Here is a 115,343-nt window from a genome sequence, read left to right on the forward strand (position 1 = left end):
GTAGATGTTCCGTCCCGACTGCATCTGGGTCTGGAGTTTCTCGATGACATCGCCTTCCTGAATCAGCGTATGGGTCAGGTTGATACCGGTAATTTCCGAAAACGCCTTGGCCAGAACATTGGACTCATATTCGTGAGTCGCAATGGTTTCGGAAACCACGTTGATGTCCATGCCGCGGAACTGCTCAGCCGCTTTGGTGAACCACTCCATTTCCTTGAGCTGTTCTTCCTTGGTCAAAGTGGAGTTCTTGAACGCTTCATTCACCCACTTTTCAGCCGCCTCAATGTACTGATCGGCGCTGACATGCAGGCTTAACCCCATGCTGGCAACACCGACGGCGGCGCTCAGCAACAGGGTCCTCGGATATTTATTGTTGTTGAACATATCCAACCTCGTTCGTCTTTTTATGAATGGAACGAAACAGCCGGGTTTCGTTTCCGCACTTATAGCGCTCTGGTCGCTATCCTTTTACCGGAATCGCCCATGATCGATTCCGATCATTGAAATAAAAATAGTTCGTTTACGAAATCATTACAAGTGTTTTTAGAGAATTTCTAGAGCCGGATGTTCGCAAAAACAACATAACGAACATCTGATCTCAGACTCATCCCCAGCGCAGCAGCACCAATAGCCAGGCCACCGAAACCGCAAGCGCAACCCATAACGTGATATCGCTTACAGCCAGGAAAGCCAGGTGTATATACGCTGCCGAGAGCAATCCGATAAACAACCTGTCACCCCGGGTCGTGGCTATCGGCAGAAAGCCTTTCCTTTCGGTACACGGGGAAACAATTTCGTAAACCGTCATCACCGCCAGGATCCCCGCAATCACTGCAAAGAAGATGGCGACAGTCGGTGTCCAGTTCATCCAGGCAATCATAAAACCTCTCCTTACACGCGTCCGAGGGCGAAGCCTTTGGCAACGTGGTTACGAACGAACCAGATCACCAGCAGGCCGGGAATGATGGTGAGTGAACCGGCAGCCGCCAGAACGCCCCAGTCGATACCACTCGCCCCTATCGTTCGGGTCATGATCGCCCCGATCGGCTGGGCATCCACGGACGTCAAGGTTCGGGCAAGGAGCAACTCCACCCAGGAGAACATGAAGGCGAAGAATGCCGTAACCCCGATACCGGAACGAATCATCGGCAGGAAGACCTTCACGAAGAATTTGGGAAAGCTGTAGCCATCAATATAGGCCATTTCGTCGTACTCGCGCGGCACGCCGGACATAAACCCTTCCAGAATCCAGACCGCAAGCGGCACGTTGAACAGGCAGTGCGCCAGGGCCACGGCAATGTGGGTATCGAACAGCCCGATGGACGAATACAACTGGAAGAACGGCAACAGGAAAACCGCTGGCGGTGCCATCCTGTTACTGAGCAGCCAGAAGAACAGGTGCTTGTCGCCCAGGAACTTGTAACGGCTGAATGCGTAGGCTGCCGGCAGGGCCACCACCAGCGTGATCACCACGTTGATCGAAACATAGATCATCGAGTTGATATAGCCGCTGTACCAGCTCGGGTCGGTAAAAATCACCGCATAGTTGTCCAGGGTGAAATTCTGCGGCCAGAGTGTCAGACTGCCCAGGATTTCCTGGTTGGTCTTGAACGACATGTTCAGCAACCAGTAGATCGGCGTCAGCAAAAGCAGGATAAACAGGGTTATCCCAAAATTTTTCGAACGTGTCTGTCTCATCACATTCTCCTTATTTTTCTTTGTCTGCGTGCGTAATGGCGGTAAAGAACAGCCAGGAAATCAGCAGCACGATGAGGAAGTAGATCAGCGAGAATGCCGCCGCACGCCCCAGGTCAAACTGCCCTATCGCCATGGTGGTCAGCGTCTGACTCAAGAAGGTGGTCGAGCTGCCAGGCCCGCCGCCAGTCAGCACGAACGGCTCGATATAGATCATGAAACTGTCCATGAAGCGGAGCAGCACGGCGATGATCAGCACGCTCTTGAGGCGGGGCAGCTGGATGTAGCGGAACACAGCCCACTTTGAAGCCCGATCGATTTCCGCGGCCTGATAGAACGCCTCGGGAATCGCCCGCAGCCCGGAATAGCAAAGCAGCGCCACCAGAGGTGTCCAGTGCCATACGTCCATGAGCAGCACCGTCAACCAGGCATCGAGAGTGTCACCGGTGTAGTTGTAATCGATACCCAGTTGGTTGATGCCCCAGCCGAACAGACCAATGTCACCGCGGGCGAAAATCTGCCAGATGGTGCCAACCACGTTCCAGGGAATCAGCAGGGGAATGGCCAGCAGAATCAGACACAGCGACCCCTTGATACCTGATTTGGGCATCATCAGCGCCACTCCGATCCCGAGGGGAATCTGAATCAGCAGGACCGCACCGGAGAAGATGAACTGACGAATCAAGGAATCCTGAAGACGCTCATCCGTCAATACCTCCTTGAACCATTCGGTGCCCACGAAGAACGCCTGGCCCGGTCCGAAAATGTCCTGAACCGAATAATTCACCACGGTCATCAGGGGAATCAGTGCCGAGAAGGCAACGAGCAGGAATACTGGCAGCACCAGCCACCAGGCTTTGTTGTTTTGTACCTTTTGCATCACTGTTGCTCCTGTACCAGGAATTCATCCACATACAGCTTTAGCCATTGCTTCGGGAACGAGAGATGAACCCGGCTGCCAATAGATGCGGCGAAGTCCTCGCTCTGCCGAACTTTTATATTTTCGCGGTCAAGCTGCACGGTAACGATCTTGTAGGTACCGAGGTCCTCGACATCCAGGACCTCGGCCTCGAAGGTATCGTCTGAAGCCACGGAGGACACCTCCACGAACTCAGGACGTATTCCGATCTTGATGTTGGTGGACCTGGTCCGCTGCAGGACATCAACCTGCCAGGGCTCAAGTGCCACAACCGTGCTTCCGAAACACACGCCACGGGGGCATCTCTGTACCTCGATGAGGTTCATCCCCGGGCTTCCGATAAAGAAACCCACGAACGTGTGGTTGGGCTGCTCGAAGAGCTCGGTAGGGGTGCCAAACTGCACAATCTGTCCGCCGTACATCACGGCAATTTTGTCGGCAAAGGTGGAGGCTTCGAGCTGGTCGTGGGTGACATACACCATGGTAATATCGAACTGCTCGTGAATCTGTTTGAGCTTGCGGCGCAGCTTCCACTTAAGCTGCGGATCAATCACGGTCAGGGGCTCATCAAACAGAATTGCCGACACGTCTTCCCTCACCAGGCCACGGCCCATGGACACCTTCTGCTTCTCGTCCGCGGTCAGGTTCTTTGCCTTCTTGTAGAGCTTGTCCTCGATCTCCAGGACTTCCGCAATCTCATGAACACGGGCCTTGATCTTGGAGGCCGGAACCTTGTTGTTCTTGAGCGGAAACGCCAGGTTGTCGTAAACCGTCATTGAGTCGTAGATGACCGGAAACTGGAAAACCTGGGCGATATTCCTGTCTCGCGGGGAAAGCTCGTTGACACGCTTTCCATCAAACAGGACATCCCCCTCGGAGGGCTGAACAAGCCCGGAGATGATGTTCAGCATGGTGCTTTTTCCGCAACCGGACGGACCCAGCAGTGCGTACGCCCCACCCTTGTGCCAGACATGGTCGAGCTGACGAATGGCATAATCGTCTGGGCCCTGGGGCATATCACTGTAACTGTGGGCGAGTGATTTCAATTGAATTTCGGCCATCAGACAGACCCTCCTGAAACCTGAGACGGTGTGTGCACCAGTTGTTCGTTGTTATCGAACACGAACAGTTTATTGATGGGCAGGTAAACCTTTATTGGTGAGCCTGTGTGGTACTGATGCACCCCCATCAACTGCAACACCATTTCGAAATGACTGTTCTCCACATGCATGAAGGTTTCAGAACCACTGATTTCGCTGAGTTCCACCTCCATGGACATTTCCAGATCATCGTCGCTGGTCGGCACAAGACCGATATGGCTGGGTCGGATCCCGAACCAGTAGTCTCCCGGTTGCAGCTTGGCCAGCTCCTGGGTCAGCGCGTGGTGCGAATACTCGTCGAAGGTCACCTCGGTTTCGGATACACGTCCGCGAATCATGTTCATCGGAGGTTCACTGAACAACTGTGCAGCGAGGGTGTTCACGGGCGCGCGGTACACATCCATCACCGGGCCCGTCTGAACAACCTGCCCTTCGTGTAACAATGTGGTTGTGCCACCGAGCGCCAGTGCCTCGTTGGCCTCTGTGGTGGCGTAAACCGCGATACACTGACGCTCGCGGAACAGGTCCCGCAATTCCGCCCTGAGCTCTTCGCGCAGCTTGTAATCGAGGTTGACCAGGGGCTCATCGAACAGCACCAGGGTGGCATCCTTCACCAGCGCCCGGGCCATGGCAGTTCGTTGCTGCTGGCCTCCGGACAGCTCCAGCGGGTAACGCTTGAGCAACGGGTCGATCCGAAGCATCGACGCGGTTTCTTTCACCCTCCGATCAATCTCGGACTCAGCCATCTTTGCAAGCCGCAGGGGCGAGGCAATGTTTTCGTAGACAGTCAGGTTGGGGTAGTTGATGAACTGCTGATAGATCATCGAAATATTTCGGCTCTGCACGCTCTGCCCTGTAACGTCCTCACCGTTGTAGATCAGACGGCCGCTATCAGGCTTGTCCAGCCCTGCCATCAGTCGCATCAGTGAGGTCTTGCCGGCCAGTGTCCGGCCGAGCAGAACGTTAAAGGAACCTGCCTCAAAGGTGAGGCTGGCATCCCGGATATAGTCGACACCGTCGACCTCACGGGAGAGATTCTCCAGTGTTAAGGACATAGGCTTTCCTTTTTGTTCTTGTGGAAACGCACTCCTGACCGGTTTGCATCGGCCACGGAAATTCGATTTCGAATCTCCTTACGCAAAGGCTATACCAGCTTGCACGTCTGAGTAGGTAATCTTACTTACTCCATTGTTTTGTATACCCTTTTATTTTGCGTGAAATTCCTCATACGAAAATACAAATGTTCGTTTAGCAATACTTTGTTCAAATTGAACATTGACGTGAACAGGATTTGCACAGATGATTGAGCAGCACGTTTGACGAAGTTGCCCACGTTAGCTGCTCAAGTCGTCTGCCAGAACAACAAACGAACACCTGAGTGACGCCTGATGAGAAAAAACGAATATTCGGATTACCGGAGCGTTATTGCCGATTCCTGGGACCGTTGCATTGCCTGGGGCCTTGATCACGACCATGAGCCAATACCTCTGGTTCCAGAGTCTGCCAGGCTGGAAGAAATAAACCGAAAATACAGCGAATTGCTCTCAGTAACCGAGGCTGAGGTTCTGCCCTACTACCGGAACGTACTTTCCAACAGCCGCTGCCTTATTCTGCTCGCCGATCAGCACGCCACGGTATTGAACAGCTGGGGCGATGAACGCATTACAGAGACCCGACTGAAACCCTGGTTCCAGACTGGGGCAAACTGGCAGGAGCAGAACTGCGGTACCAACGCCATCGGCACCTCTATTGCTGTCGGTGCCCCCGTTCAGATTCAGCGAAACGAACATTTCCTGAAAACGAACCGGAGCATCATTGGTTCTGCGGCACCGATTTTCGATGCCCACAGGCAGATTGCCGGTGTTCTCAGCGTGTTCAGCGATGCCTACCTGCCCCAGGCCCACACCCTGGGCATGGTCCGCCTGCTTTCCCAATCCGTGGAAAACCGACTCATCAACCGCCAGTTCGGCCCCGATCATTTCCAGATCACCCTGAATACCACGGCGGATAACTTCGACAGCCCCTGGTCGGGGATTCTATTGTGCGATGATTCCGGACGGGTCATCGCCAGTAACCAGCGGGCGGACCAGTTGCTGGGGATGAATACCGTGGGGGCCCGTCTGGAGGAACTTTTCACCGGCCGTCGGAATCACATTCTTGGCCATCCGGAGACCGAAAACCTGCAACTGACCACCCGCAGTAAGGTGCGACTGAGCGCCCGGATCAAGCGCCCTACCCGGGTTGTCGACAACAACGCCGAAAATGGTCCGTTACCACTCTCGGACGAGGGCAGGCATTCCGATGAATTTTTGGGTATCGACAAACTCGAGTACGGGGATTCAGCCGTGAAGCGATGTGCGGCACAGAGTCTCAAGGTGCTGCAGCGGGGGCTACCGGTTCTGATCACGGGCGAGACCGGGGTCGGCAAGGAAGTTCTGGTCAAGGCGCTTCATCGGGCATCGCCGCGCAAGGATCAACCGCTGGTGGCGGTTAACTGCGCGGCTATCCCCCCGGAACTGGTCGAATCTGAATTGTTCGGTTACGAAGCAGGCGCCTTCACAGGCGCGCGGGCGCAAGGCTCACTCGGTTTTATCCGAAAGGCCCACAAAGGCATTCTGTTTCTGGACGAAATCGGCGAAATGCCCCTTTCTGCCCAATCAAGGCTGCTCCGGGTACTCCAGGAACGGTTGGTTACTCCGGTCGGCTCTACCGACAGCGTCCCTGTTGATATTCTGCTGGTCACGGCGACCAACCGACCACTGGGCTCAAGGATCGAAAGCGGTCATTTCAGGGCAGACCTCTATTACCGGATCAACGGGCTATGCGTGGAACTCCCTGCGCTTCGGGACCGCGCCGACAGATTGCTGCTGATACAGACCCTCTATTCCCGTTACCGTGATCCGGGGCAATCAGAACAGCTGTCGCCCAAGGTACTCTCGGCCCTGGAAAACCATCCTTGGCCCGGTAACATCCGGCAACTGGTCAATGTGCTGCGGGTGGCTATCGCCATTGCCGACGGGGAGGACGTGCAGGTGTGGCATTTGCCGGAAGACTTCCTTGCTGAATTCGAGACCAGCTCGGGCGGGGAATCCGATCAGAATATCCCGCAGCCATCTGTTCCGGGCATTGAAGCGGAACCTGAAGATACACTCGCCAGAACGCTCAGGGTCTATCAAAAGTGCACAGGCAATGTATCTCAGGCCGCCAGAGAACTGGCAATCAGCCGTAACACGCTATACAAGCGTCTGCGGGAACTTGGTGTTCGATGAAACCCATACCCGCAGAAGCCTGGTGTCAGAGCTTTTGAACCGCCTGGAACCAGCCATCATACAGCGCGTCCCGCTTCTCTTTCGTCATGACGGGTTCAAAACTCCGGTCACATCGCCATAGTTCGGAAAGCTCCTCGAGAGAGCCATAGACACCGGCCTTCAGGCCAGCAAGATAGGCAGCGCCCAATGCCGTGGTTTCAACCAGCGACGGGCGATCCACGCGGGCACCGAGAATGTCGGCCAGAAACTGAAGTACCCAGTTATTGGCCACCATGCCACCATCAACCCTCAGGTTGACCGGCCGAATCCCGTCTTTTTCCATAGCCTTTTGCAGGTCCTTGGTTTGATAGCAAACAGATTGCAGGCCCGCCGTGACAATCTCCTTGATGCCGGTATCGCGGGTAAGACCGAAGATGGCGCCCCGTGCATTGGGGTCCCAGTACGGCGCACCCAACCCGGTAAAAGCCGGCACCAGATAAACACCGTGGTCGACGGGCGTCCCCTCCGCCAGCGGTTCTGTTTCACAGGCGTCACGAATAAGCTGAAGGCCGTCCCGCAGCCATTGAATGGTGGCCCCGGCGATAAAAATACTGCCTTCAAGGGCGTAGGTAGGCTTGCCATTCACTCTGTATGCCACCGTGGTAAGCAAGCGGTGCTCAGATTGCAGAGCCTTGTCACCAGTATTGAGCATCAGGAAACAGCCAGTGCCATAGGTGCTCTTCGCCATGCCAATTCCAAAGCAGGTCTGGCCGAAAAGGGCCGCTTGCTGATCGCCGGCCACACCCAGCACAGAGGCACCGTTGAGAGCCCCACCCTCGGTGATCCGCCCAAACTGATCGGCGGAGTCCATTACCTCCGGAAGCAGCGATTCGGGAATATCAAAGAGTTCCAGAAGCTCCGGATCCCATTTCTGGTTGTGGATATTGAACAGCATCGTACGGCTGGCATTGGTGGCGTCCGTTCTATGCTCGCGACCACCAGTCAATCGCCACAACAAAAAGCTGTCGACGGTGCCGAATGCAAGCTCCCCGCGTTCCGCCCGCTCCCTTACTCCGGAGACATTTTCCAGAATCCAGCGAATCTTGGTGGCAGAAAAATAGGGATCAATCAGCAAACCGGTCTTGCTGTTGACCCAGGGTTCGAGGCCTTCGCTTTTCAGGGACTCGCAATAGGAGGCCGTTCGCCGATCCTGCCAGACAATGGCATTGTAGACGGGCTCTCCGGTTTTGCGATCCCAGACCACTGTGGTCTCGCGTTGGTTGGTGATGCCTACAGCAACCACTTCACCACGATCACCACACTCTTCGGCCATGACGGCGTTGCAAGTTTGCTGAACCGATGACCACAGGTCTTCCGGATTGTGCTCAACCCAGCCACTAGCCGGAAAATGTTGCGGAAACTCTTGTTGGCGGGTGGCGTGTATGTTGCCCTGCAGGTCAAAGAGTATGGCGCGGGAACTGGTAGTCCCCTGATCGATGGAAAGTATGTATTGGCTCATAATGTTCGACCTCGGTTTCTTATTTTTTCGCATTTTTACTTTTTTGAACATAAATGCCAAGCAATTTTCACGGCAAGCGCGCATATCACTAGCCAAACCTTTTAAAAAAGCTGCATAACCCGCTGAAAACTACTAAACTTTGAGACTGTTTTCGGACGCACAGCATTTCGCATGAGAAAAATGACAAAGCGGAGGAAATTTTAATGGCACAGCGTCGCCGACAGGATCTGATTATGGAGCTGATCCAGCAGAACGGATTCGTCACCACCGAACAGCTGGTAGACCAGTTCAAGGTAACGCCGCAGACCATCCGCCGCGATCTGAACGAACTCGCCAAGCAGAAAAAGCTCCGCAGACACCACGGCGGAGCAGGGATTGATTCCAGCACGGTTAATACCGCTTATCAGGCCCGCAAGATCATGGATCTGGAAGCCAAGGAAAGAATCGCCGAGGCGCTGGTAGATTTGATTCCGGACAATTCCTCCATGTTCATCAATATCGGCACCACCACCGAGACCATCGCCAAGGCCCTGCTGGAAAAAAACAACCTGCAGATCGTTACCAACAACCTCCATGTCGCGTCCATTCTCTCGGCCAAGGAAGATTTCCACGTAATCATTGCGGGCGGCGAGGTCCGCAATCGGGACGGCGGCATTGTCGGCGAAGCCACCCGGGATTTCATCAACCAGTTCAAGATGGACTTCGGCATCATCGGCATAAGCGGCATTCATAACGACGGCTCTCCCCTGGATTTTGATTACCGCGAGGTCCGAGTGGCCCAGGCAATTATTGCCAACTCCAACCAGGTTCTTCTGGCAGCCGACCATTCCAAGTTCGGACGCAATGCCATGGTCCGTCTGGGAAGCATTTCCCAGGCTGATCACGTCTTCACCGACCAGCAACCTCCCGTTGAAATCCGCCAGCTGCTGACCGAACACAACGTACAGCTTCATATCGTCTGATTGTTTTTCGCTTCCCTCCCTATCCGAAAACGTGATCGCCTCCTTCTTTTCGTTTTTTTTCTATTTTTTCCTTTACGAATATAAAAGCCTTTCGCATAATAGTGTCATATCGCATGTTGAACATTGAAAAGTGCGCATGACAACAAAGCGTCTTTTCCATTGGCGTCAGGAGATGACCAACAATGACTTTGGAGCACGAACAGTTTGACGTTATTGTCGTTGGCGGCGGAGTCAACGGCACCGGCATTGCCATGGACGCAGCCGGGAGAGGCCTAAAAGTCCTCCTATGCGAAATGAATGATCTGGCGTCAGCCACGTCATCCAGCAGCAGCAAGCTTATACACGGCGGTCTGCGCTATCTGGAACACTATGAATTCCGACTGGTCCGGGAGGCATTGGCGGAGCGCGAATCACTGCTTCGCAATTCCCCACATATCATGTGGCCAATGCGCTTTCGGCTACCGCACCGACCGCACCTGCGCCCAGCCTGGATGATTCGCACCGGCCTCTTTCTCTACGACCACCTGGCGAAACGGGAAATCCTTCCGGGCTCACGCTCCATCAAGTTCGGTGAGAACGATCCGCTGAAACCGGATATCACCAAGGGATTCGAGTACTCGGATGGCTGGGTCGACGATGCTCGCCTGGTGGTTCTGACTGCGAAAAAAGCACAGCAGTTTGGCGCGCAGATCTGCACCCGCACCAAATGTGTCAAGGCCGAACAGGGCACCCATGATTGGAAAGTTACCCTGCGGGACATGACCGATGAAACCGAAAGGACGGTATCAGCCAAGGCCATTGTGAATGCTTCTGGTCCCTGGGTAAGCAAGTTATTCGGTGAAACCCTGTCGATGCCGGCGCCGAAAATGATTCGCATGGTCAAAGGCAGCCATATTGTGGTTCCCAGACTTAACAAGGGTACCGAGGCCTACATCCTTCAGAACGAAGACGAGCGGATCGTGTTTGTTATTCCCTACGAGGATGAATTCTCGCTGGTGGGCACCACCGATGTAGATTACGAAGGTGACCCCAAGAAAGCGAAAATTTCACCAGAAGAAACCGACTATCTGCTGAACATCGTGAACTCACATTTCAAGCGACAGCTTGAACCCTCGGATGTGATCTGGTCTTACTCCGGTGTGCGCCCTCTAATGGACGACGAGCAGGAAAATGCCCAGAAGGCATCTCGGGACTACTCCTTCGAGGTCAATAGTGAGAAAGGCAAGGCGCCACTGATTTCGGTATTTGGAGGCAAGATCACCACCTACCGCAAGCTGGCCGAGGCTGCCACCGACAAACTGTGCCAGTTCTTTCCTGAGGCCGGCGGGCGCTGGACCAAAACCGGAGTTCTACCTGGGGGTGACTTTGCCAACCACGAGGCTCTTGAAGAAAAACTCAGGCGGGACTTTCCCTGGCTCTCCGAGAAGGTGATCAGCCGCTACGTACGTACCTATGGCACCACCAGCTATGACATTCTCCGGGACTGCCATTCGATGGACGACCTGGGCATTCATTTCGCCGGGACTCTCTACGAGCGGGAAGTCGAGCACCTGATCAAGAACGAATGGGCCATGACGTCGGAGGACATTCTCTGGCGCCGGACCAAACAGGGACTTTACGCCAGCGACTCCGATGTTGAAGGCCTGGAACGTTTTCTGATGAAAGCTGTCCCTACTGATAATCGCAAGACTGCTCTCCACCACAGCGCCTGAAGCTCTCTCAGGCATCTTTGCTCCGGCCGGACAAGCTCCGCCCGGAGCTTTTTTGTTGCGTCCCTTACATTTCCGGAATCTCCTACAACAAAAAAGGTTGAGGCACCAACCTCAACCTTTTACGCCCCTCTGTCGAGGGTACCTACCACTGCCTGTAACAATCAGAACGTCAGCTGCGAACCAAAGATGATCGCATCGTATTCGCCCTGGCCATTGCCAGTGCCCAGTGTTGTGTATTCCGCCATCAGGGTCAGGTGGTCTGTCGCCGCATAGCGAGCGAAGAGCATGGTCAGATCGGTATCATCACCATCGCCGGCGATGAAATCGTCCTCACCTTCGCCATAACTGACCCCCAGCGTGGTTCTGTTGATCTGGTAAGTAGTTTCAACATACCACTGACTGGCATCTTCTTCGTTCGGATCCAGACGGGCGGCAAACACCCCGTTGCCTGTACCCTGGGTCATGCCGTAGTTGCCGCGAACAGACAGGCCACCAAGAGAGACTGAACCGCCGAAGTCGATACCGGACATGGTGTAGTCATCAAAGGTACCGGTCTTGGAGTCCACGTCCTGCGTGAAACCACTGGACCAGATGGAGAAATTGTTGCCCGAATAGACCACGTTCGCTTCGATGCGCGGCATGGTGTACTCGGCATCGGCAACGCCATCCACCTTTGAGGGGCTGAACAAACCGACCTTGAACTGCAGGCCGCCCAGGCTGTTGGAGGTGTACATCACACGGGGTGTGAAGTTGGCGTAGAAGTAGCCGTTTCCGATACGCCCGGCCGTTGCTGCTACCTGGTCCGGGCCACCGATCAGGCCGACGCCCAAAGCGCTGCCGTTATCGCCAATGGCAGGAACCCCATAAATACCAAAGCCCTTACCAATGTTCACCTTGCCGAAATCGCCGGCCACGGCAATCTCGGAGACCCGGCTGCGAAAATCGGCGTTGGCATCACCCGGCGCAATATTGGCGTTCATCTGGAAATGGCCGGACACTTCCAGACCATTTTGGGTCGGTGCATAAATGTTGTTTTGCAGTGTTGCCGGGTTGAAACCGGTCGTGATGGTAAACGAATCTTCATCCGTTGGTTGGTCATAATTGCCGAACACCGCAAAGATCGGAATGTGACCATTAAAGCCCGCCTTCCAACCGTTATCAGATTCAAAGGACACCTCCGCCAGGGCTGGCGAGCAGACCCCTGCCGCCAGCAGCAGGGAGGCTGCCAATGGGGCCTTCCGGAAAGAACGGTTGTTGGACGACACAGAGACATTGTCATTTTCGATCATGTTAGCTTCCTGTTTTTGTTAGCGCTGAACTGTCGAAGCCACCTGAAACGCTTTGCCCATGGACATAGCCGCGGCGAAACGCCTGGCGACTGACTTCGTTAACGAACCGCCTGGCTTTCGCATTGCGCCATACTGGTTCGAAACAGAACAAATTTAGCGCTGAAAATTGCAAATAGAAAGTTTATGATCGAAAAAATTTTCGTTTAAAATACCTTAAGAAGGGTTCCGAAAGAAGAACAAACGGTCAACTATTTGTTTTTGTTGAATTTAAATCACTGTGCTCTCGAAATAAAATTTTTCGTTGACGAACTTTAAATCGAACCATATGATCGTAAATTGTACGAAAAGCAACAAAAACAAGAGGCGATCATGAACAAATACCCGTTGCTAGTCGGCCTGATACTACTGGTGAGCCAGCCGGTAATCGCGGCCCCCCTCTTCGACTCACTTCCCAATGAGAAGCGATCGCTTATCCGCACACTGATCCAAGACCACTTCCCGGATTCGACCCTGTCGGAAGACGAACAGGCTGAAGAGCTCGCCTGGTTTACCCACGCAGCCGCAGAGCTCCAGGGAAAATCGATATCCGTTCTCTCCGAACAATTGCCGACCCATGACTACGAGGCAGAGGTACTGGCACCCGCGTTTTCAATGCTGACAGGGATTCCGGTAGTCCACGACAGGAAGCCCGAAGGCGAGGTGATTCGCCAGATCAACCTTCAGCGCATCATGGCGGCCATGGGGCGGTACGACGCATTTGTAAATGACTCCGACATGATTGGCACCCATTCCCGCAGCGGCTGGGCTCTGGCGCTGAGCGATTATATGGAAGGTGCAGGGAAGGCATTTACACTGCCAACCCTGGCATTGGAGGATTTCATTGGCCTGGAGTTCGTCACTGGCCCCGACGGCAAGGTCTATCAGCTACCCGATCAGCAGTTCGCCAACCTGTACTGGTTCCGTTACGACTGGTTCCAACGCCCGGAACTGAGGGCCCAATTCAGGGAGCGTTACGGCTATGAGCTTGGCGTTCCGGTCAACTGGTCCGCATATGAAGACATCGCAGAATTTTTCACGGTTCACGTGCAGGAGATTGATGGCGAACGCGTCTACGGGCACATGGACTACGGCAAGCGGGACCCATCTCTGGGATGGCGCTTCACCGATGCCTGGTTCTCCATGGCGGGTGCAGGCGACCAGGGCATTCCCAACGGATTACCGGTCGATGAATGGGGCATTCGTATGGAGGGCTGCCATCCTGTTGGCTCGTCCGTCAGTCGTGGCGGTGCCACTAACAGCCCGGCAGCGGTCTACGCACTGGAAAAATACATCGACTGGTTGCAGCGTTTCGCTCCTCCCGAAGCTGCAGACATGACATTCTCTGAAGCCGGACCCGTGCCGGCCAGAGGACGGGTTGCCCAGCAGATCTTCTGGTACACGGCCTTCACCTCCAATATGACAAAAGAGGGATTACCCGTCGTTAACGATGACGGCACCCCGAAATGGCGAATGGCGCCCTCCCCTCGCGGCGCCTACTGGCAGGAGGGTATGAAGCTCGGATATCAGGACGTGGGGGCCTGGACCATCCCGCGAGCGATGGGGGCGGACCAGCAGAAAGCAGCGTGGCTTTATGCCCAATTCACCGTTTCGCGCACCGTGTCACTCCAGAAGACCCTCTACGGCCTGACACCCATCCGGCTTTCAGATCTGGAATCGCCGCAAATGCAGGCAAAAGCGCCAACACTGGGAGGCCTTGTCGAGTTCTACCGGAGCCCAGCGAGAACCGCCTGGTCGCCCACTGGAGTGAACGTGCCAGACTACCCCCGGCTGGCCAAGCTCTGGTGGCCAAACATTGCCGATGCGGTAACGGGGAAAATGACCCCGCAGCAGGCGCTCGATAACTTGGCGGCAGCACAGGACAGAACCTTGTCTATTATCGAGCGTAACTTCCTGGCCGGTGATTGTGGTCCTAAAATGGCGGATGAAGAAAAGCTGAAGGGCGAAGAATGGTGGCTCGCCCAACCTGGTGCGCCCAAGCCTCGCCTGAACAATGAGAAACCCCAGGGCAAAACCATCCGTTACGAGGACCTGCTCAGGCAGTGGGACATCGCGGGCAGCTGAGCAGGCTCATCAGGGTTCGGGCTCAAGCAGCTGTGCCACGCGCTTCTGCAGTTCGGGCACAACCTCGCTTTCGAACCAGGAATTCCGTCGCAGCCAGAGGTTATTTCTTGGGCTGGGGTGAGGCATCGGCAAAACTTCTGGCCAATAATCCTGCCAATGCTCCACATTGGCCGTGACGGATTTGCGGCTGTTGTCCAGATGCCATGCATGGGCGTACTGACCAATAACCAAAGTCAGCCCGATGTGAGGCAGACGATCCAGCAACAGGTTGCGCCAGGCCGGTGCGCACTCCGGCCGCGGCGGAAGATCCCCGGATTTCCCGGTTCCCGGATAGCAAAATCCCATGGGCAGGATGGCGAGCTTTTGCTCGTCGTAAAAGGTATCCCGGGTTATCCCCATCCATTGTCGAAGCCGATCGCCGCTAGGATCGTTGAAGGGCAACCCGGTTTCATGCACCCGCCTGCCCGGCGCCTGCCCGACTACCAGAATGCGAGCGCTTTCCGATATCTGGATGACCGGCCTTGGTCCCCGTGGAAGAACGTCCGCACAAATCGTACACGCCCGCACGCGCCGAACCAGATCGTCGAAGGGAAGCCGGGAAAGATCTTCAGTCATGAGTGTTCCGTCACAAGGGCGATTGCATATACGGGCATTTCCCGTAACGATAGAGGCACAATCACGACACAACAAGTCTCGAAGGACACCTTATGAATGCCAAAGCAGGCTCTCTCCCGCTGCCGGAAATAGATGTAGAAGAGTTCCGGAAAGTCGTTCGCACTCGCCGATCAATCAGGCGTTTCACCGATGAACCGATTCCGGAGAGAGTGCTTGAGGATTGCCTGGAGCTGGCTACCCTGGCGCCCAATTCCAGCAACCTTCAGCCCTGGGAATTTTTCGTGGTTCGTACTCCGGAGCTGAAGGCAAAACTTGCCCACGCCTGCCTTGGCCAGAATGCCGCGAAAACCGCCGCCGCGCTGATCGTGGTGGTGGCCCGACCGGATAGCTGGCGAGCTCATGCACAACAAGCCCTCACAGACTGGCCGGAAGAAACGCTGCCGCTGATCGTTGAAAAGTACTACCGAAAAGTCGCCCCCATCCACTACAACCAGGGCCCCTTCGGAATTCTGGGATTAGCGAAGAAAGCGGCAGGACTTGCCGTGGGAATCACCCGGCCTGTGCCCCGGGGACCCTACTCAAGCTGCGAGATGAAAATCTGGGCCACCAAATCCACCGCCCTGGCGGCCCAGAACCTGATGCTCGCGCTCCGGGCCCATGGCTATGATTCCTGCCCAATGGAGGGTTTCGACGAGCATAGGGTGAAGAAGTTGCTCAACCTCCCCGGGAAGGGCCTGGTGACCATGGTACTGGCGGCCGGCCGGAGGGCGGAGAACGGCGTGTATAACCGCCAATACCGTTTTGATCAGAGCCAACTGGTTCACTACCTGTGACCCAGCAAAGGCACTCGGGCATCACACCTCCGGATTGCCCAGCGCCTCAGCGGCTCCCAGCAGCCCGGTGTACGGCTCGGTGACCACGAAAACCGGCGTAAACTCCAGCAGCGGACGCATTCTTCCCTTATCCTCGAAGCCGTTCCGGAAAGGACTTTCCAGAAAGAAATCGAGGAAACGGGGCAGGATTCCGCCGCAGAGATAAACACCGCCGGTGCTGCCCAGGGTCAGAACCCCGTTACCGGCTACCCGACCGAGGATTTCACAGAAGTGGCGGAGCGTGTGTCGCGCCAGGCTGTCGGAGTTTTCCACCGCAGCCGCGGTGATTTTTTCCGGCGCGTCCAGTGGGGCGGCCACGCCCTGGATCTCGGCATGAGCCTGATACAGATTCAACAGGCCCTGACCACATAGAATACGCTCTACGGACACCCGCCCAAATCGGGCCTTGAGAATCCGCAGCACTGCCATTTCGGTATCGTCGGTGGGGGCGAAATCCACGTGGCCGCCTTCTGTCATCAACGGTACCCAGCCATGCTCAATGGGCACCAGGCCCGAAACACCGAGCCCGGTTCCAGGCCCCATAACCAGTCGGGGGCGACGGCTGTCACCCGGCCCACCGCACACAGGTACAAGGTGTTCGTCCGGAACATGGGGAACGCCGAGCGCCATGGCGGTAAAGTCATTGATCACCTTGAACCTGGACCAGCCGAACTGCGCCCGGACCTCTTCGATATCAAAGCGCCAGTGATTGTTGGTCATGCGAACCTGGGTGCCTCGAACCGGTGAGGCAACGGCCAGACAGGCTCCATCCACCTCTGAAACTCCGACCCGGGCCAAGTAATCCCGCACGGCGTCATCGAGATTGGTGTATTCCCCGCAGGGCAGAATCTCGATAGCCCCGGGCTGCACACTGCCCTTCTCTACCAGTGCGAAACGCGCATTGGTGCCGCCGATGTCACCGACCAGTGAGTAATGTGTTGCTGTCATGCCTCGTGATTCCAGAAAAAGCTGGCCCCTTCCTCGGGATTGCTGGCCGCACGTCGCATCCATCCAAACAACTCCCGACCATAGCCGTGATGATACCCGGTCAGGTCCGCTTTTTCAGAGTCCCGGCCGGCAAACTCCTGCTCATCCACGCGGACGGCAAGAACTCCCTTTTCCGCATCCAGACAAACCTGGTCACCATTTTTTACCTTGGCCAGCGGCCCGCCATCCAGCGCCTCCGGGTAGACATGGATCGCCGCGGGCACCTTGCCGGACGCACCGGACATACGGCCATCCGTCACCAGTCCGACCTTGAATCCTCGATCCTGCAACACGCCCAGGTAAGGGGTAAGCTTGTGCAGTTCTGGCATGCCATTGCTCTTGGGTCCCTGGAACCGCACGATCACAATGCAATCCCGATCCAGGTCGCCGGCCTCGAAAGCTGCCTTTAGTTCGTTCTGGTCGTTGAACACCACGGCCGGCGCTTCAACTATCCGGTGTTCCGGAGCAACGGCAGAAACCTTGATCACGCCCCGGCCCAGATTGCCATCGAGCACCCTCAGCCCACCATCGGGTGCAAACGGCTCCGCAATCGGGCTGAGCACATCCGGCCGAAGGCTTTTTTCCGGCGCCGGCTTCCACACCAGCCTCTCATCCTCCAGCTCCGGCATCTCGGTATAGCGCTCAAGGCCATAGCCCACGACCGTGTTTACGTCATTGTGCAGGTACCCGCCGCTCAGCAGCTCCCGGATCAGGAACGGGGTACCTCCCGCCTCGTGAAACGCATTCACGTCTTCCTGACCATTGGGGTAGATGCGGGTCATGGAGGGGACCACGGAAGAAAGCTCGGCGTAGTCATTCCAGTCGATGATGATACCGGCAGCCCGGGCAATGGCGATCCAGTGAATGGTGTGATTGGTGGAGCCACCGGTAACCAGCAGCGCTACCAGCGCATTGACGATGCTCTTCTCATCCACCATATCGCCAAGACCAAGCTCGCCTCCGTGAGGCTTCGACAATTTGATCACCTGCTCGGTTGCGGCACGGGTGAGCTCTTCGCGCAGCGGGGTATTGGGATTTACAAAAGCCGATCCCGGCAAATGCAGCCCCATGACTTCGACCAACAGCTGGTTGCTGTTGGCGGTGCCATAAAAGGTACAGGTGCCCGGACTGTGATAGGACTTGCTCTCGGCCTCCAGCAATTCATCCTTGCCAACCTTGCCCTCGGCGTAAAGCTGTCGAATCCGCTGCTTTTCCTTGTTCGGCAGACCTGAAGGCATCGGGCCTGCCGGAACCAGAATGGTAGGGAGATAGCCGAAGCTCAGCGAGCCGATCAGCAGGCCCGGAACAATCTTGTCGCAGATGCCCAATAGCATCGTGGCATCAAACATGTTGTGGCTCAGGGCCACGGCCGTACTCATGGCGATGGTGTCCCGGGAAAACAGGCTCAGCTCCATACCCGGCTGGCCCTGGGTTACGCCATCACACATGGCAGGCGTGCCTCCGGCCACCTGGGCCACGGACCCCATCCCCCGGGCCGCCTCCCGAATAACATCGGGGAACTTTTCGTAGGGTTGGTGGGCCGAAAGCATATCGTTATAGGCCGTTACCATGGCCACATTGGCCTTGTTCATGAACTTCAGGGTGTCTTTGTCGCCCTGACTACAGGCCGCAAAACCGTGGGCCAGATTGCCGCAGGACAGAGAACTCCGGTGCGGGGATTGGGCTTTGAGAGCGTTCATGCGGTTCAGGTAATCCTGCCGCGTTGAGCGACTGCGCTCAATAATTCTCTGGGTAACCTTGTCTACGGTCGGGTGCATGGTGGGCTCCATTGCATAAGTTATCAGAGTGGTCGTTTTTAGATGTAATTTTACTTTCTTTTTTTAGCATTACCACCGTTTAATCGTTCATTTATTCTTTTTTTGTTGTTATATTTACTACATTGCTGAGGTTAAACGAACAAAAAACGACCACCCAAGGAGTCAGACGATGACAATCCGTATCGCAATCAACGGTTTTGGCCGCATCGGTCGCAATGTTCTCAGAGCATTGTATGAAAATAACTACCGGAGCCAGCTCCAGGTTGTTGCCATCAACGACCTTGGCGACGCCGAAACCAACGCTCATTTGCTCAAGTATGACAGCGTTCATGGCCGACTTAACGCCGACGTCAGTCACGACGCAGAATCCCTGACCGTTAACGGGGACCGGATTGCCATTACCGCACTTCGCAACCCCGAAGAACTGCCCTGGAAAGACCACCGTGTTGATGTCGTGTTCGAATGTACCGGGCTTTTCACCAAACGCGACAAGGCGGCGGCGCACCTGACGGCCGGCGCCCGCAAGGTTATCATCTCGGCACCCAGCCCTGATGCGGATGCCATGGTGGTATACGGCGTGAACCACGAAACACTGACCGCCGACCACGACATCATCTCCAATGCGTCCTGCACCACAAACTGTCTGGCTCCGGTGGTTGAAGCCCTGCACAAGACCATTGGTATCGAGAGTGGCCTGATGACCACCATCCACTCCTACACTAACGATCAGAAGCTGAGCGACGTCTACCATTCCGACCTCTATCGGGCACGCTCAGCCACCCAGTCAATGATCCCAACCAAGACCGGCGCCGCTGCCGCCATTGGCAAGGTCATTCCGGAGTTGGACGGCAAACTCGATGGCCTGGCCGTTCGCGTTCCCACCATCAATGTGTCACTGGTGGATTTCGGCTTCATTGCCAGCCGGGAGACTACCGCAGAGGAAGTCAACGAAGCGGTTAAAGCGGCCGCCGAGCAGAGCCCGGTTCTTGGCTATAATATCGAGAAGCTGGTCAGCGTGGACTTCAATCACAACGCGCTCTCCAGCATCTTTGACGCCAACCACACCCGCGTTCTGGGCCGTCACGTAAAGGTCATGGCCTGGTACGATAATGAATGGGGGTTCTCGAACCGCATGCTGGATAATGCACTCGCCCTGATCAAGGCCGGCCAGTAAAACTGGCCGGCCCAGCTGATTCCGCTACCCTGTTCGAGACCATTTTTAAGAACCAAAGGACACAAACCATGCTCAGGCGTACCAAGATCGTCGCCACCCTCGGCCCCGCCACTGACTCGCCGGAATCCCTCGCAGCTATAATTGCCGCCGGAGTAGACGTTACCCGACTTAACTTTTCCCACGGCAGCGCTGAGGAGCACATCGGCCGAGCCCGCCGTGTTCGAGAAGCGGCAGCTTCGCAAGGCCGGTTCGTCGCGCTGCTCGCCGATCTGCAGGGCCCCAAGCTTCGCATCGCCCGCTTTGCGGAGAACAAGGTCACCCTTCAGGCCGGCCAGACGTTTATCCTTGACGCTTCCATGGACAAGGAGGCCGGTACCGAGGAAAGAGTCGGGATCGATTACGAGCAACTAATCGAAGATGTGGAACCGGGTGACATCCTGGTTCTCGATGACGGCCGCATAGAGATGGAAGTTCAGTCGGTGAGCGACCATAGCATCACCTCGACGGTTCTGATTGGCGGCCCGCTCTCCAATAACAAGGGCCTGAACAAGCGTGGCGGCGGCTTGTCCGCTGAAGCACTGACGGAAAAGGACAAGCAGGACATCGTCACAGCCGCCAAACTCGGTGCCGATTACGTGGCGGTTTCTTTTGTTCGCACCGCCGAGGATATGCACATCGCCCGGCGGCTGCTGAAGGAAGCCGGCTCTGACGCCGGCCTGGTCGCGAAAATAGAACGGGCCGAACTGGCCGACGATGTGGAGGCTCTGGACGCGGTCATCGAAGCATCCGATGCCGTGATGGTGGCCCGCGGCGATCTGGCCGTGGAAATCGGCGACGCCCAGCTTGTTGGCGTACAGAAGCACATCATCTCCCGCGCCCGGGTTCTTAACCGCGCGGTGATCACGGCCACGCAGATGATGGAGTCGATGATCACCAGCCCGATGCCAACACGAGCCGAAGTCTCAGACGTTGCCAACGCGGTGATGGACTACACCGACGCGGTGATGCTCTCTGCCGAGACCGCGGTGGGTGATTATCCGAAGGAAGCCGTGGAAGCCATGGTGCGCATCTGCCTGGGTGCCGAGAAGCATCCATCGATGCATCAGTCAAAGCACCGGATTCACGAGAGCATGGAGGAAGTTGATGAAGCTATCGCTCTTTCCGCCATGTACGCAGCGAACCACCTCGAAGGCGTCTCAGCAATCATCTGTATGACCGAAACCGGCGCCACGCCAAGGTTGATGTCTCGCATCAAATCGAGCCTGCCGATCTTTGCGTTTTCGCGCCACCACTCCACGCAGCATCGGGTCGTTTTGTTCCGGGGCGTTCAGACGGTGCCTTTCGATTCTGCCAAGATCCCGAACGAGCGGACGAATGCGTTGGCGGTGTCGGAGCTGGTGAACCGGGGGGCAGTCAAGGATGGTGATCTGGTGGTGATTACCAAGGGTGATTATGTGAATGCCCAGGGTGGTACAAATACCATGAAGATTGTTCGGGTTGGTTCGGATATTCGCTGATTCTTTTTTTCTCCCAAGCCCTCTGTCGCTTGGCGCTTGACCTTGTAGCCTGAGAGTCTGTGCCGGCGGCAGTGGGGCTCCCCTTTCCAAAAAACGCTACGAGCACATCCATGTGCGCTTGGCTGTGGCCATCCTTGGCCACAGACATTTTTGGAAAGGGGAACCCCACTCCCTCGATCGGGCTATAGCAAATATCTCGGCAAGAAAGCTTTTCGAATGCGTGGAATGTAGGTCGGATTAGCCGTAGGCGTAATCCGACGGACCTCTCTTGAGTTTCCGAGTCTAAAGATTGATTGTAGGATTACGCCTTTGACTAATCCGACCTACCAAACTATGAAATCACGGTGACTAATGGCGTTATCGGAAAGTTCGAAAAGCGCTTTGGGGCAGGGCTTCCGGGAATGTCGCTGGCCAAGGATGGCCAGCGCCAAGCGCACATGGATGTGCTCGTAGCGTTTCCCGGAAGCCCTGCCCCAAAGTGCGCCCACTCCAAAACTTCCAGTCTGGGAAACCAAGTCGGAAATTAGAGATCAGCAAGACTCCCACGCGCAATCTCGGTAATCTTTGCCCAGTCCTTGGCCGCCACCACATCCGCAGGGGTCAACCAGGTGCCGCCAACGGCCTGGACATTACCGAGGGCGAGGTAGTCGGCTGCGGTGTTCCGGCGGATGCCGCCGGTGGGGCAGAAAGTGACATCCGGGAAGGGGCCATTGAAGGCTTTGAGGGCCGGGATGCCGCCGGCGACTTCAGCAGGGAAAAATTTGAATTCGCGATAGCCGAGGTTATAGCCGACCATCATTTCCGAGATGGTAGCGATGCCGGGCAACAGCGGCGCTTCCGAGGTTACGCCGAATTCCAGGATGGCTTCGGTTACGCCCGGGGTGATGACGAACTGGGCGCCAGCGGCCTCTACCTGGCGGTATTGGGCAATGCTGGTGACGGTGCCCGCGCCCACCAAGGCATCCGGGATCGCCTTGCGGACTTCCTCGATGGCTTTGAGGCCGTGTTCGGTGCGCAGGGTGATTTCCAGAACGTTGATGCCGCCATCAACCAGTGCCTGACAAAGCGGCACGGCGTCTTCGAGCTCTTGGATAGCGATAACTGGCACCAGGGGTGAGGATTGCAGTACTGCCCTGACGCGCTCGCGATGGTAGTCGGAAAGTTGATTCATGGTTTTCTCCATAACAAAGGTCGGGCGTTTCAGGGGCTCCAGAACAGCTGGAGGCCAGGCCTGAGGAAAGCTCTGATGGGCATTTCGAGAACCTTATCCGGTTCTGACAGGGCTCGCTCCAGTGTCTGCAGCTTGTCCTCGCCCTTCAGATGCAGTGCCGTGAAACGGGCATCTCTCAGGGGCGGCCAGGTCAGGGTGATGCGCTTTTTGGGTTGCGACGCGGGCGTCGCAGCGGCAACGATGTCCTGACACTCAGGATCCATGGCGCCCTTCAGCTCCGGTGCATCCGGGAACAGCGACGCCGTGTGGCCGTCGTTGCCCATGCCGAGAATCAGCACGTCGATGGGCAGGGCCAGATCCGCCAGCTCGGCCTTCGCTCGCCCCAGGCCTTCGGCAGGTGTCGCACCGGGCTGTTTGAGCGACAGGAATCGGGCCGACGCCGCCTGGTTCTGCAGCAGATTCTCCCGAACAAGACGGGTGTTGCTGGCGTCATCGCTTTCGTCCACCCAACGCTCATCCGCCAGCAGGACGTCTACCCTGCCCCATTCCAGATTCTTGTTGGAAAGCGCCTTGAAAAATGGCAGCGGCGTGGAGCCGCCGGATACCACCAGGCTCGCCCTGGGCGCTTCTCTCAGGCAGGCAGCCAGAAACTCTCCAACCGCATCCGCAAGATTCAGGGCCACAGCCTCAGGCGTTTCACCTGAACAGTCGCGAACACCCTGGGGCAAGCGCAGATCAGACATCTTCATACCAGCTCCTCCCATCCCGGGTGATCATGGCGATGGAGGCAACCGGCCCCCAGGTTCCAGCGGCATAACGCTTGGGCGGTTCGCCGCTGTCTTTCCAGTTCTGGATCACCTGGTCTACCCAGCGCCAGGCGAACTCCACCTCGTCACGGCGGACAAAGAGGTACTGGTTGCCTTTCATCACCTCCCACAGCAGACGCTCGTAGGCGTCCGGAATACGGTCGGTGGCAAAGGTCTCCGAGAATGTCAGCTCCAGCGGGCCCTGGCGCAGGCGCATGCCTTTGTCCAGACCCTGGTCTTTGGTGAGGATCTTCAGAGCCATACCCTCATCGGGCTGCAGTCGGATGATCAGCTTGTTGTTGGCCAGGTGTTTCTGGTCGGGATCAAAGATGTAGTGCGGGGCCGGTTTGAAGTGGATGATTATCTGAGACAGCTTCTCCGGCAGGCGCTTGCCCGTGCGAATGTAAAAAGGCACGCCGGACCAGCGCCAGTTATCGATTTCAGCTTTCAGGGCCACAAAGGTTTCAGTAGCACTGCCCTTGTTCGCACCTTCCTCCTCCAGATAGCCGGGCACCGGTTTGCCGTTGCTGGTGCCGGCGGTGTATTGCCCGCGGACAACATAACTGTCCATCATGTCAGGCGTTATCTGCTTCAACGCCTTGAGAACTTTTACCTTCTCATCGCGAATGCTGTCGGCGGACAGGTCGGAAGGCGGGTCCATGGCAATCAGGCACAGCAGCTGCAACAGATGGTTCTGGATCATGTCGCGAATCTGGCCAGCCTTGTCAAAATAACCCCACCGGCCCTCAATGCCCACACTCTCAGCGACGGTGATTTCTACGTGGGATATGTGGTTCTGGTCCCACTGGGAGGCAAACAGGTTATTGGCAAACCGCAGGGCGATCAGGTTCTGGACCGTTTCCTTACCCAGGTAATGATCGATCCGGAACAGCTGGTTCTCGTTGTAGACCTCTCCCAGCTCATCGTTGATCACCTTCGAAGAATCCAGGTCGTGGCCTATCGGCTTTTCTACCACCACCCGCGTCTTCTCGGTACAGCAACTGGCAGCGCGCAAATTTCGGGCGATGACACCATACATGGACGGCGGGGTGGCCATGTATACGATGAGCTCGTTGTTGGCGTCATCCCGCCAATCGTTGAGCACACCAAAGGCCTCCGGTTCGTTAAAATCCAGAATCTGGTAATCAACCCGTTTCAGAAAAGACTTGGCCAGTTCACCGTCGAACTCGTCCGGTTTTACATGCTGCTTCAGCTTGTCGAACAACTGCTGGCGCACGGTCTCGGTATCCGCCTCTGTGCGGGCAATGGCCAGCACCCGGCTACCGTCGGCCAGGAGGTTAGCGCGCTCCAGCTGGTACAGCGCCGGAAACAGTTTTCGCTGGGCAAGGTCCCCCAACGCTCCGAATAGCATCAGGTCACAACGGGTATTGATCTTGTTGACCATTGGTTCCTTCTCTCTGGTGGGCAGTCCGTCGCAAAAACTCGACGACCGGACTCAATGTAGTAATTTTAAACAAATAATGACATCCAAAAATCAATAATCCAAGAAAAAACTGCATTTTGTGATACTTTTACTACCCCAAAACCTGTAAAAAAGCGGTATAATCACCGCGTTTTCAAGACACCGACCGCCCATGATTCAGGGAGTACCATTGATGGCCGCGAACCAGGCGCACCGTGACGACAATCTGCTTGAGGACATCCAGTCCAGGCTGGACAGCCTTAACAAATCCGAGCGCAAAGTGGCCGAGGCCATTCTCCGCGACCCCAGCGCGGCCACCCGTTACAGCATAGCTGCACTGGCCAGAGCCGCCGATGTAAGCGAGCCAACGGTCAACCGCTTCTGCCGGGGTTTCTCTGCCACGGGCTTCCCGGATTTCAAAATCCGCCTCGCCCAGAGCATTGCCACCGGCACCCCTTACATCGGCCAGAATGTGGAGCCGGATGACACCGTTGCCGAATTCGCCGACAAGATCATGCTCAGTACCATTGCCAGCCTGGACAAAGCCCGGCAGGCGCTCGACCCGAAAGCCCTGGCCACCGCAATCGACTATCTGATCCAGGCCAAGCAGATCAATTTCTTTGGCATGGGCGGATCTGCGGCTGTGGCCATGGACGCCCAGCACAAGTTTTTCCGCTTCAATATCCCGGTCATGTCTTACGACGACGCCTTGATGCAACGTATGGTTGCGGCCGGCGCCAACGTCGGTGACGTGATCGTTCTTATTTCCTACACGGGCCGCACCCGGGAAACTGTCGATATCGCGCAACTGGCGCGGGCCAACGGCGCCACTGTGATTGGCATCACCAACCCCGACTCACCCCTGGCGGAAAGCTGCACGGTGGTACTGGGTGTGACCGCTCCGGAGGACACCGAGGTCTACATGCCAATGTCTTCACGCATTATTCACCTGAGCGTTATCGACATCCTGGCAACCGGCGTAACCCTCAAACGCGGCGCGGACTTTCTCGGGCACCTCAAGAAGATCAAGGAAAGCCTCAAGGCAACCCGATTCCCGCAGAATTAAGGCTTACCGCAACCATATAGGGGAATACGGACACAAAAAAGCCCGGGCTTCGCACCGGGCTTTTCATGATAGCAGGGGCGCCATATAGCGCCCTTTCTCAACTTGGGTTTATCAAGGCCTCTCGACCTCTGCCCGATTCCTCAGGAACTGCTGGTAGGCTGCGTATTCACGCTGGCCTTCAAGCGACGCAAGGAACTCACGGAGCTGGTTCAGCTCGGTGCTTTCTTCGGCCACCTGACCGTCGGTAACCTCGTCCAAAGCGATCACTGCGGCTGAATTCGGCGTCACAGCCTTGCCGTAACGGGCATCGTCGGCAGGACGGGGCAGAGAGAAAACCTGTTGCATGATGGCAGGCCCAACATCCGAGGCGTTCCTGGCAAGACCCTCATAGCTCGCCCACTCTCCAATACCCTCGGGGGTATCGCCAGCTTCAAGCTCAGCGATAATAGAATCGGCCCTTTCAGAGAGCGCTTCACGGGTCTTGCGTTGCTCAAGCGTGGCGCGGATCTGATCACGAACCTCGTCCAGCGGCAACTGCTCGGCCTCGTGGTACTCACGAACCCGCGCGACAACGGAGACGTTGTCACCCACATCAATCAGCTCGGTATTGTAGCCGGCCTCCAGGACATCCTCGGAGAACAGCTGTCTAACCAGGCCGGCATGATCAAATGGAGCCTGGCCACCGTCACGGGTAATGCCCGTGGCCTCTCGCACTTCCAGACCCAGTTCCTCCGCAGGGCCGGCCAGGTCATCGGCTGCATAGGCAGAGTCGGCAAGTTCGGCACGGACTTCCGCAAAACGCTCCCTGGCCTGTTCGCGAGCCAGTTCACGACGGAGTTGCTCTTCCATTTCAGCCAGAGACGGCACCTCGGACTCCCTCACATCTTCCAGACGGATCAGATGAACGCCGAAAGACGTACGAACCGGCTCCGAAATCTCCCCTTCCTCAAGAGCAAACAACGCCTCCTCAAAGGCCTCGGCGTAAATACCGCGGCCAGCGTAACCCAGATCGCCGCCATCCTCCGCAGAGACGGTGTCAATCGAATACTCCCGGGCCAGATCGGCAAAGGATTCACCGGCCGCCAGGCGCTCCTGGATCGTCGCCATGGTTTCGTCTGCTTCACTGCCGTCTTCGATCAGGATGTGCGACGCACGACGCTCCTCGCTCGCCAGATCAGCCGACCGCCGCTCGTAATAGGCCTGAAGCTCCGCATCGTCAATTTCGATGCTCTCGGCGAGGGCACCCTGGGACAAAGTAATATAGGCGGCATCAACCCGCTCCGGCTTTTGGAACGCCCCTGAATTCTCTTCATAGAAGGTTTCGATGTCGGCGTCTGTAACCGAGATGCTATCCGCCACGGAACTGGCGGGAACATCCAGTACCCGGAAGCTCCGGGTCTGATTCTGGATCTGGAGCAGTTGCTCGGCGTTTTCATCGGCAACCAGACCACTCTGGACGATGCCGGCACGGATCTGGTTAACCACGTACTGCTTGCGCATGGCTTCCCGGAACTCACCGACACCCATGCCCATGTTGCGCACCGTGGAAACGAAACGGTCACGGTTGAACTGTCCATCCACCTGGAACTGCGGCATCTGGGTGATCAAGGCATCGATATCCGCATCATTGAGTTCCAGACCCTGTGCGTTGGCGTCCTGGATCAGGACCTGCTCCTGGATCAGGGAATCCAGTACATCCGTGCGGATCTGGTCTTCGTTGAGCATGGAAGGATCGGGGGTTTCCATTCTGGATAGCCGGCGCTGACTCTCCATCTGCACCACGCGGAGAAACTCCCGCTCGGTAATATCCTCGCCGTTGACCGTTGCCACCTCTGGTTCGCCAGAGAAGCCGCCAACAATGGCGTCCATTCCCCAGATGGATAGCGACACAATCAGAAGGCCAATGATGATCTTGGCAATCGTGCCCTGGGCATTTTCCCGAATATCTTGAAGCATGTTTCTCCCGGATCCCTGTTCAAGGTCGTGCAGTGTTATTCGTTTCAGCGCGCTGTTACGGGCGGACCTAACGTAAAAAGGCGCACCCTGAGTGGAATGCGCCTTGAATTCTTCTTGGGTGGCCCCCTGTGACAGGAGCCACCGGAGAAAGAACCGTTACTTAACGGCGTCTTTCAGGGCCTTGCCTGCTTTGAACCCAGGCACTTTGGAGGCCGGAATCTTGATCTCGGCACCAGTCTGCGGGTTACGACCGGTACGAGCAGCACGCTCTTTAACGGAGAAGGTACCAAAACCGATCAGAGTTACCTGATCGCCTTTTTTCAGGGCACCGGTGATGGAGTTGGTCATTGCATCCAGAGCACGGCCAGCGGCGGCTTTGGAGATATCTGCGGACTCTGCAATTGCATCGATAAGTTCGGACTTGTTCACACTAAACCCCTTCGATTTCAGGTTGAAGATGTTATAGGTTGGTTTGTTTTTTCTCGGACGTTCTCGACTATCGCATAAGCGGTCAGAGAATTCCATTCTTCAGTTTTCTTATTCCTTTCGGCTTTATACCGGCATTCGGAATAGGCACTAACTGCGCGGGAGCCCTTGGTATTGGCTGCTTCACGGCGAAACAGTTATACCAATGGGCTCTCTGGCATGTCAACAACTCATCAAGGCTTTAATGTGTATTTATGCGTTCTGACGCGTCGCCTTCATCATCACGCGGCTTGCCGGACCCGGTTTCCGGGGAGGAATCCTCAACCCTTGGCTCGGGCGGATACGCCAGCGCAATGTCGAGCACTTCGTCTATCCACTTCACCGGCCGTATCTCCAGTGACTCCTTGATGTTCTCCGGTATCTCTTTGAGATCCCGAACATTTTCATCAGGGATAATCACCGTCTTGATGCCACCCCGGTGTGCTGCAAGAAGCTTTTCCTTCAAGCCGCCGATGGCCAATACACGCCCTCGCAGGGTAATCTCACCGGTCATTGCCACGTCAGCGCGAACCGGAATCTTGGTCAATGAAGAAACCAGGGCTGTGCACATGCCGATACCCGCACTCGGGCCGTCTTTCGGCGTGGCACCTTCCGGCACATGGACGTGCAGATCGTGTTTCTCGTGAAAATCATCGGCAATTCCGAGACCGGGTGCGCGGCTGCGAACCACAGTCAAGGCCGTCTGGATGGACTCCTGCATCACATCGCCCAAAGAACCGGTCTTGACCACCCGGCCCTTGCCCGGTGTGAGCGCACATTCAATGTGCAGCAGTTCGCCGCCCACCTGGGTCCAGGCCAACCCTGTCACCTGACCAATTTCATTCTTTTCTTCGGCCAGGCCGTACTTGAATTTCTTGACCCCGGAGTAGTCTTCAAGCATGTCCTTCGTGAGAGTCACAGACGCCTTATCGCCACTCTCCACGTGGTCACGCACCACCTTGCGGCAGATTTTCGCGATCTCGCGCTCCAGGCCACGCACACCGGCCTCACGGGTGTAGTAGCGGATCAGGTCGCGCAGGGTATCCTCAGGCAGCTTCAACTCGTCCTTGCGCAGCCCGTTTGCCTTGATCTGCTTGGGCAACAGATACCGCAGCGCAATGTTGACCTTCTCGTCCTCGGTGTATCCGGGGATACGGATGATTTCCATCCGGTCCAGCAGCGCCGGCGGAATGTCCATGGAGTTGGAGGTGCACACGAACATCACATCGGAGAGGTCGTAATCAACTTCCAGATAGTGATCGTTGAACGTGTGATTCTGCTCCGGATCCAGAACCTCAAGCAGCGCTGATGCCGGGTCACCACGGTGATCCATGCCCATCTTGTCGATTTCATCGAACAGAAACAGCGGGTTTTTCACCCCCACCTTGGACAACTTCTGCAGAAGCTTGCCCGGCAGCGCACCGATGTAGGTTTTCCGGTGACCACGGATTTCAGCTTCATCCCGAACGCCGCCCAGGGCCATGCGGGTGTATTTCCGATTGGTAGCGCGGGCGATGGACTGCCCGAGTGAGGTCTTACCGACACCAGGAGGTCCCACCAGGCAAAGCACCGGGCCTTTGACCTTCTTCACACGACTCTGAACCGCCAGGTATTCCAGAATACGCTTCTTGACCTCATCCAGGCCGTAGTGATCTTTATCGAGGATCTCCCGGGCTTTTTCGATGTCGTGACGGACACGGCTTCGCTTCTTCCAAGGAATGGCCAGCATCCAGTCGATGTAACCCCGAACGACGGTCGCCTCCGCAGACATCGGCGACATCATCTTGAGCTTGTTCAGTTCGGTTTCGGTTTTCTTGCGGGCTTCTTCCGGAAGGCCGGCTTCCTCGAGCTTCTGTTCCAGCTCTTCGAAGTCGTTATTGCCTTCGCCCAGGTTACCCATTTCCTTCTGGATAGCCTTCATTTGCTCGTTCAGATAGTACTCGCGCTGGCTGCGCTCCATCTGCTTCTTGACGCGGCCACGGATGCGTTTCTCGACCTCGATCAGATCGATTTCGCCGTCGAGCTTGCCCAGCAGAAGGTCCACACGCTTGCGGATATCCAGCGCTTCCAGGAGCTCCTGTTTTTCAGGAATACGCATTTCCAGATGCGCGGCCATGGTGTCGGCCAGTCGCTCCAACTCTTCAATACCGGTAAGCGCATTGGAGACTTCAGAGGGTACCTTCTTGGAGAGTTTTACGTACTTTTCAAACTCATCCATCAAAGTCTTTACCAGAACCTCCTGCTCGCGCTCGGGCAAGCCTTCTTCATCCATAAGGACTGCGCCACCGGACAGGAATTCGCCCTCGGTGATGTCGCTGATGGTGGCTCGGGCGTTGCCCTCTACAAGCACTTTGACTGTGCCATCGGGCAGACGGAGCATTTGCAGGACCGTGGCCAGGGTGCCCATCTCGAACACATCCTTGGGACCGGGTTCATCGGTGGAAGCGTCTTTCTGGGCAACCAGGAGGATTTCCTTGCTTCCTTCCATTGCGGCTTCCAGAGCCTGAATGGATTTTTCTCGGCCCACGAACAGCGGGACCACCATGTGCGGAAACACCACTACGTCACGCAGCGGAAGCAGCGGGTACTCTTGCACAGCATTTTCGGGTATACGGGTCATTGGGAATCCTCTGACGGTATTTCTTTCAGCATATCACCCTTCATTGGGGCGCCCGCAAAAATTGCAATCTTTTTACCAAACGAAACAGGGCAGGAAACTCGGGATACAAAACGCGAAAAGGGGCGTCACCGCCCCTTTTCATTTGAACCACTGAACAACGCTCAGTCTTCAGGCACAGCCTTGGCGTGATCACTGCTCGCGTAGATCTTGAAGGGCTCGGAATCCCCGCTGATTACGCTCTCGTCGATCACCACCTTGGTGACGTCATGCTCCGAGGGAATCTGGTACATGGTATCCAGCAGCGTCGCTTCCATAATGGACCGCAGACCACGGGCACCCGTCTTGCGCTCCATGGCCTTACGGGCAACGGCCCGCAACGCGTCTTCGCGGAAATCGAGCTCGACCCCTTCCATATCAAACAGCTTCTGGTACTGCTTGGTCAGGGAGTTCTTGGGCTCGGTCAGAATCTGCACCAGCGCCTCCTCATCCAGTTCGTTGAGGGTTGCCACCACAGGCAAACGACCCACGAACTCTGGAATCAGGCCATATTTCACCAGATCCTCAGTCTCCACGTCCTTGATGACGTCGCCCGTGTTCTTGGCATCATCCTGACTGGCGACAGATGCAGAGAAACCAATACTGTTCTTTTCAGTACGCTCGCGAATCACCTTGTCGAGGCCCGCGAAAGCGCCACCGCAGATAAACAGCATGTTGCCGGTATCAACCTGCAGGAATTCCTGCTGCGGATGTTTACGACCACCCTGTGGCGGAACCGACGCAACGGTGCCTTCGATCAGCTTCAGAAGTGCCTGCTGAACACCCTCACCGGAAACATCCCGGGTAATAGACGGGTTGTCTGACTTGCGGGAAATCTTGTCAATCTCATCGATGTAGACGATACCCCGCTGGGCCTTGTCGACATCGTAATCGCACTTCTGCAGCAGCTTCTGGATGATGTTCTCGACATCCTCACCCACGTAACCGGCTTCCGTCAGCGTGGTGGCGTCGGCAATGGTAAAGGGAACATTCAGCATCCGAGCCAGGGTCTCTGCAAGCAGAGTCTTACCACTGCCGGTCGGGCCGATCAGCAGGATGTTGCTCTTGCCGAGCTCGACATCACCCTTGCCCTCGCCGTAACGAAGACGTTTGTAGTGGTTATAGACCGCAACAGACAACACCACCTTGGCCCGGTCCTGACCGATGACGTACTCATCAAGGGTATTGCGGATCTCGGCCGGTGTAGGAAGGCGATCGCTCGGCTCTTCCTGCGCGTTCTCCTGGATCTCTTCCCGGATAATGTCGTTGCACAGGTCGACGCACTCGTCGCAGATGAACACCGAGGGCCCTGCAATGAGCTTTCGGACTTCATGCTGGCTCTTTCCACAAAACGAGCAGTAAAGCAACTTGCCGTTATCGTCGCCCCTGCCGTTTCTTTCATCTGCCATTGAAATACCTCTGATCTCGTTTTGCCGGCGTCACTGCCTGATACGCCGGCCAAGTATGATGCGATTAGTTCCAGTATTATTTATTCGGTACGCGCTTATCAAGTATTGAATCAATCAGCCCATACTCTTTTGCCTGGCCCGGATCCATGAAGTTGTCACGGTCGGTATCCTTGGCGATCGTCTCCAGATCCTGCCCGGTATGATGGGCCAGGATGGAGTTCAGGGTATGCCGGATCTTCAGGATTTCCCGGGTGTGAATCTCAATGTCCGTTGCCTGCCCCTGGTAACCACCCAGCGGCTGATGAATCATCACGCGGGAGTTGGGCAAACAGGCCCGCTTTCCGGCCGCACCGCCGGCGAGCAGGAATGCACCCATGCTCGCAGCCTGACCTACACACAGGGTCGCGACGTCCGGCTTGATGAACTGCATGGTGTCGTAGATGGACATACCCGCAGTGACCGAACCGCCCGGGCTGTTGATATAAAGATGAATGTCCTTGTCCGGGTTCTCAGACTCGAGGAACAGGAGCTGGGCCACGATCAGGTTCGCCATGTGGTCCTCTACCGGGCCCACCATGAAGATTACCCGCTCCTTGAGCAAGCGGGAATAAATGTCGAACGACCGCTCGCCGCGAGCTGTCTGCTCGATAACAATCGGCACCAGTCCTGAATTGGTAACCATTGCGGGACCATCGATTGGTTTCTGCGTCATGATGCGCCTGAACTCCTTATGGACAATGGGTCGTGGACTCGCTCCACGGCAGTTTCAAAAGTATTGCACCCTATACTTTGCCAGCAGCGGCCCCAGATGAAAACAGCCGGACATGCCGGCTGTTCTCTGGGTCGGCCATCGGGACCGGCTTTTGATCCGATCCCGGGCAAAATCAGCGCTGCGGCTGACCGGCCTGAACGGCCTCTTCGTACTTGACCTTCTTCTCTTTGACCTTCGCCTGCTCCAGCACATGGTCAACAACCGCATCCTCCAGAACGGAAGACTCGATCTGGCTCTTCTGCTCCGGGTTGCTGTTGAAGTGAGCAACAACCTCTTCAGGCTGTTCATACGTAGACGCGATTTCCTGGATCTTTTCGTCTACTTTTGCCGGATCGGCTTTCAGGTCGTTCTTCTTGACCACTTCCTGGAACAGCAGGCCGGTCTTCACGCGACGCTCCGCCTGCTCCTGGAAAATTTCCTTCGGCAGCTGCTGGAAATCAACCTGGCCGCCAAAGCGCTGAACGGCATCTTGACGCAGGCGATCGATTTCCTGATCAACCAGAGCAGCCGGGATATCCAGCTCAGTGGTTTCCAGCAGTCCGTCAACCACGTCGTTCTTGACCTTGTTGGAAACCGCCTGCTTCAGCTCGCGCTCCATGTTCTTTTTGACTTCTTCGCGGAACGCGGCTTCGTCTTCGGCATCAATACCGAACTTCTTGAAGAACTCGGTGTCGAGTTCCGGCAACTGCGGCTCTTCGACCTTGTGAATCTTGATCTCGAACTTGGCTGGCTTACCTGCCAGCTCTTCGTTGTGGTAATCCTCCGGGAAGGTCACCTCGATTTCCATGTCTTCGCCGGCCTTTCCACCAACGATGGCTTTCTCAAAGCCCGGAATCATCTGGCCAGAGCCCAGAGTCAGGCGATGGCCTTCAGCGGCGCCGCCTTCAAACTCTTCACCATCGATGAAACCTTTGAAGTCAATGGTCAGCACGTCCTTGTTCTTGGACTTGCGCTTGACTTCTTTCATGGTGGCCTGCTGACGACGCAGGTTGTCGATCATGTTGTCGACGTCTTTGTCAGTAATCTCGGAGGTCAGCTTTTCAACGGAGATCTTGCTCAGATCGCCCAGTTCGATTTCGGGCAGCACTTCGAAAGTGGCCACGAACTCCAGATCCTTGCCCTCTTCCATCGTCTTGGGCTCGAACTTTGGCCAGCCCGCCGGGTTGATATCCTGCTCCTGCAGTGCCTTGATGTAGTTGTCGCGCATAACCTCGCCAACGATTTCCTGGCGGACGCTGTCACCGAAACGACGCTTGACGACGCTCATGGGCACCTTGCCCGGGCGGAAACCGTTCAGGCGCACGGTACGCGCGGTTTCCTGCAGGCGTTTCTGGACCGCCTGGTCGATTTCCTGGGCGGGCACACCAATCGTCATGCGACGCTCGATGTTGGAGGTCGTTTCAACAGACACTTGCATGGAAGATCCTCAAATTACAGGTTCGGTATGTGAATGAAATTAAACCCAAAAGTCCGATTTCGGGGCAATGCCCGAGAAAGGACTGAAAATTAAAAGCCGCTAGTTTATCATGCTTTGCACCGCCGAGAGAATCACCCCGCAGCGCAGTTTGGTATCCCGTGCACACACGGCCTACGAATCCAATGGGAAGAGGTATGGGGACGAAAAGGCAAAAAGAAAGGGGTGGTGCGCGAGGAGAGACTCGAACTCTCACGGGTTGCCCCACTGGAACCTAAATCCAGCGCGTCTACCAGTTCCGCCACTCGCGCACAACAGAATGAAGAATGCCCGATGGCCAGACTGCCATCAACCTATTCAACAAACGCGGAATCAACTCTGAAAGAAAAGTGGGGTGGACGAAGGGGTTCGAACCCTCGACCGCAGGAGTCACAATCCTGAGCTCTACCAACTGAGCTACGTCCACCACATCGGGACATGCCTTTTACTTTTCAACTTTGCTGGTTACGGTCGCTCCGGCGCGGACCAAGCCGACGACTTGATGGCGCGCCCGGCAGGACTCGAACCTGCGACCATCCGCTTAGAAGGCGGATGCTCTATCCAGCTGAGCTACGGGCGCTTGACCGTTCGCCCACCTGAACATTCAGAAAATGGTCGGGGTAGAGAGATTCGAACTCCCGACATCCTGCTCCCAAAGCAGGCGCGCTACCAGACTGCGCTATACCCCGTTTGAACTGAACAACAAGTGCCTCAGCAAAGTTGGCGCGCATATTACCGGCGCCGGAGGGTCCCGTCAACACGGATTTCCAAATTCCCTGAAACAACAGCCTCTTCAGTGACAAAGTGCGGTGCCGAAAGTTCCTTCGAGCCCGGTCAGGCGCCCGTTCAATTGGAGTTCGCCTGGAAGCATGAGACAATGCCCCACCTCCAATTTACCGATGCCCAACCGACAAGACGAGACATGACCGCCAAACTGATCAACGGAAAAGAGATTGCCGCCGAAGTAAGACAGCAAGTCGCCGCAGGGGTGGAAGCAAGAACCCAGCAAGGCCTGAGAGCCCCCGGGCTGGCCGTGGTACTGGTCGGCAACGATCCCGCATCCCATGTATACGTAGGCAACAAACGCAAGGCGTGCGACCAGGCCGGAATTCTCTCCCTCTCATACGATCTGCCGGAAGACACTTCCCAGGAAGCACTCGAGGCGCTGATTGATGAGCTGAATGAAAACCCGACCGTAGATGGAATCCTGGTACAGCTTCCATTGCCGGCTCATCTGGATGCAGACCCGATTCTGGTCAAGATCCGCCCGGACAAAGACGTCGACGGCTTTCACCCGTACAACATCGGCCGCCTGATGCAGCGCAAGCCTACCCTGCGCCCATGCACACCGGCTGGCATCATCACCCTGCTCGACAGCATCGATACGCCTTACAAGGGCCAGCATGCCGTGATTGTCGGCGCTTCCAATATTGTCGGTCGCCCCATGAGCATGGAGCTGCTATTGAAAGGTGCCACGACAACGGTTTGTCACCGCTTCACACCAGATCTTGAGAAGTTTGTCCGGGAAGCCGACATCCTGGTCGCTGCAGTCGGCAAGCCCGGCCTGATCAAGGGCGACTGGGTAAAGCCGGGAGCGACGGTGATTGATGTGGGCATCAACCGGATGGAAGACGGAAAGCTATATGGCGATGTAGATTTCGCAGCGGCTTCAGAGCGCGCCGCCTACATCACACCGGTTCCCGGTGGCGTCGGGCCGATGACCATTGCGACCCTGCTGCAGAATACACTGTATGCCGCGGATGTCCTGCACAAGGACTGAGCCGAGGTGTTGGATTACGGCTCCGCCTAATCCAGCAAGCCACAAAAAACCCCGCCGAGGCGGGGTTTTTTATGCGCAGCGCTTACTGTCCGTACTTGGCTTTCGCCTTCAGACGGTAGGCGTGCAGCAGCGGCTCGGTATAGCCGTTGGGCTGCTCTCGGCCCTTGAGAACCAGATCCAGCGCTGCCTGGAAGGCGACACTGTCATCAAAGTTCCCGGCCATCGGGCGGTAGGCCGAATCACCGGCGTTCTGCTTGTCGACCACCGCAGCCATGCGCTTCATGGTTTCCATGATCTGCTCTTCAGAGCAGATACCATGATGCAGCCAGTTGGCCAGCAATTGGGAAGCGATACGCAGCGTGGCGCGGTCTTCCATCAGGCCCACATCATTGATGTCAGGTACCTTGGAGCAGCCAACGCCCTGATCGATCCAGCGAACAACGTAACCGAGGATACCCTGGGCATTGTTGTCCAGTTCCTGCTGGATATCTTCGGCACTCAGGGAGGCCGGATCATCCATTACAGGCACTGTCAGGATGTCCTCCAGTGCTGCACGAGTGCGGCTTTCCAGCTGCTTCTGGACATCAGCCACGTTCACCTGGTGGTAGTGAGTAGCATGCAGCGTGGCCGCCGTGGGAGACGGAACCCAGGCTGTGTTCGCGCCGGCCTTCGGATGGCCGATTTTTGCTTCCAGCATGCCGGCCATCAGGTCAGGCATGGCCCACATGCCCTTACCAATCTGGGCAACACCACGGAAACCGGTTTCCAGGCCAATGTCCACGTTCCACTGCTCGTAGGCGTTGATCCAGGTTGCCTGCTTCATCGGGCCCTTGCGGATAAACGGACCCAATTCCATGGAGGTATGGATCTCGTCACCGGTGCGGTCCAGGAAGCCGGTATTAATGAACACGGCGCGCTCTTTGGCGGCATGGATACAGGCTTTCAGGTTAACTGTGGTACGACGCTCCTCGTCCATAATGCCAACCTTCAGGGTGAAGCGCGGCAGACCAAGCGCATCTTCAACACGGCCGAAGAATTCGTTGGTGAACGCCACCTCTTCCGGTCCGTGCATCTTCGGCTTCACGATGTACATGGAGCCTTTGGTGCTGTTCTGGAACTTGCCGTTGCCCTTCATGTCGTGAATGGCGATCAGCGAAGTGATCAGACCGTCCATCAGGCCTTCCGGCACTTCGTTGCCGTCCTTCAGCAGGATGGCAGGGTTGGTCATCAGGTGGCCGACGTTACGGATAAACATCAGGCTTCGACCTTTCAGGCTCAGCTCACTGCCGTCGGCTGCCGTGTAGGTGCGGTCAGCGTTCATCTTGCGGGTCAGCTGCTCGCCACCTTTTTCAAAGGTTTCCTGCAGGTCACCCTTCATCAGGCCAAGCCAGTTGCGGTAAGCCAGTGCCTTGTCGTCAGCGTCTACGGCCGCTACCGAATCTTCGCAGTCCATGATGGTGGTCAGAGCAGACTCCATCAGCACGTCTTTGACGTTAGCGCCGTCGTCTTTGCCAATCGGGTGGCTGGCGTCGATCTGGATTTCGAAGTGCATGCCGTTCTTGACCAGCAGCACGCCGGTGGGCGCGTCGGCAGCACCGGTGTAGCCAACAAAGCCGGCTTCGTCTTTCAGACCGGTGGTCTCACCGTTCTGCAGCTTGACGACCAGCTTGCCACCTTCAACCAGATACTTGGCAGCATCTTTATGGCTGCCTGAGGCCAGCGGCGCGGAGCTGTCGAGCAGGTTACGGGCCCATTCGATAACTTTGGCCCCGCGAACCGGGTTGTAACCACGGCCTTTGTCGGCGCCGCCTTCTTCGGAGATCGCATCGGTACCGTAAAGAGCATCGTACAGGCTACCCCAGCGCGCGTTCGCCGCGTTGAGCGCAAACCGGGCGTTCATGATCGGAACCACCAGCTGCGGGCCGGCCATGGTGGCCACTTCCGGATCCACATTGGAGGTGGAGATCTTGAATTCGGAAGGCTCGTCAACGAGATAGCCGATGTCTTTCAGGAAGGACTTGTACTCGGCCATGTCCAGCTTCTGACCCTTGTGATCACGGTTCCAGCTGTCCATTTTTTCCTGGATCGCATCACGCTTGGCCAGCAGCTCGCGGTTGCGTGGCGCCAGCTCGTTCACGATCTTGTCGAATTCTGCCCAGAATTTATCGGCATCGACCCCTGTGCCCGGGATCGCTTCATTGTTCACGAAATCATACAGATTCTTTGCGACCTGAATGCCGCCGATTTGTACGCGTTCTGTCATCGTTGTCTGCCTCAGTGGGTTACGTTTCCCGACTCCCCCTTCATCTTGAGGGGGCATTCTAATTTGAGCGCCGCATTGTAAGGGAAAATCCTTACAAGATCATGCCTGCACGCGCAAAACTGGTCTGACCAACCAGCATCTCCCGGAAATTCAGGCTTTACGCCAGGTCGTCCCCTCTCGGGAATCGTCCAGAATAATACCCTTATCGAGTAGCTCGTCGCGGATCCGGTCGGCCTCGGCAAAATTCTTCGCCTTTCGGGCATCGGCCCGGGCCTGGATCATCGCTTCAATGTCTTCGGCGCTGAGTTCACCACCGGTGTCCGCCTGGAAAAACGCCTCGGGGTCCTGTTGCAACAGCCCCAGGACACCGCCAAGCCTCACCAGAATCGCCGCACTACGTTTGGCATCCTCTTCGCGACCATCGCGACGGTGCTGGTTGATTTCGTTGGCAACCGCGTGGAGGACAGCAATGGCGCCCGCAGTATTGAAATCATCGTCCATCGCCTCGGCAAACCGCTCATCATGCTCGGATTCCGGCACATCGGCGGCCTTGGCGGGCACGATGCCTCTAAGGGCATGATACAGCCGAGTGAGCGTGCGGCCGGCCTCGGCCAGATTTTCCTCGGAGTAGTCCACCTGGCTGCGGTAATGGCTGGACACCAGGAAGTAACGGACCACTTCCGCCGGGTACTTCTCCATGATCTCGCGGATGGTGAAGAAGTTGCCCAAAGACTTGGACATCTTTTCCTTGTTCACCCGGATGGCGCCCGCGTGCATCCAGGTGTTCACAAAGGTGTGGCCAGTGGCACACTCGGATTGGGCAATCTCGTTCTCGTGGTGCGGGAACAACAGGTCCGGCCCGCCGCCGTGAATGTCAAACGTATCCCCCAGGCAGCATGTGGACATCGCCGAGCACTCAATGTGCCAGCCGGGACGACCATCGCCCCAGGGCGAGGGCCAGCTGACCTCCCCTGCCTTGGCCGCTTTCCACAACGCGAAATCCGCCGGACTGCGTTTGGCTTCCTGCACGTCAACTCGCGCGCCCGCCAGCAGATCCTCCAGTTTTTTCTTGCTGAGCTTGCCGTATTCCTCGAAGGAATCAACGGCAAAATAGACATCACCGTTATCCGCCGCATAGGCGTGGCCACTGGCAATCAGCTTATGGATCATCGCGATGATTTCGTCAATGTACGCAGTCGCCCGGGGCTCTTCGTCCGGAGACAGCACACCAAGACGGGCTTCATCTTCGTGCATCGCCCTGATCATCCGGTCGGTAAGCTCGTTATAGGGCTCACCGTTCTCATCCGCACGGCGCAAGATCTTGTCGTCAATATCGGTGATGTTGCGAACGTAGTTTACGTCGTAGCCGCGATGGCGCAGGTAACGGGTAATCACGTCAAAGGCCACCAGCACCCGTGCATGGCCCAGGTGGCAGTAGTCGTAGACGGTCATACCGCAGACATACATCCGCACCTTGCCCGGCTCAATCGGCCGGAACTCTTCCTTTTGCTGGGTCAGCGTGTTGTAGATGCGGATCACTTGCCCCCCTTACCCCAGGAATCCCTGAGCGTAACCGTGCGGTTGAACACCGGCCGACCGGCAGACTCGGTATGGGCCTGATCGCAGAAGAAATAGCCTTCCCGCTCGAACTGGTAGGGAAGATCTGTGCGGGGCGCGGCAAGACTCTTCTCTACCCGGGCACCCTTCAGGACCACCAGTGATTCCGGGTTCAGGTGATCCATCAAATCACCTTCCTTGTCACTGTCCGGGGACTCATGGTTGAACAGGCGGTCGTACAGATTAATGTCCGCCTCCACGCTATCGGTGGCAGACACCCAATGAATCACGCCATTGGGTTTGTAGCCTTCGGGATTGACACCCAAGGTGTTGGGATCGTACTCGCATTTCAGCTCCACGATCTCACCGTTGTCATCACGAACCACTTCGCGGCAGGTCATCACGTAACCGCCCCGCAGACGCACCGCCTGATCCGGCGCCAGCCGCTTCCATTTGCGCGGCGGCTCCATTTCAAAATCTTCCCGATCGATAAAAAGCGTCTGGGTCCAGGGCACTTCCCGCTCGCCCATATCGGGGTCCTGCGGATGAACCGGCAGGATCAGGGTTTCACTCTTGTCGGCCGGGTAATTGGTCAGTGTGACTTTCAGCGGGCGCATGACACACATGGCTCTCGGTGCGCGAGTGTTCAGATCTTCGCGAATAGCGTGCTCCAGCATGCCCACATCCACGGTACCGCCAGCCTTATTCACGCCAATCATGTCGCAGAAGGTGCGGATGGACTCCGGCGTATAACCGCGCCGGCGCATGCCCGAAATGGTTGGCATCCGGGGATCGTTCCAGCCATCAACCACGCCCTCATCCACCAGTCGCTTGAGCTTGCGCTTCGAGGTGATGGTGTAATTCAGGTTCAGACGGGCAAACTCGATCTGGCGTGGGTGACAGGGGCCGGAGATGTTATCCAGAACCCAGTCATACAGCGGCCGGTGATCCTCGAATTCCAGGGTGCACAGGGAATGGGTAATCCCCTCCATGGCGTCTGAAATCGGATGCGTGAAGTCATACATCGGGTAGATGCACCATTTGTTACCGGTCTGATGGTGCTCTGCGTAACGGATACGATAAAGAATCGGATCCCGCATGTTGATGTTCGGCGAGGCCATATCGATCTTGGCCCGCAGCACCAGCTCACCGTTCTGGTACTTGCCATCCCGCATGTCGCGGAACATCTGCAGACTCTCTTCCACCGGGCGGTCCCGGTAGGGGCTGTTTCTGCCAGGCTCTTTCAGGCTTCCGCGGTACTCAGCCATTTCGTCGGCTGTCAGGGCGCACACATAGGCCTTGTCCCGGGTAATCAGTTCCTCGGCAAATTCATAGAGAGCATCAAAGTAATCCGAGGCATAACGAACGTCCCCGGCCCACTCGTAGCCAAGCCACTCCACATCCTGTTTGATGGCGTCGATGTATTCCTGGTTTTCCTTTTCCGGGTTGGTGTCGTCAAACCGCAGGTTGCAGTCGCCGGAAAAGGTCTCGGCGATGCCAAAATTCAGGCAGATCGATTTGGCATGACCAATATGCAGGTAACCGTTGGGCTCCGGCGGGAATCGGGTGACCACCTTGCCGGTATGCTCTCCGCTGGCGATGGCGTCTTCGATCAGGCTCTGGATAAAGTTGTGGGCTTTCTTCGACTCGGCGCTCATACAATCTCTGTTAAAAGGGGAGTGAATCTTAAACCGCGTATTATACTCACAAATCCTTGCCGGACTCATGCATAGCAGGAAACTCTTGAGTACAATGGGCCCTGTAACGTACCTAACCTTTCTGAACAGGAAAACCTGATGATTCTGCTGACAACCAACTACGGTGACATCAAGCTGGAACTGGACTATGACAAGGCACCGGAAACCGCCAAGAATTTTGAACAGTACGTTCGCGACGGTTTTTACGATGGCCTCATTTTTCACCGTGTGATCAGCAATTTCATGATTCAGGGCGGAGGCTTCGAGCCCGGCATGACGCCGCGCAAAACCCGCGATTCCATCCAGAACGAAGCCGATAACGGCCTGAGCAACATGCAGGGCACCATCGCCATGGCACGCACCATGGACCCGCATTCCGCTACCGCCCAATTCTTTATCAACGTTGAGAATAACGGCTTCCTCGACCACACCGCCAAGAACGCGGAAGGCTGGGGATACTGCGTGTTCGGCAAGGTTGTCGAGGGCATGGACACGGTCAACGCAATCCGTGCGGTCCGCACCACCATGCGAGCGGGCCACCAGGACGTGCCTGCCGATGACGTGGTTATCGAAAAGGCTGAGGTTCTGGAGGACGCGTGACCACGCTGTTTATTTCAGACCTTCACCTTGAGGAATCCCGCCCGGATATTACTGAGGCATTTCTGGGGTTTCTCGACGGGACAGCCAGCGGCGTTGATCAGCTCTATATCCTCGGTGATTTCTTCGAGGCCTGGATCGGCGATGACGAACGCACGCCGCTCCAGGAACAGATTGCTGCTGCCCTGCGCAAACTGAGGGATAGCGGCACCGACATCTTCCTGATGCACGGCAATCGGGATTTTCTGATTGGTGAGGATTTCTGCAAGCGGGCCGGCGCAAGCCTTCTGGACGACCCCACGGTAATCGATCTGCACGGCACCCCTACCCTCCTCATGCATGGCGACAGCCTGTGCACGGCCGATGTGGAGTACCAGAAGTTCCGGGCCAACATGCGCAACCCTCAGTGGCAACAGATGATACTCCAGCGTCCTCTTGAGGACCGCCAGCAGATGGCCCGCCAGCTGCGGGAAATCAGCATGGCGAAAAATCAGGGCAAGGAAGAGTTCATCATGGACGTAACGCCGGAGGAAGTGATCAAGGATATGGAAGCCCACGGTGTCCAGCACATGATTCATGGCCACACCCACCGCCCCGCCGTGCATGAGCTCATTGCCAACGGCTTGCCGGCAAAGCGGATTGTCCTGGGCGACTGGGACAAGAACATCTGGTGGCTCGAGGCGGAACCTGGTAAAGAGCCAGAGCTGAAGAAACAACCGTTATAAAAAAACCGGGCATTTGGAGTATATAGTGCAAATTATGTAATTCACTGAGCGAGTGAGTGAGTGCCCCATGAGCAGAGCCTTTTGGGGCATTCTTTATTTTTACATAGTGTGTAATTCGGTGTGTAAAAATAGAAGCGCTTGTTCCAAGGGCTCTGCCCTCTCGCCGCAAGCGACGATTCACCCGAGGTATTTGACGACCAGCGATGTGATCGAGTGAGAGCACAGATAAAGATAACTTCCTCGGGGATGCTTAACAGTTAGCAGTGGTCATACCACCATACTCATACTGTAGCTGGAGGTTGCCACAATAAATTGGCCGGCCGTAGCTCTGGTCCCAAAGCGGACATTCAATATGCAGGCAGAACCACGGTCACTTGTTATGCAGTGAACGCTTCGCGGCATGAAATTGATACGAGGGAGAGGGTTCAAATCTCTACGTTTCTCCTGGCGAGGCAAATACTCGGTAACTGACAATCCCCCGCCTGGATTGAAATTCCCCCAACGTGGCCTCGCAAAAACGCCATCCCGATCTGTAAACATTGAACCAAAAACTGCTATGATCTGTGGAACTGACTCCTAGTCTGTGTGTCACAGACCTATCTTTCCAACTTGGAACTTACAATCAGGATGCCCGCAAAAAGCCGCCCAATCATGGCCCTGTTGCTATCACTACTGCTGGTGATGAGCGGGCCTGCGTTTGCTATGTCAAACGTAGCGGTTAATCAGGCGGAGACGGCAATGGCGGATTGCGGCTCGATGATGACCGTCCAGGCCGAAAACTCCAGTTCTTCCTCCGACACCGCAACGGATTGCGTTTCCGCCCCTGAAATGGCCTGCGCGAGCGCCACCGGGTTGGTCAAATGCGGGGTCAACGTGAGCCTCGCTCTCTTACCAGGGAGTTCCCTCGGTTTTACCGATACCGGCTCTCAGCCCCTATCGATCACCCGAGCGGCGTTTTATCAGAATCCGTTCCTGGCTTCGATTACTCCCCCTCCAGAACATCACTCCTGAGTCTTAACCCGGACGTTTGCCCATTGCGGCAGACTCTTTGACGTTATTACTTGCGACAAGGTCCTGAGTTTCCGTTTATCCGAAACGAGGCCTTAACCGGAGTGAATCAAATGCGTAATTCAAAACTCAAGTTTATCGTGGCAGCCACAACTCTGGCAGGCAGCGTCGCGCTCTTCTCCTCATTCGCCCATGGCGAGGGTGAAGGCATGATGGCCGGTCATTCCGACCACCATGGAATGATGTCATCCCAAGGCATGGATGGAATGGGAGGCATGATGGGAATGATGAACATGATGTCTGACATGTCCCCCGAAGATCGTGAAGCCATGATGGAGTCCTGCATGAAAATGATGCAGAGCCATACCAGCGAAGCCACCCACGGCGACACCGAAGATAAAGGCGGTCAGGCAGGCTAGTTCGAACACTGACCTGAACTGACACACAGAGCCCGGGGATGCGACGCATGCCCCGGGCGTTACGCTGCCCAAAGCTCATATCGATCTAGGATCATCCATGAAAACCAAAACTTTTGCCCTCTATACGGGGTTGGCCGCCACAGTCTTTGCTGCCGGCTTCACCACCCTGGCAATTTCCGCCAACGAACCTGTCGAATCACAAGCTGCCCTGGCCAGTCTTCAGCAGACAGAAAAGGCCATCACCATCTACAAGAGCCCCAACTGCGGTTGCTGCCAGTCCTGGGCTGAGCACCTCGCTGCCAACGGATTTGAAACCCGAATTGTGGAGACCGATAACCTCAATGCAGTCAAGCAGGAACATGGTGTCACCCGGGACATGGCCTCGTGCCATACGGCGCTGATCGATGGCCTGGTCATTGAAGGGCACGTGCCCGCCCGTGACATTCTGGCCTATCTGGAAAACCCTCAGCCCGAAACCACAGGGCTTTCGGTGCCGGGCATGCCCCATGGAACCCCTGGCATGGAGACGGGCCGGAAGGACGATTACCAGGTGATCGCCTTCAACGCCAACGGCCAGCAACGTGTTTTCCGCGAACACACGGATTACTGAGGTCAGCCCCATGAAAACGATGGTTAAACACCCGGGCATCCTGCTCTCAGGTTTTTTCCTGCTCATGCTGGCTGTCGCCATGCCTGCCTCGGCTCAAGCCCAGCCTGGGGACCACAGCCAGCAGGTGAAGGCACTGGCGACCAACGCCTCAGGCGCACTGCTGGTACTCAGAAACGGCGGCCTCTTTGCCCTCGAAGGTCAGGCGGTCACCGAAGTGCCCCTGCCACCGGCAGCCTCCGGTGCCGAGCCCCGCTCTCTGGCCAGAGGCGCGGACAATCGCATTTACCTGGCCGGACCTGGCCTAGGCGTTTGGCGTTATGACAGTGCGAGTGAGAATTGGCAATCGCTCAATGATACCCTGCCCGAGGCCGGTATTACCGCCATTGCCGCTCACGCCACCCAGCCGAATACTCTGTACGCCTACCATGAAAAAGACGGCATGTTCCGTTCCAGGGACGCCGGCGTTGAATGGGTAAAAGTGGATAGTGGGCCCCGGGAGCCGGTGCAGGCGTTCCTGCATTCGGACATGCCCGGCAGCATGGAGAGCGGCTGGCTGTTTGCCGGGACCACTCGCGGCGTCGCCCGGTCCATGGACTGCTTCTGCTTCTGGGGCGACGCGGGCGAGCTGCGCGGCGTTGTATCCGCTATTGCCTACGATCCAGAGGCTCCTGAAAACGTTTATGCCGTCGTCGAGGGTCAGCTTCATCACAGTACGGACGGTGGCGAAACCTGGGAAGGCGTTGAGGTCGCCGGGGCCGTGACCGCTCTGACATTCTCATCCAGGCAGGGGCTTGTCCTGGGCACCGAAAAAGGTGATCTGCTCGCCCGCAATGCTTCTGGCCAATGGGCAGCTGTTCATGAATAGGTGGGGTGCCTTGCTCGTCCTGTTCGCTGCGCCAGTTGCCGGAATGGCACCGGGCGGGTCGGCGACCAGCGATAGTGTACCGGCGAAGCTGGCCGAAGGCCGTCAGGTGTACGAGCAATACTGCGCTTCCTGCCACGGATGGCAGGGTGAAGGTGCCGCCAACTGGCAAAAACCGGATGAGGCCGGTGAGAGGCCGCCGCCCCCTCATGATGAAACCGGCCATACCTGGCGTCACAGCGATGCCATGTTGTTCAGAATGATCGCGGAGGGGTGGCGACACCCCTTCAACAAGACTGACCGGCTGACCATGCCGGCGTTCAGGGACACCCTCACCGACCAGGAGATACAGGCCGTGATTGAGTACCTGAAGACCTTCTGGGATGAGGATCAGCGCCGGTATCAACTGGAAGAAAGCCAGAATGCCACTGAGCCAGAGGCTTCCTCCTGACCTCTCACGGCAATCAGAAGACGTTAACTATCAATCTCGGGACTCTTGGAAATGCCATTGAAACAGTACATCCAAAATCGTTCATTGCTTCTTGGTGTTGCCGGTTTCAGTGTCGTGGCGGCAGCCATCCTGGTATTACCGCGCTACCTGAAGCCGGATCCCGATGCCGGTGTTACTTTCTATGCCACTGAAGGATGTGCACCTTTTGAAGGTGAATGCGTCGGGCGAAAGGGCGATCAGAGTATCACCCTTGAACTTGGTCGGGACACGATCGAATCGATGACCGAAATTCCCATTCGCGTGCGCCTCGACAACATGACTGCGGATTCCCTGATCGTCGATTTCGAGGGGCTACACATGTACATGGGCATGGTCCGGACACGCCTGCTGCCTGATGATAAGGGCGTATACCAAGGCACTATCACGCTCCCGGAGTGCGGTACCGGCAAGATGTTATGGAAGGCGCGGGCCATTCTGGAACACGGCGTGTTCAAAAAAGGCATCAAGTTTGATTTCTGGGCGGTTTGACCGCTGCATAGTGATAGGAGGCTAAATGCCTGATCTTGCGACCTGGGGGGTTGCTGCTGCGTTTGCGGGCGGCTTGGTTTCTTTCTTTTCGCCCTGCACCCTGCCTCTGGTTCCCGGCTATCTGTCGATTGTTACCGGAGGCGCTTTGACTGAGGCCTCGAATCGGTTGAAGGCCATCTGGCTGAGCCTCTGTTTCGTGATGGGCTTCAGTCTGGTATTCGTGGCTCTGGGTGCGAGCGCGAGCATCCTTGGGCAGTGGTTGATGGCCTACCGCCGAGAAGCCAACCTGGTGGCTGGCGTGCTGATTGTTCTGATGGGCCTATTTATGCTCGGTTGGTGGAGCGTACCCGCCTTGCAGCGGGACTGGCGTTTTGGGCAAACCCTTGAGGGTGGACGTCCCACAGCAGCGTTCCTTCTCGGTATCGCCTTTGCGGTGGGTTGGACGCCGTGCATTGGTCCCATATTGGGCGCTATCCTGGCGCTCAGTTCCACCCATGCGAATGCCGAAACCGGCATGCTGTATCTTGCTGTCTATTCGTTGGGATTGGCGCTTCCGTTTCTGGGTACCGCCTTGTTCATGGAGCACTTTCGGCAACGAGTGCGTTGGTTAAGTCGCTGGAGTCGATGGCTTAGAGCCTTGGCAGGCTTGGTGCTGGTTATCATGGGTGTGATGGTGCTTACCGGCCAGATGACACTCTTTGCGTCGTGGATGTTGTCGACGTTCCCAATTCTTGGAAAGCTTGGCTGATTTTTCTAGGGCTAAACTAAATGGACAAAGGCCCACAGATTCCAAAGGATGGCGAGTCTGGAGAGGCCAAAGCCCATTCTCGGTAATCCAGCGGCTGCACCTGGGCGAATGTTCGCTTTTGTTTATGAGCTGATTTTGAGGTATTTGACGACCACCGATGATCGTTTAAGATGAAATTGCGGTACAGGGAGAGGTCCCGATGGCCGCGACCGGCGATGAGGGGGCATGCCGTTAATGGCTAACCCCCGAATCCCTCTCTTCCAGCAACTCCCTCAAGAAGCTCGCCCGCCTTGTGGCATTGCTTACCGATTTTACGATGGACGCAAAATCACTAGCCTGCCCGACGATGTGGATCTCTGCCTCGGCACGGGTAATCGCCGTGTAAAGCCACGCACGGTCTGAGATGCGACCCTTCTGGACTGCCACGATGATTCTCGGGAACTGGCTCCCTTGAGCTTTATGGAGCGTGATTCCGTAACCAAGCTCCATGCAATCGAAGACTTCATCCGTAATTGAAATGGCCTCTCCGGCGTCCAGGGTCACGATACCAAATGTTTCCTGGCCATCCTGAGTGTCGCGCTCTGTTGAGGATAAGATGCCAAGTGACCCATTCTGAATGCCGATGTTGTAGTTGTTCCTGGTAAAGAGGATCGGGTCGCCCACTCTCATATCGAGGAAGAACTCATCGCCATGCAGCCTAAACTGCAAGCGATCCCCATCGGGATTGATCAGCTTTTGGTATTCACGGTTCACCTCGCCAACGAGAGCCTTGGTGGCTCCGATGATCTGGGTGTTATAGGGCGACTCCGCATACAAGGATTTGCACTTATCGACCACCTGCTGCGGAGGCGTCTCGTGGAACGTGATTGCGCCAACCGATAACGAAGGGGGAATCTCACCCCGATTGATGGTGGCCGAGTATTCCGGGATGCCCGTCGAGCCTTCTTGGCGTTTGACGATGCTCAACTCAACCGTAGCGATTGCACCGGATTCGACAATGTCAGAGAGGACTTTGCCACATCCGATGGCTGGCAGCTGGTTCGGGTCGCCGGTCAGGATGATGCGTACCGTAGGGTCGAGGTGCGTAATGATCCGATACATGGTCGGGAGGTCGATCATACTGGCTTCGTCGATGACCAGGAGATGCTTCGGCTCATCTAATGACGGCGAGATCGGCTCTTCCCGTAACAAGCGAGCAATCGTCATGGTGAAGAATCCGATGCTCTCATGCAGCCGCATGGCTGCTCGCCCTGATAAAGCGACGGCATGAACCTTATAGCCCAGCGCAGCATAGGCTTTGAGCACGGTTCGAAGAACCGTGGTCTTGCCCGTACCGGCACCACCCGTGATGCAGGACGCCGCATTTGTCAGGCTCGATTCGACCGCCTGGACCTGCTGCTCGGTCAGGTCGTAGGGCAGCTCCTGTACCGCCTCGGTTAGTGCCTTGAAGACGGATTCATCATCATCCTTGATCGCGGCCAGGGCCTTGAGCCGCTTGGCAACGACCGACTCCATCATGATTTGGGCGGTGGGATGGTAGGTGCCTGTCTCTGGCCTGAGAATGAACTGGCCGTTGCGATAACCGCTGGCGAACGCCTCTGCAACCAGCGCTTTATCGCCCAGCAGCTTGACCACCTCGGGCCTGAGCGCCTGATGAGTGGCGTAGGTGTGCCCCTTTTCTACCTCTTTTCGTATCGCACTTTCTAAAGCAGCTGCGAGCCGCACCGGTGCCGATTTCTCCATGCCCATTTGTTCAGCAATGGCATCGATATCGGCAAAAGACATCCCGAATCCGAGCAATGCGTAAGGATTGCTCTTGAGTACCTCAACGGTACGATTATCGTGGTATTTCAGAATGCGTTGCTGAATGCTCAGCGGCACTCCCAGAGAGGCCAGCCAGTTCGCATGCGCAAGGTTTTTGTACTTGGCGTAGCCGGTGTATAGAGCGTTTACTGAAATGTCGCTAAGAACCTCCCTGAGACGGCTTCTGTGCTCGGAGGTATCGGATTGGAGCATGGTATGCAGGTCACTGCCAAAAGCGTCCCAGAGGGCTCGTGCTTTGGCCTCACCGATGCCGGTGAACTCCTTTTCATTGGCAATGAATCGGATCAGCGCCTCGCCCGTTTCCGGCAGCGTGCACTCCATCTCAGCCGGGGCATCATACAAATGCTGCTGAAGCTTATAATCGCCTGCCTGAACGGTCTCCAGGGTTCTCGCACCACGCACCCGCCATTGCTGTCCAACGGACGGCTTGATAGGCAGGGACTGGTTTTCGCATCGGATGCTAACGATGTATTTGCCCGAGTTGATTTTGTAACTATCAGCCTTGAGGGGGACGCCTGCGTAAACCGCTGAAGGTTGCCACCCATTCCACGTGAAGCCTGCCACCCGGACCGGAGCAAGGCTGCCACCCATCGGAGCGTAGCGACGCGGGGTTTCTCTTCTTACTCCGAAGTCTCAGTGCCCGTCAACTTTGCCTGCTGTTTTCGCATGGATTCGCCCCGCAGATTGATCTTGTAGGCGTTGTGTACGAGCCGGTCCAGGATGGCATCTGCCAGAGTGGCGTCACCGATGATGCCGTGCCATTCCTCGATGGGTAATTGGCTAGTGGCGATGGTGGAGCGCCGGCCATGTCGGTCTTCCAGCACCTCCAGCAAGTCCCGCCGGTTCTCCGCGCTCAGCTTCATCAGCCCCCAGTCATCCAGGATCAGCACGTCGACCTTGGCCAGGCTGGTCAGGAGCTTTGAGTATTGGCCATCGCCCTTGGCGATGGTCAGCTCTCGTAGCAGCCGGGTCAGGCGGACGTACTGGGCGGTGTAACCCTCCCGGCAGGCCTTGTGTGCCAGAGCACAGGCCAACCAGGTTTTCCCGACGCCAGTCGGGCCGGTGATGAGCACGTTCAGGTGTTCCTTCACCCACTGGCAGCTGGCCAGACTCTGGACAAGCCCTTTATCCAGGCCCCGTGAGTTCCGGTAATCAATGTCTTCGAGGATGGCGGCGTGTCGCAGCTTGGCCCGGCGCAGGCGGCTGCTCATGCGTCGGTTGTCCCGTTCCGTCATTTCCCGGTCGACCAGCAGGCCAAGGCGCTCCTCGAAGCTCAGGTCGGTAATGTCGGGGGTGGCCGATTGATCCGCCAGGGCGGCGGCCATGCCGGTCAGTTTGAGGGCGTGGAGCTTATCCAGCGTGGGATGTTTCAGCATGTCAGGTTCCTTCAGTGGTAGTAGGCGGGGCCACGGATGTTGTCGTGTGTGTCGGGTAAGGCCAGTTCTTGTTGCTCTTCCAGGGGCTGCTCATCCAGGCGGTGCTTGAGGATGGATTCGATGCTCTTGTATCGGCAACTGCCCAGCATCAGGGCGCGTTGGCAGGCACGTTCTAATCGTGCCTCGCCGTAGCTCTGGCCCAGCCGGAGAATGCCCAGACAGGACCGATAGGCCTGTTGCGGATGCTTTCTTGCCCCCAGCGCGGTACGGATAAGCTTTTCAGTTGCCGGTCCAGTCTTGGCTGCCCAGGCGGTCAGTCGCTCTGGGGTCCACTCGCCGGCTTGGCGATGGGACTCCGGCATGTGAGCGGCGATGGTGCTATGCCGACCCTTCTGATCCGAACGCCGGTGGCTGGCGATCCGGTTGCCCCGGTGGAAGCATTCGATGGTGTTGTGGGTGATCCGGACCTCCACCTCTTTCTTGATCAGGGTGTAGGGCACCGAGTAGTAGTGCCCATCGATGGCCACGTGGTAGTCGATGTGTACCCGGGCTTTTTTCCACTCGGCGTAGACATACGGCTCGGCGGGTAGCGGTTGTAGAACCGGCTGGTCCAGCTGTTTGAAGTGATCAAGCCGGCACCCGGGCAACTTGCGGAAGGGGCGGCTATTGAGCTTCTCCAACAGCTCACGGATGGTGGCGTTGAGCTGCCCCAGGGAGAAGTGCTGACGATGGCGCAGGGCCGCCAGGATCCAGCGCTCAACGATCAATACGCCACCTTCCACCTTGGCCTTGTCACGGGGCTTGCGAACCCGTGTGGGGACAACGGCCACGCCATAATGGCTAGCCATATCCTGATAGGTCGGATTGAGATCCGGCTCGTAGCGATGGGCCTTGCTGACGCCGGAACGGAGGTTATCCGGAACCACCAGTTCCGGCACGCCGCCCAGGAACTCGAAGGCTCGGATGTGAGAGCCGATCCAGTCCGGCAGGGTCTGGCTCCAGGTGGCCTCGGCGTAGGTGTAATTGGACGCACCCATCACCGCCACAAAGACTTGCGCCTCATGGATCTCACCGGTGGTGCGATCAATGACGGGCACCGTGTGCCCAGCATAGTCCACGAACAGCTTTTCACCGGCTCGGTGGTCCTGACGCATCACCAGATCCAGCTTGCCCTGCCAGGCCCGGTAGTGCTCGCAGAACCAGCTGTACTGGTAGCCATCCGGATTGGCTTCCCGGTACTCCTGCCAGAGCAGGAACAGGGTGACGTTCTTGCCCCGGAGTTCATCGTGGATTCGCTTCCAATCCGGAATGCCTCGGGCCTGTGCCGGCAGATCCGGTGGTGGCGGGAACAGCCGTTGCTCCAGCTGGGCTTCACTCAGATCCTCTGGCAGCGGCCAGCCAAGCTCCGCCTCAGCAGCACGCCGCAGATACTCGCTCACAGTGGGGCGACTGATGCCGCAGGCTGCGGCAACCTGCCGGTTACTCAGCCCTCGCTCCCACTTGAGGCGAAGGACTTCTTTGATTTTACGCATGGATAACCTCATCGCTGGCATCTGGCCCTCTCCGGATGAAAAGGAGCAGAGTACCGTTAGTTATCCCGCGCCGGACGTTTTGATGGGGAAATCAGGCAGCCTGCCAGGGTGGCAGCTTTGCCGTGGAATCAGTGGCAGCTTTCGCGTGGAATGGGTGGCAGGCTTCGTCTGGAATCAGTGGCAACCTTGGTCTGGAATACGCAGACGCCCGTGAAGATCGTGTATTTATAGCCGTTGTGTTGGCAACTGGTGACACGGAAATACTCTTCATGCATCGGGCGCGACTCCTAACTCTGTGAGGACTTCGGACAGTTCACCGTACCGTTTTAGCTTGGCTTCGAGGGTTGCCACCCGGGCCTTTAGCTCAATGTTTTCCTGCTCCAGCACTGAGAGCCTTCTCGATTCCATGGCTCTTTTGTTAACGCTGGGATCATAACGCTGGGGTTCTGATCGCTGGGCCTGGGCGGTTTCGGTCAGTTCTGGCAGAACACCCCGATCACGCAGGTTCTGTTCCAGATTCTCCAGCGCCGTTTTGATGGCCGGATTCTGGCGCAACGCGCTCTTTCCGATGCCTATGGCTTTGGCCACTTCGCCACGGTTTAACTGGCCCCGAAAGAGGATCTGCTTAAAGTCGTCATCCGTTTGGGTGGCCACCCAGCTCTGGAAGGCATTCAGGTTCTGACGTGCTCTTTCCTGACCATTACTCATCAATTTCCCCCAAGATCTTCTTGAGCCCGGTCAGGAAGCCACGAGGCAGGATTTCCATGCCAAACTCATCCTTCACCTGACCCAATTTGTTCGCCTGGAACCCGAGCTTTTCGAGCCACTCATCGGTGCAGACGGCTTGCAGGGCTTTAATCTCGTTGTCAGAGCAGATTCCCTTCAACGAGGGAAGCAGCTCCACACTGGCGTCTGACTGGGGTTCGCTGTAAGCCGTAGGGCGCTTGTCGATGACGATCTGGGTTTGGTTCTTGAGCATGTTGGCTTCGCTTCTGTAGCGATCCCGCTCACGGATGATTTGCCCGAAAAGGGCTCGCACAGCCGTATCATCAATCCGCTCAAGCAGCTGATGGTCCTGAGTTGGTCTCTTGGCAGGCCCTACCGGTGGCTTCTTGGTGGTGGTCTTCGCCTTAGCGGCCCACGCCTCAATCAGGTCCCGATAATGCTTGTTCGCGGTGGCACGAATCGACTGATAGCCCACGCCGCCATTTTCCTCTGAGACACGCCCTATGGTGGTGATGGAGAAGTCCCGGGCACCGGATTCGTAGTAGTCTTTCAGGGTCTGGTTGAGCGTATCTAGGGACGACTGCGTTTTAGCGGTTTTGCCGTCCTTGAGGGACTCCAGAACCGCATCGGTATCGATGTTCATTCTTCCACCTCCAGAGCGGGAATCCGCTCCACGGATTCAGTAGGCAAGCTGATCGGGGCTATCTTCTTCACGGCGTCAAACCCGGATTTCAGCAGCCGATCGTCTTTGAGGAACTCCTGCGCCTCGATGTAATTGGACGCGATCCGATAGCCCTCCAGCCGATCTTCGGGGGCGGCGATTTTGGCCATCTTGCGCATGAGCGCGTTACCCGCAATCAACTGGGTTTGTTCGTCCATTTCAAGGAAAACGGGCTTGTACCCGGAGCGGGCCATCATGCGGCTCAAGGCGTTGGTACGCTTGGCGATCGCGGGCGTCTTGCGCAGATCATCATGCAGATCGGGGTGGAACTCAGCGTCTTCGCACAACAGCGCCAGGTGCAGCAACTCCGAGTCGGTTTCGACGAACTTCATACTATATTTGAGGTCTTCATCGGAGCCGACCGCGATCAGCTTTTGCCCGTTGTCGCCCTCTTCACGCCCATTTTCGATCTGGATCACCCGATTGATCAGGTTGAAAATGGCGATGTAATCCTTGGCGTACTCATCGGCCTCTACCCTCTGCTTCTCGTAACGGCGTTCTGAGGCCTGTAGCTCGTTGTGCTTGAGAAACACGGCACCGGTTTCCTCAGCGATGAACAGCTCGTCTTTCAGCGCTTCTAGCTTACCCTCTAGCTCAACAGACAGCTCGGCGGCCTGGTGCGCCTTGTAGCTGACCTGGTTGAACGCCGAATTGAGTGCCGGGAGATAGGTGGCATCGGTAATGTGCCAGCGGCAGCGGGGGCAATTTTCCGGCCCGTGAGGTACAGGTCCATAAACTCTGGAATCTGGCCTTTCGGCATCCCGAATTATCGGGCCACCGTTCCAGCAGCCGCCTACGGTGGACAGCTCGTCCGAGCGCACGGTGTTACCTCCGACCAGGCATAAGCCCGTGGCCCGTTCCTCCCAGCCAATGGGATTCCGGTTGGCAAGTACGCTCTTGACGGAATTGTGCTGGTCATTGTGAAACGCAGCCCGGAGCGGAATCTTCCTCATCTCTGCGTCCACCAGAAAGTTTCGGAGCGAGCCTTCACCTCTTTCAGACAGAACTGCGTGCGCCTCCTTCATTTTGTCGGCCATGACGGAGGGCGTGATCTTGTTGTAGTAGATCGTCATCAGAAGCCGGGTGTGGCCGGCCAGAAGCTTCGAAATCACCGGCAAGGGGAGATCGGTGTCCATGGTGTAGCAGGTGATCAAGGAGACCCGAAGGCTATGGAGCGGGTATTCCGTTGCCACCTTAGCGGATTCACCATGTTCAAAGTCCTCGCCGTAGTCTTTCACATACCGAAGGCGGTCGCCGTTGGCCATCGTGTGGCCCGCTTGGAAGGCATCCTCCTCCAGTTTGGAGAGCAAGCGATACCAAGGACTGCTACCTGACATTTTGGGAATGGGGAGGGCTGAGTTTCGATCTCGGAACAAAAAGGCAAACTCGCCCATTTCTTTTAATTGTTGCTTGGATTTCGTATGACCCAAGTGCGCCCTTTTGAGTTCGGTACCTTTAACCAACCGGTCAATGGGATTGTATTTCTCTTGCCAATTTCGGAGTTTTTCCAGCCAATACAGCAGCTCTTCGTGCCGCCAGGGGATGGTGTACCCCCGCTGAACTTCGTCCTTATTCTGGTCGGCGGTTTTGTTAGTGGAGACGTAGAGGCCGGTCGAGTACCTCTCCGTCATAGAGTCATAAATCCGTCGGAAAACCCCCTTTTGATAGGATCGCTTGGGCGTCCCATACTTGAAGGGATGCTTGGTGTTTTCCACCCATTGCCCACCTTCATAGCGCCAGGTATCGCCCTCGCCGGAGTCCAGAAGCCTCACCTGAAAAGAACGCAACGGTAGGTGCAGTTTGGTGAACAGGAACATCGCCATAACCGGCGACCAGATTTCGTGGACCTCAACTCTTTTATTATTCCTTGTCACAATCCGCGTCCGCACAACGCAATCTGGATCATCAGGGTCGATGACCTCGGGCGGCACTTCCATCCACCCCGCGTTGCCATTCTGAAGGTGATCGATGGCCCAATGCCAGTCCCGGAAATGGCGGCCTAACCATGGCGCTTTATTGCTAGGATCTTCGGTTGGATAGGGGCAGAGGATGTGCCTCAGTTGCTGGATGTAGCGATAGGGCAAGGGGCTGTGGACGGTTTCTGTATTTAATCGGCTGCTCTTGATTTCTTCGAAAGGATTTCGAAACAACGCAACAGGATGACCGTTATCATCGTCAACGCTCAAATGGTGTTTGAGGATGTAATCGCATAATCCGTATACCAATTTGACGTATTGAGAAGATCTTGCTTTAACGCCTCTGCTCAGCAAGTAGTCGTTGAACTCTTCACTTGATACTTGGTGGCCGTCTCGATGACCCTTGAACATCGAAGCGATGTCGTGCGCGTAAGGAGCTTTAATTTTCAGGTACAACAAAAAAGGCTTGATGGCCTCTAAGCGCATCGCACTGTTCGAAGGATTCTTTGCCACCCACTCAGCGGCATACTGCTGCCATTGCAACCATTCTGGCCCAAGGTCCTGTGTGACCCACCCAAATGTCAGGTCAGTGGTGTAGCCTTTATTCTGCCGTTTTTGGGTCATGATTTGCCCTTGCCTAATCGTGGATTCTTGCCGGTGAAGTAGCCGTCTGGATCGAGGTCTTCAAAGCCATGCTGTGCCAACTCCTTCCAATCGAAAGATCCTTGGTTCGTTGGCTTATCGGATTGCAGCTGAAGTTGTTGTGTTGCCTGGGACAGCGCTTCCGAGACTTTCGTGCTGGAGGGCATGGTGTAAGGAACCTGAGACTCCAGGCTTGCGTGATGCAGGCACTTTTTGCGAATGAGCGGATCGACTCCGGCATCCGTCAATCGACGGCCATAGTTGTGGCGATGGCCATGAGGATCTAACCCTACGGTCTTGTCGGGTTCGAGGCCAATTCGTCTTAGCCCAGCCGCATAGTTTTGGTTGAAGGAATTGTAGGTATAGGAATTACCCAGATAGCGAGAGTCAAAGCTGACAAACGCATAGGGATGATGGCACTCCACCGATGCACGGAAAACCAAATACTGTCGCCACAGCGACATGAATACCCGTGCAAACTCCTTCGGGAAGAAATACGCCTCCAGATAACCATTCTTGTGATCCAGGGTTTTGGATTTCCAGCCGAGATGCTGGGTGTTTTGCATCTCCTGGCGCGGTATGCGTGAATACTTTTCTTGCAGGTACGCCTTGCGGGTTTTTATCCCTTTTCGGGACTTCCAGCCTTCAGGTGCCTTACCTTCTATCTCGTTGTAGATCCTCACGATTGCCCGATCTGGATCGGAGGGGTCGTCAAAGACATCGGTGACCCAGAGCAACAGTGCTTCGCTCACTCTCAATCCCGCCCCGTGCATCAGGAGTACGATAAGCTTGTCCCGCAGCACAACTCGCGGGTCTTTGGCTCCTCCCAATCCCTTCATATAGAAGTCTTCAAACTTTCCCGTAGGGAAGGCGATGGCATCGTCATTGGTTTTTGCCAGAGGTGTCCTGCCCTTGATGCTGCGGGCTCTCTTTACCGTGGTACTAATCGAGGTGTCTTTAATGTGCCCGAGGAAATCATGCTGGTGACGCCTAAACCAAGCGGCGTACTGAATGCGTTCCTCATGTCGAGTGGCTGTGCGCAAGGTATTGAGAGGCTTGCCCAGACCTTTGTCCGAAAGCCAATTGGTGAAATTCGTCAGATTGCTGATGTGTCGATGTATCGTGCCATTACTGGCCGGTATCCAATACAGGCCAGAGGGGTCCAATCCATCTTCACCGATGGTCCCGCTGTAGAGCCGTCGGACGAAGCCAGCGAACAACGCTTCGGGTTCATCGAACATGCCTTCGTTGGCATCCATAAACTCGATGAGGAGTCTAATCGACTGAATATGGTTGGTGATTGTTGAAAGTGAGATGCCATTTAGGTGAAGGCTAAGCACATAATCTGTGACCGACCCCAAAACCCCTTGGTCGGTCAGGATCACCGGGATCTCTGTGGCCACGCCACTGTTATCCTGAACTACCTTAGCTGTAACCTTCGTTGCAAACATCCTTGAATCCTGCACAAATTACACAGTATATACTATATATATAGTGCAGTCTTCAGGAAAAGAACCCCCCAACTAAGGGGGTTTTTATCAAAATTACACAGTTCTATGTACTATATAGAACAAATGCCCGGTTTTTTTTGCCCTTTGCTTCAGTGCGCCAGTATCTGCTGGAGAAACTTCTGGGTCCGAGCTTCCTGCGGGTTTGTAAAAAACTCGTGCGGTGGTGCTTCCTCCACAATCTCACCACCATCCATGAAGATGACCCTGTCGGCCACGGTTTTGGCAAAGCCCATCTCATGGGTTACACAAAGCATCGTCATGCCGCTGCCGGCTAGCTCAATCATGACATCGAGCACTTCCTTGATCATTTCGGGATCCAGCGCCGACGTTGGCTCATCGAACAGCATGATTTTCGGCTTCATGCACAGGGCTCGGGCAATCGCAACCCGCTGTTGCTGGCCGCCGGACAACTGTCCGGGATATTTGAGAGCCTGGTCGGGGATCTTTACCCTCTCCAGATACTCCATGGCCGTCGCTTCCGCCTCTTTACGAGGAATCTTGCGGACCCAAATCGGTGAAAGGCAACAGTTCTCGAGCACTGTCAGGTGCGGGAACAGGTTGAAATGCTGGAATACCATGCCGACTTCCCGGCGAACCGTATCAATCTGGCGCACATCATCCGTCAGCTCAACGTCGTCGACGATGATTTTGCCTTGTTGATGCTCTTCCAGCCGGTTAATGCAGCGAATGAATGTCGATTTACCGGAGCCGGACGGCCCGCAGATGACAATTCGTTCGCCCTGGGCCACTGTCAGGTTCAGGTCCTTCAACACGTGAAAATCCCCGTACCACTTGTGCATCCCTTCCACGCGAATGATATCGGGTTTCTTGTCGGTGCCGCCCTGCCCGGAGGACGTCACGTTGGATGTCTGGGTTTGTTCTGTCATTGGATTACCCATCAGGTTTTATGACCGGTGTCGAGTTTGCGTTCAAGGTTCTGACTGTAGCGGGATATGCCGAAGCAAAAGACCCAGAAACAGAAAGCGACAAAGACATAGCCTTCGATGGCAACGTTTTGCCACGCCGGGTCAGTCACAGTGGACTGGACCGTACCAAGCACATCGAAGAGGCCGATAATCAGGACCAGCGTGGTGTCCTTGAACAGTGAAATGAAGGTGTTCACGATTCCAGGAATCACCATTTTCAGTGCCTGGGGAAGAATAACGAGCCCCATTTTCCGCCAGTAGCCGAGCCCGAGGGCGTCCGCTGCCTCATACTGGCCCCGCGGAATGGCCTGCAGACCACCCCGGATGACTTCCGCCATATAGGCAGACTGCCAGAGTGTGATACCGATCAGGGCCCGCGCCAGTTTTTCGAAGTTGACGCCTTCGGGCAGGAATAGCGGCAGCATCACCGAGGCCATGAACAGCACTGTGATCAGGGGCACCGCCCGCCAGACCTCAATGAACACCACGCTCAGACCACGAATGATCGGCATCTCCGAACGCCGTCCAAGGGCCAGTAGAATGCCAATAGGCAGAGAGGCGAGGATGCCGATGTAGGCGAGAATCAGGGTCAGCATCAGGCCGCCCCATTTTGTGCTCTCGACAACCTCAAGGCCGAACGTGCCGCCAGGAATCAGGAAATACCCGATGATGGGCAAGCCGGTCATGCCGAAAATCCCGAGCCATTTGCGACCAGGGAACCGCTCAATGAACTGGGGAACAAACGCAATGGCCAGCAGCAGGAACATGGCGTCCACACGCCACTGCAGCTCATCAGGGTAGAACCCGTAAATGAAGAAATTCAGACGCTGACTGATAAACAGCCAACACGCGCCCGCGCCAGAACAGTCACTCGCATCCTGGCCCTGGAAGTTCGCTTCGAACAGCAACCAGTTCAGCAGGGGGCCGACACTGGTCACCAGCAAATAGCCAACGGCAAGGGTCAGCAAGGCGTTGTACCAGGTTGAGAACAGGTGCTCTCGCATCCACTTGATCGGACTGAGCGCCTTCTTGGGTGGTTTCATGGTTGACTCAGTCATCATCGCTCCTTAATCGCCACAGCCCGGTTGTAGATATTCATGAACAACGAGATCGAGAGGCTGATCGTGAGATAAACCGCCATGGTGATCGCTACAACCTCGACCGCTTGCCCGGTCTGGTTAAGGGTGGTGCCCATGAAGACTGCAACGAGATCCGGATAGCCGATGGCCGTCGCAAGGGATGAGTTCTTCGCCAGGTTCAGGTACTGACTGGTTAATGGCGGGATGATGACGCGCATTGCCTGCGGTATCACAACCAGGCGCAACGTAAGTCCGTTAGGGAGTCCCAGCGCTTTGGCCGCTTCCGTCTGGCCCTTGCTCACTGACAGGATACCGGACCGGACTATCTCTGCGATAAAACTGGCCGTGTACAGCGACAACGCCACCCACAGGGCGGCAAGCTCGGGAATGATGGTAATACCACCACCAAAATTGAAGCCCCTCAGTGCGGGTACTTCCCATTCGAGCGGGCTGCCTGCGGCGAAGTAGGCAATTGCCGGCAACAGGACCAGAAGTGCAACACCAACCTTGAAGGTGGGAAAGATCTGGCCAGTAGTCAGCTGCCGCTTTTTGGCCCAGATTCGAATGCCAACAACTGCGGCAATGGCGATTGCCAGAGCCCCCCAGACCAGCCCAAAACCGTCCTGTGCCAGGGGTTCCGGGACATAAAGCCCGCGGTTGTTGAGAAACATGGTACCGCCCACATCGATACTCTGGCGCGGCGAAGGCAAGGCGCCCAGAACGGCGAAATACCAGAAAAAGATCTGCAGCAGTAACGGGATATTCCGGATGACCTCGATGTAAACGAGGGACACCTTGGCAACCAGCCAGTTACTGGACAGACGGGCCACGCCGATGATGAATCCGAGAATCGTTGCAGCAACGATGCCCATTGCGGAGACCAGGAGGGTATTGGTCAGGCCAACCCAGAAGGTTCGGCCATAGGTCATGGTGGCATCGTAAGGGATCAGGCTCATGATGATGCCGAAACCGGCAGTCTCATCAAGAAAGCCGAAACCGGTGCTGATGCCCCGGCTCTCCATGTTGGCGAGCGTGTTTTCTACCAGTGTCCAGCCAGCCCAGAAAACGAGGGCTATGGCGACAACCTGGAAAAAGAGTGAACGTACCCGGGGGTCATACCAGGGCTTGGGCCCCGCAGGTCTTGAATCAATTGTTTGTTTTTTCATGCAATGTTCCGAAAGGCTTCCCTGCAGCTGACTTCATCAGAGATCACCGGGGCGCCGCTTGCGAGGCGCCCCGGTGTGCTTTCAGGTGTTACCGGACTGGCGGGGCATACATGATGCCGCCATCGGTCCACAGGGCGTTGATACCCCGATCCAGACCGAGCGGTGTGTCCGGACCCACATTGCGGTCGTACATTTCGCCATAGTTACCGACCAGTTTCACAACCTTGTGACCGAAGTCGTCAGGCAGGCCAAGCTTGGCGCCCATGTCGCCATCCGTACCCAGCAGGCGCTGAATGTTCGGATTATCAGACTTCAGCATGTCGTCAGCATTGGCGCTTGTTACGCCCAGTTCTTCAGCGTTGATCTGCACTGAAAGCACCCACTTGACGATGTTGAACCACTGGTCATCGCCCTGACGGACGACCGGACCGAGAGGCTCTTTGGAGATGGTGTTCGGGAGGATCGTTGCCGCGCTCGGGTCCGGCAGTTTGGAGCGCAGTGCCGCCAGCTGGGAGCGGTCAGACGTCAGAACGTCGCAGCGTCCCGCAGAGAAACCCTGAACGGTTTGCTCGGATGTGTCGAACACGATCGGCTTGAATTCCATGCCCTTGGCACGGAAGTAGTCGGACAGATTGAGTTCTGTGGTGGTGCCCGCCTGGATACAGATTGAGGCACCGTCAAGCTGGGTTGCATCGGTAACCCCGATATCCTTGTTGATCAGGAAACCCTGGCCGTCGTAGTAGTTCACGCCCGCGAAGTTGAGACCCAGCGAAGCGTCACGGGTCAACGTCCAGGTGGTGTTCCGGGAGAGCATGTCGATTTCACCGGACTGCAGTGCGGTAAAACGCTCTTTTGCAGTGAGGGGCGTAAATTCGACTGCGGAGGCATCACCAAAGATCGCTGCAGCTACGGCGCGGCAGGTATCAACGTCGATACCGGTCCAGTTGCCTTTTTCATCAGGCTGGGAGAATCCCGGAAGACCGGTGGTAACACCACACTGCAGGTGCCCCTTCTCCTTGACGTTCTCCAGAGTCGTGGCGGCCATCGCACCAGTAGCCGAGAAGGTACCTACGGCCAGAGCAATCCCCAGGGCAATCGATTTCGTCTTTCTCATTGTCTTTTCTCCGAACATCAGTTGGTTTTTCGAGACGCATGGACTCAGCAATTTGCGAGCCATACATCTTAAACCCATGATTTGTATTGTTTTTATCCGCCACCAGGGCGTTACAGACAGATCTGAAACGAGGTGACGCTGCTTCATGCACTGATACAGTGCCCTCATTGCGACTCCATGCGCCAGAAAAAGGCAGCATTGGAGCCGTGCTCCTTAAAAGTAGAACAAGGTTCGGTAAATGAACTAGTTTTTATGCAAATTTATTCGGAAATTTTGAAGACGGGTGGCTCTTCATAGGTTTCGAGGCGTTTCAACCAGCCTGGCAGCCAGCGCTCTCGTTCGATGGGATCTTTTGCGTTCTCAGCTCTACGCGTGAGAACAGTAGCGGCCGCCTCCCGAAGCTGCTCGAGGGCACTGCGGTCAGGCGAGCCCGACATTTCCAGCAGCACCTGCAGTAGCCCCCAGCCCTGATCGTTGTAGCGTTCCGTGGGTGAGAGCCCCTCTCCCTTGAAATTCACATAGTCGATGATGGCGTAGACGCCGCCGGGGGTCTGACTGAGCGCTTTCACCCTGTTAGCCACTTCTGACTTTCGATCGTCCGGAGCGGACTCAATGATTTTTCCAAGCGACTGCCTGGCCCGCCGGAATATAAATTCAGCCTGGACCCCCTGGGTGCCGGCCAGAAACTCCCGCAGTTCCGCCAGCCGGGGCGAGTCTTCGACGGCCACGAATTCCGCTTTTTCGCTCCAGGGAGCGTCGAACGGCTCCAGAGCCAGCAACCATTCGGGAATATTGACTTGCCGTTGCTCCATGTATTCCATCAGCGCGGGAAAGCTCTCGACAAACCGACCTTCAACGCCCTTCGGATACCAGATGAAGTGCCCGATACCGAGCGAAGGGAACGCTTCACCATCGTTCCAGTGGACCAGGCACTGGAAACGACCTGCGCATTCGTTCCAGAAAATCTGTTGACCGACCCAGTCCAACTGCGCGGAGGTCAGCGCCAGGGAAACATCCACATCAGGGCTCTCCGACGCGGACAAATACCGAGACTCTGGACCGGGATCCATAGTCTCATTCGCGGAATCACAACCAGCGAGTGCATAAGCCGTGATAAGAACAAGCGATGCAAGCGATCTACGAAACACCAAACGCCTCCGGGAAAGCCAAAAAGTGCGCGCGATCACTCTACAACATGTTCGGTCAGTCTAGCTCTGATGTCGTCAGGAATCGGTAGGGCTTTCTCGGTCTCGTAATCAAAATGAATCAACACGGCGACGCCCCGCGCTATCTGCTTATCGCCCTGCCAGGCTTCCTGAACCACATGGAACGAGGAATTGCCGATCTTGCCGATACCCGTTTTGATCTTGACCGGAATATGCCAGTAACTCTGGGCCAACAGGTCGATTTCCAGGCGCGCAATGATCAGCGGCCAGGTCTCCGCCTCAAGGGTGGGATGGAAAATCCGGAAAACCGGCGTTCTGGCCTGCTCGAACCAGACTGGCAGACTGGTATTGCTGATATGCCCAAGGGCATCGGTATCGCTGAAACGTGGTTCCAGTTCCAGATGAAACATGGTGGCTTCCCCTTTTCTGAAAACCGCCTACTATACACCGGCCACACGCAAACAACCCAGATATCCGACTAAGGCACGATACGCAGAAGCTGCCCGTCGGCGCTGTCGGTAAGCAAATACACTGCGCCCTCAGGTCCGGTGGCAACATCCCGAATCCGCTCATCAAGCTCTTCGAACATCGTTTCCGTATCGTTGGCCTGCCGTCCGTCCAGCGTCACCCTATGCACACTTCTGTCGGCGAGCGCGCCCACAAGCAAGTTGCCATGCCAGTCCGGAAACAGCTCGCCCCTGTAGCGGGTCATCCCTGAGGGCGCGATTGAAGGGGTCCAGTGCAGCAGCGGCTGCTCCATACCCTCATGCTCAACAAAGGGCGTGATCATCGCTCCCGTGTAGTCGATGCCATGAGTGATCACCGGCCAGCCATAGTTGTGTCCCGGCTCGATGATGTTGACCTCATCCCCGCCACGTGGGCCGTGTTCGTGGGCAATCAGCAAACCATCAACGGAATCGTAGACCAGCCCCTGCACATTGCGGTGTCCGTAACTGTAGATTTCCGGAAGAGCATCGTGGCTGCCAACGAAGGGATTGTCTTCGGGCGCGGTGCCATCCGGGTTCAGGCGGACAATCTTGCCAAGATGGCTGGACAGGTCCTGCGCCTGCTCGCGATAGTCAAATCCATCTCCCAGGGTGACGATCAGCGTACCATCGGGAAGCCACGCCATTCGGCCACCATAGTGGGCACTGCCCTGCTTCGCAGGTTGAGCCCGGAATATCTCGACTACGTCGTGCAGAGCCATTCCCTGTAACTGACAACGGGCAACACATAGGTGATTGGCTGCGGCGGTACCGCAAGCGTAGGCGAGAAATACCGCCCGGTCAGCCTCAAAATCCGGCGACAGCAGGACATCAAAAAGGCCAGCCTGGGCATCATTGAAAACTGTCGGCACGCCTGTAATCGGCTCGGGATCCAGCCCCCACTCCCCTGAAATGCGCCGTAACCGCCCTGCCCGCTCCGTTACCAGGGCGCCACCCTCAGGGAGAAACGCCAGGGACCAGGGATGCTCCAGCCCGGAGATTAATGTCTCGACGGTGTAGTTGCCGGGAGACTGAGCCTGCACCGGCGCGGGCAGCGACCCGAGGCCCAGTGCCAGGCAACAGGCAAGAATAACCGTCGGAGCATGACCAACGACACCGGTATGCCGCCTGGCCGTCAGTCGGGCGAACAATGCACCCGCAAACGCCGCCGTTAGCAACATCGCGAGTAGCCCACCCGCAGACCGGGTAGCCGCAATGAGCGTAGGCATGGGGGCCAGTGCATTGGCTGTCAGCAGCGCCACCCACAGCCCGCAGGCCCCGGCCAGTGCGAACAGCGGTACCCGCAGCCCACGCCCCACGAAACGCGAGACAGCGGTAGCGACAACCTGGGAAACGACGAAACTAACACCAAAAAGGATTCCATAAAGCGGCGCGAAGGAAACCAGATCATGCACAGTGGCGGACAGGCGGGCGTCAAATCCAACCCCCACCCCGATGGCCTGAAGGGCGAGGAGGTTTAGCTGGGTCTGAACCACTGTACCAAGAACCACTCCGACCACCAGTGCCACCAGGAAACTGATGACGTTTTTCTTCGTTCCCTGCATTCCCGCCATTTTGTCCGCCTCCATAACCGTTTGCCGTTTATACGACCAATTCTGTCAGATACAAACAATCGGGATAGGGGGGAGCCATGAGGCTCCACCCCTCCCACACCACCCGGCATGCGGGTCCGCACCGGGCGGTTCGAGACGTTGAGGGTTCACGAGAGTCTCGGCACTCCCAACCGGTCGAAGTAGGCAATCGTCAGGACATTGTGGATGGCAGAGCGACTGTTGTGCCACCAGCGGCGACTCAGAGCCGCCACAGATTCAGCCACCCAGGAACTGGCACCCAACCGGACCAGCTCCCGGTAGATCGTCTTACCCCGCCGCCACTGCCGGAGGTGGAGCATTCTCAGACGACGACGTATCCACTCATCCAGTGATCGCCAGATGCGTGGCGTTTGCGCCAGCCTGAAGTACCCTTTCCAGCCGAGCAGGTATCGGCGGAGTTGCTCTACCACCTGTTCAATACTGCGACCCCCTGATCCCCGGGTCAGTTGCCGGATCCGGAGCTTGAACGCCTGTAACGCCCTGGTGGATACCGCGCGTCGAACCTCAGCGTTCCTCCCTTGCCACAGGGCATAGCCGAGGAACTTGCGCCCGAACACGCTGGTCACCGCGCTCTTGGCTTCGTTAATCACCAGACGCAACTTTCCATAACAGCGGCGGAGTAACTGCATGACCCGTTCTCCCGCCTTGTGGCTGCGAACGTAGACGTTGCAGTCATCGGCGTAACGGGCGAAGCAGTGCCCCCGGCGTTCCAGCACTTTATCCACCTCGTCCAGCAGAACGTTGGCCAACAACGGCGACAATGGCCCGCCTTGCGGCGTGCCCTCGTGCCGATCCATGACCACACCACCGTCCATGATGCCCGCGTTCAGGTACGCACGAACCAGCCGGATAACGCCGGGGTCGTTTATGCGTTTCTTCAGGCGGTCGATCAGGATGTCGTGGTTGACCCGGTCGAAGAACTTCGACAGGTCGACGTCCACCACGATATGGCGGCCCTGTTGGGCGTAACGCTGCGCAGCCAACACGGCGTCGTGGGCCCGACGGCCCGGGCGGAAGCCGTAGCTGTGCTCGCTGAAGGTGGGATCAATCAGAGGTTGCAGCACTTGCAACAGTGCCTGTTGAATCAGACGATCAGTGACGGTGGGGATGCCCAGTTCCCGCTCACTGCCGTCCGGCTTCGGGATGCCTACCCGACGGACGGGCTGTGGTTGGTAGGCGCCGCTCAGCAGGTGCTGGCGAAGCTCAGGCCACGCCCATCGCAGGTGTTCCGCGGTTTGGGCAATGTCCAACCCGTCCACACCTGCCGCTCCCTTGTTGGCCTTCACGCGCTTCCATGCCCGCTGCATATTCTCTCGTGCGAACGCCTGCTCAAGCAGGCTTCGCCCTGCGCCTTCCGGTTCTTGTCGCGGGAGTCCTGCTTCATCGCTCATCGCCTTCGGCAAGGCTTCACCTGTCCGTTGCGCGATCCGCCCCGCTGGCGCGGGCATCTGATGCCGTACAGTGCTCATCGACAAGGCGTTTGACGCTCCTTCTCGTTCGGCCCTTCGCCCTGTGTTAGCGGTTACTATGGCCTCTGCTGACTTCTCGCTCCGTGTTGCCACGTCGCCCTTTCAGGCATGAGGCGAGATCTCCCCGGGTAAGAACACACTCCTTCGCCGCACAACCGCCGGATTTACACCACTTCGCCTTGGCCACAAGAGCTTCGCGGCTTTTGGCCCGCTCGCCCTGCTTGGCAGTGCCTCATATCCGATTCTTGTTCATCGGCTCACGGTTTACGCTCCACGCTTCCTCCCCACGGTCGGTCACCCTTCCGCAGTTGCGCTTCACTTCGTTCGCTGTGGCCAGCTCACGGGAGGACTTGCACCTCCAGGAGTGCGCCCGTGCCGGGCGCACCAAAAAAGCCGGAGCATCACGCTCCGGCTTTGTCAAAGGCGGCCTGGCCCTGAAAACTCACTGCTCCACAAAGGCCCGTTCAATCACGTAATGCCCCATGTCGCCGCCCCGGGCTTCCTTGAAACCCATATTGTTCAGGATGGCGCAGGTGTCCTTCAGCATGCTCGGGCTGCCGCAGATCATGAACCGATCGTTTTCCGGATCGAAGTCCGGCAAGTCCAGATCACGGGTAATCTTCCCGGTTTCCATGGCATCGGTCAGCCGGCCCCGGTTGCGGAACTCTTCGCGAGTGACGGTGGGATAGTAAACCAGCTTGCCCTTGACCATTTCGCCGAAGTATTCGTTCTCCGGCAATTCCTCAATTTCCTTCTGATAGGCCAGCTCGGACACGTAACGAACGCCATGGGTCAGGATCACCTTATCGAAGGCCTCGTAGACCTCTGGATCCTTGATGATGCTCATGAAGGGGGCAAGCCCGGTACCGGTGCTGATCAGCCAGAGGTTCTTGCCCGGCAGCAGGTTATCCAGGATCAGGGTACCCGTTGGTTTGCGGCTTACCAGAATTTCGTCGCCCACCTGAATCTTCTGTAGACGGGATGTGAGTGGGCCGTCCTGCACCTTGATCGAGAAGAACTCAAGCTCTTCCTCGTAGTTCGCACTGGCAATACTGTAGGCGCGCATCAGCGGCTTGCCCTCGGTCTCCAGACCGATCATGACGAAATGACCGTTTTTGAAACGAAAGCCCGGATCACGGCTTGTGGTGAAGCTGAACAGGGTATCGTTCCAGTGATGGACGCTGGTAACTTTCTCTTTGATCAGGTTGCTCATGTAAACCTCTTGCCTGTTCGATACGCTGTTTTACGGCGAATGATTTAACTTTGGATTGCGCTCAGTCTAACCCGGCACTAACCTATCGGGAAAATGGGATATTCTCATAACCTTATTCGAGTAAACCGATTAAGAGCGAAAAGTTATGAAATACAGTTTCCGACAGCTGGAGGTTTTCCTTGCAGCGGCACACTTCCAGAACATTACCCGGGCCGCCGAATCGCTGGCCATGTCGCAGTCAGCAGCCAGTAGTGCACTTAAAGAACTGGAGAATCAGTTCGATATCCAGCTCTTCGATCGCGTTGGCAAACGGCTTCAGTTAAACGAACTCGGGCGACTTTACCGCCCCAAGGTGGAAGCCGTCCTGGCCCAGGCGAACGAACTGGAACAGGCCTTCAGCAAGCACACGGAAGTGGGTGCGCTCAAAGTAGGTGCCACGCTTACTATCGGAAACTATCTGGCCGTGGGTGTCATGGCCCAATACATGAATACCCCTACACACCCCAGAGTCTCTCTGGAAGTGGCCAACACAAGCACCATTGCCAGACGAGTCAAGGACTTTGAGTTGGACATCGGGTTGATTGAAGGCGAATTACAGTCACCTGAACTGGATGTGTTGCCCTGGCGAGGTGATGAGCTGGTGGTGTTCTGCTCTCCGAGCCATCCTCTTGCCGGCAAGAAGTCTCTCTCCGACGAGGACCTGCGCAGCGCCACCTGGATCATGCGGGAGCCAGGGTCAGGAACCCGTCAGAGCTTTGAGCGAGGCATGCACGGCCTGCTGCCGGATCTGAACGTGCTGCTGGAACTGGAACACACTGAAGCCATCAAGCGTGCCGTAGAGGCGGACCTGGGCATTGGCTGCCTGTCTGAAGTGGTGCTGGCAGACGCGTTCAAGCGGGGCAGCCTGGTGCCGCTGACGGTCCCGGAACACCGACGATTTGATCGCCAGTTCTATTTTATCCTGCACAAGCAGAAATACCGCAGCGCCGGCATTGATGCCTGGATAGAGCTGTGCCGGCAGCTACGCTGAGACCGGCCCGCTGTGGAACCGGAACTCCGTATCCGGCTCTTCGACCAGCGCTTTCTCAAGCGCCAGAAATTCTGCCACCCGCGCCTCGATAGGCTCACCGGCAGCCTGCTCGGCCAAAGACAGATAATCCTGATAATGTCGGGCTTCGGATTTCAGCAGGCTGGTGTAGAAGTCCGCCAGCTTCTCATCCAGAAATGGCGCCAGGGCAGCAAAACGTTCGCAGGAGCGCGCTTCGATAATAGCGCCCACGATCAACACATCCACCAGACGTCCGGGATCTTCGGTGCGAACTGCCTGTCTCAAACCGGCAGCGTAGCGGGCCGGCGTCAGGTGACAATACTCCACGCCCCGCTTTTTCATGATCGCCAGCACCTGCTCGAAATGCCTCAGCTCCTCACGGGCCAGCCGGGACATCTTGTTCAACAGGTCGGTGTTGTCGACATAACGGTACATCAAACTCAGCGCTGTGGAGGCGGCCTTTTTCTCGCAGTGGGCGTGATCAATCAGCATCAGATCCTGATTCGCCAGGGCGTTGTCGATCCATTGTTGCGGGGTCCGGCACGGCAGGAAGTTGTGAATCTCTTGCAGGGCGTCGTTCATGGCTAAGCACATTGGTTAATTGGCGGCGGGCGAGTATAGCGCACTTAACAGATTCCTCCGACCTCTGTCCAACTTAACTTTATAAGGGGTTTCCTATAGAATGCAGCGCCAGATTGAGGAGTCTCTGAATAAACCCTGAAACCCCATCGGTGATTTGAGGCATTATTCAGAGGCTCCTGCGGCCTTTCCGCCAAAAACCGCCCGCCAAGGCATGAAGCCAACGGCGCGGGACATTCCAACTGATGAGGGTCCATATCGTGTTAGAAGCCTATCGTGAACACGTTGCTGAACGTGAAGCCCTGGGTATTCCTCCCAAGCCCCTGAACGCCGAGCAAACCGCTGCTCTGGTCGATCTGCTGAAAAACCCGCCGGCCGGCGAGGAAGATACCCTGGTGTATCTCCTGGAAAACCGTGTGCCGCCAGGTGTGGATGAAGCCGCCTACGTGAAGGCCGCTTTCCTGACCGCCATTGTGAAAGGCGAAGCGTCTTCTCCGCTGCTGGACAAGCAGACAGCGGTCAAGCTGCTGGGCATGATGCAGGGTGGCTATAACATCGCGACTCTGGTCGACCTTCTGGATGACTCCGAACTGGCCGAACTGGCCGGTGAACAGCTCAAGCGTACCCTGCTGATGTTCGACGCCTTCAACGACGTGAAGGAAAAGATGGACGCAGGCAACCCCGTTGCCAAGGCAGTCATTGAATCCTGGGCCAACGGCGAGTGGTTCACCAACAAGAAGAAGGTACCCGAGAGCACCAAGATGGTGGTGTTCAAGGTTACTGGCGAAACCAACACCGACGATCTGTCACCGGCTCCGGATGCCTGGTCCCGCCCGGACATCCCTCTGCACGCCCGCGCTGCCTACAAAATGGAGCGCGACGGCCTGAAGCCGGAAGAGCCCGGCGTTACCGGCCCCATGAGCCAGATCGACGAAATCAAGTCCAAGGGCCTGCCCGTTGCCTTTGTTGGTGATGTTGTCGGTACCGGTTCTTCCCGTAAGTCCGCCACCAACTCTGTTCTGTGGTTCTTCGGTGAAGACATCCCGGGCGTGCCCAACAAGCGTGCCGGTGGTGTCTGTATCGGTAACAAGGTTGCTCCGATCTTCTTCAACACCATGGAAGATGCCGGCGCCCTGGTTTTCGAGGCTCCCGTTGACAACATGAACATGGGCGACGTGATCGAGATCCGTCCGTACGAAGGCAAGATCCTGAACGAAGCCGGTGAAACCATCTCCGAGTTCAAGTTCAAGTCTGATGTGATCCTGGACGAAGTTCAGGCCGGCGGCCGTATCCCCCTGATCATTGGCCGTGGCCTGACTGCCAAGGCTCGTACAGCACTGGGCATGGGCGCGACCGACCTGTTCCGCCTGCCGAAAGATCCCGAAGCCGGCACCAAGGGCTTCACCCTGGCCCAGAAGATGGTCGGTAAGGCCTGTGGCCTGGAAGAAGGCAAAGGCGTTCGTCCGAACACCTACTGCGAGCCGCACATGACCACCGTAGGTTCCCAGGACACCACCGGCCCGATGACCCGGGACGAGCTGAAAGATCTGGCATGTCTGGGCTTCCAGGCTGATCTGGTTATGCAGTCCTTCTGTCACACCGCTGCCTACCCGAAGCCGGTTGACGTGGAAATGCAGCACACCATGCCGGACTTCATCCGCACCCGTGGCGGTGTTTCCCTGCGCCCGGGCGACGGCATCATCCACTCCTGGCTGAACCGCATGCTGCTGCCGGACACCGTCGGCACCGGTGGTGACTCCCACACCCGTTTCCCGATGGGCATCTCCTTCCCGGCCGGTTCCGGCCTGGTTGCGTTTGCCGCTGCCACCGGCGTAATGCCGCTGGATATGCCGGAGTCTGTTCTGGTTCGCTTCAAGGGCGAAATGCAGCCGGGCATCACCCTGCGCGACCTGGTACACGCCATTCCGCTGTACGGCATCAAGCAGGGCATGCTGACCGTTGAGAAGAAAGGCAAGATCAACGAGTTCTCCGGTCGCATCCTGGAAATCGAAGGCCTTGAGCACCTGACCGTTGAGCAGGCGTTCGAACTGTCTGATGCCTCTGCCGAGCGCTCCGCAGCCGGTTGTACCATCAACCTGTCTGAAGACTCCGTAGCCGAGTACCTGCGCTCCAACATCACCATGCTGCGCTGGATGATTGCCGAAGGTTACGGCGACCCGCGTACCCTGGAGCGTCGCGCCCAGCAGATGGAAGAGTGGCTGGCTGATCCGAAGCTGATGCGTGCCGACAAAGATGCCGAGTACGCCCACGTTATCGAGATCGACCTGGCTGACATCAAAGAGCCGATCGTATGCTGCCCGAACGACCCGGACGACGCCAAGTTCCTGTCCGAAGTGGCAGGCGACAAGGTGGACGAAGTCTTCATCGGTTCCTGCATGACCAACATCGGTCACTTCCGTGCCGCTGGTAAGCTACTTGAACAGCACAAGGGTCCGCTGAGCACCCGCCTGTGGATGTCTCCGCCGACCAAGATGGATCAGGCCCAGCTGATGGAAGAAGGCTACTTCAACACCTACGGCACTGCCGGTGTTCGCACCGAAATGCCGGGCTGCTCCCTGTGCATGGGTAACCAGGCGCGTGTAGCACCGAAGTCGACGGTTCTGTCCACGTCCACCCGTAACTTCCCGAACCGCCTCGGTGATGGTGCCAACGTGTACCTGACCTCTGCGGAACTGGCAGCTGTGGGTGCGGTTCTGGGCAAACTCCCCTCCCCTGCGGAGTACATGGAGTACGCCAAGGACCTGAACAGCATGTCGAAAGAGATCTACAAGTATCTCAACTTCGACCAGATGGAGAACTACACCAAGAAGGCTGCCGAGGCGAACGTTGCCTAAGCGCTGACCTTCAGGTCTAGCTGCACAAAAACGCCAGCCCTCGGGCTGGCGTTTTTTATGCCTGCTTACATACCCGGGACGCCCACACAATCAGTCGATAATCAGCCTCAACAGAATCGCAGCCACCATAACGAGGGTAATCCCCTTGATCCAACGTGCGCCGCGTTTGCTCATATTGACCCGGGTAGCGATAAACGCACCGGTAACGTTGCCCACTGCCAGGGTCAGGCCCACGCCCCAGCGCACCTGATCGTTAAGGGCGAACACTACCAGTGCTGCAAAGGTAAACGGAAGCACGATAGAGACCTTGAGCACGTTCACCTGGCGCAGGTCGATCTTGAGCATGTGGTAAAGCACCACAAGGAAAAGCACTCCGACACCAACCTGAATGAATCCGCCGTACATGCCAACCACGAACATCGCCAGGTAGACAGCCGGACCAAGGCGCTCGGGTGTCAGTGGACGGGTATTGAGAACGGGCTGCGGCAACAGCATGAAGACAGAGGCGCAAATCATGGCCGCCACGAGCACCCATTCGAACACGGTATCGGAAACCCAGGTAGCGACCCAGGCACCCACCAGAGAGCCCAGAACCGCCGGAATCGCCAGGTGCAGGCTGACAACAAGGTTGCCATGCCCCATGCGGTAGAAGCTGCCTACCGCAGTGACACTCTGCAGGGTTATCGCCACCCGGTTCGTGCCGTTGGCGACCTGGGGCGGCAGACCAAGAAACATCAACAGGGGCAGGGTCAGCATGGAACCGCCGGCTGAGAGAACATTAATAAAACCGGCAATGCCGCCGATCGTCAGCAAAGCCCCGATTTCCAGAACAGTCACTCAGCGCGCTCCATCCAAGCTTGGGGGATACGACAGTAGACCCCTCGATAAGGAATCATTATGACTAAAAAAAGGACTCCCGAAGGAGCCCTTTTCACTTCTGATAACGCTTTTCAAGCGTTTTTTTACCGTTCGATGTGCTGGTACTCACCGGCATCGGCGGTTACCGAGCTCACTACCAGGATTGCGATGAACGCCGCAATGAAGCCCGGAATAATTTCATAGACACCCGGGCCACCCATGAACGAGCCGTTCCAGCCCAGGGAGATCCAGATAATGACCGTGGCTGCACCAACAACCATACCCGCAATCGCTCCCGCACCATTGGTGCGCGGCCACATCAGTGACAGGATGATCAGCGGGCCGAATGCAGCACCAAAGCCTGCCCAGGCGTTGGCAACCAGCGCAAGAACCTGAGAGTCCGGATCGGAGGCGATGAAGGCTGCGACCAGACCGACGAGGACAACGCACACCCGGCCGATATTCACGCATTCCTTATCAGTTGCTTCCTTACGCAGGAACAGACGATAGAAATCCTCTGTCAGCGAGGAGGAAGACACCAGCAGCTGACTGGAAATTGTACTCATTACCGCCGCCAACAAGGCTGCATACAGGAAGCCAGTAATCAGGGGATGGAACAGCATATCGGACAGAATGATAAAGATGGTCTCAGGATCCTGGATGTCCATACCATTGCGAATGGCGTAGGCGCGGCCAAAGACACCCAGTGAGATCGCACCGATCAGGGAGATCAGCATCCAGCTCATGCCGATGTTCCGGGCAACCGGTACATCCTTCAGGGTACGGATGGCCATAAAACGCACGATGATATGGGGCTGACCAAAGTAACCCAAACCCCAGGTAACCGCAGACAGCCAACCTATGAAGGTCAGGCCTTCCGTCCAGGACAGCAGCGTCGGATCGACTTCATTCAAAGTTTGTGACGCCTGGGCAAAACCACCGCCACCTTCGCCAAACAGCACAACGGCCGGCATAATCACCAGCGCCAGCATCATGATGCAGCCCTGCACAAAGTCCGTCATGCTCACGGCCAGGAAACCACCGACCACGGTATAGGCCAGAACCACGCCCAGGGTAATGACAATACCAACTGCGTAATCACTCAAGCCACCGAAGTTGAAAATCCCGGAGAACGCACTTTCGAACAGCTTGCCACCGGCAACCAGACCTGACGCCGTGTACACTGCGAAAAAGATAACAATGACGATCGCAGATACTGTTCTGAGGGAAAGTGCCTGCGTCGGGAAGCGATTCGCCAGGAACGAGGGAATGGTAATGGCATTTCCGTAGTGAACGGTCTGCTCACGAAGCCGTGGCGCAACCAGCGTCCAGTTAAAGAATGCCCCCACGAGCAGGCCAATACCGATCCAGGCCGATCCGAGACCGGAAGCAAACAGCGCCCCTGGTAGACCCAGAAGCAACCAGCCACTCATATCAGAAGCGCCGGCTGAAAGCGCAGCCACCTTCGGACTGAGGGCTCGACCGCCCAACATATAGTCCTCGGATGAAGAGGTAGCTCTGCGCATGGCATAAACGCCAATGGCGATCATGAGCGCAAAGTAAGCAAATAGACTGATCCAAACACCAATAGCCATAAGGGCTCCTCCGGTTTAATGAGTCGGAATAGATCCGCTCGCAAAGCACATGGCTGACCTTCTGCCAACTCGCTGCACTATTCTTCTTTTGTTCCCGAATTCCAGCTCAATTGAAGCAGGGATTTTTCCTTGTGGTAATTCCCTGAACCTGAGTGCGCAAAGGGCATTTGCGACTCTCACCCCGCACCGGGCTTCAGTCGCTATAAGTTAGTATTAGTGCGGATTTCAGGCTTACGAAATCCTACGATTCTTTTGCACAATCCTACGGGACTACTGAACTGAGGGGCCAAATCAGGCCACACGCTCGCCAACCTGTAATCGTGACGGCGTGGTCCCCTTGTATTTCCGCAAGGCATTTGTCAGCGCGCTTTGCGACGAGAAACCGGTTCGATAACTGATTTCAGACACGGTAAGGGTCGTTGTTGCGAGAAGGTGCGCCGCCTGATCCAGGCGCGTCTGTAACAGAAACTGGTGCGGCGTTATGCCTGCAAGATCCCTGAACACCTCATGGAACCGGCTGACACTGAGGCAAACCTCTCCAGCCATGTCTTCAACGGTGATCTTCTTATGGAGATTTCTGTGGATGAAGCGGCGGATTGCATCAGGGCTGATCGCATTCCGGTTTGAGGTGAAGGACTGGCCATCCGTGATCCGGTCAGCCATGCAGTAAAGAATGCTGGAAGCCAGGTGCTGCTGGAGCGTTACATGATTGGGCGCGCGATCAAACTCGACAGCGGCGAACTGGACAAGACCGTGCAGGCGACTATCCATTTGCAAGGTTCGCGGCTTTTCAAAGACCCGCATCATGCGCTCATAGTCGGCGTGAGCCGGAGAATTAACGGCGGGTGCAAGCGGATCCAGATTGATGACCAGAACATGGTTCTTGTCATTACCACGATAATCGTGTCGGGCCTCCGTAGGCACCAGATAAGCCCGCCAGGTGTCCAGGTAGGCCCCTGCTCCATCAACGCTCAACTCGGCTTCTCCACGCACCCCGATGACAATCTGGTGGTGCTCATGCCAGTGCTGATGCGCGGCCGTGGGAAGCTTCAGAAGTTTCGCGTTAACCATTAAAACTGCCAGCGTTTAACTGAGAATGTTCCTCAATTAAAGCAGAACATTACAGAAAGTGCACGAATGGAACAAAAACGGCGGCAAAACCAGAGTATTTGTCGGACTTGAAACTATTGACCATTGACCCACCGGTTCAAAAGGCCCGACACCTGGTCCGACACCTCTGCAAGCGGACGAGCGGCATCAATCACGTGATACCTGGCGGGCTGTGCCGTCGCCCTGGCAAGATAGGCATCCCTGATTCGCTGGAAAAAATCCAGATCTTCCTGCTCAAAGCGATCCAGTTCACCCCGCTTGCGAGCTCGGGCCATGCCTGTGTCCACGGGGGCATCCAGAACGATAACGTGGTCCGGACGAATGTCACCCTGAACAAGGGTTTCAAGCAAGGCGATTCGTTCTTCGGGAACGCCCCGACCACCACCCTGATAGGCAAAGGTCGCATCGGTAAAGCGGTCGCACAGGACCCACTGGCCTCGCTCCAGCGCTGGAAGGATCCGCGTGTGGAGATGCTGGGCCCTGGCCGCGAACATCAGCAGCAGCTCGGTAATTTCATTCACCGGCTCGTCCCGGGGTGCCAGCAGGAGCTCGCGGATGGCCTCAGCCATGGGCGTGCCTCCAGGCTCACGGGTAACAATATAATCAACACCCATCTGATCCAGTGTGCTGGCGGCGTTGGTCAACTGGGTCGACTTGCCAACGCCCTCGGTGCCCTCAAATGTTATGAACTGTCCCCGCGCCTTCATCCGGCATCCTCATCAGAATCGGCATCCTGTGGTGCCGGCGAGGAACGGTAATCCTCACGTCGGTTTAGCTGAAACTCTCGCACCGCCTTCTGGTGCTCCGAGAGTGTGCGAGAGAACTTGTGGGTGCCATCACCCCGGGCGACGAAGTAAAGTGCATCACCTTTGTCCGGGTGTAGCGCTGCGTGAATGGATTCACGCCCCGGGAGGGCTATGGGCGTGGGAGGTAGTCCATTGATTCGGTATGTGTTGTAAGGCGTATAGGTACGCAGATCCTTACGACCAATCCTGCCCTGGTAGCTGTCACCCATGCCGTAAATGACCGTGGGATCGGTTTGCAGCCGCATCCCCTTCTGAAGACGACGAACAAATACGCCCGCAACCTGATCCCGCTCATGGGGCGCTCCGGTTTCGCGCTCCACGATCGAGGCCATGATCAAAGCTTCATAGGGAGTGTCGTAAGGGAGCCCTTCTTCCCGCGCTGCCCACTCTTCGGCCAATACGGTTTCCATCCGGTTGAAGGCCCGCTTCAGAAGATCAAGATCCGATTCGCTACTGGTGAAAGCGTAGGTATCGGGAAAGAACCGACCCTCGGGATGCTCGCCTTCGGCGCCAACAGCCGCCATGATCTGCTCAGTGGTCCACTGGCCGGTCACTTTCTCCAGCCGCTCGGCCCGGGCCAGTGCTGCTCGCATATCCTTGAATGTCCAACCCTCGATAAACTGCACATACCAGTGTTTGGTATCGCCGGACACCATGGCACCGATCATGTCCCTGGGGCTCATGCCGTCGACAAATTCGTACTCGCCAGCCTTGATCCTGGTTTGTCCAGGCTCGAGCCGACCATAGAGCCTGAGCCACAACCGGTCTGAAACCAGTCCTTTAGACTCAAGTCGGCCAACTACTTCAATAAAAGAACTGCCCTGGGGAACGTTAAAAAGCAGCGGCTCTTCGAGCATCACCGGCTTGTTCAGGCCTTGCAGACCCTGCCACACCCAGAGACCAGTTCCTGCCGAGGCAAGGACGGCGACACAAACGCACGCAAGCAATAACTTCTTGAGCAAACGATTTATTCCAGTGTTTCGAGAGGATTGAAGATTGTCGCAAGTCCGCCATCGACAGGCAAATCATGACCGGCGATAGTGCGAACCGGAACAATACCCAGCACGCTGTTGAGCAGAAACAGTCCCTGGCAATCTGGACCAAGCACATCGTTTACCGTGACTGGACGCTCTGTCACCGTATCCCCTCTTTGCCTGAGTCGCTCCAGAAGCCACTGTCTGAGCACACCGGCAACCGCCAGGCTTGATGCCGGCGGTGTCAGCCAGCAATCGCCCCGGCGAAGCAGAAGATTGGTGCGGGTGCCTTCGACAAGATTGCCGTCGCGGTCCGCCATCATCACCTCGAATAGAGAAGGCCCGAGATCAGAGGCCGCCAGGACCTGTTCTATCCGGTTCAGAGACTTGATCCCCGCCAGCAATGGATTAACGGTCAGCGGCACTTTGGAGACATCAACCGCAACACCGGCTGGATCAGGCACAGGTGGCAAAGGTGAGGCAGAAACCATCAGGTTAGGCTCCATGCCGGGGTCCGGGCGATACCCTCGCCCGCCACTGCCGCGGGTCAGCGTCAGTTTCAGAACCCAGTCCTCCGAATTGAAACGATCAGCGAAACGTTGCGCCGCCTCGACGCAAACGTTGGCGAGTTCCTTCCGGGAAACCTCGATTCCAAGGCGCGCGGCGTCACGAACCATTCGCTCCAGGTGGCGGGATAAAAGTACACCCCTGTGCCCGGACATCCGGATGGTTTCGAACAGCCCGTCACCATAGGCCAGACCACGATCACCGGCAGGCAGGCCGCCCTCATCTGCCCAGTAAAGACGAAACACGACGAGTGTCAGCCTTCGTAGCGGCGGAAAATCAGGGTTCCGTTGGTACCACCGAATCCGAACGAGTTGGACAGCGCCACTCGAACATCGGCCTGACGACTCTTGTGGGCCACAAGATCCAGATCGCATCCTTCATCAGGATTATCCAGATTGATGGTGGGCGGCAGCACGCCATCGCGTATGGCCAGTACCGAGAAGATCGCCTCAACAGCACCGGCTGCGCCAAGAAGGTGCCCGGTCATTGATTTGGTACTGCTCATGGCCAGCTTTTCAGCATGTGCGCCGAATACTCTCCGAACAGCAGCCACTTCGGCGACGTCTCCGACCTGGGTGGAGGTGCCGTGGGCGTTGATATAGTCAATCTCGTCGGCGTCGAGGCCAGCGTCACGCACGGCATTGGCCATGGAACGGGCCGCGCCCTCGCCATCCTCCGGCGGCGCGGTGATGTGGTGGGCATCATCGCTCATGCCAAAGCCGACCACCTCGCCGTAGATCGTGGCGCCCCGCTGTTTCGCGTGCTCAAGTTCCTCAAGAACCACCACGCCGGCACCGTCACTGAGTACGAAGCCGTCCCGATCTTTATCCCACGGTCGACTGGCCTTTTCCGGTTCATCGTTTCGCGTGGACAGGGCCCGCGCTGCGGAGAAGGCAGCCATGCCGGTTCGCGTGGTCGCCATTTCAGACCCACCAGCCAGCATGACTTCGGCGTCACCGTAAGCAATCGTACGGGCAGCGTAGCCAATGTTGTGGGTGCCGGTGGTGCAGGCGGTGACAATCGCAATGTTCGGACCGCGATAGCCAAAGCGGATGGCAGCATTACCGGAGATCATGTTGATAACAGAGGCCGGCACGAAAAACGGGGAAACCTTTCGAGGACCGGACTTGTCCATGGTAAGAACGCTTTTCTCGATGTACTCGAGGCCACCGATGCCAGAGCCAATGGCAATACCAACGCGCTCGCGGTCAAGCCTGTCAAAAGATTCGAGGCCACTGTCGTCCACCGCCTGTTGGGCGGCAATCAGGCCGTAATGGATAAAGGCGTCGAGTTTCCGAGCATCCTTGGGGGACAGGTAGGGCTCCATATCCAGATCCCGGATGGCCCCTCCAATCCGTGTGTTGTACGCCGATGCGTCAAAGCGGTCGATCATACCAATCCCGCTACGTCCGGCCTGGATGGCTTGCCAGGACGACTCCACGCTATTGCCGACCGGAGACAGCATGCCCATGCCTGTGATGACAACTCGCCGTTTAGTCATAACCTGTTACACCTGATCTTGTCCGAATGAATCTGAACGCAGATTGAACCTGATTTTCAGCCAATAAAAAAGCCGTCCCTCGCTGTTTCACAAGGACGGCTTTTTGCCTGGCTTTCTTAAATGCAGAGTATCAGGTGTGCGCGACGATGTAGTCGATCGCGTCCTGAACACTTGTCAGCTTCTCGGCTTCCTCGTCAGGGATCTCGGTTTCGAATTCCTCTTCCAGTGCCATAACCAGCTCAACGGTGTCCAGTGAGTCAGCGCCAAGATCCTCTACAAAAGAAGATGAGTTCTGAACTTCGGACTCTTTAACGCCCAACTGTTCACAAACGATCTTCTTCACGCGCTCTTCAACTGTACTCATAATGTCCTCACTTTGTGTGTCAACCAAGCAACTCAAGTGCTGCCAGTTTAGTTTAAACCCTACCTGCAAACAAGCAGGGATTCTGATAAACATGTTGTGCGACAAGGAGTTGCGCACAGACCCCCACAGGGGGTTTATCCCATGTACATTCCGCCGTTCACGTTGATGGTTTCACCCGTCACGTAACCGGCTGCATCGGATGCCAGGAAGGCGACCACGGCGGCCACTTCTTCCGGCTCACCCAGACGACCCGCGGGTATGATTTCCAGCATAGCCTCGCGCTGCTTGTCGTCCAGTTTTTTTGTCATATCTGTGTCAATAAATCCCGGAGCCACGCAATTCGCGGTGATACCCCGATTCGACATTTCTTTGGCCAGGCTCCGGGTGAAGCCTTCAACGCCGGCCTTGGCAGCGCAATAATTGCCCTGCCCCGGATTGCCCATGCCGGCAACTACGGAACTGATGTTAATGATCCGGCCCCATTTCGCCTTGGCCATGCCGCGCAGAACAGCCTTGCTGGTGCGGTAGACGCTGGACAGATTGGTTTCCAGAACGGACGCCCAGTCCTCGTCTTTCAAACGCATCAGCAGGTTGTCGCGGGTAATACCGGCATTGTTGACCAGGATCAGAGGCGCACCCGACTTCTCCGTCAGCGCCTTGAGGCCTGATTCAATGCTGGCTGGATCTGCAACGTTCATGACCATGCCGTAGCCTTTGAAACCGGCCGACTGGAGGTCTTTGGTGATGGACTCGGCACCGGCCTCGCTGGTCGCGGTGCCAACGACTTCAGCGCCCTGCTCGGCCAGCGCACGGGCAATCGCCTGGCCAATGCCGCGGGTCGCACCGGTTACCAGTGCAGTTTTACCTTCCAGAGACATGAATAACTCCCTTTCGTTTCAGGACTGACCGAAGGCGTCTAGCGCCTTCGCCAGCGAGTCCGGATCTTCGATACCGTGAACGGCCAAAGTCCGGTCGATGCGTTTGGCAAGCCCCGCCAAGACTTTGCCGGTGCCGCATTCAACGGCGACCTCAACCCCGTTGGCAACAAGAGTACGCACGGAATCCGTCCACAGTACCGGTGAATAAAGCTGCTTGAGCAGATTGGACTTCAGTGTAGCGGATTCGGTCTCGGCGGCAGCGTTAACATTTTGTATGACCGGGATGACAGCATCATTAAAGCGCACATCTTCCAGGGCTTTGGCCAACTCTTCAGCAGCGCCTTTCATCAAGGCGCAGTGGGAAGGCACGCTGACCGGCAATGGCATGGCCTTGCGGGCGCCTTTTTCCTTGCAGGCCTCAATAGCGCGATCAACCGCGGCTGCCGAGCCAGCAATGACGACCTGGCCGGGAGCATTGAAGTTAACCGCAGAAACCACATCACCCTGTGCCGCTGCTTCACAGGCGGCAACGACGTCGTCGTCCTCAAGACCGAGGATGGCGGCCATTTTGCCTTGCCCTGCCGGTACGGCGTCTTGCATGAGCTCACCACGCAGGCGAACCAGCTTTACCGCCTCAACAAAGTCGAGGCTTTCGGCGGCAACCAGGGCGCTGTACTCCCCCAGACTGTGACCAGCAAGGAAGTCCGGCGCAACACCGCCCGCAACAAACCACTGCCGCCAAAGGGCAACACTGGCCGTCAGCAGTGCAGGCTGGGTAACCATGGTTTTATTGAGTTCCTCGGCCGGGCCATTCTGGCAGAGCGCCCAGAGGTCGTAACCAAGCACGTTGGAGGCTTCAGCAAAGGTTCTGTCGATAATGGGCCAGGCTTCAGCGGCAGCTGAAAGCATACCCACCGATTGCGACCCTTGTCCTGGAAAAATAAAGGCTGATTTCATAAGCGGAATCTTATCGTCATTGGGTGGTTACGTGAGATTAGCCAATAGTACAAGTTAGGCCAATTATCCGCGAATGCGTGGCCAAACCGGGACAGACTTTAGTCTCAGGCACTCAAAGCATGAGATCGTCGAGACGCTCATTGATACGGCGGGGCACTTCCAGCTCAACTTCCCTGACAGCCTGACGAATGGCCGACAGCATGGCGCGCTCATTGGCGTTACCATGGCTTTTGATCACCACACCCTGAAGCCCGAGCAGGCTGGCACCGTTGTGGCGGGAAGGATCCATCAATTGCAGAAGCCGACCAACAATCGGCCGGGCCAGCAGGCCGACCAGCCTGCCGTAGAGGTTCCGGGTGAATGCCTGCTCCATCAATTCGATCAGCAGACCTGCAACGCCTTCCCCGGTCTTCAGGGCGATATTGCCAACGAAGCCGTCGCAGACAACCACATCGGCCACATCGCGAAACAGATCACTGCCTTCCACATAACCAATGTAGTTAATGCTGTCGCACTGGGCCAGCATATGAGAGGCCAGGCGGACCTGTTCATTACCTTTGATCTCTTCTTCGCCAACGTTCAGCAGTGCAACCCGGGGCTCTGCCTGGCTGCAGATGGCAGAAGCCATCAGTGACCCCATCAGCGCGTACTGATAAAGATTTTCGGCAGTGGAGTCGACGTTGGCACCCAGATCAAGGACGTGACAACGTCCACGAAGCGAAGGAATCAGTTTGGCAATGGCCGGGCGCTCGATACCCGGATACATTCGGATAATGGTGCGACCAAAGGCCATCAGCGCGCCGGTGTTACCGGCACTGACACAGCCCTGCGCCTCGCCATCCCGGACAAGACCCAGCGCAATGGCCATGGAGGAATTCTTCTTGTGGCGAAGGGCGTGGGAGGGGCGCTCGTTCATTCTGACCACATCCGCCGCTTCGACAATGCGGATTCTGGCATGCCCTTCACGCAACAAAGCCTCAAGCTCGCTCCGGATTCCCACCAGAACGATGCTCAAGGCTTCGTTTTCACGCACCGCCTGCAATGACGCGGCAACCACAACGGCTGCGCCGCGGTCGCCACTCATGGCGTCAATCGCGATGGTGACCGGTTTCACCGTTCTTCCATCCGATTCCTGGCGATGCATAGCGGCAACGAGATTACTCGTCGCGTGCTTCGATTACCTGCTTGCCACGGTAAAAGCCGTCCGGAGACACGTGGTGACGACGATGTACTTCACCGGTGGTCGCATCAGTGCTCAGAGCAGCGGCGCTCAGGGCGTCGTGTGAACGGCGCATGCCACGCTTGGAACGGGTCTTACGGTTTTGCTGTACAGCCATGATTATGCTCCTGACCTGTTAACGTAAACTTTGTCTTGCTGAACAAGTAACGTCTGTTCGTTAAATGTGCGCCGGCTTCCCAAGGGAGACCCGCACCCGGTTAATGCTTTGTCTTTTTCAGTTCCGCCAGAACACTGAACGGATTCTCGCCCGATTTTCTTACCGGCTCTGCCTCGGAGCCATCAGGCTCAAATGCTTCCAGATCTTCCCGAGCAGGACATTCATCCCGTTCGTGAAGCGGAAATGGTGGCAACACCAGCAACAGCTCGTCTTCCACCATGGACCAGAGATCCGCGGTGAAGTCATCGGTCAAAAACGGCTCAAGCTCTTTCGGTAGCTGTTGGGCCTGCTCGTCACTGGTGACCAGCCCCAGGGTAAACCGGGACTCCAGAGTCACACTCATAGGACCCATACACCGCTGACATTCCAGATCCACGGGAGCGGTCAGCTCACCCGACACCACGCGACGCCGTTCACCATCCATAAAGAAAGACAGTTTTACCCGGCACGCGGCACCTTCCGAGAACCCGAGAACCGCTTCGCAAAAACGGCCAAGCCCGCTGATAGGAATCTCTCCCTCCAGTGTGCTGTTTTGTTCCGCTAACCGGTAAGGATCAACAGATTTGGGCAACTCGGCGTTGGACGCGTTTGACATAGGCGCGCAATTTTAGGGGCGCAGCCCTCTGGTGTCAAAGACTTCGTTGCTTTTTCACGGGGGTTCCCGTGCAGATAGGTGTAATTTACGATAACCGCAACTCAATTACCGGGGCCAGGCACTCAAAGGACCTATCGATGACCCGAAAACCGCTTTTACTCGCATCTTCATCACCCTATCGGAAAACGCTTCTGGAACGGCTGGGCCTGCCGTTCACCTGCGCCAGCCCAGACATCGACGAATCGCCAGAACCAGACGAACCCGGAGAATCCCTTGCAACGCGCCTGGCCGTAAACAAGGCCCGTGCACTGGCGGACCGCTTTCCCGGGCACTGGATCATCGGTTCAGACCAGGTGGCTTGCCTACCGGACGGCTCGGTGCTGAGCAAGCCCGGCGGCCATGAACAGGCAGCGCATCAATTGCGCCAGAGTAGTGGCCACAGAGTCTTGTTTCTGACAGGCCTGGCACTGCTCGACGCCGATTCCGGAAAGCTCGAAAGTCTCTGCGAACCTTACAATGTCCGGTTCCGTGAACTGACTGACGCGGAGATAGAAGCCTACCTGCAGCACGAGAAACCCTACGACTGCGCCGGCAGCTTCAAGATGGAAGGCCTGGGCATCACACTGTTCGAAGCGCTTGAAGGCCGGGACCCTAACAGCCTGGTAGGGCTACCGCTGATCGCCCTGAACGACATGCTTCGGCGCTGGGGCCGGAATCCCCTGCTGGAAAACCGGCCTGAGCCCGGAAAAACTTAACGCAGCTCGAGACGGGACTCGACCAACTGACTGGCGAAGCCCTCGCCAAAGGCGACACCAAGCTGATCGACGATATCCTGGAATGGCGACTTGCGACGACTGTAGTCCACAAGCTTTTCCTGCCCGATGATCTGCCGAGCAACGTGTGAAGCACTGCCCAACCCATCGGCTAGTCCAAGCTCAACGGCTTGCTCGCCACTCCACACCAGACCACTGAACAGTCTTTCGTCGTCTGACAGGCGATCACCACGCCCCTGCTTTACGGCTGCAATAAACTGTTGATGGGTGTTTTCCAGCACGCTCTGCCAGAACGCCACCTCATCTTGCTCCTCCGGAGAGAACGGATCCAGGAAAGCCTTGTTCTCGCCGGCGGTATAAAGACGGCGATCCACACCGATTTTTTCCATAACCCCGGTAAACCCGAAACCGCCAGCCACAACGCCAATGGAGCCAACGAGGCTGGCACGGTTGGCGTAAATTTCATCCGCTGCGGCCGCAATATAATAGGCTCCGGAGGCACCAATATCAGAGATCACGGCGTAAACCTTTTTCTCGGGGTATTCCTCCCGCAAACGCTTGATCTCGTCGTAAACATAACCCGCCTGAACCGGACTGCCGCCCGGACTGTTGATGCGCAGAATCACGGCCACAGAGTTCGGCTCCTCGAAGGCCGTTCGAAGGGAACCAACGATGTTATCAGCGCTTGCCAGCTCGTCCGCGGCGATCGGACCATTTATTTCAACCAGAGCAGTATGCTCCCCTGCCACACCTTCCAGAGAGTCGCCGATGGGAAACTTGAACATGAACAGCAGAGCGATCAGATAACCAAAGGTCAGAAATTTGAAAAAGATGCCCCAGCGCCGACTTCTTCGCTGCTCGGCCTGAAGCGACATCACCAGCTTTTCAATCAGCTTCCAGTCACGGCCGGATTCCGGCGGAAGTTTCGGCGATTTACGCCCGAACAGCGGCTTACCCTCCTTCTCTGGCTCTACCGGCTTATCCCCCCAATCGGCAGGCTTGTCAGATTCCCAGTCACTCATGCACGCATCCTGTCAGCAAATTCGATGAATTCGGTCTGTCTACAACCTACAACCCCAGCACCCGACGAAGGTCAGGCACCGAATCAACAATGGCGTGCGGCGAGTAATCGCCCAGCACGTCCCGCTTGTGGACACCCCACTCAACCCCGATGGAAGGCATGCCAATACGCCGGGCCATTTCCAGGTCATATCGGGTATCACCAATCATCACCGCCTCTTCCGGCTCAATGCGGTAGAACCGAAGGATCTCCTCAAGCATCGCCGGATCAGGTTTTGAGCGGGTTTCATCGGCGCATCGGGTAATTTCGAAGTGGTCACCCAGGCCACTGGAGACCAGAGCGAAATCCAGCCCGCGCCGGCTCTTGCCAGTAGCAACGGAACAACTTCGCCCGGATCCACGAAGATCTGCCACCACCTCGGCCATCCCTTCAAACACATTCTGGGGTGTTGTCACCTTGCTGAAGAAATAACGCGCGTAACCTTCCCGGATATTATTCATTTCCTCACGACTGATGCCCGGGTAAAGCTTCTCCAGCGCCTCGACCATGCCAAGGCCGATAATATCCCGGTAGGCCTCCCGCTCCAGGGCCGGATAGCCCAACTCGGTCGCAGCCTGGTGCAGACTGTCGGCAATGTGCTCAACCGAGTCCACCAGGGTCCCGTCCCAGTCAAAAATAACCACTCTGACGTTCATTGATCGGATCCTTTAAGACGCCCCGAAAGCTTCCTGAGTACGTCGTTGAATGCATCGTCGTAAGGCGCCTCCAGGCGCATCGACTCACCGGTGACCGGCAAGGTGAACTCCAGGGCGCGGGCATGCAGCATTAATCGCTGCCCGCCAATGGAGCGGAATGCTTTGAGGCTGACATCATCCATATACTTGTCGTCACCCGCAATCGGATGACCGGCCCAGGCACTGTGCACCCGGATCTGGTGTGTCCGCCCGGTAATCGGCGAGGCCTCCACCAGATTGTAGCCGGCAAAGCGTTCCAGGCAGCGAAAGGTCGTCAGGGACGCTTTCCCAGAGTCATCAACCCGAACCCGGCGCTCTCCGTTTGGCATTTCATAGCGCAGCAGGGGCACATCGACCCGGTCGATACTGGCTGGCCAGTCGCCGGCAACCAGCGCATGATAGTGCTTGCGAATGCGCTTCTGTCGCAGCTCATCCTGCAAGAAACGCAGTGCCGATCGCTTCTTGGCTACCATGACCAGGCCGGATGTATCGCGATCCAGACGATGAACAAGCTCCAGGAATTTTGCTGACGGACGACCCGAACGAAGCACCTCAATCAACCCGAAGCTCAGCCCGCTGCCGCCGTGAACCGCAATACCGGAGGGCTTGTTGACCACCAGCATCTGGTCGTTCTCGAACACAACGGCCGCCTCCATGACGCCCTGAACCCGGGAACCTGGCGCCACCTGCTCGGGTTTTTCCTTGCGGGTAATCGGCGGTATGCGCACCTGATCACCGGTATTCACGCGGGTATCCGGCTTCACGCGCCCCTTGTTCACCCGAACCTCGCCCTTGCGGATAATTCGATAAATAATGCTCTTTGGCACACCACGCAGCTGGGCAAGAAGAAAGTTATCCACCCTCTGACCATCGTTATCCTCATCCACGTTAACCCACTGAACGCCCTGACGAACTTCGCCTCGGGCAGCAGCATTCCCACCGCCAACCTCACTTGTCCTGACCGGCTTATCGGGCCTGGTCCGGGGTGGCTTTTTGCTGGCTGACTTTCGGGACATGAAGTTCCTTGGATGATGGAGTAGCTACAGGATTGAACGGGTGCCTGAATACTGTTATATTCCGGCGTGCTCTGCCGTTTGTCTACGGCCTGACCAACTCAAGTCAGAAGCCGGAGCGGCAGAAGTATACCGACACTATTCGAGAGTTTGAACGCCGTGCACCCAATCACTACCGGGAACGGCGAGAGAAATGCTCCCGGAGGACCAGGACAGATCTTCACAAGACTGCATCCTGTACCCGGGAGAAAGAAAAACCGCGCAGAAAACCGCGGGCGACATCGCGAAGAATCATTGCCACCCAGGGCCGGGCCGTCCAGCATACGAATACGACGTGAGACCCAGGCACCTGAGTGAACCTGAAAACGGATAACATGCGTCAACAGACACGAACCTTACACGACCTCTCCCTGCCTACAGGCAGACGGATCGTCGGCGTTGGTCTCAGACCGACAGGATCACACCCCCGAAGGGTCTGATTCGTCTGGCCGCCGGTCCGCCCTTGATGTAACAGGGCCCGCGGCACGCACATCCTGCTTCGCTGATGCGATCCCCTCTGGTTTTCTGTCAAATTAAACGACAGGAACTCTTTCTTTCCATGAAAAGAATGCTCATTAATGCAACTCATCCTGAAGAGTTGCGCGTCGCCCTCGTTGACGGCCAGCGTCTGTTTGATCTTGATATCGAATCCAGCTCCCGCGAGCAGAAAAAGGCCAACATCTACAAAGGCCGCATTACCCGCGTTGAGCCCAGCCTTGAAGCCGCCTTTGTCGATTTCGGTGCCGAGCGCCACGGTTTTCTTCCGCTCAAGGAAATTTCCAAGGAATACTTCAAGAAATCTCCCGGCCAGATCGAAGGCAAGATCAACATCAAGGATGTAGTGTCCGAAGGCCAGGAAGTAATCGTTCAGGTGGACAAGGAAGAGCGTGGCAACAAGGGCGCGGCCCTGACCACCTTCATCTCCCTCGCCGGCCGCTATCTGGTGCTTATGCCCAACAACCCCCGTGCCGGCGGTATTTCACGCCGCATTGAGGGCGATGAGCGGGCCCAACTCAAAGAAGCTATGAACGATGTCCAGGTGCCCAAGTCCATGGGCATCATCGTCCGCACTGCCGGTATCGGCCGCAGCACCGAAGAACTCCAGTGGGATCTGGACTATCTGGTGCAGTTCTGGGAAGCCATCACCCAGGCCGCTGGTGAGCGCAAGGCGCCCTTCCTGATTCATCAGGAAAGCAACGTCATCATCCGCGCCGTTCGCGACTACCTACGTCAGGATATCGGCGAGGTGCTGATTGACGCCAACGGGGTTTACGAGGACGTCCTGAATTTCGTCCGCGCCGTCATGCCCACGTTCGAAAACAAGATCAAGCTGTACAAGGATGAAATCCCCCTGTTCAGCCGCTACCAGATTGAAGGCCAGATCGAGACGGCGTTCCAGCGGGAAGTAAAACTGCCCTCCGGCGGCTCCATCGTGATTGACCCGACCGAGGCCCTGGTTTCCATCGACATCAACTCCTCCCGGGCCACCAAAGGCCAGGATATCGAGGAAACCGCACTCCAGACCAACCTGGAAGCGGCCGAGGAAATCGCCCGCCAGCTGCGACTGCGTGACATGGGTGGCCTGATTGTCATCGACTTCATCGACATGACGCCGGCCAAGCACCAGCGGGAAGTGGAACAGAAGATGCGGGAGGCCCTGGAAATCGACCGGGCCCGGGTTCAGGTCGGCAAGATCTCCCGTTTCGGACTGCTGGAAATGTCCCGTCAGCGCCTGCGCCCCTCCCTGGGTGAGACCCGCAGCGAAGTCTGCCCCCGGTGCGAAGGCCAGGGCACTATTCGCGGTATCGAGTCCCTCGCCCTCAGCATCATGCGGCTGATCTACGAGGAATCCTCGAAGGACAAGACCGGCGAAGTACGGGCCGTTGTGCCGGTTTCCGTTGCCACTTTCCTGCTGAACGAAAAGCGCAAGCAACTGGCGGACATTGAAGCCCGCCAGGAAGTCAGTGTTGTTGTGGTGCCAGTACCACACATGGAAACGCCACACTTTGAAATCATCCGGATGCGTCAGGATGAGACCACGCCCGAGCATATCTCCAGCCACCAGGTGGCCCAGGAATACAGCGAGCGCGAAGAGGAAATCTTTGAGGCTCCGGCTCCTGAAAAGCCGGTTCGAGAGCAGGCCGCTGTGAAGGCCATCCGGCCCAGCGCGCCCGCGCCCACTCCGGCAGCACCGAAAGCAGAGGAAGCAGCCGATCAGGAAGAAGGCCTGTTCCGCCGGCTCGGTCGTAAGATCTCCGCCTTCTTCAGCGGCGAAGAAGAGCAAAAGACCGAAATTCTCGACCAGGGCAAGAGCCAGCGCGAAGAGCGCCGAAACCAGGGACGGCAGGACCGTCGCAAGTCCCGGGTAGCCCGCGGTGACGAACAGCGCTCCGGTGGCAACCGCAGTGGTAACGACCGGCGCCAGGGCGGCCAACAGAGCCGTGGTGATGACAACCGCGGGCGCGGACGCAACCGCAGTGATGACCAGAACCGCGGCAACCAGAACCGTCAGGGGGCTGACAACAAAGGCTCGGACAATCGCGGAAGCGATAACAAGGGCGGAGACAACAAAGGCTCTGATAATCGCCGTGATAACCGTCGCGATAACCAGGGCCGTGGCCGCAACAGGCCGCAGCGGGACCAGAAGGACAACCGCGACCAGAAGGACCAGAAGGATCAGGGCGCGCACGATAACGCCACCAAGTCCGGCCCGGCTGACAAGTCCGGCTCTGACGAAAAGCGTCGCAAGCCACGTCGCCAGCGTAATCGTGACGGATCGCCCGCTGAGACACCGGCCTCCTCACCGGCGGACCGTAAAGCAGCCCGCAGCGAGAAGCACCAGAAGGACACCCAACCTGAAAAAGGTCGGGACGAGAGCAAGGCGGAAGTAAAAGCCGAGCAACCGATGGAGTCTTCAAACAAGGCGCCCGCAAAGTCTGAGAAGTCCGAATCCCGGACTGATACAGCTTCAGCGGCCAATGAAGCGCCGAAACCAGCTGCAGCCCAGGAACAGCCCACTAAAGAGCCGAAGCCTGAGCCGACGCCTTCAGCCAAGGCACCCTCTGACAGCAAACCGCAGGCCCAGTCAGAAGAGACGGCAAAGGCCAGTGGCAAGCAAGTTGAAAAGCCTGAAGCTGATCAGTTGAACGCTGAAAAGGCCGAAAAAGGTGGGGCCGCCAAAACGGAAAAGAGCTCCGAACCTCGCCCGAAGCCGCAAGAGGCTGGCGCAAAGGCTGCCGAGCAGGCTAAGCAAACAGACACCAAGCCAGAGCCGGAACCCAAGACCGCAGCCGGAAGCGAGCAGGCACCGGAAGCCAAAAAGCAGCCTGCTGAATCAAAAGAGGCAGCCGCGCCCAAGGCCAAACCCGAGCCGGCAGCCAAATCAGAGGCGGCAGCAGAGCCCGGAAAAGCTGAGAAGCCGGCGGAGGTGAAGGCGGCGGCCGAAGTCGAGGCGCCGGAAAGCCAGCCGGAACCGAAGCAACCGGCACCGGCAAAAGCCGAGGAAAAGAAGGCCGAGCCTGAAAAGGCAGAAGCTGAAAAAGTCGAAAAGCCCTCTGCTCCGGAGCCTGCGGCGAAGGACACGCCCACCGAGACTCCGACAGTCGACGTGCCGGTGACACCGGGTCGCGCCTACAACGACCCCAGAGAGGTCCGCAAGCGCCAGAAAGCTGCGGAAGAGGCCAAGAAGGCCGGGAGTAACTAACTGATGCTATCGAACTCCGAGATTGAAGCGCTGGAAGACATCCTCTTCGCGGAACCCTGGGGAGAGGATGCCCTGGACTTCTTCGGTTTCCACGGAGTGGTCTGCGCCAGCGTCGTCGGCCCGACCGAACTGAGTGCGGAAGACATCTTCCGCCTCGCCACTGGCGCCGATCAGTTGCCCGACACCGGGATTCCCGAGGTGTTCAGGCGCTGTTCCGCCCAGTTGGCAAATGACATGGCCCATGCCCTGGATATGGGGCAGGCCCTGGAATTGCCGGAGCCGGAGGACGGCGACCCGATGAACGCTCTGGAAAACTGGTGCGCCGGGTTTGTGGACACTTTCCTTGAACATGAAGAGGAATGGCTGGAGGCATCCAGCGAGGAAGAGACCGCCGATCTGATGGTGCCTATGCTGACCCTATCGGGACTGTTCGACGACGAGGACTTCCAGAAGGTTCGCAACAGTGAGAAGTTGTCCCGGCAAATGGCCGATGCCATTCCGGACTCACTGACCGACCTGTACCTTCTGTTCCACGCGCCGGATTAACCCGTCGCAGACCTCAAAATGGGTTGCCTGAAGGAATGCCAGACCGGCTCAAGCCCGTCTGGCATTTTCATGATGCGGCCAAGCTCACACCAGGGCGCACCCGGAAAGTGAAAATCACTGCCCTGGGACGCCAGTAACTTCTCTTTCCTGCACAGCTCTGCCAGAAAGCCCAGGTCGCCGCTGGACTGCCCGGAGGTGGACACCTCGATGGCTTGCCCCCCTGCCCTTCGGAAATCCGAGGTCAGCTCCCTCAGTTTGGTTGCCGTCAGCTGATATTTCCGGGGGTGGGCAAGAACCGCAACGCCGCCCGCCTCGGTAATCCAGCGAACGACCTCCGATAGCTCCGGCCAGAAGGCCTTTACATCACCCGGCTTACCGGCGCCCAGATACCGTTTGAATGCCTGGCCGGTATTATTGACCACGCCAGCCTCTGTCAGAACCTGGGCGAAGTGCGGGCGTCCCGGCACGTCCCCGCCGGCGGCCTCCGATGCCCTGGCCAGCAGATCATCAATACCAAGCTTGCCCAGGCGCTCGGCGATCATTCGCGCACGAGCCCAGCGATTCTCGTTCTGCCGCTCAAGCGCCTGCCGAAAACCCTCGGCAGCGGGATCAAAATCCAGGCCCACGATGTGGATCGTGCGGCTTTTCCAGAGGCAGGAGAGTTCAACGCCGGGGATCAGCTCGATGCCCTGTACCTGTGCAGCAGTTTGCGCTTCGGCAAGGCCGGCGATCGTGTCATGGTCGGTCAGGGAAAGATGGGTGACGCCGCGACCGGCAGCCCGCTCAACCAGCGCGGCCGGTGATAGCGCGCCATCGGAAGCCGTGCTGTGGCAATGTAGATCAATGCACAAATGCGGGTCTTGCGGTATAGTCACAAAATATCCTGAATCATCAGATAACTGGCGGCGTGCCGCGGGCTTACAGTGTACCAGCCAACCCTTGCGCGACACGACCGCTGATTGTCTGGCTGTTCACCCCGGTTATGAGTGTCATTACGGAGAGCTGAATGTACTACGCGATTATCAGTGAAGACGTCGAGAACAGCCTGCCGTTGCGTCAGTCCGCGCGACCTGCTCACATCGAGCGGCTGCAGGCATTGAAAGCCGAAGGCCGGTTACTTGTTGCCGGTCCTCACCCGGCGCTCGACACACCAGAGCCTGGCGATGCCGGCTTTACCGGCAGCCTGGTGGTCGCGGAGTTCGACTCCCTGGAAGCAGCCCAGGCGTGGGCAGATGCCGACCCTTATGTGGATGCAGGCGTCTACCAGAAGGTGGTGGTGAAGCCCTTCAAGGCTGTTTTGCCGTAAGCGATGCCATGGGGCTCTATGAGTTTATTGTAATGATGGCTCGCTTGCACGGCGGGGCATCTGTGACAAAATTGCGCTTTTAATCACGCTCAGATTTCAATCGCAGAACTTCAGGGAACGTAACCAGTGACGCTTTTTCGTCTCGCCATCAGTGTCTTGTTCGCAGTGTCGTCCATTGCCGTTGCCCAGGCCAAAACTGTCTGGGTGGACGACCAGTTGTATCTTCCGGTGAGATCCGGCGCGGGCTCCCAGTTCCGGATCATCGAGAACGCGGTTCCCAGCGGCACACCGCTAGAAGTGATCGAGGCGTCCGATTCCGGGTATACCCTTGTTCGCACACCCAAGGGCACTGAGGGCTGGGTTTCCAGCCAGTACCTGAGCGAAACGCCTATCGCGGCAGACCGCCTTCGGACAGCCAATCGCCAGCTGGAAGAAACCCGCGCTGAGTTGGCCCAGGTAAAGGAGCAGTTGTCCAACGTCGTCAATGAACGTAACGCCCTGGAAAGCTCTGAAGCCTCTCTTTCTGACCGCTCCCAGGAGCTCCAGGAAGAGCTCCAGCGGATCAAGAGTATCGCCGCAGATTCCATTAACCTGGAACGTCGCAATCGCGAGCTCCGTGAAGAAAACCAGAAGATTCGCAACGACCTTGAGGTACTGACGGCCGAAAACGAACGTCTTGAAGCCAGCAAGGAATACGACTTCATGTTGCTGGGCGCCGGCCTGGTTCTTGGTGGTGTGCTGCTGGCACTGATCATCCCCATGCTCAAACCGACAAGAAAAACCGACAACTGGGCCTGATGCCATGAAAGACTATTCGGAAAAACGCGACTTCCACCGTATGCAGGTAAACTCTGAGATTGAGATCACCGATAGCCAGGGCAATAGCTTCAAGGGGGTGTGTCGCGACCTGAGCGCCACCGGCATGCAGCTTTACGTCGATCGGGAAGTAGCCGTGGGGGAGGAGCTCCAGACGGTTCTTCACCCCAGCAGTGATCAATTCCCGCCGCTTGAGGCGGTTTGCGAAGTGATTCGCTGCGAGGCCGAAGGCGACGGATTCCTGCTGGGAACCAACATCAGCGAAGTTACTCGCTAAACGAAAAACGGCGGCCATTGGCCGCCGTTTTTGTCTGTGCCCGCAGAGGCCTCAAATCAGAGGCTTTTCCGAGACGATAATGCCGTTGTTGTCGGCATAGACATAGTGCCCGGGGTGGAAAGTAACGCCGTGGAAAGTGACCGGAACATTCAGGTCTCCCAGGCCACGCTTCTCACTTTTTCTGGGATGAGTGCCAAGGGCCTGTACACCCAGGGCGGTGTTGCCAATCTCATCCACGTCGCGCACGCAACCATAGATAATAAGACCGGCCCACCCGTTGCTCGCCGCTTTCTCTGCCAGCATGTCACCCAGCAGTGCGTGACGCTTTGAAGCGCCACCGTCCACCACCATCACACGACCGTTTCCGGGTTGGCCAACCTGCTCTTTCACCACGGAGTTATCTTCGAAGCACTTCACGGTGACAATCTCACCGCCAAAAGCCTTGTTGCCGCCGTAGTTGTTGAAACCGGGCTCTACCACCTGCACTTCCGGAAATTCGTCGCACAGGTCCGGGGTAATTATCGTCGTCACGTTGCCGCTCTCCTTATCCTGGAAATAAACTCAGTCGATTTTTTCGTCGGCCAGGAAGAACCAGGTATCCAGCACCGAATCCGGGTTCAGTGACACCGTATCAATGCCCTGATCCATCAACCATTTGGCAAGATCCGGATGATCCGATGGTCCCTGCCCGCAGATACCAATATACTTGCCGGCTTTCTTACAGGCCTGAATCGCGTTGGACAACAGGGCCTTGACGGCATCGTTACGCTCATCAAACAGGTGCGCGATGATGCCCGAGTCCCTGTCCAGGCCCAGTGTCAGCTGGGTCAGGTCATTGGAGCCGATGGAGAAGCCGTCAAAGTGCTCAAGGAACTGATCCGCCAACAGCGCGTTGGCCGGCAGCTCGCACATCATGATCACTCGCAGGCCGTTGTCACCACGCTTGAGTCCGTTCTCCGCCAGCAGATTCACAACCTGCTCTGCTTCACCCACCGTACGAACAAACGGAACCATGACTTCCACGTTGGTCAGGCCCATCTCGTTGCGCACTTTCTTCAGGGCGCGGCATTCCAGCTCGAAGCAGTCCCGGAAAGTGTCAGAGATATACCGGGAGGCGCCCCGGAACCCGAGCATCGGGTTTTCTTCGTCCGGCTCGTAGAGGGTACCGCCGATCAGGTTGGCGTATTCGTTGGATTTGAAATCCGACAACCGCACGATCACTTTCTTAGGTGCAAACGCAGCCGCCAGAGTGGAGATGCCCTCAACCAGCTTGTCGACATAGAAATCCACCGGCGAGCTGTAGCCGGAGATGCGCTTCTCGACCGTCTGCTTGATATCCCGCGGCAGCCCGTCGAAGTTCAGCAGTGCCTTGGGGTGAACGCCGATCATACGGTTGATGATGAACTCCAGCCGTGCCAGGCCGACGCCCTCATTCGGCAGCGCCTGGAAATCAAAGGCCCGGTCCGGGTTGCCCACGTTCATCATGATCTTGAACGGTATGTTGGGCATGGAGTCCACGGTGTTTTCCCGCAGTTCGAAGTCCAGTGCACCCTCATAGATCATACCGGTATCACCTTCGGCGCAGGAAACAGTGACTTCCTGGCCATCGGTCAGCAACTCGGTGGCATCGCCGCAACCGACCACGGCCGGAATGCCAAGCTCGCGGGCAATGATCGCCGCGTGGCAGGTACGACCACCACGATCAGTCACGATGGCGGAGGCCCGTTTCATGACCGGCTCCCAATCCGGGTCGGTCATGTCGGTGACCAGCACATCGCCGGCCTGAACACGATCCATTTCCTTGATGCTGGTAATGATCTTCACGGGACCGCTACCAATCTTGTGGCCGATACTCCGGCCTTCCACCAGTACCTTGCCGGTCTCTTTGAGGAGATAACGCTCCATTACGTTGGCAGAGGCACGACTTTTCACCGTCTCAGGGCGGGCCTGAACGATATAGATCTTGCCGTCGTCCCCATCTTTGGCCCACTCGATGTCCATCGGACGCTGGTAGTGCTTCTCGATGATCATCGCCTGGCGCGCCAGGTCTTCCACCTCGGCATCGGTGATGCAGAAGCGGTTGCGCTCTTCCTGCTCCACCTTGACGGTTTCAACGAATTCTCCCTCGCCGGGCTTGGTGTGGTAGACCATCTTGATGGCTTTGCTGCCCAGATTGCGGCGAAGCACAGCCGGACGGTCCGCTTTCAGAGTCGGCTTGTGTACGTAGAATTCATCCGGGTTCACAGCGCCCTGAACGACCGTCTCACCCAGGCCGTAGGAAGCGGTCACGAACACCACGTCGCGGAAGCCGGATTCGGTGTCGAGGGTAAACATAACGCCGCTGGCCGCTGTTTCACTGCGCACCATTTTCTGGATGCCAGCTGAAAGCGCGACCATTTTGTGGTCAAAACCGTGATGTACGCGGTAGGAAATAGCGCGGTCATTGAACAACGAGGCAAACACTTCCTTCACAGAAGTGCGAACCTGCTCAAGGCCCACCACGTTCAGGAAGGTTTCCTGCTGACCGGCGAATGACGCGTCCGGCAGGTCTTCCGCGGTGGCAGAGGAGCGAACCGCAACCGCCATGTGTTCATTGCCATCCTGCAGGGCGGCGAACGATTCCTTCAGGGCATTTTCCAGAACGTCCGGGAATGGTGTCTCGATGATCCACTGGCGAATCTGCGCACCTACCCGGGCCAGCTCGTTTACGTCATTGATATCCAGAGCGTCCAGAGCATTGTCGATCCGCTCCTTCAATCCGTCCGTGGCGAGAAATTCGCGATAGGCGTGCGCTGTAGTGGCAAAACCACCCGGAACGGTAACACCTGCGTTGGCGAGATTACTGATCATTTCGCCGAGTGAGGCGTTCTTGCCGCCTACCCGATCGACATCGGACATTCCCAGGTGATCAAACCAGATAATGTAATCTTCCAAAGCATGTCTCCCTTGAGTCTGTGAAGCTAAGAGCAAAATCGGGCCAGCGGTAAAAGTAGGCAATATCCACTGCGGAGTCTCGGACTTGGCGTGTATGATACTGTAACCTGCGGAAATTACCTAGGCCACCAGGCCAGTAATCAAGGAACCATGGAACCGGACGATACAGCATGAAACGCACTGCTTTTTTCATTTCTGATGGCACCGGCCTGACAGCCGAAGCACTGGGGCACAGCCTTCTGGCCCAATTCGAAAAGATCGAATTCGAACGGGTCACCGTTCCCTATATTGCGGACGAAGAAAAAGCCCGGGAAATGGTCAAACGGATCAACAAGGCGGCCGAGACCGATGGCGCACGCCCGCTGGTGTTCGACACCATTGTAAATAGCGATATCCGGGAAATCATCGCCACCGCCGAAGGCTTCATGGTGGATATTTTCGGGACCTTTCTCAAACCCATGGAGGAAGAGTTGCAGTCCTCTTCCTCATATACCGTGGGTAAATCCCATGCCATCAATAACGAAGGGAGCTACGAGCGCAGGATCAATGCGGTCAACTTTGCTCTGGATAATGACGATGGCGCACGCACGCGGCATTACGATGAAGCCGATCTGATCCTCGTGGGTGCCTCTCGTAGCGGGAAAACACCCACCTGCCTCTATCTGGCCCTGCAATATGGCGTGAAGGCTGCCAACTATCCGATTACGGAAGAAGACCTGGCAGACCAACAGATCCCCAAAGCACTCAAACCTCATAAAGAGAAGATCTTTGGGCTGACCATTGATCCGGAACGCCTGGCGACCATACGCAACGAGCGCCGGCCAAACTCCCGCTACTCCTCCATCAAGCAGTGCATGCACGAAATCGAGGAAATCGAGTTGATGTACAAGCGTGAGCGGATTCCCTACTTGAACACCACGGCCTATTCCGTAGAGGAAATCTCCACCCGAATCATGGTAACAACCGGGCTGAAAAGACACCGCTAAACATCGCAGGGCGCCAGGGAAATGACCGGGTAACTGAAAAGGGGTCAGATGTGAAAAGAGGTCAGATGAACATTTCATCTGACCCCTTTTTCATAGCGCCTTTTTGTGAAGCCGGGCTCTAGAGTTCTTCGATAGCCAACCCAAGTTTCTCGGCCCTGGCCCGATTCTCCGGGCTGGTTACCACTGCGGTACTGGCTTTTTCGGGCACCAGCCAGGTTCTGGCGACGCGCTTCAGGTCGTCCAGTGTGACCGACAGCACTCGCTCCCGGAACCTCGCCCGCTGTTCCAGGGTGCGGCCAAACAGCTTGTTGTGGAAAGCATGCCGAGCTGCACCGGCCGGGGACCGGGGCCTGTCGAGTTGGCCAATCACACCAAGAATCGACTCTTCAAGCTCCTGATAATCATGGTCGTTGTCCTGCAACCACGCCAGGGCCGCATCGAAATCGTCCAACGTTTCCTCCAGGCGCGGATCCCGGTAGGAGAAGAACCGGAAGGTACCATTCACGCTGTCCTGGCCAGCGCCACCACCGTAAGCACCGCCCTTTTCACGGATGGCACGGTGTAAATAACCGTTGCGCAGGAAACCACCAAGCACGGTCAGTGCCGCCGCATCCGGATGGTCCACCGCTACCGTGCTGTAGGCTTTGGAACAGAAGTTGACCTGGGTAGAGGTCAGCCACGCCTCGCGGGTGGTGTAATTGACCGACTCCATTTTCCAGTCAGAAACGGCTGCTTCGGAAGCATCGCGCCAGCAGGACTTCAGGTCATCAACCATCGCCGGAAGCTGCTCGTCCTCACCGATCACCAGGAACTCACGCCCCTGGTTGCGAATTTTCTCATGCAACGCAGACAGTCCGTCACACAGAGCCGCCAGCTCCTCCGGATCCTTCAGGGCCTGATCCAGCTGCTTGGTACCGCGAATACCGGCAAGACCACCGAGCCGGAAAGACAGCCAGGCTCCCGGGCTCATGCCCTGAGACGCCGCGCCCATGGCCAGCGCATGACCACTGCCGGTCACCGCCTGCTCTCGACGAGCCCGAATCTGGGCAATAATTTCCCGGATCCGTTCTTTCTCGTCAAAGCGGGCGCTGGTGTAGACATCCCGCAGAAGACGGGTCAACTCACTGCGGTTACGGGCCAGCGCCTTGCCATTAAAGATGATGTATCCGGACAAATCCTGAACATCATCAATACGGCCTTTGGCGCTGAACGCCGCCCCGATACCACCGGATTCCGCAGAAATACGATCCTGCATCTGCAGGTAGTCCAGATCACCACAGCCCACTTCGGAAATCAGGGTGGTGTAATAAGGCACCAGCAGAAGCTCTTCTTCTGTCAGAGCCGGAACCGGGACAATAATCTGTTCGTATACCAGACCGTTGGTGCCACGGGCATAAACCGTCGCCGAGATATCGCCGTCATAACGCCCTTCCGGCTCTGGCATCTGCAGGGGCACGTCGGACAGATCCACTTTTGGCAGGATGGAATCGTCATCCTTGTGCATCTGGCGCTCTTCCAGAGCCTTGGCCCGATCCACGATCATCCGGACTTCTTCGTCGGTCAGCTCGGCCTTGCGACGGGCCAGGGCTTCACGGATAGCCTCCTGCCGGCGGGACTCGAGCTTTTCGTCCGGTCGCAGGGTCAAAGTGACCCGGTGTGGGTTCTCCAGTAGCTTGCGGCGGATCAGGTTTGGCACATACTGCGGATCCCGAATTTTCTCCCGGAGCGTTGCCAGCACCGGCTCCAGGTCGAGCAGTTCAACAGGATCACCACCGTGCACCATGGGTGCGATGGCGCTCATGATCAGTTGCAGACCGTACGGGAACTGGTCTCCAGCGATTTCCCGCTGGTGCAGTTCGAGCTGATGCAGGATGGCCTCGAGACGTTCCTCGCTGACGCCTTCCTCCACCACCTTCAGAAGCGTGGATTCGAGCAGCGCTTCCAGATCCTTGTGCTTGTCGGGTTCGCTGCCTTCGATGCCACAGACAAAGGTCATCTCACGGTTGGAATCTTCCAGCCCGCACATGGGCGACGGTGCATGCCCCAGATCTGTGGTTTCCAGGGCCCGCATCAGCGGCGAGGCACTGTTTTCAAGCAGAACGGCGGACAACAGCTGCCCCTCCAGGTTCTCCTGAAGATCAAAGCTGTGGCCCAGAAGCCACCCCACCACGATGTGGGTCTTGTTGTCGGTACCCTCACCCTCGTTCACGGCGTAGCCCTGCTCCACACGAACGGGCGCAAACATGCGCTTCTCGTCGCGGACCGGCAGATCAATATCCAGTCGGTCAAAACGTTTCAGTGCCAGCTCTTCAAACTTTTCATGATGCTCATGAGCCGGGATATTGCCGTACGTGGCAAATATCGCATTGCTGGGGTGGTAATGATGGCGATAGAACTGAAGCAGGTCGTCGTAACTGAGGTCAACGATGTGGTCCGGCTCACCACCACTGTTGTAGTGATAGGTCGTGGTCGGGAACAGATGGCTGCTCAGGTTCTGCCACAGCTGGGAGGTCGGCGAACTCATCGCGCCTTTCATCTCGTTGTAGACAACGCCCCGATAGACCAGATCGGTCGAGGGATCCTCGGGTTTGTCGAATTCCAGGCGGTGACCCTCCTGGGCAAAATCCAGTGGGTCAAGCTTGGAGAAAAACACGCAATCGAGGTAGACCGACAGCAGATTGTCGAAGTCTTTCCGGTTCATGCTGGCGAACGGATAGGCAGTCCAGTCGCTGCTGGTAAAGGCATTCATGAAGGTGTTCAGCGACCGCCGGATCATCATGAAGAATGGGTCGCGAACCGGAAAACGCTCACTGCCGCAAAGCGCGGTATGCTCGAGAATGTGAGCAACGCCGGTGGAATCCATCGGGAAGGTTCGAAGCGCCACGAAAAATACGTTCTCGTCGTTATCTGCGGCCAGGTGCAGGTGCCGGGCGCCGGTTTTCCTGTGACGATACTCCTCAACCTCAAGGTTGAGCGTGTCGATCCGGTGACTGCGAAGCTTCTCAAAGGCCGGATGGGTTGCGTTGTCGATCACTGCAGCCATTCAAACTATCCTGTCTTTAAACAATTGGAGAATTGTAGGGTAACACGTAGTATCGCTTATCATGCATCACTCCAGTAGCTAAAGGGTACCTCGCCGTCCATGACAACTCCCGCTCCTCAGACAAAGGCAGTTGACGCTCCGGAAGTCGCCGCTTATTGGGCAGAACGACGAAATTACCTTGACCGGATCCGGAAGGTACCGGAAATCAGACAGCGCTTCTGGCGGGAAGTTGCCATATACCTGCTGCGTCGCCTGCTCTGGTCTTTTGGATTTTTCCCGGTTTTTATCGCTTTCTGGGTTCCATTTGTGATGGCCAGCTTCAATCCCGTTGTGCTGGCTTCAGATCTGATCCCACTGTTGCAGGATTTCGTTGATTCCAATCCAGAGGTGCAAGCGACCACCATCAGTACACTGGTCATCGCCTGGGCCTCCATCGGGTTCTTCTTCCTGGTATTTGACTTCGTGCTGACCCCCTTCAAATCACCCTATGAATACGAAGCCGACGTGTACATGAGATCATGGGAACAACTCAACCATGATCAGCTTCCGGATAAAGTGTGATTTGGCCTGCATTCTCGGTAACTGCCGGACACTTTCTGTTACATAGTGTTGCAGTCACTGGGTAAGATGAAGCGGTAGACAGAATTCCAAGAATGCAGGATCACGAGGTTCCGTCATGGTCGATTTCAGACCGCTTCTGTTCATAAATGCCCTGGCACTTATGCTGTTGGTTACCGCCGGGTTCGCATCCGTGCGGGATGACCTTCGAATGACGGAAACCTTCGAGCCACCCGCCGTCGAGCAGGTGATCACATCCGGCCCTGATGAATCAGAGATCAGCGCGCCGCCTGAACCTGCCGCCACGGCGCCCACCATACCGGAGCCAGCTCCCCAGCAATCCAACGCGCCCGTGGTCGACGCCACCCCGTTCACCATTCCGCCCATGCCTGAGAATCCGGAGGTTCTGGCAGTGGCTGAACCGCCGGCAGCCATGGCAACCCGGACTGACACAGCCAAGGCAACCCGGGAAAAACTGGCAAAACAACAGCAGCCAGAGCGACCAACGCAGGCTCTGCTGGTGCTCCGCTCCAATGTGGTCGGCGATCAGGTGACGATAAACGGAAAGCAATACGGCGCCACTCGCCTGGACCTGGAGCTGGACCCGGGCCGGTATGAGGTCACTATCAGCAAGCCCGGCTTCAAGCCCTGGAATCGCACGGTGGCCCTTGAAGCCGGCAACGAGATGACCCTGGTGGGCGAACTGGAAGCCTTTACCACGGTAAATTTCCGGGACGGGACCTGGGTCGGCGGCGTGAAAACCGGTGACGGCACCTATCAGGATGCGGACGGCCTGCGCTACGAAGGCCACTTCGTGGACGGTGAATTCCACGGTCAGGGCACCGCCTGGTATCCAGACGGCAGCCGCTACGAGGGAGACTGGGCTGCCGGACAACGCGAGGGCGAAGGCGAATGGCGCAGCGCTGACGGGTCCAGGTACTCAGGAGAATTCCGGACCGACCAGTTCAATGGCAAAGGCACCCTGACATTGGCAAACGGAGACATACTGACCGGACACTGGCAGGACGGGCAACTCAATGGCCACGGTTCCCTGACCACTGCGGACGGCATGCTCTATGTGGGCGGATTCCGGAACAACGAATTTCATGGCAGTGGCACACTGACCTACCCCGATGGAAGGCACTACGAAGGCGAATTTTCCAACGGCGCTTTCCACGGCACAGGAACCGAGGTCTTCGCCAGTGGCAAGAAATACGAAGGTCAGTACATCGAAGGGAAGTTTCATGGCAGGGGTTTGCTGAAAAACCCCAACGGCAGTTCAATCGAAGCCACTTTCCGTCATGGCGAGCCTTACGGACAGGTGCGCCTGACCACGGCGGCAGGGGAGATTTTCACTGCCCGAACCACTGAACCCGGTGTCTGTTATCGGGACAAGAGCTACCGGGCCACAGAGTGCCCGAAACTGGAAGGCTGGTAATCCCGGCAGCCCGATAACAAACGCGTTTGCAGTAAACGATTGAGGTAGTGACATGGCGATCAAAAACGCTCTGCTGGTAGATGACTCCAAGGTGGCACGATTTGCCCTGAGCAAACTGCTGGAGAGTCGCGATATGGAAGTCAACATGGCTGGCTCGGCCGAAGAGGCCCTGGATTTCCTCAACAGCCATGGCCGCCCGGATGTCATCTTCATGGACCATCTGATGCCCGGAATGAATGGCGTTGAGGCCACCAAGGCCATCAAGGGCAATCCGGAGACCGCCAGCATTCCCATCATCATGTGCACATCCAAGAAATCGTCCTCGTTTATGGAAGAGGCGCGAAACTTTGGTGTCTACAACATCCTGACCAAGCCGCCACAAACCGAAGGACTCAAAGAAGTTCTGGACCAACTGGCCAGCGATGTCACAGGGGGAACCCTGCCAGAACCGCCCACTGAATCAGCGTCCGCCTACGTCGACGAGGATGAATTACTGAACGTACCGGCGGATGCTTCGGTGGAACTGTCTCCCAAAACAGGCGATTCCGCCGGTCGTGGTAACCCTCAGGCCAACGTGGTTCCCCTGACCAGCGAGCTTATCGAGCAGATTGCCCGTTCTGCGGTCAAAACCCACATCAACAATCGGCTGCATGAACTGCTCAGCTCGCTCTTTGATGAACAGTTCGACCACCTGAAGCGCGCGCTGGACGAGTCTCGCAGCAAGCAGGACGCGGCTATCGAGGAGCGCCTGAACGCAGTGACTGAAATGGTCGAGGAGCGAACCAGAAGCCTGCGCGACGACGTCGCCGCCGAAGTCAATCTCAACCTCGGCAGCGAGCTGGCAGTTCTCAAGAAGGAGCTGAAAAAGAATTCCGGCTTTACCAGCGATCATATGGCTGAGCTGAAAGATCACATCACCAGCGTTCAGACGATCGATACCGAGTTCTGGCAGACCCTTCAATCCGAGGCCATTCAGCAGGCCCATGAAATTTCCCGGGAAACCGCTGAAGACATCGCCCAGCGGACAATCGATCTGTTCGTTGCCCAACAGCGTTCTGCAGCCTCTCGAGTCTACACCATTGGTCTTGCCGTAAGCCTCGGGATCTTCAGCGTCGGGATTGCCTGGCTGTCAGGCCTTTTCGGCTAAGCAGCGCCCGGATTCTGCGCCAGTCTGCCGGGGTGTCCACATCGTCGTGGACCCCCGGAATATCGACCCGGGTGGCCCGCATCTCTGCCAGCAGCTGCCCAGCGCCCTTATCCCCCTCCAGATCAAGCACCAGAGGCCAGAGCCAGCGTGGAAGGTAGGCAGGCACGCCCGGCCGCCCCCCATAATCTGCGGCAATCGGCTGATCCGGCACATAGCGCGCGGCCTTGCCAAAAGCCTCAAGGGCATTCAGATCCAATAACGGTTGGTCCGCCACCAGAACGAAAGCCCCTTTCGCAGCGGGCCCCAGGCTTCGAAGCCCTGCAGACAGCGACGCTGAAATCCCATGCTGCCAATCCGGCGCTCTCAGCCATAACGATGGCTGGCGTCGGCAACGAAAGCGGATCAAGGGGTACCAGGCACCGCACACAACCCGGACGTCCGGGCTCAATACTCGGCCCTGGCCAATGGCTGCATCCAGGAGAATACGGTTGCGGGAATCGGTTACCTCCGGATCCCGGGGGCCCAGAGGCAACAGGACTTTGGGCCGGCCAAGGCGGCTGGAGACACCGGCAGCCAGTACCAGTACCGGGAATTGCTGATCGTTGAGCTTGTCGAAGTTTAAGATGATGAAACCCGTACAGTAAGAAATGGAGCCCGGGGAATCCGCCAGACTGCTGTATTCGATGATTTTTGCTAGAATTCCGCCATCAATCAATCATACCCGCCTGGAAATTTGATGAACCATCTGTTTGTAGACAACCTGACCGTTATCGATTTCGCTTACCTCGACCCGACCCGGGGGTTGGTGGGTGAAAGCTGGATTGCGGATGTGGTGCTTGGCGGGGAGCTGGACGAACAGGGTATGGTGTTCGACTTCAGCAACGTAAAACGCACCATCAAGCGGGTCATTGATGAGCGAGTGGACCATCGCCTGGTCATTCCCCGAGGTTACCACGGATTGTCATGGAACGAGGAAGAGCCAGACACCTTCAACTGGTCGCTGACCGATGGCAGCCAGATCACTCACCGGTCGCCGGACGAAGCCATCGTCTGGCTGTCCGCCGACCGGGTTGTGCCATCAGCTGTTGCCTCGCTGCTGGAACAGGAAATCAAGGCGGTGCTTCCCGCCAATGTAATTTCCGTGGAGATCAACCTCCGGGAAGAAGAAATCGACGGCGCCTACTATCACTACGTGCACGGCCTGAAGAAACACCTGGGCAACTGCCAGCGCATCGCCCACGGTCACCGCTCGCCGATCCGTATCGACCGTAACGGGCATCGCGATTACGACCTGGAACGCCGCTGGGCGAAACTCTGGCGCGACATCTACGTGGGTTCAGAAGAAGATGTGGTGCGTCGGCATGTGGGTGAAGACGGCGTTCGCTATGTGACCTTCGAATACGAAGCCAACCAGGGCGAGTTTGCGCTGACCCTGCCAGAGGAGCGCGTGTACATGCTGGATACCGACACGACGGTAGAGCTGATTGCCGCCCACATGGCTGACAAGCTCAAGGTGGAGTTTGCGACAGACACCATCCGGGTGAAGGCCTATGAAGGTGTTGGCAAAGGGGCCATTGCGGAGCGTTGATTGAGATCGTGAATGCGGGGTCAGATGAAAATGGGGTCAGAAGAACTTTTCTTCTGACCCCATTTTTACAGGCACAAAAAAAACCGCCCGAAGGCGGTTTTTTTGATGGCTTTCCGGTGGACTAAACCGAAAAGCCTAATTGGCGTCCCCTAGGGGGTTCGAACCCCTGTTGCCGCCGTGAAAGGGCGGAGTCCTAGGCCACTAGACGAAGGGGACTAGAAATTGGTGGAGCCAGGCGGGATCGAACCGCCGACCTCAACACTGCCAGTGTTGCGCTCTCCCAGCTGAGCTATGGCCCCTCAACGGCTGCGTATATTAAGGATCCGCCCTATGGGCGTCAACCTCTGAATCACACTTTTTTTCAGTTTTCTGAACATCCCTGTTCGAGCCGTTTATTAATTCACCAAAGCGGTCAATGAATACCCAGAGCCGCGTATTCCTTTTCAACTTTCTTTGTTTCTTTCTTGGAAAAGCCACCCATAACTTCCAGCGCATGCCGAAGCCTTGAACGGGTCATGTCCGGGCCCAGAAGCGCCATGGAATCCATCACGGACCAGGAGTTCGGCGTACCAGCCACCGCCACAAAGATAGAGAACATGAAATCACCCATCTTCAGCTCCATGGCCTTGGCCAGGGCCTTGATGTCCGCGAAGATGGTTTCCTTGCTCCAATGGCGCTGGGCTTCAAGCTTCCACAATGTAAACTGCAGAACCCGCTTGACCTGAGCTTCCTCCAGTTTGTTGTGGGCAAAGTCTTCCGGCTTCAGGTTGAGCATACCGGAGAACATGAACTGAGCCATGGGCGCCACATCCGAAAATACCTCTGCCCTGCCCTTGATGTGGGGCACCAGAGCACGCAGGGCATCCTCGTTGAACCACCACTGGCGCATGCGCTCCATGAACTGCTCTTCGGTCAGCTCTTCACGCAGCCACTGGCCGTTCAGCCAGCGAAGTTTCTCCACATCGAACACCGGGCCACCAAGGGAAACACGCTGGATGTCGAAATTCTCGATCATCTCGTCCAGGGTGAACTTTTCCCGCTCGTCCGGCATTGACCAGCCCATACGCCCCAGGTAATTGGTCACAGCCTCAGGCAGAAAACCCATGCGCTCATAGAAGTTGATGCTGGTGGGGTTCTTGCGTTTGGACAGCTTGCTCTTGTCCGGATTACGCAACAGCGGCAGGTGACAGAGCACCGGCATCTCCCAGCCAAAATACTGATACAGCAGCTTGTGTTTGGGCGCCGAGTTGATCCACTCCTCTCCACGCAGAACGTGGGTGATTTCCATCAGGTGATCATCAACCACATTCGCCAGGTGATAGGTGGGCATGCCATCGGACTTGAGAAGAATCTGGCAGTCCACCTGAGCCCAGTCGATCTCAATGGTGCCCCGAAGCATGTCGTCGATCTCGCAGACGCCCTCATCGGGCACTTTCATGCGAATCACATATGGCTCGCCTGCATCAAGGCGGCGCTTCACTTCATCCTCAGGCAACTCCAGATTGCCCTTGATGCCCGGATTCAGCCCCTGGGCCTTGCGTTCTTCACGGATGGCTTCAAGCTCTTCCGGTGTGCGGAAGCAGTAAAACGCGTGCCCGGCCGTGACCAGGTCCTCGGCATACTGGCGGTAGGAGTGCTTGCGCTCGGACTGGCGATAGGGGCCGTGAGGACCACCGACATCGGGGCCTTCGTCCCAGTTCAGACCAAGCCAGCGAAGCGCCTTTAGAATGTCCTGCTCGGACTCCGCAGTACTGCGGGCCTGGTCAGTATCTTCGATACGCAGGATGAACTGCCCGCCGTGCTGACGGGCAAAACACAGGTTGAACAGGGCCACGTAGGCGGTACCAACGTGAGGGTCACCCGTAGGTGACGGAGCAATTCGGGTACGTACAGTCATGAAACCTTCCTGAAAAATCGGTGGCCGTTTTGTAAAGCGGGCATTATACCGGCCATCGTCAGGTTTCGCATGATCAGCAAGTTAACAGGCGCACCATAGACTGCCAGTAGAAAGTTTCTTTTGCCGACCCCACACCAATTTGTTACATTATAACATTACACAATGGCATTGCAGGATCTCATCTATCATGCGCGTTCCCGGAAAAGCACTTTCTCTGGCACTCGGTGCCGGCACCCTTTTGATCAGCGGCGCACTTCAAGCCGAGACCCGTATCGTTACCTCCATCAAACCGGTTGAACTGATTGTCAGCGCCATCGCAACGGACGACATGCAGACGACCACCCTGGTTCCACCTGGCTCCAGCCCCCACAACTACACCATGAAGCCATCCCAGCGTCGGGCACTGGAAAACGCCGACGTGATTTTCTGGGTCGGGCCCGACATGGAAACCTTCCTTAATCGCCTCCTGGCCGGGCAAGAATTCAGTGGTCGAACGGTCGCGCTCATGGATGCCGAAGACGAACCCGCAGAAGTTACCCACGATGAACACGCCCACGACGACCACGCGGACGATCACCATGGCCCTGCTCATGAAGAGCAGACCAAGAAGGAAGAGCACCACAACGAGGGACATGGACACGGCCATGATCACGGAGACGGCGAAGACCCGCACATCTGGCTGGATCCCGAACTGGCCATCGAAATGGCCGGGACGGTCCGCGATGCTCTCTCAAAACTGGAAGGTGTTGACGCTGGCGCGTTAAACGAGAATTTCGAGCTGTTCAAAGCCAGCGTTCGAGAAACCGATGCCAATATTCGCGACCGCCTTGCACCGGCCCACGACATCAGCCTGTTCGCCTATCACGACGCCTTTACCCGGTTTGCCGAACACTATGAACTCAAACTCGAGGGCGTTCTGACCCTGAACCCGGAGCTGTCGCCGGGGGCACGGCATATCGCGGAGGTGCAGGAAAAACTACGCAACGCCAACCACCCATGCCTGCTGACCGAACCGCAGTTTAACCGGCAGTGGTGGCGTTCGATCACGGAGAATTTGAACGTCACCTTCAGCACCTGGGACCCCCTTGCCACCGATATCGAGGCAACGGCCCAGGGCTACAACAACTTCCAGCACAGCATTGTCGACGCGGTACTCAACTGCCTACCAGAGGATACTGAGCATTAACGGAATGGTGACGATGGCCAGCAAGGTCTGGCCACTGATGATGCCCGCCATCAAGGGGGCATCACCACCCAGTTGCCGCGCCAGGATGTAGGCAGAGGTGGCCGTGGGGAGCGCTGCCAATAGAACCGCCACCTGCACCAGCATTCCTTCGAGCCCCAGCAACATTGCCAGTCCGGCGGTCATCATCGGAAACCCGATCAGCTTCAACGTAGACGCGACAATAAATGGCAGGGACGCACCTCGCAGGGCTTTCAATTGAAGCCCGGCACCGACCGTCATCAGTCCCATCGGCAACGCCAGATTACTGAGCGGCTCGAGAATGCCGCCGATCAGCGGATGGAATCCGATCTCGAAAAAGCTCCAGACCACACCAATCACCGAGCCTACGATCAGCGGATTGGTCACAATCGCCTTGAAGACCGGCACCAGCCTCACCGGCCCTTCCGCGGCCACCAGCGAGAACATCAGTATGCAGAGCAGGTTCAGCAACGGCACCATGATGGCCACGGCAATTGCGGTCAACGAAAGTCCCTGATCCCCCAGCAGCATGCCGCCAGCCGCCAGCCCCACATAGGAATTGAACCGGATTGCCCCCTGGTAAACCGACGAGAAGACCGGCCCGGACCAGCCCCAGAACCATTGGGCAAATGCCAGAACCAACGTCATCGCGATCAGCATGGCCCCGATCAGCAAGGCAATATCGCCATAGGCGGAAGCCGGCAACCGCGCCTGCCCCAGCTTGAAAACAAGCATGGCCGGGAACAGCACGTAGTAGGTAAAGCGCTCCGCCTGCGGCCAGAAATCGCCACCAGGAAAATCAATACGCCGGAACACATGCCCGAGCATGATCAGGACAAATACGGGCAGCAGGGCCTGCACCATCAGAGGCATATCTATGAGCTCCGCCGCAGTTTTTTCATCACGGCACGGGTCACTGCCGTGGGCGCCGAGCGGGCAATTGGCCATAGGATCTTGAACTGACCGGAAACCGCCCTGTGAAGTTGAGGCGAAGCGACCTGCTTCCAGACCTCGGCGGCAACTTCAGACGGCGCCAGATTAACGCCCAGGCTATCAAACAAACGCGACCCTCCGACGTTGGCCTGAACCATCGCCGTGTTCACAAAGGGGGGCATCAGATCGCAGACGCGAATGCCATGAGCTTGCCATTCGATATCAAGGGCCTCGGTCATGGCTCTCACCGCGTGCTTGCTGGCGGAATAGGAGGCGAAATCCGGTGTACCATAAGCCGCTGAAGCAGAACTCATGTTCACAACCACTGCACCGGAGGCACCCTTGAGGTAGGGAAAAGCTGCGTACAGAACATTCATCAGGCCAATCACATTGATTTCAACGATCGCGCGATGGTCTTGAATGTCGATGCTTTCGAACGGACCTACTCTCAAAATGCCGGCGTTGTTGTGCAGTGCATCGATGGTTCCCCCGGTTAATTCTGCGAATTCTGACAGGGCCTCAGCGACCGCCTTTTCATCAGTCACATCGACGACATGAGTTGAGCATACCCTCTCACCCAGTTCGGCCTGCAGATTTTCCAGGGCCCTCGGGTCACGGTCTGCCGCACCGACAAACCAGCCTTTTGACGCGAACAGGCGTGCTGTTTCAAGGCCAATTCCGGCACCTGCGCCGGTGATGAAAATGGATTTGGTCAAGGTTACTTTCCTTTATCTTTTCATTGCCGAACAAAGGATTGGCAGTTTCCCATGGCTTATATGGTCTGTTCCACGACAAGATGTAATAGCTATTGAATATATGAGGCCAACGCGCAACGTTTTTAGAGACCTCAATCGCCACTCTCGCCGGCTTATCCTTTGAGGCATGGGGTAACTTGGGCATTTCGCCAAAGCCCTACGGAAATCTGCTGGGCAACCCTGTTAAACTAGGGCCCAAACAGCAACGTAATGATTAGCTGCACCAGCCAATCAGTCGATCAGGTAACCGCAATGCCAGCAATACCATCACAAGCCGCCGCAATGACCGAACCGGGCCTCTCCCGCCGCTTCTGCGTGGCCCCGATGATGGATTGGACCACCAGCCACTACCGTTATCTGGCGCGCCAGCTCAGCCGGAACACCCTACTCTACACCGAGATGGTCACCACAGGGGCGTTGATCCACGGTGATACCGCACGTTTTCTGCGCCACGATGAGGCCGAATACCCATTGGCCCTTCAGCTTGGCGGCAGTGACGCCGGCGAACTGGCGCACTGCGCCGGGCTGGCCCAGCAATACGGGTTTGATGAGGTTAACCTGAACGTCGGTTGCCCCAGCGATCGGGTGCAGAACAACATGATTGGCGCCTGTCTGATGGGCCACCCCGACAAGGTGGCGGAGGGCGTTCGGGCCATGATTGAGGCAACCGACCTGCCGGTCACTGTGAAGCATCGGATCGGTATTGATGGCCGGGAGTCCTGGGACGATCTCTGCGAGTTCGTGGAAAAAGTGTCTGATGCGGGTTGCCGGACGTTTATCGTGCATGCCCGAATCGCGATCCTTGAAGGCCTGAGCCCCAAGGAAAACCGTGAAGTCCCACCGCTCAAATACGATTGGGTATATCGGCTGAAAGCGAAATACCCGCACCTGGAGATCATCATCAACGGCGGTATAAAGACCTTCGATGAATGCCACGAGCACCTGCGGCATACCGACGGCGTGATGCTGGGCCGGGAGGCCTACCACAACCCCTGGCTGCTGGCAGGTGTCGATCCGGAGTTTTTCGGGGAGGCAGCGCCGGTGGAAACCCGGCATCAGGCGCTTAGGGCCATGCTTCCGTTCATCCAGAGCGAACTCGAGCGGGGCGTATACCTCACCCACATGTCCCGACACCTGCTGGGCCTGTTCCACGGCCAGCCCGGTGGCCGGCAGTTCCGTCGCTACATCAGTGAGAACGCCCATAAAACCGGCGCAGGCCTGGAAGTTATCGAGACCGCGCTAGAAAAGGTGCGTGAACCGTCAATGCCGGAGATTGCCGAAGCTTAACCGCAGGCAATTGCCCCCATACCTTTTGTTGTCTTGTTCCTGTCAGAGCAGCCCGTTATTGTAGGCGTATAGCCAGCGCCCGGGATTCGGGCGCACCAATAACAGATCAACCGGGACGACAGGACGAATGACCAGCAAGCTCGACCAACTGAAAACCATGACCACGGTAGTGGCAGATACCGGCGATATCGAAGCCATTGCAAAGTGGCGGCCGGAAGATGCCACCACCAACCCATCCCTGCTCCTCAAGGCGGCCGCTTCCGATGCTTATCGTCCCATGTTGGACAAGGCTGTGACGGAAGCCCGCCGGCATGGCGGCTCAGACGCCGAGCAATTAACCATGGCCACCGATATACTGGCCGTGCTCGCTGGCCGGGAAATCCTGAACCTGATTCCCGGTGTGGTATCCACCGAGGTCGACGCCCGGTTGTCCTTCGATACCGCCGGCACGCTGGAGCGAGCCCGCCGCCTGATTGAGCTATACGACAAACAGGGCGTCGATACCAGTCGCGTGCTGATCAAGATTGCTTCCACCTGGGAAGGTATCCGGGCTGCCGAGCAACTGGAGAAGGAAGGCATTCGCTGCAACCTGACACTCCTGTTTTCCTTCATCCAGGCGGCCGCCTGCGCCCAAGCCGGTGCCTTCCTGATCTCTCCGTTCGTTGGTCGTATTCTGGACTGGCACCTGGCCAGCACGGGCCGCGACAGCTACCCGGCGGCGGAAGACCCCGGGGTGCTGTCCGTCTCTCGCATCTACAATTACTTCAAAGCCAACGGCTTCAAGACGGTGGTGATGGGCGCCAGCTTCAGAAATACCGGCGAAATCGAGATGCTGGCCGGTTGCGACCGCCTGACCATCAGTCCGGCCCTACTGCAGGAGTTGCAGGACGACCAGGGCGACCTGCCTCGTCGTCTGGTGGCTGATACCGCCAGCTCACCGGATCAGTTTGGCACCATTGACGAAAGGCTGTTCCGTTGGGAGTCCAACGAGGACGCCATGGCGACCGAAAAGCTGGCCGATGGCATTCGCCGGTTCACAGCCGACCAGATAGAGCTGGAAAACCGGGTTCGGCAGCTCGCCAGGGCCGCCTGAAACCGGGCCTCAAACCAAACACAGGAGTGGGATTGTCCGATCATGATCGAGAGCCTGAAAAAACTCTTTGCGGCACCGGAAGCTGAGAGCGAGAAACCGGATTCTCACCAACTGGCCGTGGCTGCGACCGCTTTGATGGTTCAGGTTTCACGGATCGACCAGCACGAGGACGAACGCGAGCTACAGGCCATTGTCGACGGGGCTGTGAAAGCGCACCAGGTCACCCGGGCCGAAGCAGAGGAAATTCTTAAGGATGCGCTGAACCACGCAGACGATGCCACATCACTCTATGAATTTACCGGCCAGATCAACGAGCACCTCGACCAGGAAGGCAAGCAGGCCCTGCTTGAAAGTATCTGGCGCGTGGCTTTTGCCGACGGTCGCATCGACAAATACGAAGAACATCTTATTCGCCGCATGGCAGACCTGCTGCATCTTAATCACCGGGAGTTCATGCAGGCGCGGCACCGGGCGCAAGACGCCGGTTCTTGAAAGGAGACAGCATGCTAGCGATTCTTCATCCCAATACCTCTCTGGACAGCGAGGAATACAGGCAGACCATGCACTACCTCGAGAATCTCCCGAACGTCACGGTTCGGGTTCACGAGGTCCAGGGTGCCACCCAGAGGTTGACCGAAATCTATCTGCTCGGGGATACCAAACCCCTGAACAAGGAAGAGATCGAGGCCTTGCCAGCGGTTGAACGGGCGATTCGTATCTCGGAAGACTACCGTATTCTGGGCCGTCACCGGGATGATCGCCGGCAAAGCGGTTTCACCTACAACGGTGTCGAGTTCAACCAGTCCAATCTGAACATTTTTGCCGGCCTTTGCGCAGTCGATGTACCCGAGCACGTCGAAATGATGATGCAGGCCCTTGAGGACAACGGCGAAGTCTGCACCCGGATGGGCGCCTACAAGCCGCGCACCAACCCCTACTCGTTCCAGGGGCACGGCAAGGGCTGCCTGCCCTGGGTGTTCGAGAAGGCTGGCAAGCACGGTATCAAGGTGATCGCCATGGAGATCACCCACGAGAGCCACATCGAGGAAATCGACACCTGCCTGGAGAAACTGGGCAGACCCACCGGCGTCATGCTGCAGGTCGGTACCCGAAACACCCAGAACTTCGAACTGCTGAAGGCCATCGGCCGCCAGAGCACCTATCCGGTACTCCTCAAGCGCGGCTTCGGGATTACCCTGAACGAATCTCTCAACGCCGCGGAGTACCTCGCCAGCGAGGGCAACGCGAATGTTATTTTCTGCCTGAGAGGCATGAAAACCGAAGCTGGGCAGCCGCATCGGAACATGGTGGATTTTGCCCATGTGCCTGCGGTAAAACGGCTCACCCGTATGCCGGTGTGCGTAGACCCGTCCCACTCGGTTGGCAGCCGCGAACAGTCTCCAGACGGAATTCTGGATGTCATGCACGCCACCGCACAGGGCGTGATAGCGGGCGCCAACATGGTGCTGGTGGACTTCCACCCCAAACCGGAAAAGGCGCTTGTAGATGGGCCCCAGGCGCTTCTCATGCAAGAATTGCCGGCCTACCTGGAAGATATTCGCCTTTGCCATGATACCTGGAAGAAGCGCCAGGCCATTTATCAACGCCTGAAGGATGACGCAGCGGAATGATTGTCTACGGACACAGAGGCGCAAAGGGAGAAGCCCCGGAAAACACCCTCCCGGGATTTGTTCATGCTCATCGGCACGGTATCCGGCATTTCGAGCTGGATCTGGTGCTCTCAAAGGACGGCAAGCCG

General features: G+C 57.0%; 101 protein-coding genes and 6 tRNA genes (2 of these 107 only partly in view). 36 read left to right on the top strand and 71 right to left on the bottom strand.

Annotation, left to right across the window (positions count from 1 at the left end; genetic code table 11):
• The 6 genes from SIC15_RS12085 to SIC15_RS12110 all read right to left on the bottom strand — a co-directional run.
• On the bottom strand, positions 1 to 384 hold the beginning of the coding sequence (locus SIC15_RS12085) for an extracellular solute-binding protein (protein WP_412536011.1). Its footprint begins 1,359 nt before the window's first position; the window shows 384 of its 1,743 coding nt (coding positions 1–384); it begins with the start codon at positions 382 to 384; the stop codon falls past the left edge of the window.
• A gap of 220 nt (positions 385 to 604) precedes the next feature.
• Positions 605 to 880, bottom strand: coding sequence for a DUF2160 domain-containing protein (locus SIC15_RS12090; RefSeq protein ID WP_053112336.1), 276 nt, complete (start codon positions 878 to 880; stop codon positions 605 to 607).
• Positions 881 to 891: 11 nt separating this feature from the next.
• Entirely contained in the window at positions 892 to 1,698 is an 807-nt protein-coding gene (locus SIC15_RS12095; protein WP_136632143.1) for a carbohydrate ABC transporter permease, read from the bottom strand.
• 10 nt (positions 1,699 to 1,708) lie between these two features.
• Positions 1,709 to 2,575: a carbohydrate ABC transporter permease gene (locus tag SIC15_RS12100; protein ID WP_053112341.1), complete on the bottom strand. Its 867-nt coding sequence runs from the start codon at positions 2,573 to 2,575 to the stop codon at positions 1,709 to 1,711.
• On the bottom strand, positions 2,575 to 3,675 hold the full coding sequence (locus tag SIC15_RS12105) for an ABC transporter ATP-binding protein (RefSeq protein WP_412536012.1): 1,101 nt from the start codon (positions 3,673 to 3,675) through the stop codon (positions 2,575 to 2,577). The genes SIC15_RS12100 and SIC15_RS12105 overlap by 1 nt, the downstream gene beginning before the upstream one ends.
• Positions 3,675 to 4,769 (bottom strand): ABC transporter ATP-binding protein, encoded by a 1,095-nt coding sequence (locus tag SIC15_RS12110; RefSeq protein ID WP_136632144.1) that lies wholly within the window; start codon positions 4,767 to 4,769, stop codon positions 3,675 to 3,677. The genes SIC15_RS12105 and SIC15_RS12110 overlap by 1 nt, the downstream gene beginning before the upstream one ends.
• Before the next feature lie 333 nt (positions 4,770 to 5,102).
• On the opposite strand from SIC15_RS12110, the gene SIC15_RS12115 reads away from it, so the two are divergent.
• A complete protein-coding gene (locus SIC15_RS12115) occupies positions 5,103 to 6,983 on the top strand; it encodes a sigma-54-dependent Fis family transcriptional regulator (protein ID WP_153637319.1) in 1,881 nt (626 codons plus the stop codon).
• Between the two features lie 25 nt (positions 6,984 to 7,008).
• Here SIC15_RS12115 and glpK read toward each other — a convergent pair whose 3' ends face one another.
• A complete protein-coding gene (gene glpK / locus SIC15_RS12120; RefSeq protein ID WP_412536013.1) occupies positions 7,009 to 8,481 on the bottom strand; it encodes a glycerol kinase GlpK in 1,473 nt (490 codons plus the stop codon).
• 203 nt (positions 8,482 to 8,684) lie between these two features.
• Between glpK and SIC15_RS12125 the strand changes: the two genes are divergently transcribed.
• Both SIC15_RS12125 and glpD read left to right on the top strand, forming a co-directional pair.
• Positions 8,685 to 9,443, top strand: coding sequence for a DeoR/GlpR family transcriptional regulator (locus SIC15_RS12125; RefSeq protein WP_412536014.1), 759 nt, complete (start codon positions 8,685 to 8,687; stop codon positions 9,441 to 9,443).
• A 182-nt stretch (positions 9,444 to 9,625) separates the two neighbouring features.
• Positions 9,626 to 11,155, top strand: a complete 1,530-nt coding sequence (gene glpD / locus SIC15_RS12130) for a glycerol-3-phosphate dehydrogenase (RefSeq protein WP_412536015.1) — start codon at positions 9,626 to 9,628, stop codon at positions 11,153 to 11,155.
• Positions 11,156 to 11,316: 161 nt separating this feature from the next.
• On the opposite strand, the gene SIC15_RS12135 is transcribed toward glpD, so the two are convergent.
• Complete coding sequence (locus tag SIC15_RS12135) at positions 11,317 to 12,444, bottom strand: porin (RefSeq protein WP_412536016.1); 1,128 nt, start codon at positions 12,442 to 12,444, stop codon at positions 11,317 to 11,319.
• A gap of 369 nt (positions 12,445 to 12,813) precedes the next feature.
• Between SIC15_RS12135 and SIC15_RS12140 the strand changes: the two genes are divergently transcribed.
• The gene (locus tag SIC15_RS12140; RefSeq protein ID WP_412536017.1) at positions 12,814 to 14,565 is read left to right on the top strand and encodes an ABC transporter substrate-binding protein; all 1,752 of its coding nucleotides are present in this window, start codon (positions 12,814 to 12,816) and stop codon (positions 14,563 to 14,565) included.
• Between the two features lie 9 nt (positions 14,566 to 14,574).
• Here SIC15_RS12140 and SIC15_RS12145 read toward each other — a convergent pair whose 3' ends face one another.
• On the bottom strand, positions 14,575 to 15,180 hold the full coding sequence (locus SIC15_RS12145) for a uracil-DNA glycosylase family protein (protein ID WP_412536018.1): 606 nt from the start codon (positions 15,178 to 15,180) through the stop codon (positions 14,575 to 14,577).
• Between the two features lie 92 nt (positions 15,181 to 15,272).
• On the opposite strand from SIC15_RS12145, the gene SIC15_RS12150 reads away from it, so the two are divergent.
• Positions 15,273 to 16,013, top strand: a complete 741-nt coding sequence (locus SIC15_RS12150; protein ID WP_412536019.1) for a nitroreductase family protein — start codon at positions 15,273 to 15,275, stop codon at positions 16,011 to 16,013.
• A 21-nt stretch (positions 16,014 to 16,034) separates the two neighbouring features.
• On the opposite strand, the gene glk is transcribed toward SIC15_RS12150, so the two are convergent.
• Positions 16,035 to 17,000, bottom strand: a complete 966-nt coding sequence (gene glk / locus SIC15_RS12155; protein WP_412536020.1) for a glucokinase — start codon at positions 16,998 to 17,000, stop codon at positions 16,035 to 16,037.
• Positions 16,997 to 18,817 (bottom strand): phosphogluconate dehydratase, encoded by a 1,821-nt coding sequence (edd, locus tag SIC15_RS12160; RefSeq protein ID WP_412536021.1) that lies wholly within the window; start codon positions 18,815 to 18,817, stop codon positions 16,997 to 16,999. Before edd ends, glk begins: the two co-directional genes overlap by 4 nt.
• Positions 18,818 to 18,986: 169 nt before the next feature.
• Between edd and gap the strand changes: the two genes are divergently transcribed.
• Positions 18,987 to 19,991: a type I glyceraldehyde-3-phosphate dehydrogenase gene (gene gap, locus SIC15_RS12165; protein ID WP_412536022.1), complete on the top strand. Its 1,005-nt coding sequence runs from the start codon at positions 18,987 to 18,989 to the stop codon at positions 19,989 to 19,991.
• A 68-nt stretch (positions 19,992 to 20,059) separates the two neighbouring features.
• Positions 20,060 to 21,508 (top strand): pyruvate kinase, encoded by a 1,449-nt coding sequence (pyk, locus tag SIC15_RS12170; protein ID WP_412536023.1) that lies wholly within the window; start codon positions 20,060 to 20,062, stop codon positions 21,506 to 21,508.
• A gap of 523 nt (positions 21,509 to 22,031) precedes the next feature.
• On the opposite strand, the gene SIC15_RS12175 is transcribed toward pyk, so the two are convergent.
• Genes SIC15_RS12175 through zwf form a run of 3 tightly spaced genes read right to left on the bottom strand, consistent with a single transcriptional unit; the run spans position 22,032 to position 24,890 of the window.
• Positions 22,032 to 22,679 carry a bifunctional 4-hydroxy-2-oxoglutarate aldolase/2-dehydro-3-deoxy-phosphogluconate aldolase gene (locus SIC15_RS12175; protein WP_412536024.1) on the bottom strand — a complete coding sequence of 216 codons (648 nt, stop codon included), beginning with the start codon at positions 22,677 to 22,679 and terminating at the stop codon, positions 22,032 to 22,034.
• Between the two features lie 29 nt (positions 22,680 to 22,708).
• Entirely contained in the window at positions 22,709 to 23,422 is a 714-nt protein-coding gene (pgl, locus tag SIC15_RS12180; protein ID WP_412537616.1) for a 6-phosphogluconolactonase, read from the bottom strand.
• Entirely contained in the window at positions 23,415 to 24,890 is a 1,476-nt protein-coding gene (gene zwf / locus SIC15_RS12185) for a glucose-6-phosphate dehydrogenase (protein ID WP_412536025.1), read from the bottom strand. The genes pgl and zwf overlap by 8 nt, the downstream gene beginning before the upstream one ends.
• Before the next feature lie 211 nt (positions 24,891 to 25,101).
• Here zwf and SIC15_RS12190 point away from each other — a divergent pair, with 211 nt between their 5' ends.
• Complete coding sequence (locus SIC15_RS12190) at positions 25,102 to 25,974, top strand: MurR/RpiR family transcriptional regulator (RefSeq protein ID WP_412536026.1); 873 nt, start codon at positions 25,102 to 25,104, stop codon at positions 25,972 to 25,974.
• A gap of 111 nt (positions 25,975 to 26,085) precedes the next feature.
• Here SIC15_RS12190 and SIC15_RS12195 read toward each other — a convergent pair whose 3' ends face one another.
• The 10 genes from SIC15_RS12195 to SIC15_RS12240 all read right to left on the bottom strand — a co-directional run bounded on the left by SIC15_RS12195 (position 26,086) and on the right by SIC15_RS12240 (position 35,374).
• Positions 26,086 to 27,930, bottom strand: a complete 1,845-nt coding sequence (locus SIC15_RS12195) for a SurA N-terminal domain-containing protein (protein ID WP_412536027.1) — start codon at positions 27,928 to 27,930, stop codon at positions 26,086 to 26,088.
• Between the two features lie 156 nt (positions 27,931 to 28,086).
• Entirely contained in the window at positions 28,087 to 28,359 is a 273-nt protein-coding gene (locus tag SIC15_RS12200; RefSeq protein ID WP_008174603.1) for an HU family DNA-binding protein, read from the bottom strand.
• Positions 28,360 to 28,597: 238 nt separating this feature from the next.
• The gene (gene lon, locus SIC15_RS12205) at positions 28,598 to 31,015 is read right to left on the bottom strand and encodes an endopeptidase La (protein ID WP_273083529.1); all 2,418 of its coding nucleotides are present in this window, start codon (positions 31,013 to 31,015) and stop codon (positions 28,598 to 28,600) included.
• Positions 31,016 to 31,176: 161 nt separating this feature from the next.
• Positions 31,177 to 32,460, bottom strand: coding sequence for an ATP-dependent Clp protease ATP-binding subunit ClpX (clpX, locus tag SIC15_RS12210; RefSeq protein ID WP_008174598.1), 1,284 nt, complete (start codon positions 32,458 to 32,460; stop codon positions 31,177 to 31,179).
• A gap of 76 nt (positions 32,461 to 32,536) precedes the next feature.
• Positions 32,537 to 33,172, bottom strand: a complete 636-nt coding sequence (gene clpP, locus SIC15_RS12215; RefSeq protein ID WP_069183301.1) for an ATP-dependent Clp endopeptidase proteolytic subunit ClpP — start codon at positions 33,170 to 33,172, stop codon at positions 32,537 to 32,539.
• A gap of 172 nt (positions 33,173 to 33,344) precedes the next feature.
• On the bottom strand, positions 33,345 to 34,649 hold the full coding sequence (tig, locus tag SIC15_RS12220) for a trigger factor (protein ID WP_412536028.1): 1,305 nt from the start codon (positions 34,647 to 34,649) through the stop codon (positions 33,345 to 33,347).
• A 223-nt stretch (positions 34,650 to 34,872) separates the two neighbouring features.
• Positions 34,873 to 34,957: transfer RNA gene (locus tag SIC15_RS12225), tRNA-Leu, on the bottom strand.
• Between the two features lie 79 nt (positions 34,958 to 35,036).
• A tRNA-His gene (locus SIC15_RS12230) sits at positions 35,037 to 35,112 on the bottom strand.
• Between the two features lie 76 nt (positions 35,113 to 35,188).
• Positions 35,189 to 35,265 (bottom strand) — tRNA-Arg (locus SIC15_RS12235).
• Positions 35,266 to 35,297: 32 nt separating this feature from the next.
• Positions 35,298 to 35,374: transfer RNA gene (locus tag SIC15_RS12240), tRNA-Pro, on the bottom strand.
• A gap of 233 nt (positions 35,375 to 35,607) precedes the next feature.
• Between SIC15_RS12240 and folD the strand changes: the two genes are divergently transcribed.
• On the top strand, positions 35,608 to 36,465 hold the full coding sequence (gene folD, locus SIC15_RS12245) for a bifunctional methylenetetrahydrofolate dehydrogenase/methenyltetrahydrofolate cyclohydrolase FolD (RefSeq protein ID WP_136631963.1): 858 nt from the start codon (positions 35,608 to 35,610) through the stop codon (positions 36,463 to 36,465).
• Positions 36,466 to 36,547: 82 nt separating this feature from the next.
• Here folD and SIC15_RS12250 read toward each other — a convergent pair whose 3' ends face one another.
• From SIC15_RS12250 to SIC15_RS12260, 3 genes are all read right to left on the bottom strand, one after another.
• Positions 36,548 to 38,728 (bottom strand): malate synthase G, encoded by a 2,181-nt coding sequence (locus SIC15_RS12250; protein ID WP_153637430.1) that lies wholly within the window; start codon positions 38,726 to 38,728, stop codon positions 36,548 to 36,550.
• A gap of 150 nt (positions 38,729 to 38,878) precedes the next feature.
• Positions 38,879 to 40,267, bottom strand: coding sequence for a cysteine--tRNA ligase (gene cysS, locus SIC15_RS12255; protein ID WP_412536029.1), 1,389 nt, complete (start codon positions 40,265 to 40,267; stop codon positions 38,879 to 38,881).
• Positions 40,264 to 41,943, bottom strand: a complete 1,680-nt coding sequence (locus SIC15_RS12260; RefSeq protein ID WP_349342945.1) for a glutamine--tRNA ligase/YqeY domain fusion protein — start codon at positions 41,941 to 41,943, stop codon at positions 40,264 to 40,266. The genes cysS and SIC15_RS12260 overlap by 4 nt, the downstream gene beginning before the upstream one ends.
• 138 nt (positions 41,944 to 42,081) lie before the next feature.
• On the opposite strand from SIC15_RS12260, the gene SIC15_RS12265 reads away from it, so the two are divergent.
• Entirely contained in the window at positions 42,082 to 42,582 is a 501-nt protein-coding gene (locus tag SIC15_RS12265) for a peptidylprolyl isomerase (RefSeq protein ID WP_069183295.1), read from the top strand.
• A complete protein-coding gene (locus tag SIC15_RS12270) occupies positions 42,579 to 43,304 on the top strand; it encodes a UDP-2,3-diacylglucosamine diphosphatase (RefSeq protein WP_412536030.1) in 726 nt (241 codons plus the stop codon). Before SIC15_RS12265 ends, SIC15_RS12270 begins: the two co-directional genes overlap by 4 nt.
• 722 nt (positions 43,305 to 44,026) lie before the next feature.
• Here the strand turns inward: SIC15_RS12270 and SIC15_RS12275 are convergent.
• The gene (locus SIC15_RS12275) at positions 44,027 to 44,176 is read right to left on the bottom strand and encodes a hypothetical protein (protein ID WP_412536031.1); all 150 of its coding nucleotides are present in this window, start codon (positions 44,174 to 44,176) and stop codon (positions 44,027 to 44,029) included.
• Between the two features lie 249 nt (positions 44,177 to 44,425).
• Between SIC15_RS12275 and SIC15_RS12280 the strand changes: the two genes are divergently transcribed.
• The 6 genes from SIC15_RS12280 to SIC15_RS12305 all read left to right on the top strand — a co-directional run bounded on the left by SIC15_RS12280 (position 44,426) and on the right by SIC15_RS12305 (position 47,930).
• Positions 44,426 to 44,731: a hypothetical protein gene (locus tag SIC15_RS12280; RefSeq protein ID WP_412536032.1), complete on the top strand. Its 306-nt coding sequence runs from the start codon at positions 44,426 to 44,428 to the stop codon at positions 44,729 to 44,731.
• A 97-nt stretch (positions 44,732 to 44,828) separates the two neighbouring features.
• Complete coding sequence (locus SIC15_RS12285) at positions 44,829 to 45,341, top strand: DUF411 domain-containing protein (protein ID WP_412536033.1); 513 nt, start codon at positions 44,829 to 44,831, stop codon at positions 45,339 to 45,341.
• 10 nt (positions 45,342 to 45,351) lie between these two features.
• Entirely contained in the window at positions 45,352 to 46,206 is an 855-nt protein-coding gene (locus SIC15_RS12290; RefSeq protein WP_412536034.1) for a hypothetical protein, read from the top strand.
• A gap of 10 nt (positions 46,207 to 46,216) precedes the next feature.
• Entirely contained in the window at positions 46,217 to 46,654 is a 438-nt protein-coding gene (locus SIC15_RS12295) for a c-type cytochrome (RefSeq protein WP_412536035.1), read from the top strand.
• Positions 46,655 to 46,705: 51 nt separating this feature from the next.
• Positions 46,706 to 47,182 (top strand): hypothetical protein, encoded by a 477-nt coding sequence (locus SIC15_RS12300; RefSeq protein WP_412536036.1) that lies wholly within the window; start codon positions 46,706 to 46,708, stop codon positions 47,180 to 47,182.
• A 25-nt stretch (positions 47,183 to 47,207) separates the two neighbouring features.
• Entirely contained in the window at positions 47,208 to 47,930 is a 723-nt protein-coding gene (locus tag SIC15_RS12305; RefSeq protein ID WP_412536037.1) for a cytochrome c biogenesis CcdA family protein, read from the top strand.
• A 231-nt stretch (positions 47,931 to 48,161) separates the two neighbouring features.
• On the opposite strand, the gene SIC15_RS12310 is transcribed toward SIC15_RS12305, so the two are convergent.
• The 16 genes from SIC15_RS12310 to SIC15_RS12385 form a co-directional block, all read right to left on the bottom strand.
• On the bottom strand, positions 48,162 to 50,156 hold the full coding sequence (locus SIC15_RS12310; RefSeq protein ID WP_412536038.1) for an AAA family ATPase: 1,995 nt from the start codon (positions 50,154 to 50,156) through the stop codon (positions 48,162 to 48,164).
• A 218-nt stretch (positions 50,157 to 50,374) separates the two neighbouring features.
• Positions 50,375 to 51,130 carry an IS21-like element ISSpu5 family helper ATPase IstB gene (gene istB / locus SIC15_RS12315; RefSeq protein WP_008170042.1) on the bottom strand — a complete coding sequence of 252 codons (756 nt, stop codon included), beginning with the start codon at positions 51,128 to 51,130 and terminating at the stop codon, positions 50,375 to 50,377.
• Between the two features lie 11 nt (positions 51,131 to 51,141).
• Complete coding sequence (gene istA / locus SIC15_RS12320; RefSeq protein ID WP_053114397.1) at positions 51,142 to 52,683, bottom strand: IS21-like element ISSpu5 family transposase; 1,542 nt, start codon at positions 52,681 to 52,683, stop codon at positions 51,142 to 51,144.
• A gap of 246 nt (positions 52,684 to 52,929) precedes the next feature.
• Positions 52,930 to 53,370: a VPA1267 family protein gene (locus SIC15_RS12325; RefSeq protein WP_412536039.1), complete on the bottom strand. Its 441-nt coding sequence runs from the start codon at positions 53,368 to 53,370 to the stop codon at positions 52,930 to 52,932.
• Positions 53,363 to 54,031, bottom strand: coding sequence for a gamma-mobile-trio protein GmtX (gene gmtX / locus SIC15_RS12330; RefSeq protein ID WP_412536040.1), 669 nt, complete (start codon positions 54,029 to 54,031; stop codon positions 53,363 to 53,365). Before gmtX ends, SIC15_RS12325 begins: the two co-directional genes overlap by 8 nt.
• Positions 54,028 to 56,649, bottom strand: coding sequence for an integrase family protein (locus tag SIC15_RS12335; protein ID WP_412536041.1), 2,622 nt, complete (start codon positions 56,647 to 56,649; stop codon positions 54,028 to 54,030). The genes gmtX and SIC15_RS12335 overlap by 4 nt, the downstream gene beginning before the upstream one ends.
• Positions 56,646 to 58,118 carry a gamma-mobile-trio recombinase GmtY gene (gene gmtY, locus SIC15_RS12340; RefSeq protein ID WP_412536042.1) on the bottom strand — a complete coding sequence of 491 codons (1,473 nt, stop codon included), beginning with the start codon at positions 58,116 to 58,118 and terminating at the stop codon, positions 56,646 to 56,648. Before gmtY ends, SIC15_RS12335 begins: the two co-directional genes overlap by 4 nt.
• 149 nt (positions 58,119 to 58,267) lie before the next feature.
• Positions 58,268 to 58,978: an amino acid ABC transporter ATP-binding protein gene (locus SIC15_RS12345; RefSeq protein WP_227514516.1), complete on the bottom strand. Its 711-nt coding sequence runs from the start codon at positions 58,976 to 58,978 to the stop codon at positions 58,268 to 58,270.
• A 98-nt stretch (positions 58,979 to 59,076) separates the two neighbouring features.
• Entirely contained in the window at positions 59,077 to 60,162 is a 1,086-nt protein-coding gene (locus SIC15_RS12350; RefSeq protein ID WP_412536043.1) for an amino acid ABC transporter permease, read from the bottom strand.
• On the bottom strand, positions 60,162 to 61,349 hold the full coding sequence (locus tag SIC15_RS12355) for an amino acid ABC transporter permease (RefSeq protein ID WP_412536044.1): 1,188 nt from the start codon (positions 61,347 to 61,349) through the stop codon (positions 60,162 to 60,164). The genes SIC15_RS12350 and SIC15_RS12355 overlap by 1 nt, the downstream gene beginning before the upstream one ends.
• Positions 61,350 to 61,437: 88 nt before the next feature.
• Entirely contained in the window at positions 61,438 to 62,463 is a 1,026-nt protein-coding gene (locus tag SIC15_RS12360) for an amino acid ABC transporter substrate-binding protein (protein WP_069183291.1), read from the bottom strand.
• 260 nt (positions 62,464 to 62,723) lie between these two features.
• Complete coding sequence (locus tag SIC15_RS12365) at positions 62,724 to 63,533, bottom strand: hypothetical protein (protein ID WP_412536045.1); 810 nt, start codon at positions 63,531 to 63,533, stop codon at positions 62,724 to 62,726.
• 113 nt (positions 63,534 to 63,646) lie between these two features.
• Entirely contained in the window at positions 63,647 to 64,039 is a 393-nt protein-coding gene (locus tag SIC15_RS12370) for an acyl-CoA thioesterase (RefSeq protein ID WP_412536046.1), read from the bottom strand.
• Between the two features lie 68 nt (positions 64,040 to 64,107).
• Positions 64,108 to 65,688, bottom strand: a complete 1,581-nt coding sequence (locus tag SIC15_RS12375; RefSeq protein ID WP_412536047.1) for a PQQ-dependent sugar dehydrogenase — start codon at positions 65,686 to 65,688, stop codon at positions 64,108 to 64,110.
• Between the two features lie 146 nt (positions 65,689 to 65,834).
• Positions 65,835 to 67,202 (bottom strand): group II intron reverse transcriptase/maturase, encoded by a 1,368-nt coding sequence (gene ltrA / locus SIC15_RS12380; RefSeq protein ID WP_053115127.1) that lies wholly within the window; start codon positions 67,200 to 67,202, stop codon positions 65,835 to 65,837.
• 436 nt (positions 67,203 to 67,638) lie between these two features.
• Positions 67,639 to 68,409, bottom strand: coding sequence for a ferredoxin--NADP reductase (locus SIC15_RS12385; protein ID WP_069183288.1), 771 nt, complete (start codon positions 68,407 to 68,409; stop codon positions 67,639 to 67,641).
• A gap of 145 nt (positions 68,410 to 68,554) precedes the next feature.
• Between SIC15_RS12385 and SIC15_RS12390 the strand changes: the two genes are divergently transcribed.
• On the top strand, positions 68,555 to 69,439 hold the full coding sequence (locus tag SIC15_RS12390) for a LysR family transcriptional regulator (RefSeq protein WP_136631971.1): 885 nt from the start codon (positions 68,555 to 68,557) through the stop codon (positions 69,437 to 69,439).
• Here SIC15_RS12390 and SIC15_RS12395 read toward each other — a convergent pair.
• Positions 69,431 to 70,039 (bottom strand): tRNA-(ms[2]io[6]A)-hydroxylase, encoded by a 609-nt coding sequence (locus SIC15_RS12395; RefSeq protein ID WP_153633563.1) that lies wholly within the window; start codon positions 70,037 to 70,039, stop codon positions 69,431 to 69,433. The two genes, SIC15_RS12390 and SIC15_RS12395, sit on opposite strands and share 9 nt — an antisense overlap.
• Before the next feature lie 257 nt (positions 70,040 to 70,296).
• Between SIC15_RS12395 and SIC15_RS12400 the strand changes: the two genes are divergently transcribed.
• Positions 70,297 to 72,891 carry a bifunctional aconitate hydratase 2/2-methylisocitrate dehydratase gene (locus SIC15_RS12400; protein ID WP_069183680.1) on the top strand — a complete coding sequence of 865 codons (2,595 nt, stop codon included), beginning with the start codon at positions 70,297 to 70,299 and terminating at the stop codon, positions 72,889 to 72,891.
• A 90-nt stretch (positions 72,892 to 72,981) separates the two neighbouring features.
• Here the strand turns inward: SIC15_RS12400 and SIC15_RS12405 are convergent, their stop codons facing one another.
• The 13 genes from SIC15_RS12405 to SIC15_RS12465 all read right to left on the bottom strand — a co-directional run bounded on the left by SIC15_RS12405 (position 72,982) and on the right by SIC15_RS12465 (position 84,493).
• On the bottom strand, positions 72,982 to 73,728 hold the full coding sequence (locus SIC15_RS12405; protein WP_069183285.1) for a sulfite exporter TauE/SafE family protein: 747 nt from the start codon (positions 73,726 to 73,728) through the stop codon (positions 72,982 to 72,984).
• A gap of 125 nt (positions 73,729 to 73,853) precedes the next feature.
• Positions 73,854 to 75,344, bottom strand: a complete 1,491-nt coding sequence (gene putP / locus SIC15_RS12410; protein ID WP_222464765.1) for a sodium/proline symporter PutP — start codon at positions 75,342 to 75,344, stop codon at positions 73,854 to 73,856.
• A 291-nt stretch (positions 75,345 to 75,635) separates the two neighbouring features.
• The gene (locus SIC15_RS12415; protein ID WP_412536048.1) at positions 75,636 to 76,415 is read right to left on the bottom strand and encodes an AraC family transcriptional regulator; all 780 of its coding nucleotides are present in this window, start codon (positions 76,413 to 76,415) and stop codon (positions 75,636 to 75,638) included.
• Positions 76,416 to 76,528: 113 nt separating this feature from the next.
• A complete protein-coding gene (gene tmk, locus SIC15_RS12420; protein ID WP_412536049.1) occupies positions 76,529 to 77,161 on the bottom strand; it encodes a dTMP kinase in 633 nt (210 codons plus the stop codon).
• The gene (gene mltG / locus SIC15_RS12425) at positions 77,158 to 78,222 is read right to left on the bottom strand and encodes an endolytic transglycosylase MltG (RefSeq protein ID WP_069183281.1); all 1,065 of its coding nucleotides are present in this window, start codon (positions 78,220 to 78,222) and stop codon (positions 77,158 to 77,160) included. Before mltG ends, tmk begins: the two co-directional genes overlap by 4 nt.
• A gap of 5 nt (positions 78,223 to 78,227) precedes the next feature.
• Positions 78,228 to 79,046, bottom strand: coding sequence for an aminodeoxychorismate lyase (gene pabC / locus SIC15_RS12430; RefSeq protein ID WP_209396943.1), 819 nt, complete (start codon positions 79,044 to 79,046; stop codon positions 78,228 to 78,230).
• Positions 79,047 to 79,054: 8 nt separating this feature from the next.
• Positions 79,055 to 80,302 carry a beta-ketoacyl-ACP synthase II gene (gene fabF / locus SIC15_RS12435; RefSeq protein WP_209396942.1) on the bottom strand — a complete coding sequence of 416 codons (1,248 nt, stop codon included), beginning with the start codon at positions 80,300 to 80,302 and terminating at the stop codon, positions 79,055 to 79,057.
• 130 nt (positions 80,303 to 80,432) lie between these two features.
• Entirely contained in the window at positions 80,433 to 80,666 is a 234-nt protein-coding gene (gene acpP / locus SIC15_RS12440) for an acyl carrier protein (protein WP_008174976.1), read from the bottom strand.
• A gap of 134 nt (positions 80,667 to 80,800) precedes the next feature.
• Positions 80,801 to 81,544: a 3-oxoacyl-ACP reductase FabG gene (gene fabG, locus SIC15_RS12445; protein ID WP_069183278.1), complete on the bottom strand. Its 744-nt coding sequence runs from the start codon at positions 81,542 to 81,544 to the stop codon at positions 80,801 to 80,803.
• A gap of 18 nt (positions 81,545 to 81,562) precedes the next feature.
• Positions 81,563 to 82,501 (bottom strand): ACP S-malonyltransferase, encoded by a 939-nt coding sequence (fabD, locus tag SIC15_RS12450; RefSeq protein WP_412536050.1) that lies wholly within the window; start codon positions 82,499 to 82,501, stop codon positions 81,563 to 81,565.
• 112 nt (positions 82,502 to 82,613) lie between these two features.
• A complete protein-coding gene (plsX, locus tag SIC15_RS12455; RefSeq protein ID WP_366673952.1) occupies positions 82,614 to 83,615 on the bottom strand; it encodes a phosphate acyltransferase PlsX in 1,002 nt (333 codons plus the stop codon).
• Positions 83,616 to 83,658: 43 nt separating this feature from the next.
• Entirely contained in the window at positions 83,659 to 83,838 is a 180-nt protein-coding gene (rpmF, locus tag SIC15_RS12460; RefSeq protein ID WP_008174968.1) for a 50S ribosomal protein L32, read from the bottom strand.
• 100 nt (positions 83,839 to 83,938) lie between these two features.
• Positions 83,939 to 84,493 carry a YceD family protein gene (locus SIC15_RS12465; RefSeq protein WP_412536051.1) on the bottom strand — a complete coding sequence of 185 codons (555 nt, stop codon included), beginning with the start codon at positions 84,491 to 84,493 and terminating at the stop codon, positions 83,939 to 83,941.
• Between the two features lie 137 nt (positions 84,494 to 84,630).
• Between SIC15_RS12465 and SIC15_RS12470 the strand changes: the two genes are divergently transcribed.
• The gene (locus SIC15_RS12470) at positions 84,631 to 85,248 is read left to right on the top strand and encodes a Maf family protein (protein WP_412536052.1); all 618 of its coding nucleotides are present in this window, start codon (positions 84,631 to 84,633) and stop codon (positions 85,246 to 85,248) included.
• Here the strand turns inward: SIC15_RS12470 and SIC15_RS12475 are convergent.
• The 3 genes from SIC15_RS12475 to rluC are packed head-to-tail and all read right to left on the bottom strand — an operon-like array spanning position 85,245 to position 88,037.
• Complete coding sequence (locus tag SIC15_RS12475) at positions 85,245 to 86,288, bottom strand: S49 family peptidase (RefSeq protein WP_412536053.1); 1,044 nt, start codon at positions 86,286 to 86,288, stop codon at positions 85,245 to 85,247. The genes SIC15_RS12470 and SIC15_RS12475 overlap by 4 nt on opposite strands.
• A 46-nt stretch (positions 86,289 to 86,334) precedes the next feature.
• On the bottom strand, positions 86,335 to 86,982 hold the full coding sequence (locus tag SIC15_RS12480) for an HAD family hydrolase (RefSeq protein WP_136631982.1): 648 nt from the start codon (positions 86,980 to 86,982) through the stop codon (positions 86,335 to 86,337).
• The gene (gene rluC / locus SIC15_RS12485; RefSeq protein ID WP_412536054.1) at positions 86,979 to 88,037 is read right to left on the bottom strand and encodes a 23S rRNA pseudouridine(955/2504/2580) synthase RluC; all 1,059 of its coding nucleotides are present in this window, start codon (positions 88,035 to 88,037) and stop codon (positions 86,979 to 86,981) included. The genes SIC15_RS12480 and rluC overlap by 4 nt, the downstream gene beginning before the upstream one ends.
• Positions 88,038 to 88,632: 595 nt before the next feature.
• On the opposite strand from rluC, the gene rne reads away from it, so the two are divergent.
• Both rne and SIC15_RS12495 read left to right on the top strand, forming a co-directional pair.
• Positions 88,633 to 91,776 (top strand): ribonuclease E, encoded by a 3,144-nt coding sequence (rne, locus tag SIC15_RS12490; RefSeq protein ID WP_412536055.1) that lies wholly within the window; start codon positions 88,633 to 88,635, stop codon positions 91,774 to 91,776.
• Between the two features lie 3 nt (positions 91,777 to 91,779).
• A complete protein-coding gene (locus tag SIC15_RS12495) occupies positions 91,780 to 92,322 on the top strand; it encodes a YecA family protein (RefSeq protein ID WP_412536056.1) in 543 nt (180 codons plus the stop codon).
• Here the strand turns inward: SIC15_RS12495 and SIC15_RS12500 are convergent.
• A complete protein-coding gene (locus tag SIC15_RS12500; RefSeq protein ID WP_305967323.1) occupies positions 92,319 to 93,197 on the bottom strand; it encodes a PHP domain-containing protein in 879 nt (292 codons plus the stop codon). The genes SIC15_RS12495 and SIC15_RS12500 overlap by 4 nt on opposite strands.
• Positions 93,198 to 93,328: 131 nt before the next feature.
• Here SIC15_RS12500 and SIC15_RS12505 point away from each other — a divergent pair, with 131 nt between their 5' ends.
• The 3 genes from SIC15_RS12505 to SIC15_RS12515 all read left to right on the top strand — a co-directional run bounded on the left by SIC15_RS12505 (position 93,329) and on the right by SIC15_RS12515 (position 94,721).
• On the top strand, positions 93,329 to 93,628 hold the full coding sequence (locus SIC15_RS12505) for a YciI family protein (RefSeq protein ID WP_069183268.1): 300 nt from the start codon (positions 93,329 to 93,331) through the stop codon (positions 93,626 to 93,628).
• Positions 93,629 to 93,754: 126 nt separating this feature from the next.
• Positions 93,755 to 94,426 carry a TIGR04211 family SH3 domain-containing protein gene (locus SIC15_RS12510; RefSeq protein WP_069183267.1) on the top strand — a complete coding sequence of 224 codons (672 nt, stop codon included), beginning with the start codon at positions 93,755 to 93,757 and terminating at the stop codon, positions 94,424 to 94,426.
• 4 nt (positions 94,427 to 94,430) lie between these two features.
• Positions 94,431 to 94,721, top strand: coding sequence for a PilZ domain-containing protein (locus tag SIC15_RS12515; protein WP_069183266.1), 291 nt, complete (start codon positions 94,431 to 94,433; stop codon positions 94,719 to 94,721).
• Positions 94,722 to 94,772: 51 nt separating this feature from the next.
• Here the strand turns inward: SIC15_RS12515 and rraA are convergent, their stop codons facing one another.
• Positions 94,773 to 95,252, bottom strand: coding sequence for a ribonuclease E activity regulator RraA (gene rraA / locus SIC15_RS12520; protein WP_209396930.1), 480 nt, complete (start codon positions 95,250 to 95,252; stop codon positions 94,773 to 94,775).
• A gap of 30 nt (positions 95,253 to 95,282) precedes the next feature.
• The gene (gene ppsA, locus SIC15_RS12525) at positions 95,283 to 97,619 is read right to left on the bottom strand and encodes a phosphoenolpyruvate synthase (RefSeq protein ID WP_412537617.1); all 2,337 of its coding nucleotides are present in this window, start codon (positions 97,617 to 97,619) and stop codon (positions 95,283 to 95,285) included.
• Between the two features lie 206 nt (positions 97,620 to 97,825).
• Between ppsA and SIC15_RS12530 the strand changes: the two genes are divergently transcribed.
• Positions 97,826 to 98,641, top strand: a complete 816-nt coding sequence (locus SIC15_RS12530) for a pyruvate, water dikinase regulatory protein (protein WP_069183263.1) — start codon at positions 97,826 to 97,828, stop codon at positions 98,639 to 98,641.
• A 118-nt stretch (positions 98,642 to 98,759) separates the two neighbouring features.
• On the opposite strand, the gene SIC15_RS12535 is transcribed toward SIC15_RS12530, so the two are convergent.
• Positions 98,760 to 101,684: an insulinase family protein gene (locus SIC15_RS12535; RefSeq protein ID WP_069183262.1), complete on the bottom strand. Its 2,925-nt coding sequence runs from the start codon at positions 101,682 to 101,684 to the stop codon at positions 98,760 to 98,762.
• A 99-nt stretch (positions 101,685 to 101,783) separates the two neighbouring features.
• Between SIC15_RS12535 and SIC15_RS12540 the strand changes: the two genes are divergently transcribed.
• From SIC15_RS12540 to SIC15_RS12550, 3 genes are all read left to right on the top strand, one after another.
• Positions 101,784 to 102,245, top strand: coding sequence for a hypothetical protein (locus tag SIC15_RS12540; RefSeq protein ID WP_069183261.1), 462 nt, complete (start codon positions 101,784 to 101,786; stop codon positions 102,243 to 102,245).
• A gap of 115 nt (positions 102,246 to 102,360) precedes the next feature.
• The gene (locus SIC15_RS12545) at positions 102,361 to 103,680 is read left to right on the top strand and encodes an MORN repeat-containing protein (protein WP_412536057.1); all 1,320 of its coding nucleotides are present in this window, start codon (positions 102,361 to 102,363) and stop codon (positions 103,678 to 103,680) included.
• Positions 103,681 to 103,732: 52 nt separating this feature from the next.
• Positions 103,733 to 104,827, top strand: a complete 1,095-nt coding sequence (locus SIC15_RS12550; protein ID WP_153633568.1) for a response regulator — start codon at positions 103,733 to 103,735, stop codon at positions 104,825 to 104,827.
• On the opposite strand, the gene SIC15_RS12555 is transcribed toward SIC15_RS12550, so the two are convergent.
• The gene (locus SIC15_RS12555; RefSeq protein ID WP_412536059.1) at positions 104,787 to 105,542 is read right to left on the bottom strand and encodes an NTP transferase domain-containing protein; all 756 of its coding nucleotides are present in this window, start codon (positions 105,540 to 105,542) and stop codon (positions 104,787 to 104,789) included. The genes SIC15_RS12550 and SIC15_RS12555 overlap by 41 nt on opposite strands.
• A 21-nt stretch (positions 105,543 to 105,563) precedes the next feature.
• Between SIC15_RS12555 and SIC15_RS12560 the strand changes: the two genes are divergently transcribed.
• Positions 105,564 to 106,415: a 6-carboxytetrahydropterin synthase gene (locus tag SIC15_RS12560; RefSeq protein ID WP_069183258.1), complete on the top strand. Its 852-nt coding sequence runs from the start codon at positions 105,564 to 105,566 to the stop codon at positions 106,413 to 106,415.
• Between the two features lie 140 nt (positions 106,416 to 106,555).
• Here the strand turns inward: SIC15_RS12560 and SIC15_RS12565 are convergent.
• The 3 genes from SIC15_RS12565 to gltX all read right to left on the bottom strand — a co-directional run bounded on the left by SIC15_RS12565 (position 106,556) and on the right by gltX (position 108,312).
• A tRNA-Glu gene (locus SIC15_RS12565) sits at positions 106,556 to 106,631 on the bottom strand.
• 7 nt (positions 106,632 to 106,638) lie between these two features.
• Positions 106,639 to 106,714 (bottom strand) — tRNA-Ala (locus tag SIC15_RS12570).
• A 113-nt stretch (positions 106,715 to 106,827) separates the two neighbouring features.
• Complete coding sequence (gltX, locus tag SIC15_RS12575; protein ID WP_412536060.1) at positions 106,828 to 108,312, bottom strand: glutamate--tRNA ligase; 1,485 nt, start codon at positions 108,310 to 108,312, stop codon at positions 106,828 to 106,830.
• 187 nt (positions 108,313 to 108,499) lie between these two features.
• Here gltX and SIC15_RS12580 point away from each other — a divergent pair, with 187 nt between their 5' ends.
• The gene (locus SIC15_RS12580) at positions 108,500 to 109,498 is read left to right on the top strand and encodes a zinc ABC transporter substrate-binding protein (RefSeq protein WP_412536061.1); all 999 of its coding nucleotides are present in this window, start codon (positions 108,500 to 108,502) and stop codon (positions 109,496 to 109,498) included.
• Here SIC15_RS12580 and SIC15_RS12585 read toward each other — a convergent pair.
• Positions 109,475 to 110,389 carry an AEC family transporter gene (locus tag SIC15_RS12585; RefSeq protein WP_412536062.1) on the bottom strand — a complete coding sequence of 305 codons (915 nt, stop codon included), beginning with the start codon at positions 110,387 to 110,389 and terminating at the stop codon, positions 109,475 to 109,477. The two genes, SIC15_RS12580 and SIC15_RS12585, sit on opposite strands and share 24 nt — an antisense overlap.
• A 2-nt stretch (positions 110,390 to 110,391) precedes the next feature.
• Positions 110,392 to 111,165, bottom strand: coding sequence for an SDR family oxidoreductase (locus tag SIC15_RS12590; protein WP_412536063.1), 774 nt, complete (start codon positions 111,163 to 111,165; stop codon positions 110,392 to 110,394).
• Between the two features lie 291 nt (positions 111,166 to 111,456).
• On the opposite strand from SIC15_RS12590, the gene dusA reads away from it, so the two are divergent.
• From dusA to SIC15_RS12615, 5 genes are all read left to right on the top strand, one after another.
• Complete coding sequence (gene dusA, locus SIC15_RS12595) at positions 111,457 to 112,491, top strand: tRNA dihydrouridine(20/20a) synthase DusA (protein ID WP_412536064.1); 1,035 nt, start codon at positions 111,457 to 111,459, stop codon at positions 112,489 to 112,491.
• Between the two features lie 127 nt (positions 112,492 to 112,618).
• Positions 112,619 to 113,584: a transaldolase gene (tal, locus tag SIC15_RS12600; protein ID WP_412536065.1), complete on the top strand. Its 966-nt coding sequence runs from the start codon at positions 112,619 to 112,621 to the stop codon at positions 113,582 to 113,584.
• Positions 113,585 to 113,626: 42 nt separating this feature from the next.
• Positions 113,627 to 114,076 carry a TerB family tellurite resistance protein gene (locus tag SIC15_RS12605; protein ID WP_069183251.1) on the top strand — a complete coding sequence of 150 codons (450 nt, stop codon included), beginning with the start codon at positions 113,627 to 113,629 and terminating at the stop codon, positions 114,074 to 114,076.
• An 11-nt stretch (positions 114,077 to 114,087) separates the two neighbouring features.
• Positions 114,088 to 115,215 carry a 3-deoxy-7-phosphoheptulonate synthase gene (locus tag SIC15_RS12610; protein WP_136629787.1) on the top strand — a complete coding sequence of 376 codons (1,128 nt, stop codon included), beginning with the start codon at positions 114,088 to 114,090 and terminating at the stop codon, positions 115,213 to 115,215.
• Positions 115,212 to 115,343 carry the beginning of a glycerophosphodiester phosphodiesterase gene (locus SIC15_RS12615; protein ID WP_136629788.1) on the top strand. 663 nt of this gene lie beyond the right edge of the window, so 132 of the gene's 795 nt are visible here — the first part of the coding sequence; the start codon lies at positions 115,212 to 115,214; the stop codon falls past the right edge of the window. Before SIC15_RS12610 ends, SIC15_RS12615 begins: the two co-directional genes overlap by 4 nt.

Source organism: Marinobacter sp. MIT932201, assembly GCF_047123295.1.
Lineage (GTDB): Bacteria > Pseudomonadota > Gammaproteobacteria > Pseudomonadales > Oleiphilaceae > Marinobacter > Marinobacter salsuginis.

Excerpts from the sequence above, each read along its gene's own strand:
- SIC15_RS12090 (WP_053112336.1), bottom strand. The coding sequence starts at position 880 with ATGATTGCCTGGATGAACTGGACACCGACTGTCGCCATCTTCTTTGCA.
- SIC15_RS12095 (WP_136632143.1), bottom strand. The coding sequence starts at position 1,698 with ATGAGACAGACACGTTCGAAAAATTTTGGGATAACCCTGTTTATCCTG.
- SIC15_RS12100 (WP_053112341.1), bottom strand. The coding sequence starts at position 2,575 with ATGCAAAAGGTACAAAACAACAAAGCCTGGTGGCTGGTGCTGCCAGTA.
- SIC15_RS12105 (WP_412536012.1), bottom strand. The coding sequence starts at position 3,675 with ATGGCCGAAATTCAATTGAAATCACTCGCCCACAGTTACAGTGATATG.
- SIC15_RS12110 (WP_136632144.1), bottom strand. The coding sequence starts at position 4,769 with ATGTCCTTAACACTGGAGAATCTCTCCCGTGAGGTCGACGGTGTCGAC.
- SIC15_RS12115 (WP_153637319.1), top strand. The coding sequence starts at position 5,103 with ATGAGAAAAAACGAATATTCGGATTACCGGAGCGTTATTGCCGATTCC.
- glpK (WP_412536013.1), bottom strand. The coding sequence starts at position 8,481 with ATGAGCCAATACATACTTTCCATCGATCAGGGGACTACCAGTTCCCGC.
- SIC15_RS12125 (WP_412536014.1), top strand. The coding sequence starts at position 8,685 with ATGGCACAGCGTCGCCGACAGGATCTGATTATGGAGCTGATCCAGCAG.
- glpD (WP_412536015.1), top strand. The coding sequence starts at position 9,626 with ATGACTTTGGAGCACGAACAGTTTGACGTTATTGTCGTTGGCGGCGGA.
- SIC15_RS12135 (WP_412536016.1), bottom strand. The coding sequence starts at position 12,444 with ATGATCGAAAATGACAATGTCTCTGTGTCGTCCAACAACCGTTCTTTC.
- SIC15_RS12140 (WP_412536017.1), top strand. The coding sequence starts at position 12,814 with ATGAACAAATACCCGTTGCTAGTCGGCCTGATACTACTGGTGAGCCAG.
- SIC15_RS12145 (WP_412536018.1), bottom strand. The coding sequence starts at position 15,180 with ATGACTGAAGATCTTTCCCGGCTTCCCTTCGACGATCTGGTTCGGCGC.
- SIC15_RS12150 (WP_412536019.1), top strand. The coding sequence starts at position 15,273 with ATGAATGCCAAAGCAGGCTCTCTCCCGCTGCCGGAAATAGATGTAGAA.
- glk (WP_412536020.1), bottom strand. The coding sequence starts at position 17,000 with ATGACAGCAACACATTACTCACTGGTCGGTGACATCGGCGGCACCAAT.
- edd (WP_412536021.1), bottom strand. The coding sequence starts at position 18,817 with ATGCACCCGACCGTAGACAAGGTTACCCAGAGAATTATTGAGCGCAGT.
- gap (WP_412536022.1), top strand. The coding sequence starts at position 18,987 with ATGACAATCCGTATCGCAATCAACGGTTTTGGCCGCATCGGTCGCAAT.
- pyk (WP_412536023.1), top strand. The coding sequence starts at position 20,060 with ATGCTCAGGCGTACCAAGATCGTCGCCACCCTCGGCCCCGCCACTGAC.
- SIC15_RS12175 (WP_412536024.1), bottom strand. The coding sequence starts at position 22,679 with ATGAATCAACTTTCCGACTACCATCGCGAGCGCGTCAGGGCAGTACTG.
- pgl (WP_412537616.1), bottom strand. The coding sequence starts at position 23,422 with ATGTCTGATCTGCGCTTGCCCCAGGGTGTTCGCGACTGTTCAGGTGAA.
- zwf (WP_412536025.1), bottom strand. The coding sequence starts at position 24,890 with ATGGTCAACAAGATCAATACCCGTTGTGACCTGATGCTATTCGGAGCG.
- SIC15_RS12190 (WP_412536026.1), top strand. The coding sequence starts at position 25,102 with ATGGCCGCGAACCAGGCGCACCGTGACGACAATCTGCTTGAGGACATC.
- SIC15_RS12195 (WP_412536027.1), bottom strand. The coding sequence starts at position 27,930 with ATGCTTCAAGATATTCGGGAAAATGCCCAGGGCACGATTGCCAAGATC.
- lon (WP_273083529.1), bottom strand. The coding sequence starts at position 31,015 with ATGACCCGTATACCCGAAAATGCTGTGCAAGAGTACCCGCTGCTTCCG.
- clpX (WP_008174598.1), bottom strand. The coding sequence starts at position 32,460 with ATGGCAGATGAAAGAAACGGCAGGGGCGACGATAACGGCAAGTTGCTT.
- clpP (WP_069183301.1), bottom strand. The coding sequence starts at position 33,172 with ATGACGCAGAAACCAATCGATGGTCCCGCAATGGTTACCAATTCAGGA.
- tig (WP_412536028.1), bottom strand. The coding sequence starts at position 34,649 with ATGCAAGTGTCTGTTGAAACGACCTCCAACATCGAGCGTCGCATGACG.
- folD (WP_136631963.1), top strand. The coding sequence starts at position 35,608 with ATGACCGCCAAACTGATCAACGGAAAAGAGATTGCCGCCGAAGTAAGA.
- SIC15_RS12250 (WP_153637430.1), bottom strand. The coding sequence starts at position 38,728 with ATGACAGAACGCGTACAAATCGGCGGCATTCAGGTCGCAAAGAATCTG.
- SIC15_RS12260 (WP_349342945.1), bottom strand. The coding sequence starts at position 41,943 with ATGAGCGCCGAGTCGAAGAAAGCCCACAACTTTATCCAGAGCCTGATC.
- SIC15_RS12265 (WP_069183295.1), top strand. The coding sequence starts at position 42,082 with ATGATTCTGCTGACAACCAACTACGGTGACATCAAGCTGGAACTGGAC.
- SIC15_RS12280 (WP_412536032.1), top strand. The coding sequence starts at position 44,426 with ATGCGTAATTCAAAACTCAAGTTTATCGTGGCAGCCACAACTCTGGCA.
- SIC15_RS12285 (WP_412536033.1), top strand. The coding sequence starts at position 44,829 with ATGAAAACCAAAACTTTTGCCCTCTATACGGGGTTGGCCGCCACAGTC.
- SIC15_RS12290 (WP_412536034.1), top strand. The coding sequence starts at position 45,352 with ATGAAAACGATGGTTAAACACCCGGGCATCCTGCTCTCAGGTTTTTTC.
- SIC15_RS12300 (WP_412536036.1), top strand. The coding sequence starts at position 46,706 with ATGCCATTGAAACAGTACATCCAAAATCGTTCATTGCTTCTTGGTGTT.
- SIC15_RS12305 (WP_412536037.1), top strand. The coding sequence starts at position 47,208 with ATGCCTGATCTTGCGACCTGGGGGGTTGCTGCTGCGTTTGCGGGCGGC.
- istB (WP_008170042.1), bottom strand. The coding sequence starts at position 51,130 with ATGCTGAAACATCCCACGCTGGATAAGCTCCACGCCCTCAAACTGACC.
- istA (WP_053114397.1), bottom strand. The coding sequence starts at position 52,683 with ATGCCAGCGATGAGGTTATCCATGCGTAAAATCAAAGAAGTCCTTCGC.
- SIC15_RS12325 (WP_412536039.1), bottom strand. The coding sequence starts at position 53,370 with ATGAGTAATGGTCAGGAAAGAGCACGTCAGAACCTGAATGCCTTCCAG.
- gmtX (WP_412536040.1), bottom strand. The coding sequence starts at position 54,031 with ATGAACATCGATACCGATGCGGTTCTGGAGTCCCTCAAGGACGGCAAA.
- SIC15_RS12335 (WP_412536041.1), bottom strand. The coding sequence starts at position 56,649 with ATGACCCAAAAACGGCAGAATAAAGGCTACACCACTGACCTGACATTT.
- gmtY (WP_412536042.1), bottom strand. The coding sequence starts at position 58,118 with ATGTTTGCAACGAAGGTTACAGCTAAGGTAGTTCAGGATAACAGTGGC.
- SIC15_RS12345 (WP_227514516.1), bottom strand. The coding sequence starts at position 58,978 with ATGCACAAGTGGTACGGGGATTTTCACGTGTTGAAGGACCTGAACCTG.
- SIC15_RS12350 (WP_412536043.1), bottom strand. The coding sequence starts at position 60,162 with ATGACTGAGTCAACCATGAAACCACCCAAGAAGGCGCTCAGTCCGATC.
- SIC15_RS12355 (WP_412536044.1), bottom strand. The coding sequence starts at position 61,349 with ATGAAAAAACAAACAATTGATTCAAGACCTGCGGGGCCCAAGCCCTGG.
- SIC15_RS12360 (WP_069183291.1), bottom strand. The coding sequence starts at position 62,463 with ATGAGAAAGACGAAATCGATTGCCCTGGGGATTGCTCTGGCCGTAGGT.
- SIC15_RS12365 (WP_412536045.1), bottom strand. The coding sequence starts at position 63,533 with ATGGATCCCGGTCCAGAGTCTCGGTATTTGTCCGCGTCGGAGAGCCCT.
- SIC15_RS12370 (WP_412536046.1), bottom strand. The coding sequence starts at position 64,039 with ATGTTTCATCTGGAACTGGAACCACGTTTCAGCGATACCGATGCCCTT.
- SIC15_RS12375 (WP_412536047.1), bottom strand. The coding sequence starts at position 65,688 with ATGGCGGGAATGCAGGGAACGAAGAAAAACGTCATCAGTTTCCTGGTG.
- SIC15_RS12385 (WP_069183288.1), bottom strand. The coding sequence starts at position 68,409 with ATGAGCAACCTGATCAAAGAGAAAGTTACCAGCGTCCATCACTGGAAC.
- SIC15_RS12390 (WP_136631971.1), top strand. The coding sequence starts at position 68,555 with ATGAAATACAGTTTCCGACAGCTGGAGGTTTTCCTTGCAGCGGCACAC.
- SIC15_RS12395 (WP_153633563.1), bottom strand. The coding sequence starts at position 70,039 with ATGAACGACGCCCTGCAAGAGATTCACAACTTCCTGCCGTGCCGGACC.
- putP (WP_222464765.1), bottom strand. The coding sequence starts at position 75,344 with ATGGCTATTGGTGTTTGGATCAGTCTATTTGCTTACTTTGCGCTCATG.
- SIC15_RS12415 (WP_412536048.1), bottom strand. The coding sequence starts at position 76,415 with ATGGTTAACGCGAAACTTCTGAAGCTTCCCACGGCCGCGCATCAGCAC.
- tmk (WP_412536049.1), bottom strand. The coding sequence starts at position 77,161 with ATGAAGGCGCGGGGACAGTTCATAACATTTGAGGGCACCGAGGGCGTT.
- fabF (WP_209396942.1), bottom strand. The coding sequence starts at position 80,302 with ATGACTAAACGGCGAGTTGTCATCACAGGCATGGGCATGCTGTCTCCG.
- acpP (WP_008174976.1), bottom strand. The coding sequence starts at position 80,666 with ATGAGTACAGTTGAAGAGCGCGTGAAGAAGATCGTTTGTGAACAGTTG.
- fabG (WP_069183278.1), bottom strand. The coding sequence starts at position 81,544 with ATGTCTCTGGAAGGTAAAACTGCACTGGTAACCGGTGCGACCCGCGGC.
- fabD (WP_412536050.1), bottom strand. The coding sequence starts at position 82,501 with ATGAAATCAGCCTTTATTTTTCCAGGACAAGGGTCGCAATCGGTGGGT.
- rpmF (WP_008174968.1), bottom strand. The coding sequence starts at position 83,838 with ATGGCTGTACAGCAAAACCGTAAGACCCGTTCCAAGCGTGGCATGCGC.
- SIC15_RS12465 (WP_412536051.1), bottom strand. The coding sequence starts at position 84,493 with ATGTCAAACGCGTCCAACGCCGAGTTGCCCAAATCTGTTGATCCTTAC.
- SIC15_RS12470 (WP_412536052.1), top strand. The coding sequence starts at position 84,631 with ATGACCCGAAAACCGCTTTTACTCGCATCTTCATCACCCTATCGGAAA.
- SIC15_RS12475 (WP_412536053.1), bottom strand. The coding sequence starts at position 86,288 with ATGAGTGACTGGGAATCTGACAAGCCTGCCGATTGGGGGGATAAGCCG.
- SIC15_RS12480 (WP_136631982.1), bottom strand. The coding sequence starts at position 86,982 with ATGAACGTCAGAGTGGTTATTTTTGACTGGGACGGGACCCTGGTGGAC.
- rluC (WP_412536054.1), bottom strand. The coding sequence starts at position 88,037 with ATGTCCCGAAAGTCAGCCAGCAAAAAGCCACCCCGGACCAGGCCCGAT.
- rne (WP_412536055.1), top strand. The coding sequence starts at position 88,633 with ATGAAAAGAATGCTCATTAATGCAACTCATCCTGAAGAGTTGCGCGTC.
- SIC15_RS12495 (WP_412536056.1), top strand. The coding sequence starts at position 91,780 with ATGCTATCGAACTCCGAGATTGAAGCGCTGGAAGACATCCTCTTCGCG.
- SIC15_RS12505 (WP_069183268.1), top strand. The coding sequence starts at position 93,329 with ATGTACTACGCGATTATCAGTGAAGACGTCGAGAACAGCCTGCCGTTG.
- SIC15_RS12515 (WP_069183266.1), top strand. The coding sequence starts at position 94,431 with ATGAAAGACTATTCGGAAAAACGCGACTTCCACCGTATGCAGGTAAAC.
- ppsA (WP_412537617.1), bottom strand. The coding sequence starts at position 97,619 with ATGTCCGATGTCGATCGGGTAGGCGGCAAGAACGCCTCACTCGGCGAA.
- SIC15_RS12530 (WP_069183263.1), top strand. The coding sequence starts at position 97,826 with ATGAAACGCACTGCTTTTTTCATTTCTGATGGCACCGGCCTGACAGCC.
- SIC15_RS12535 (WP_069183262.1), bottom strand. The coding sequence starts at position 101,684 with ATGGCTGCAGTGATCGACAACGCAACCCATCCGGCCTTTGAGAAGCTT.
- SIC15_RS12540 (WP_069183261.1), top strand. The coding sequence starts at position 101,784 with ATGACAACTCCCGCTCCTCAGACAAAGGCAGTTGACGCTCCGGAAGTC.
- SIC15_RS12545 (WP_412536057.1), top strand. The coding sequence starts at position 102,361 with ATGGTCGATTTCAGACCGCTTCTGTTCATAAATGCCCTGGCACTTATG.
- SIC15_RS12550 (WP_153633568.1), top strand. The coding sequence starts at position 103,733 with ATGGCGATCAAAAACGCTCTGCTGGTAGATGACTCCAAGGTGGCACGA.
- SIC15_RS12560 (WP_069183258.1), top strand. The coding sequence starts at position 105,564 with ATGAACCATCTGTTTGTAGACAACCTGACCGTTATCGATTTCGCTTAC.
- gltX (WP_412536060.1), bottom strand. The coding sequence starts at position 108,312 with ATGACTGTACGTACCCGAATTGCTCCGTCACCTACGGGTGACCCTCAC.
- SIC15_RS12580 (WP_412536061.1), top strand. The coding sequence starts at position 108,500 with ATGCGCGTTCCCGGAAAAGCACTTTCTCTGGCACTCGGTGCCGGCACC.
- SIC15_RS12585 (WP_412536062.1), bottom strand. The coding sequence starts at position 110,389 with ATGCCTCTGATGGTGCAGGCCCTGCTGCCCGTATTTGTCCTGATCATG.
- dusA (WP_412536064.1), top strand. The coding sequence starts at position 111,457 with ATGCCAGCAATACCATCACAAGCCGCCGCAATGACCGAACCGGGCCTC.
- tal (WP_412536065.1), top strand. The coding sequence starts at position 112,619 with ATGACCAGCAAGCTCGACCAACTGAAAACCATGACCACGGTAGTGGCA.
- SIC15_RS12605 (WP_069183251.1), top strand. The coding sequence starts at position 113,627 with ATGATCGAGAGCCTGAAAAAACTCTTTGCGGCACCGGAAGCTGAGAGC.
- SIC15_RS12610 (WP_136629787.1), top strand. The coding sequence starts at position 114,088 with ATGCTAGCGATTCTTCATCCCAATACCTCTCTGGACAGCGAGGAATAC.